Annotated in this window: 108 protein-coding genes, 1 tRNA gene and 1 pseudogene (2 of these 110 only partly in view); 47 read left to right on the forward strand and 63 right to left on the reverse strand. The window is 60.6% G+C overall.

All coding sequences use genetic code 11. The features are described from left to right. The 3 genes in view from BLU48_RS17435 to BLU48_RS17445 are tightly spaced (at most 60 nt apart) and all read right to left on the reverse strand, a layout consistent with a single transcriptional unit that may run on beyond the window. On the reverse strand, window positions 1–701 hold the 5' portion of the coding sequence (locus tag BLU48_RS17435; protein ID WP_057022100.1) for a lipoprotein-releasing ABC transporter permease subunit. Its footprint begins 544 nt before the window's first position; 701 of the gene's 1245 nt are visible here — the first part of the coding sequence; the start codon lies at window positions 699–701; its stop codon lies off the left edge, out of view. 60 nt (window positions 702–761) lie between these two features. Beyond that, window positions 762–1445 carry a lipoprotein-releasing ABC transporter ATP-binding protein LolD gene (gene lolD, locus BLU48_RS17440; protein ID WP_019818240.1) on the reverse strand — a complete coding sequence of 228 codons (684 nt, stop codon included), beginning with the start codon at window positions 1443–1445 and terminating at the stop codon, window positions 762–764. Between the two features lie 7 nt (window positions 1446–1452). Continuing rightward, window positions 1453–2703: a lipoprotein-releasing ABC transporter permease subunit gene (locus tag BLU48_RS17445; RefSeq protein WP_056847304.1), complete on the reverse strand. Its 1251-nt coding sequence runs from the start codon at window positions 2701–2703 to the stop codon at window positions 1453–1455. A 94-nt stretch (window positions 2704–2797) separates the two neighbouring features. Between BLU48_RS17445 and BLU48_RS17450 the strand changes: the two genes are divergently transcribed. Next, a complete protein-coding gene (locus BLU48_RS17450; protein WP_057022099.1) occupies window positions 2798–3382 on the forward strand; it encodes a PilZ domain-containing protein in 585 nt (194 codons plus the stop codon). Between the two features lie 43 nt (window positions 3383–3425). Next, window positions 3426–4148 (forward strand): glycerophosphodiester phosphodiesterase, encoded by a 723-nt coding sequence (locus tag BLU48_RS17455; RefSeq protein WP_046071503.1) that lies wholly within the window; start codon window positions 3426–3428, stop codon window positions 4146–4148. A gap of 42 nt (window positions 4149–4190) precedes the next feature. Here the strand turns inward: BLU48_RS17455 and sthA are convergent, their stop codons facing one another. Both sthA and BLU48_RS17465 read right to left on the reverse strand, forming a co-directional pair. Continuing rightward, complete coding sequence (gene sthA, locus BLU48_RS17460; RefSeq protein WP_056847305.1) at window positions 4191–5585, reverse strand: Si-specific NAD(P)(+) transhydrogenase; 1395 nt, start codon at window positions 5583–5585, stop codon at window positions 4191–4193. A gap of 390 nt (window positions 5586–5975) precedes the next feature. Continuing rightward, entirely contained in the window at window positions 5976–7439 is a 1464-nt protein-coding gene (locus BLU48_RS17465) for a glyceraldehyde-3-phosphate dehydrogenase (protein ID WP_043047491.1), read from the reverse strand. Between the two features lie 340 nt (window positions 7440–7779). Between BLU48_RS17465 and mfd the strand changes: the two genes are divergently transcribed. The 3 genes from mfd to BLU48_RS17480 are packed head-to-tail and all read left to right on the forward strand — an operon-like array spanning window position 7780 to window position 14507. Next, window positions 7780–11229, forward strand: coding sequence for a transcription-repair coupling factor (gene mfd / locus BLU48_RS17470; protein WP_057022098.1), 3450 nt, complete (start codon window positions 7780–7782; stop codon window positions 11227–11229). An 11-nt stretch (window positions 11230–11240) separates the two neighbouring features. After that, a complete protein-coding gene (locus tag BLU48_RS17475) occupies window positions 11241–11807 on the forward strand; it encodes a CsiV family protein (RefSeq protein ID WP_057022097.1) in 567 nt (188 codons plus the stop codon). Window positions 11808–11816: 9 nt separating this feature from the next. After that, the gene (locus BLU48_RS17480; protein ID WP_057022096.1) at window positions 11817–14507 is read left to right on the forward strand and encodes a DEAD/DEAH box helicase; all 2691 of its coding nucleotides are present in this window, start codon (window positions 11817–11819) and stop codon (window positions 14505–14507) included. A 101-nt stretch (window positions 14508–14608) separates the two neighbouring features. Here the strand turns inward: BLU48_RS17480 and BLU48_RS17485 are convergent, their stop codons facing one another. From BLU48_RS17485 to BLU48_RS17495, 3 genes are all read right to left on the reverse strand, one after another. After that, window positions 14609–17914, reverse strand: coding sequence for a DEAD/DEAH box helicase (locus tag BLU48_RS17485; RefSeq protein WP_057022095.1), 3306 nt, complete (start codon window positions 17912–17914; stop codon window positions 14609–14611). A 126-nt stretch (window positions 17915–18040) separates the two neighbouring features. Then, window positions 18041–19051 carry a beta-N-acetylhexosaminidase gene (nagZ, locus tag BLU48_RS17490; RefSeq protein WP_057022094.1) on the reverse strand — a complete coding sequence of 337 codons (1011 nt, stop codon included), beginning with the start codon at window positions 19049–19051 and terminating at the stop codon, window positions 18041–18043. Between the two features lie 136 nt (window positions 19052–19187). After that, window positions 19188–19895, reverse strand: a complete 708-nt coding sequence (locus BLU48_RS17495; protein WP_057022093.1) for a TetR/AcrR family transcriptional regulator — start codon at window positions 19893–19895, stop codon at window positions 19188–19190. A 263-nt stretch (window positions 19896–20158) separates the two neighbouring features. On the opposite strand from BLU48_RS17495, the gene lexA reads away from it, so the two are divergent. Then, the gene (lexA, locus tag BLU48_RS17500) at window positions 20159–20767 is read left to right on the forward strand and encodes a transcriptional repressor LexA (RefSeq protein ID WP_003172575.1); all 609 of its coding nucleotides are present in this window, start codon (window positions 20159–20161) and stop codon (window positions 20765–20767) included. 10 nt (window positions 20768–20777) lie between these two features. Beyond that, window positions 20778–21251 carry an SOS-induced cell division inhibitor SulA gene (sulA, locus tag BLU48_RS17505; protein ID WP_057022092.1) on the forward strand — a complete coding sequence of 158 codons (474 nt, stop codon included), beginning with the start codon at window positions 20778–20780 and terminating at the stop codon, window positions 21249–21251. A gap of 38 nt (window positions 21252–21289) precedes the next feature. On the opposite strand, the gene BLU48_RS17510 is transcribed toward sulA, so the two are convergent. From BLU48_RS17510 to BLU48_RS17540, 7 genes are all read right to left on the reverse strand, one after another. Beyond that, on the reverse strand, window positions 21290–21523 hold the full coding sequence (locus tag BLU48_RS17510) for a hypothetical protein (RefSeq protein ID WP_005786160.1): 234 nt from the start codon (window positions 21521–21523) through the stop codon (window positions 21290–21292). 115 nt (window positions 21524–21638) lie between these two features. After that, window positions 21639–22160 carry a DUF6586 family protein gene (locus tag BLU48_RS17515; RefSeq protein ID WP_057022091.1) on the reverse strand — a complete coding sequence of 174 codons (522 nt, stop codon included), beginning with the start codon at window positions 22158–22160 and terminating at the stop codon, window positions 21639–21641. A 194-nt stretch (window positions 22161–22354) separates the two neighbouring features. Continuing rightward, on the reverse strand, window positions 22355–24976 hold the full coding sequence (gene topA / locus BLU48_RS17520; RefSeq protein WP_043047499.1) for a type I DNA topoisomerase: 2622 nt from the start codon (window positions 24974–24976) through the stop codon (window positions 22355–22357). 114 nt (window positions 24977–25090) lie between these two features. Beyond that, a complete protein-coding gene (locus BLU48_RS17525) occupies window positions 25091–25327 on the reverse strand; it encodes a DUF1653 domain-containing protein (protein ID WP_032803813.1) in 237 nt (78 codons plus the stop codon). A 97-nt stretch (window positions 25328–25424) separates the two neighbouring features. Then, window positions 25425–26600, reverse strand: a complete 1176-nt coding sequence (gene fadA / locus BLU48_RS17530; protein WP_043047500.1) for an acetyl-CoA C-acyltransferase FadA — start codon at window positions 26598–26600, stop codon at window positions 25425–25427. Between the two features lie 29 nt (window positions 26601–26629). Next, window positions 26630–28777, reverse strand: a complete 2148-nt coding sequence (gene fadB / locus BLU48_RS17535) for a fatty acid oxidation complex subunit alpha FadB (RefSeq protein WP_057022090.1) — start codon at window positions 28775–28777, stop codon at window positions 26630–26632. A 467-nt stretch (window positions 28778–29244) separates the two neighbouring features. Then, window positions 29245–29682, reverse strand: coding sequence for a hypothetical protein (locus BLU48_RS17540; RefSeq protein WP_057022089.1), 438 nt, complete (start codon window positions 29680–29682; stop codon window positions 29245–29247). 105 nt (window positions 29683–29787) lie between these two features. On the opposite strand from BLU48_RS17540, the gene BLU48_RS17545 reads away from it, so the two are divergent. Further along, window positions 29788–30228: a universal stress protein gene (locus BLU48_RS17545; protein WP_005786147.1), complete on the forward strand. Its 441-nt coding sequence runs from the start codon at window positions 29788–29790 to the stop codon at window positions 30226–30228. A 182-nt stretch (window positions 30229–30410) separates the two neighbouring features. Here the strand turns inward: BLU48_RS17545 and BLU48_RS17550 are convergent, their stop codons facing one another. Beyond that, window positions 30411–32330: an ATP-binding cassette domain-containing protein gene (locus tag BLU48_RS17550; RefSeq protein WP_057022088.1), complete on the reverse strand. Its 1920-nt coding sequence runs from the start codon at window positions 32328–32330 to the stop codon at window positions 30411–30413. A 213-nt stretch (window positions 32331–32543) separates the two neighbouring features. On the opposite strand from BLU48_RS17550, the gene BLU48_RS17555 reads away from it, so the two are divergent. After that, window positions 32544–34472: a transglycosylase SLT domain-containing protein gene (locus BLU48_RS17555; protein ID WP_057022087.1), complete on the forward strand. Its 1929-nt coding sequence runs from the start codon at window positions 32544–32546 to the stop codon at window positions 34470–34472. Between the two features lie 90 nt (window positions 34473–34562). Here BLU48_RS17555 and BLU48_RS17560 read toward each other — a convergent pair. Together BLU48_RS17560 and BLU48_RS17565 are read right to left on the reverse strand one after the other, a co-directional pair. Further along, a pseudogene (locus BLU48_RS17560) lies at window positions 34563–35324 on the reverse strand (Fic family protein); the annotation flags it as partial. A 63-nt stretch (window positions 35325–35387) separates the two neighbouring features. Then, window positions 35388–37154: an ABC transporter transmembrane domain-containing protein gene (locus tag BLU48_RS17565; protein WP_057022085.1), complete on the reverse strand. Its 1767-nt coding sequence runs from the start codon at window positions 37152–37154 to the stop codon at window positions 35388–35390. Between the two features lie 243 nt (window positions 37155–37397). Here BLU48_RS17565 and BLU48_RS32050 point away from each other — a divergent pair, with 243 nt between their 5' ends. Further along, on the forward strand, window positions 37398–37571 hold the full coding sequence (locus BLU48_RS32050; RefSeq protein ID WP_043047507.1) for a PA1571 family protein: 174 nt from the start codon (window positions 37398–37400) through the stop codon (window positions 37569–37571). A 53-nt stretch (window positions 37572–37624) separates the two neighbouring features. On the opposite strand, the gene pdxB is transcribed toward BLU48_RS32050, so the two are convergent. After that, window positions 37625–38767, reverse strand: coding sequence for a 4-phosphoerythronate dehydrogenase PdxB (gene pdxB, locus BLU48_RS17570; protein ID WP_057022084.1), 1143 nt, complete (start codon window positions 38765–38767; stop codon window positions 37625–37627). 171 nt (window positions 38768–38938) lie between these two features. On the opposite strand from pdxB, the gene BLU48_RS17575 reads away from it, so the two are divergent. After that, entirely contained in the window at window positions 38939–40333 is a 1395-nt protein-coding gene (locus BLU48_RS17575; RefSeq protein WP_057022083.1) for an MATE family efflux transporter, read from the forward strand. Here BLU48_RS17575 and tusA read toward each other — a convergent pair. Both tusA and rlmM read right to left on the reverse strand, forming a co-directional pair. After that, on the reverse strand, window positions 40330–40575 hold the full coding sequence (gene tusA, locus BLU48_RS17580) for a sulfurtransferase TusA (protein ID WP_046071486.1): 246 nt from the start codon (window positions 40573–40575) through the stop codon (window positions 40330–40332). The genes BLU48_RS17575 and tusA overlap by 4 nt on opposite strands. Before the next feature lie 126 nt (window positions 40576–40701). Then, window positions 40702–41778 carry a 23S rRNA (cytidine(2498)-2'-O)-methyltransferase RlmM gene (gene rlmM, locus BLU48_RS17585; RefSeq protein WP_046071485.1) on the reverse strand — a complete coding sequence of 359 codons (1077 nt, stop codon included), beginning with the start codon at window positions 41776–41778 and terminating at the stop codon, window positions 40702–40704. 196 nt (window positions 41779–41974) lie between these two features. Between rlmM and acnA the strand changes: the two genes are divergently transcribed. Next, complete coding sequence (gene acnA, locus BLU48_RS17590) at window positions 41975–44716, forward strand: aconitate hydratase AcnA (RefSeq protein ID WP_057022082.1); 2742 nt, start codon at window positions 41975–41977, stop codon at window positions 44714–44716. Window positions 44717–44842: 126 nt separating this feature from the next. Here the strand turns inward: acnA and BLU48_RS17595 are convergent, their stop codons facing one another. Then, the gene (locus tag BLU48_RS17595; protein WP_057022081.1) at window positions 44843–45781 is read right to left on the reverse strand and encodes an aspartyl/asparaginyl beta-hydroxylase domain-containing protein; all 939 of its coding nucleotides are present in this window, start codon (window positions 45779–45781) and stop codon (window positions 44843–44845) included. A 224-nt stretch (window positions 45782–46005) separates the two neighbouring features. After that, window positions 46006–46980 (reverse strand): cysteine synthase A, encoded by a 975-nt coding sequence (gene cysK, locus BLU48_RS17600; RefSeq protein ID WP_057022080.1) that lies wholly within the window; start codon window positions 46978–46980, stop codon window positions 46006–46008. 125 nt (window positions 46981–47105) lie between these two features. Here cysK and BLU48_RS17605 point away from each other — a divergent pair, with 125 nt between their 5' ends. The 3 genes from BLU48_RS17605 to BLU48_RS17615 all read left to right on the forward strand — a co-directional run bounded on the left by BLU48_RS17605 (window position 47106) and on the right by BLU48_RS17615 (window position 50357). Continuing rightward, window positions 47106–48182, forward strand: a complete 1077-nt coding sequence (locus BLU48_RS17605) for a DUF748 domain-containing protein (RefSeq protein WP_057022079.1) — start codon at window positions 47106–47108, stop codon at window positions 48180–48182. Window positions 48183–48333: 151 nt separating this feature from the next. After that, complete coding sequence (locus tag BLU48_RS17610) at window positions 48334–49179, forward strand: AAA family ATPase (RefSeq protein ID WP_057013318.1); 846 nt, start codon at window positions 48334–48336, stop codon at window positions 49177–49179. Beyond that, a complete protein-coding gene (locus tag BLU48_RS17615) occupies window positions 49179–50357 on the forward strand; it encodes a vWA domain-containing protein (RefSeq protein ID WP_057022078.1) in 1179 nt (392 codons plus the stop codon). Before BLU48_RS17610 ends, BLU48_RS17615 begins: the two co-directional genes overlap by 1 nt. 18 nt (window positions 50358–50375) lie before the next feature. Here BLU48_RS17615 and BLU48_RS17620 read toward each other — a convergent pair whose 3' ends face one another. The 4 genes from BLU48_RS17620 to BLU48_RS17635 form a co-directional block, all read right to left on the reverse strand. Further along, a complete protein-coding gene (locus BLU48_RS17620; RefSeq protein WP_057022077.1) occupies window positions 50376–50960 on the reverse strand; it encodes a hypothetical protein in 585 nt (194 codons plus the stop codon). Window positions 50961–51102: 142 nt separating this feature from the next. Then, a complete protein-coding gene (locus BLU48_RS17625) occupies window positions 51103–52017 on the reverse strand; it encodes a 5-oxoprolinase subunit C family protein (protein WP_057022076.1) in 915 nt (304 codons plus the stop codon). Then, window positions 52014–52718: a 5-oxoprolinase subunit PxpB gene (pxpB, locus tag BLU48_RS17630; RefSeq protein ID WP_057022075.1), complete on the reverse strand. Its 705-nt coding sequence runs from the start codon at window positions 52716–52718 to the stop codon at window positions 52014–52016. The genes BLU48_RS17625 and pxpB overlap by 4 nt, the downstream gene beginning before the upstream one ends. Continuing rightward, a complete protein-coding gene (locus tag BLU48_RS17635) occupies window positions 52715–53455 on the reverse strand; it encodes a 5-oxoprolinase subunit PxpA (RefSeq protein ID WP_057013314.1) in 741 nt (246 codons plus the stop codon). The genes pxpB and BLU48_RS17635 overlap by 4 nt, the downstream gene beginning before the upstream one ends. Before the next feature lie 175 nt (window positions 53456–53630). Between BLU48_RS17635 and BLU48_RS17640 the strand changes: the two genes are divergently transcribed. Continuing rightward, window positions 53631–54545 (forward strand): LysR family transcriptional regulator, encoded by a 915-nt coding sequence (locus BLU48_RS17640; RefSeq protein WP_057022074.1) that lies wholly within the window; start codon window positions 53631–53633, stop codon window positions 54543–54545. 123 nt (window positions 54546–54668) lie between these two features. On the opposite strand, the gene BLU48_RS17645 is transcribed toward BLU48_RS17640, so the two are convergent. From BLU48_RS17645 to BLU48_RS17655, 3 genes are read right to left on the reverse strand one after another with little or no spacing between them, the layout of a single operon-like run. After that, a complete protein-coding gene (locus BLU48_RS17645; RefSeq protein WP_057022073.1) occupies window positions 54669–55211 on the reverse strand; it encodes a DUF2937 family protein in 543 nt (180 codons plus the stop codon). An 11-nt stretch (window positions 55212–55222) separates the two neighbouring features. Then, complete coding sequence (locus BLU48_RS17650) at window positions 55223–55999, reverse strand: class II glutamine amidotransferase (protein WP_003189615.1); 777 nt, start codon at window positions 55997–55999, stop codon at window positions 55223–55225. A 30-nt stretch (window positions 56000–56029) separates the two neighbouring features. Beyond that, window positions 56030–56557: a hypothetical protein gene (locus BLU48_RS17655; protein WP_057022072.1), complete on the reverse strand. Its 528-nt coding sequence runs from the start codon at window positions 56555–56557 to the stop codon at window positions 56030–56032. Between the two features lie 24 nt (window positions 56558–56581). Here BLU48_RS17655 and BLU48_RS17660 point away from each other — a divergent pair, with 24 nt between their 5' ends. Beyond that, the gene (locus BLU48_RS17660; protein WP_057022071.1) at window positions 56582–58624 is read left to right on the forward strand and encodes a S9 family peptidase; all 2043 of its coding nucleotides are present in this window, start codon (window positions 56582–56584) and stop codon (window positions 58622–58624) included. Between the two features lie 68 nt (window positions 58625–58692). Then, on the forward strand, window positions 58693–59166 hold the full coding sequence (locus BLU48_RS17665; protein WP_057022070.1) for a Crp/Fnr family transcriptional regulator: 474 nt from the start codon (window positions 58693–58695) through the stop codon (window positions 59164–59166). On the opposite strand, the gene BLU48_RS17670 is transcribed toward BLU48_RS17665, so the two are convergent. Then, complete coding sequence (locus tag BLU48_RS17670; RefSeq protein ID WP_057022069.1) at window positions 59163–59441, reverse strand: hypothetical protein; 279 nt, start codon at window positions 59439–59441, stop codon at window positions 59163–59165. The genes BLU48_RS17665 and BLU48_RS17670 overlap by 4 nt on opposite strands. Before the next feature lie 78 nt (window positions 59442–59519). Between BLU48_RS17670 and BLU48_RS17675 the strand changes: the two genes are divergently transcribed. Continuing rightward, complete coding sequence (locus tag BLU48_RS17675) at window positions 59520–60206, forward strand: spermidine synthase (protein ID WP_057022068.1); 687 nt, start codon at window positions 59520–59522, stop codon at window positions 60204–60206. Between the two features lie 54 nt (window positions 60207–60260). Here BLU48_RS17675 and BLU48_RS17680 read toward each other — a convergent pair whose 3' ends face one another. Continuing rightward, a complete protein-coding gene (locus tag BLU48_RS17680; RefSeq protein WP_057022067.1) occupies window positions 60261–61181 on the reverse strand; it encodes a ParB/Srx family N-terminal domain-containing protein in 921 nt (306 codons plus the stop codon). Between the two features lie 105 nt (window positions 61182–61286). On the opposite strand from BLU48_RS17680, the gene BLU48_RS17685 reads away from it, so the two are divergent. The 3 genes from BLU48_RS17685 to BLU48_RS17700 all read left to right on the forward strand — a co-directional run bounded on the left by BLU48_RS17685 (window position 61287) and on the right by BLU48_RS17700 (window position 63177). Beyond that, window positions 61287–61661, forward strand: a complete 375-nt coding sequence (locus tag BLU48_RS17685; protein ID WP_005786102.1) for a YajD family HNH nuclease — start codon at window positions 61287–61289, stop codon at window positions 61659–61661. 630 nt (window positions 61662–62291) lie between these two features. Beyond that, the gene (locus BLU48_RS17695) at window positions 62292–62759 is read left to right on the forward strand and encodes an RNA methyltransferase (RefSeq protein ID WP_010212123.1); all 468 of its coding nucleotides are present in this window, start codon (window positions 62292–62294) and stop codon (window positions 62757–62759) included. Between the two features lie 67 nt (window positions 62760–62826). Then, window positions 62827–63177: a YgaP family membrane protein gene (locus BLU48_RS17700; protein WP_057022066.1), complete on the forward strand. Its 351-nt coding sequence runs from the start codon at window positions 62827–62829 to the stop codon at window positions 63175–63177. Between the two features lie 82 nt (window positions 63178–63259). Here the strand turns inward: BLU48_RS17700 and BLU48_RS17705 are convergent, their stop codons facing one another. Together BLU48_RS17705 and BLU48_RS17710 are read right to left on the reverse strand one after the other, a co-directional pair. After that, window positions 63260–64480 carry a hypothetical protein gene (locus BLU48_RS17705; RefSeq protein ID WP_057022065.1) on the reverse strand — a complete coding sequence of 407 codons (1221 nt, stop codon included), beginning with the start codon at window positions 64478–64480 and terminating at the stop codon, window positions 63260–63262. 14 nt (window positions 64481–64494) lie between these two features. Beyond that, window positions 64495–64944, reverse strand: a complete 450-nt coding sequence (locus tag BLU48_RS17710) for a YcgN family cysteine cluster protein (RefSeq protein ID WP_057022064.1) — start codon at window positions 64942–64944, stop codon at window positions 64495–64497. A 153-nt stretch (window positions 64945–65097) separates the two neighbouring features. On the opposite strand from BLU48_RS17710, the gene BLU48_RS17715 reads away from it, so the two are divergent. After that, window positions 65098–65682, forward strand: a complete 585-nt coding sequence (locus tag BLU48_RS17715; protein ID WP_056847323.1) for a nitroreductase family protein — start codon at window positions 65098–65100, stop codon at window positions 65680–65682. 131 nt (window positions 65683–65813) lie between these two features. On the opposite strand, the gene BLU48_RS17720 is transcribed toward BLU48_RS17715, so the two are convergent. From BLU48_RS17720 to BLU48_RS17740, 5 genes are all read right to left on the reverse strand, one after another. After that, a complete protein-coding gene (locus BLU48_RS17720) occupies window positions 65814–66746 on the reverse strand; it encodes a D-2-hydroxyacid dehydrogenase (protein ID WP_046071462.1) in 933 nt (310 codons plus the stop codon). A 107-nt stretch (window positions 66747–66853) separates the two neighbouring features. Next, window positions 66854–67147 (reverse strand): YcgL domain-containing protein, encoded by a 294-nt coding sequence (locus BLU48_RS17725; protein WP_014717482.1) that lies wholly within the window; start codon window positions 67145–67147, stop codon window positions 66854–66856. Continuing rightward, the gene (gene rnd, locus BLU48_RS17730) at window positions 67144–68277 is read right to left on the reverse strand and encodes a ribonuclease D (RefSeq protein ID WP_056847325.1); all 1134 of its coding nucleotides are present in this window, start codon (window positions 68275–68277) and stop codon (window positions 67144–67146) included. The genes BLU48_RS17725 and rnd overlap by 4 nt, the downstream gene beginning before the upstream one ends. 122 nt (window positions 68278–68399) lie before the next feature. Then, on the reverse strand, window positions 68400–68999 hold the full coding sequence (locus BLU48_RS17735; protein WP_057022063.1) for a class I SAM-dependent methyltransferase: 600 nt from the start codon (window positions 68997–68999) through the stop codon (window positions 68400–68402). A gap of 100 nt (window positions 69000–69099) precedes the next feature. After that, the gene (locus BLU48_RS17740; protein WP_057022062.1) at window positions 69100–70470 is read right to left on the reverse strand and encodes a glutamine synthetase family protein; all 1371 of its coding nucleotides are present in this window, start codon (window positions 70468–70470) and stop codon (window positions 69100–69102) included. A gap of 383 nt (window positions 70471–70853) precedes the next feature. Between BLU48_RS17740 and BLU48_RS17745 the strand changes: the two genes are divergently transcribed. Continuing rightward, entirely contained in the window at window positions 70854–71627 is a 774-nt protein-coding gene (locus BLU48_RS17745; protein WP_057022061.1) for a transporter substrate-binding domain-containing protein, read from the forward strand. A 131-nt stretch (window positions 71628–71758) separates the two neighbouring features. Here the strand turns inward: BLU48_RS17745 and cynR are convergent, their stop codons facing one another. Continuing rightward, window positions 71759–72643, reverse strand: a complete 885-nt coding sequence (cynR, locus tag BLU48_RS17750) for a transcriptional regulator CynR (RefSeq protein WP_057022060.1) — start codon at window positions 72641–72643, stop codon at window positions 71759–71761. A gap of 112 nt (window positions 72644–72755) precedes the next feature. Here cynR and BLU48_RS17755 point away from each other — a divergent pair, with 112 nt between their 5' ends. The 3 genes from BLU48_RS17755 to BLU48_RS17765 are packed head-to-tail and all read left to right on the forward strand — an operon-like array spanning window position 72756 to window position 74791. Further along, window positions 72756–73397 (forward strand): carbonic anhydrase, encoded by a 642-nt coding sequence (locus BLU48_RS17755; RefSeq protein WP_057022059.1) that lies wholly within the window; start codon window positions 72756–72758, stop codon window positions 73395–73397. 28 nt (window positions 73398–73425) lie between these two features. After that, on the forward strand, window positions 73426–73896 hold the full coding sequence (gene cynS / locus BLU48_RS17760; protein ID WP_057022058.1) for a cyanase: 471 nt from the start codon (window positions 73426–73428) through the stop codon (window positions 73894–73896). A gap of 55 nt (window positions 73897–73951) precedes the next feature. Next, the gene (locus tag BLU48_RS17765) at window positions 73952–74791 is read left to right on the forward strand and encodes a cache domain-containing protein (RefSeq protein ID WP_057022057.1); all 840 of its coding nucleotides are present in this window, start codon (window positions 73952–73954) and stop codon (window positions 74789–74791) included. Between the two features lie 76 nt (window positions 74792–74867). On the opposite strand, the gene BLU48_RS17770 is transcribed toward BLU48_RS17765, so the two are convergent. Continuing rightward, window positions 74868–76385: an MDR family MFS transporter gene (locus tag BLU48_RS17770; RefSeq protein ID WP_057022237.1), complete on the reverse strand. Its 1518-nt coding sequence runs from the start codon at window positions 76383–76385 to the stop codon at window positions 74868–74870. Window positions 76386–76451: 66 nt separating this feature from the next. Next, window positions 76452–77636 (reverse strand): 4-hydroxybenzoate 3-monooxygenase, encoded by a 1185-nt coding sequence (gene pobA, locus BLU48_RS17775; protein ID WP_370881252.1) that lies wholly within the window; start codon window positions 77634–77636, stop codon window positions 76452–76454. Between the two features lie 189 nt (window positions 77637–77825). Here pobA and BLU48_RS17780 point away from each other — a divergent pair, with 189 nt between their 5' ends. Continuing rightward, entirely contained in the window at window positions 77826–78701 is an 876-nt protein-coding gene (locus tag BLU48_RS17780) for a helix-turn-helix domain-containing protein (RefSeq protein WP_057022055.1), read from the forward strand. Here the strand turns inward: BLU48_RS17780 and BLU48_RS17785 are convergent. After that, window positions 78694–78873: a hypothetical protein gene (locus BLU48_RS17785; RefSeq protein WP_046071450.1), complete on the reverse strand. Its 180-nt coding sequence runs from the start codon at window positions 78871–78873 to the stop codon at window positions 78694–78696. The two genes, BLU48_RS17780 and BLU48_RS17785, sit on opposite strands and share 8 nt — an antisense overlap. Before the next feature lie 101 nt (window positions 78874–78974). Beyond that, window positions 78975–79880 (reverse strand): LysR family transcriptional regulator, encoded by a 906-nt coding sequence (locus BLU48_RS17790; RefSeq protein ID WP_057022054.1) that lies wholly within the window; start codon window positions 79878–79880, stop codon window positions 78975–78977. 105 nt (window positions 79881–79985) lie between these two features. Here BLU48_RS17790 and BLU48_RS17795 point away from each other — a divergent pair, with 105 nt between their 5' ends. Together BLU48_RS17795 and BLU48_RS17800 are read left to right on the forward strand one after the other, a co-directional pair. After that, window positions 79986–80852: an MBL fold metallo-hydrolase gene (locus tag BLU48_RS17795; protein WP_057022053.1), complete on the forward strand. Its 867-nt coding sequence runs from the start codon at window positions 79986–79988 to the stop codon at window positions 80850–80852. Window positions 80853–80886: 34 nt separating this feature from the next. Next, on the forward strand, window positions 80887–81501 hold the full coding sequence (locus BLU48_RS17800) for an NAD(P)-dependent oxidoreductase (protein WP_043046459.1): 615 nt from the start codon (window positions 80887–80889) through the stop codon (window positions 81499–81501). Window positions 81502–81972: 471 nt separating this feature from the next. Here BLU48_RS17800 and BLU48_RS17805 read toward each other — a convergent pair whose 3' ends face one another. Then, window positions 81973–82851 (reverse strand): LysR substrate-binding domain-containing protein, encoded by an 879-nt coding sequence (locus tag BLU48_RS17805; RefSeq protein ID WP_057022052.1) that lies wholly within the window; start codon window positions 82849–82851, stop codon window positions 81973–81975. 111 nt (window positions 82852–82962) lie between these two features. On the opposite strand from BLU48_RS17805, the gene BLU48_RS17810 reads away from it, so the two are divergent. From BLU48_RS17810 to BLU48_RS17820, 3 genes are all read left to right on the forward strand, one after another. Continuing rightward, window positions 82963–84600, forward strand: coding sequence for a 5-guanidino-2-oxopentanoate decarboxylase (locus tag BLU48_RS17810; protein WP_057022051.1), 1638 nt, complete (start codon window positions 82963–82965; stop codon window positions 84598–84600). A gap of 138 nt (window positions 84601–84738) precedes the next feature. Further along, window positions 84739–85926 carry a cyanate transporter gene (locus BLU48_RS17815; RefSeq protein ID WP_057022050.1) on the forward strand — a complete coding sequence of 396 codons (1188 nt, stop codon included), beginning with the start codon at window positions 84739–84741 and terminating at the stop codon, window positions 85924–85926. A gap of 137 nt (window positions 85927–86063) precedes the next feature. Next, window positions 86064–86999 (forward strand): LysR family transcriptional regulator, encoded by a 936-nt coding sequence (locus tag BLU48_RS17820; protein WP_057022049.1) that lies wholly within the window; start codon window positions 86064–86066, stop codon window positions 86997–86999. 89 nt (window positions 87000–87088) lie between these two features. Here BLU48_RS17820 and BLU48_RS17825 read toward each other — a convergent pair whose 3' ends face one another. Next, window positions 87089–88012 (reverse strand): LysR substrate-binding domain-containing protein, encoded by a 924-nt coding sequence (locus BLU48_RS17825; protein ID WP_046071442.1) that lies wholly within the window; start codon window positions 88010–88012, stop codon window positions 87089–87091. A gap of 129 nt (window positions 88013–88141) precedes the next feature. On the opposite strand from BLU48_RS17825, the gene BLU48_RS32055 reads away from it, so the two are divergent. After that, window positions 88142–88318 carry a hypothetical protein gene (locus tag BLU48_RS32055; RefSeq protein WP_164484815.1) on the forward strand — a complete coding sequence of 59 codons (177 nt, stop codon included), beginning with the start codon at window positions 88142–88144 and terminating at the stop codon, window positions 88316–88318. Here BLU48_RS32055 and BLU48_RS17830 read toward each other — a convergent pair. The 6 genes from BLU48_RS17830 to BLU48_RS17855 form a co-directional block, all read right to left on the reverse strand. Continuing rightward, window positions 88273–89598, reverse strand: a complete 1326-nt coding sequence (locus tag BLU48_RS17830; protein WP_057022048.1) for an MFS transporter — start codon at window positions 89596–89598, stop codon at window positions 88273–88275. The genes BLU48_RS32055 and BLU48_RS17830 overlap by 46 nt on opposite strands. 56 nt (window positions 89599–89654) lie before the next feature. Further along, a complete protein-coding gene (locus tag BLU48_RS17835; protein WP_057022047.1) occupies window positions 89655–90977 on the reverse strand; it encodes an MFS transporter in 1323 nt (440 codons plus the stop codon). Between the two features lie 74 nt (window positions 90978–91051). After that, window positions 91052–91930, reverse strand: coding sequence for an SMP-30/gluconolactonase/LRE family protein (locus tag BLU48_RS17840; RefSeq protein WP_057022046.1), 879 nt, complete (start codon window positions 91928–91930; stop codon window positions 91052–91054). Window positions 91931–92008: 78 nt separating this feature from the next. Then, on the reverse strand, window positions 92009–92941 hold the full coding sequence (kce, locus tag BLU48_RS17845) for a 3,5-dioxohexanoate:acetyl-CoA acetone transferase (RefSeq protein WP_057022045.1): 933 nt from the start codon (window positions 92939–92941) through the stop codon (window positions 92009–92011). 67 nt (window positions 92942–93008) lie between these two features. Next, window positions 93009–93797, reverse strand: coding sequence for an SDR family oxidoreductase (locus tag BLU48_RS17850; RefSeq protein ID WP_057022044.1), 789 nt, complete (start codon window positions 93795–93797; stop codon window positions 93009–93011). After that, window positions 93794–94516, reverse strand: a complete 723-nt coding sequence (locus BLU48_RS17855; protein WP_057022043.1) for a GntR family transcriptional regulator — start codon at window positions 94514–94516, stop codon at window positions 93794–93796. Before BLU48_RS17855 ends, BLU48_RS17850 begins: the two co-directional genes overlap by 4 nt. Before the next feature lie 555 nt (window positions 94517–95071). On the opposite strand from BLU48_RS17855, the gene tcuC reads away from it, so the two are divergent. Together tcuC and BLU48_RS17865 are read left to right on the forward strand one after the other, a co-directional pair. Further along, window positions 95072–96379 (forward strand): MFS transporter, encoded by a 1308-nt coding sequence (gene tcuC, locus BLU48_RS17860; protein WP_043046441.1) that lies wholly within the window; start codon window positions 95072–95074, stop codon window positions 96377–96379. Beyond that, window positions 96376–97131, forward strand: coding sequence for a substrate-binding domain-containing protein (locus tag BLU48_RS17865; RefSeq protein WP_057022042.1), 756 nt, complete (start codon window positions 96376–96378; stop codon window positions 97129–97131). Before tcuC ends, BLU48_RS17865 begins: the two co-directional genes overlap by 4 nt. On the opposite strand, the gene BLU48_RS17870 is transcribed toward BLU48_RS17865, so the two are convergent. After that, on the reverse strand, window positions 97123–98025 hold the full coding sequence (locus BLU48_RS17870; protein WP_043046437.1) for a LysR family transcriptional regulator: 903 nt from the start codon (window positions 98023–98025) through the stop codon (window positions 97123–97125). The two genes, BLU48_RS17865 and BLU48_RS17870, sit on opposite strands and share 9 nt — an antisense overlap. A 210-nt stretch (window positions 98026–98235) precedes the next feature. Between BLU48_RS17870 and BLU48_RS17875 the strand changes: the two genes are divergently transcribed. Together BLU48_RS17875 and BLU48_RS17880 are read left to right on the forward strand one after the other, a co-directional pair. Continuing rightward, a complete protein-coding gene (locus BLU48_RS17875; protein WP_082636616.1) occupies window positions 98236–98640 on the forward strand; it encodes a ribbon-helix-helix domain-containing protein in 405 nt (134 codons plus the stop codon). Beyond that, on the forward strand, window positions 98637–98990 hold the full coding sequence (locus tag BLU48_RS17880; RefSeq protein WP_057022041.1) for a type II toxin-antitoxin system RelE/ParE family toxin: 354 nt from the start codon (window positions 98637–98639) through the stop codon (window positions 98988–98990). Before BLU48_RS17875 ends, BLU48_RS17880 begins: the two co-directional genes overlap by 4 nt. Before the next feature lie 18 nt (window positions 98991–99008). Here BLU48_RS17880 and BLU48_RS17885 read toward each other — a convergent pair whose 3' ends face one another. The 3 genes from BLU48_RS17885 to BLU48_RS17895 all read right to left on the reverse strand — a co-directional run bounded on the left by BLU48_RS17885 (window position 99009) and on the right by BLU48_RS17895 (window position 102741). After that, a complete protein-coding gene (locus BLU48_RS17885) occupies window positions 99009–100046 on the reverse strand; it encodes a histone deacetylase family protein (protein ID WP_057022040.1) in 1038 nt (345 codons plus the stop codon). 134 nt (window positions 100047–100180) lie between these two features. Further along, entirely contained in the window at window positions 100181–101413 is a 1233-nt protein-coding gene (locus BLU48_RS17890) for a Zn-dependent hydrolase (RefSeq protein ID WP_057022039.1), read from the reverse strand. A gap of 11 nt (window positions 101414–101424) precedes the next feature. After that, complete coding sequence (locus BLU48_RS17895) at window positions 101425–102741, reverse strand: MFS transporter (RefSeq protein ID WP_057022038.1); 1317 nt, start codon at window positions 102739–102741, stop codon at window positions 101425–101427. Between the two features lie 157 nt (window positions 102742–102898). On the opposite strand from BLU48_RS17895, the gene BLU48_RS17900 reads away from it, so the two are divergent. The 4 genes from BLU48_RS17900 to BLU48_RS17915 all read left to right on the forward strand — a co-directional run bounded on the left by BLU48_RS17900 (window position 102899) and on the right by BLU48_RS17915 (window position 106016). After that, a complete protein-coding gene (locus BLU48_RS17900; RefSeq protein WP_057022037.1) occupies window positions 102899–103840 on the forward strand; it encodes a LysR family transcriptional regulator in 942 nt (313 codons plus the stop codon). 105 nt (window positions 103841–103945) lie between these two features. Continuing rightward, window positions 103946–104260 carry a type II toxin-antitoxin system RelE/ParE family toxin gene (locus tag BLU48_RS17905; protein WP_057022036.1) on the forward strand — a complete coding sequence of 105 codons (315 nt, stop codon included), beginning with the start codon at window positions 103946–103948 and terminating at the stop codon, window positions 104258–104260. Between the two features lie 2 nt (window positions 104261–104262). After that, window positions 104263–104550 (forward strand): NadS family protein, encoded by a 288-nt coding sequence (gene nadS / locus BLU48_RS17910; RefSeq protein ID WP_057022035.1) that lies wholly within the window; start codon window positions 104263–104265, stop codon window positions 104548–104550. A gap of 239 nt (window positions 104551–104789) precedes the next feature. Next, window positions 104790–106016: an MFS transporter gene (locus BLU48_RS17915; RefSeq protein ID WP_057022034.1), complete on the forward strand. Its 1227-nt coding sequence runs from the start codon at window positions 104790–104792 to the stop codon at window positions 106014–106016. 74 nt (window positions 106017–106090) lie between these two features. On the opposite strand, the gene BLU48_RS17920 is transcribed toward BLU48_RS17915, so the two are convergent. After that, window positions 106091–106345, reverse strand: a complete 255-nt coding sequence (locus BLU48_RS17920) for a DUF6124 family protein (RefSeq protein ID WP_057022033.1) — start codon at window positions 106343–106345, stop codon at window positions 106091–106093. 653 nt (window positions 106346–106998) lie between these two features. Between BLU48_RS17920 and BLU48_RS17930 the strand changes: the two genes are divergently transcribed. Together BLU48_RS17930 and BLU48_RS17935 are read left to right on the forward strand one after the other, a co-directional pair. Further along, window positions 106999–107238, forward strand: coding sequence for a type II toxin-antitoxin system RelB/DinJ family antitoxin (locus tag BLU48_RS17930; RefSeq protein ID WP_014717442.1), 240 nt, complete (start codon window positions 106999–107001; stop codon window positions 107236–107238). Beyond that, entirely contained in the window at window positions 107228–107521 is a 294-nt protein-coding gene (locus tag BLU48_RS17935; protein ID WP_057022032.1) for a type II toxin-antitoxin system RelE family toxin, read from the forward strand. The genes BLU48_RS17930 and BLU48_RS17935 overlap by 11 nt, the downstream gene beginning before the upstream one ends. 95 nt (window positions 107522–107616) lie before the next feature. Here the strand turns inward: BLU48_RS17935 and BLU48_RS17940 are convergent. The 5 genes from BLU48_RS17940 to dapA form a co-directional block, all read right to left on the reverse strand. Beyond that, window positions 107617–107706, reverse strand: a tRNA-Ser gene (locus tag BLU48_RS17940). Between the two features lie 83 nt (window positions 107707–107789). Next, window positions 107790–108503 carry a phosphoribosylaminoimidazolesuccinocarboxamide synthase gene (gene purC / locus BLU48_RS17945; RefSeq protein ID WP_057022031.1) on the reverse strand — a complete coding sequence of 238 codons (714 nt, stop codon included), beginning with the start codon at window positions 108501–108503 and terminating at the stop codon, window positions 107790–107792. A 27-nt stretch (window positions 108504–108530) separates the two neighbouring features. After that, window positions 108531–109289 (reverse strand): MBL fold metallo-hydrolase, encoded by a 759-nt coding sequence (locus BLU48_RS17950; protein WP_056847351.1) that lies wholly within the window; start codon window positions 109287–109289, stop codon window positions 108531–108533. 4 nt (window positions 109290–109293) lie between these two features. Next, window positions 109294–110409, reverse strand: coding sequence for an outer membrane protein assembly factor BamC (gene bamC, locus BLU48_RS17955; RefSeq protein WP_057022030.1), 1116 nt, complete (start codon window positions 110407–110409; stop codon window positions 109294–109296). A gap of 17 nt (window positions 110410–110426) precedes the next feature. Then, the gene (gene dapA, locus BLU48_RS17960) at window positions 110427–111305 is read right to left on the reverse strand and encodes a 4-hydroxy-tetrahydrodipicolinate synthase (protein ID WP_046071422.1); all 879 of its coding nucleotides are present in this window, start codon (window positions 111303–111305) and stop codon (window positions 110427–110429) included. 261 nt (window positions 111306–111566) lie between these two features. On the opposite strand from dapA, the gene BLU48_RS17965 reads away from it, so the two are divergent. Both BLU48_RS17965 and BLU48_RS17970 read left to right on the forward strand, forming a co-directional pair. Next, complete coding sequence (locus tag BLU48_RS17965) at window positions 111567–112127, forward strand: glycine cleavage system transcriptional repressor (protein WP_003189463.1); 561 nt, start codon at window positions 111567–111569, stop codon at window positions 112125–112127. A 10-nt stretch (window positions 112128–112137) separates the two neighbouring features. Next, complete coding sequence (locus tag BLU48_RS17970) at window positions 112138–112611, forward strand: peroxiredoxin (protein ID WP_043046400.1); 474 nt, start codon at window positions 112138–112140, stop codon at window positions 112609–112611. Between the two features lie 19 nt (window positions 112612–112630). Here BLU48_RS17970 and BLU48_RS17975 read toward each other — a convergent pair whose 3' ends face one another. Then, window positions 112631–112870: a sulfurtransferase TusA family protein gene (locus BLU48_RS17975; RefSeq protein ID WP_057011937.1), complete on the reverse strand. Its 240-nt coding sequence runs from the start codon at window positions 112868–112870 to the stop codon at window positions 112631–112633. A 95-nt stretch (window positions 112871–112965) separates the two neighbouring features. Between BLU48_RS17975 and BLU48_RS17980 the strand changes: the two genes are divergently transcribed. After that, a protein-coding gene (locus BLU48_RS17980) for a M48 family metalloprotease (RefSeq protein WP_046071419.1) crosses the window boundary here: on the forward strand, window positions 112966–113495 show its start. The gene runs 904 nt beyond the window's last position; the window shows 530 of its 1434 coding nt (coding positions 1–530); the start codon lies at window positions 112966–112968; its stop codon lies beyond the right edge, outside the window.

Genomic DNA, 113495 nt, shown 5'->3' on the forward strand with positions numbered 1-113495 from the left:
GCCGCGTACAGGTCTTTTACCGCCAGGCGCACGCTTTGCACCTGGTTGGGCTGCCAATGCTGGATTTCTGCCGCGTCGGCCATGTGGATCAGCGCCATGGAGCCATCCAGCTCGGCGCCCACCTTGAAGATACCCACCACGTTCAGCCGTTGCATGCGCGGTGTGATGCCACCTGGGGCGCTGCTGAGTTCCGGCACGATCAGGGTCAGCTTGTCGCCCACATTCAGGCGGAAGCGGCGTGCGGTGATATCGCCGACCACCACGCCGAACTCACCGGGCTTCAGGTCGTCCAGCTTGCCGCGCACAATGTGCTGGGTCACGATCGACACCTTGCCTTCCTGGGCCGGATCGATGCCGCTGATCTCGATCGGCTGCATGGCGCCCTTGTAGGAGAACATACCGTCCATCTGCGTGAAGGGTACGGCGGCGGTGACTTGCGGATTCTTCATCGCCGCGGCGGCCACCGGTTGCCAATCATCAATCGGCTTTACGCCGACGATGGTGGCGTGGGGCACCATGCCGAGGATGCGCGAGCTCATTTCGCGCTGGAAGCCGTTCATCACCGAGAGCACCACGATCATGGCCAATACGCCCAGGGCGAGGCCGATCATCGAGGTCATCGAGATAAACGAGACAAAACGGTTGCGGCGCTTGGCGCGGGTATAGCGCGTGCCGATGAAAATGGATAACGGTCTGAACATTCGCGTACACCGCCTGAAAAAATGAAAAAGCCCGACGCCAGGCGCCAGGCTTGAAACAGGTCAGATGGCGACCAGGTGACCTTCCTGCAGGTGCAACACGCGGTCCATCTGCCGGGCCATGCTCATGTCATGGGTCACCACCAGGAACGCGGTGCGCATCTGGGTGCTCAGTTCCAGCATCAAGTCCTTGATGCCCTGGGCGGTGTGGGAGTCGAGGTTGCCGGTAGGCTCGTCGAGCATCACCAGGCCCGGGTTGTTCACCAGGGCGCGGGCAATCGCCACACGCTGGCGCTCGCCGCCGGACAGTTCGGCCGGCTTGTGCTCCAGGCGGTGGCCGAGGCCGACGCGCTCCAGCAAGGCGGTGGCACGCTGGCGCGCTTCGGGGATCGCGGTCTTGCCGATCAACAGCGGCATGCACACGTTTTCCAGGGCGGTGAATTCCGGCAACAGGTGGTGGAACTGGTACACAAAGCCCAACGAACGGTTGCGCAGTTGCCCACGGGCCTTTTCATTCAACGCCGAAAGCTCTTCGCCGGCCAGCCACACGCTGCCCTGGGACGGCGTATCGAGGCCGCCCAGCAGGTTGAGTAAGGTACTTTTGCCGGAACCTGAACTGCCGACGATTGCCACGCGCTCGCCCGGGTGCAGTTCAAGTTGCAGGTTGGACAGCACCACCACAGACTCCGGGCCTTCCTCGTAGGATTTGCCCAGGTTGCGGCAGCTCAGGATTGCTTTTTCACTCATGCCCGATTCACTCATAACGTAATGCCTGTGCTGGCTGGGTACGTGCCGCGCGCCAGGCTGGATACAGGGTGGCAAGGAAGCTCAGGACCAACGCAGCGCCGCCCACCATCAGCACGTCCTGGGTTTGCACCTGGGACGGCAGGTAATCGATGAAGTAGACGTCAGCGTTGAGAAACTTGTGGCCGATCACTTTTTCTAGCAGGGCGATGGCGGCGCTGACGTTCAACGCGGCGAGGATGCCCACCGCCGTGCCGATCAAGGTGCCGACCACGCCGATCACGGTGCCCTGCACCATGAAGATCGCCATGATCTGCCCCGGCGTGGCGCCCAGGGTGCGCAGGATGGCGATATCGCCCTTCTTGTCGTTCACCACCATCACCAGCGTGGAAATGATGTTGAAGGCAGCAACCGCCACGATCAGCAGCAACAGCAGGCCGATCATGGCTTTTTCCATGCGGATGGCCTGGTACAGGTTGCCGTGGGTGCGGGTCCAGTCGCGGGCATAGTACTGCGACTCGCCCAGGTGCTGGGCGATTTCCCAGGCGCCGCGCGGCGCATCGAACAGGTCATTGAACTTCAGGCGCAGGCCCTGCACCTGGTCCGGCTGCCAGCGATGCAGGCGGGCCAGGTCGGTGAGGTTGGTCAGGCCGATGTAACCGTCGATCTCGCCGGCGCCGACATGGAAGGTGCCAACCACGGTAAAGCGCTTCATGCGCGGGAACATGCCGGCCGGGGTCACGGTGACTTCCGGAGCGACGAAGGTCAGCTTGTCACCGACGCCCACGTCGAGCTTGGCCGCGGCCTTGTCGCCGATGACGATGCCAAAACTGCCGGGCGCCAGGTCGTCGAGCTTACCCTGCAGCATGAACCGGTCGATGATCGAGACGTTGCGCTCCTGGGCCGGGTCGATGGCATTGAGCAGGATCTTCTGCACCTTGCCGTCGTTGGTCAGCAACCCCTGCATCTGGGTAAACGGCGCAACGGCCACCACCTTGGGGTTCTGCTTGACCTTGGCGGCCAGGCTTTGCCAGTCATCGATGGGCGCGTCGCCCTCGATGGTCGCGTGGGGCACCATGCCCAGCACGCGGGTACGCATCTCATGATCGAAGCCGTTCATCACCGACAGCACCACGATCATCACGACCACGCCCAGGGCGAGACCGATCATCGAGGTCAAGGAAATGAACGACACAAAATGATTGCGACGCTTTGCACGGGTATAACGCGTGCCAATAAATACGAAGAGAGGTCTGAACATGTCGGGGCTTGTTCGGAGGAAAAGAAGACGTCCCGGTGGCGGGGTCTGGTAAGCAGCTTTACACTCAGACCATTACCGTAACCTGGGGTTCGCCATGTCGACATTAGATGAAGAAGAGCGCCGCGAATACTACCGTATCGACGACATGATCGCACTTCAAATCAGCACATTGTCTGGCCCCGAAGCGGCGAGCAAGGAAGTGTTGCTGGATGATTCGCCGCTGTTCAACCTGCTGAGCGAACTGCACCTGAGCGAATTCGAAGCCCAGCACCTGCTGCGCCAGATCAGCGAGAAAGACCGCAGCCTGGCAGCGTTCCTCAAAGTGCAGAACAAACGCCTGGACCTGCTCAGCCAGGTCATGGCCCGCGGCCTGCTGAATGAAGTAGGCGCGCCGCAACCGGTGATTCTTTCCGAGGGCGGTATCGACTTCCAGCACCCTACCCCGCTGGCACCCGATACTCACCTGGCGGTCAAGCTGGTGCTGATGCCCCAGGCGCTCGGCCTGTTGCTGCGCGCGCGGGTGACCCATTGCGATCCCAAGGGCGACGGCTTTGCTGTGGGCACGGAATTCGAATCCATGACCGATGCCCAACGCCAGTTGCTGGCGCGCTACATCCTGCAGAAACAGGCGCAGGAACGGCGCCTGGCGCGAGAACAAAGTGACGCCCAGGACACCTGAATTCGTATGACCCCGCCAGATCACCTGGCGCAAAGGAGCAACTGTGACCCTGATCTACGGCCACCGCGGTGCCAAAGGCGAAGCACCGGAAAACACCCTGACCAGCTTTCAGGAGTGCCTCAAGCACGGCGTGCGCCGTTGCGAACTGGATTTGCACCTATCCATGGACGGCGAGCTGATGGTCATCCACGACCCGACCCTCAAGCGCACCGCCGACCGGCGCGGCAAAGTCGTCGAGTACTCGGCAGCCGACCTGGTGAAAATGGACGCGCGCAAAGGCGGCCCAGGCTGGGTCACCCCGTGCCCGATCCCGCGGCTGGAGGAGCTGTTCGAAAAGTGCGACTTCGATCACTGGCAACTGGAAGTCAAAAGCGCCTCGCGTACCCGTGCTGCGACCACCGTGCTGGCAATCCGTGAAATGGCCGTGCGTTTTGGCCTGATGGACAAGGTCACCGTGACGTCAAGCTCGCGGGAAGTGCTCAAGGCGGCGGTCGAACTCACCCCGGACCTGTCACGCGGCCTGGTCGCCGAATATGCCTGGCTCGACCCGTTGAAGGTCGCGCAGAACTATGGCTGTGAATACTTGGCGTTGAACTGGACGCTGTGCACCCCTGAGCGGCTGGAAAAAGCCCAGCGCCAGGGCCTGCACGTGTCCGTGTGGACAGTCAACGAACCCGCGCTGATGCGCAGGCTCGCCGACTTCGGCGTAGATAGCCTGATTACAGACTTTCCCGGTTTGGCCACTGCCACCCTCGGGAATTACTGAAATCGGTCTCCCCGGCCGGCTCAGGCCACCGGCCGGAGCCGCTCAAAAAAGCCGGTTGAGGCCGTCGTAGGCGGCCACCCGATAGGCTTCGGCCATCGTCGGGTAGTTGAAGGTGGTGTTGACGAAATACTTGAGGGTGTTGAGATCACCCGGCTGGCTCATGATCGCCTGGCCGATGTGCACGATCTCCGACGCCTGGTAGCCGAAGCAATGCACGCCGAGGACTTCCAGGGTTTCCCGGTGGAACAGGATCTTCAGCATGCCTTGCGGCTCACCGGCGATCTGCGCACGCGCCATGCTCTTGAAGAACGCCTTGCCCACTTCGTAAGGCACCTTGGCCTTGGTCAGCTCGTGCTCGTTCTTGCCGATGGAGCTGATCTCGGGAATCGTGTAGATCCCGGTCGGCACATCGTTCACGTAGCGCCAGCTGCCATTGTCGACGATGCTGCCGGCGGCCGAACGGCCCTGGTCATGGGCGGCGCTGGCCAGGCTGGGCCAGCCGATCACGTCACCGGCACCGTAGATATTGGTCACACAGGTGCGATAGTTCTCGTCCACTTCGATCTGGCCACGGCTGTTGACCTTGACCCCGATGTTTTCCATGCCCAGCTTGTCGGTGTTGCCGGTACGGCCGTTGCACCACAGCAAGGCGTCGGCCTTGATCTTCTTGCCGGACTTGAGGTGCAGGATCACCCCGTTGTCCAGGCCTTCGACCCGCTCGTACTCTTCGTTGTGACGCACGGTGATGTTGTTGTTGCTGAAGTGGTAGCTCAACGCCTGGGAGATTTCCGAGTCGAGGAAGCTGAGCAACTGGTCACGGTTGTCCACCAGTTCCACCAGCACACCCAGGCCGCTGAAGATCGAGGCGTACTCACAGCCAATCACGCCGGCGCCATAGATGATCAGTTTGCGCGGGGTGTGGCCCAGGCTGAGGATGGTGTCGCTATCGTAGATACGCGGGTGGTGGAAATCGATGTCCGCCGGACGATACGGGCGCGAGCCGGTGGCAATGATGATGTGCTTGGCCACCAGCTTCTCGACCACACCGTTGGCGCAGACCACTTCGACGGTTTGCTCATCGGCGAAGCTGCCGGTGCCGAAGAACAGGTCGACGCGGTTACGGGCGTAATAGCCGGTGCGCGAGGCGACTTGCTTGGAGATGACTTTTTCGGCGCTCTTCAATACATCCGGGAACGAGAACCAACGTGGCTCGCCAATGGCCCGGAACATCGGGTTGGTATTGAATTGCATGATCTGGCGCACCGAGTGACGCAACGCCTTGGACGGGATGGTACCCAGGTGGGTGCAGTTGCCGCCGACCTGGCGACGGCTATCGACCATCGCCACCTTGCGCCCTGCTTTGGCAGCGTTCATCGCCGCACCTTCTCCAGCTGGGCCGGAACCCAGTACCACCACGTCGTAGTTGTAGACAGCCATGCGTACTCCTCAGAACAGGCCAGGCGTACGGTTGGACGCCGGGCTAAATCATGCCGCGGCCAGCGGGCATGAAGGACAATTTGGCTCAAGTGTGTGAACCGGGGCACAGTCTATAGAAGGCCGAGCGCCGCGAACATTAACCCTTGGTCGCGTCGTAGGCCAGTGTTGCCATACTACAGGACGCAAATCAGCGCCGATTTCGGAATGAGCATTATGCGACAACTCTCATCTGTTTAATGTGTCGACTGAGCCATCGCTATCGGGGGCAAGCCCCCTCCCACATTGTCATGTGTACGCAAATCACACTGTGGAGGCCCTCCAGGCAACACAAAATCCACAGCCATAAAAAAGCCCCGAACCAGTCGGGGCTTTCTCATTCAGCCCAAAGGCTTAGCGCGGGAACGCAGGCGGGTTGACCCCAGCCATGTCTTCCATCACGCGAACCACCTGGCAGCTGTAGCCGAACTCGTTGTCGTACCACACGTACAGCACAACGCGGTTGTCCTGGGTGATGGTCGCTTCGGCATCCACCACACCGGCGTGGCGCGAGCCGACGAAGTCGGTGGAGACCACTTCCTGGGAATTGACGAAGTCGATTTGCTTGTGCAGATCGGAGTGCAGCGCCATGTAGCGCAGGTACTCGTTCATCTCTTCACGGGTGGCGGCTTTCTCAAGGTTCAGGTTGAGAATGGCCATCGACACGTTTGGCGTCGGTACGCGGATCGCGTTACCGGTCAGCTTGCCGGCCAGCTCAGGCAGGGCCTTGGCAGCAGCGGTGGCAGCACCGGTCTCGGTGATCACCATGTTCAACGCGGCGCTGCGACCACGGCGATCGCCCTTGTGGAAGTTGTCGATCAGGTTCTGGTCGTTGGTGTACGAGTGAACGGTTTCAACGTGGCCGTTGACGATGCCGAACTTGTCATTCACCGCCTTGAGCACCGGCACGATGGCGTTGGTGGTGCAGGACGCGGCGGAGACGATCTTGTCGTCAGCGGTGATTTCAGCGTGGTTGATACCGTGCACGATGTTCTTGAGCTTGCCTTTGCCAGGCGCGGTCAGCACAACGCGGTCGATACCCGGGCAAGCCAGGTGCTGGCCCAGGCCCTCGGCATCACGCCATACGCCGGTGTTGTCCACCAGCAGGGCGTCCTGGATGCCGTACTGGGTGTAATCCACCTCAGTCGGGTTCTTCGCGTAGATCACCTGGATCAGGTTACCGTTGGCGGTGATGGTGTTGTTTTCTTCATCGATGGTGATGGTGCCGTTGAACGAACCGTGTACCGAATCGCGACGCAGCAGGCTGGCGCGTTTGGTCAGGTCATTCTCGGCGCCTTTGCGCACCACGATGGCACGCAGGCGCAGGCCGTCGCCGCCACCGGTTTTCTCGATCAGGATGCGCGCCAGCAGGCGGCCGATACGCCCGAAGCCGTACAGCACTACGTCGGTACCTTTGCGAGGGGCGGCGTTTTGCTGGCCAACCACATCGGCCATTTCTTCACGCACGAACTGCTCGGCGCTACGGCCGGCACCTTCCTTGCGGAACTTGTAGGCCAGCTTGCCCAAGTCTACCGAGGCCGCGCCGAGCTTGAGCTCGCTCATGGCCTTGAGCAGTGGGAATGTTTCGTGGACGGAGAGTTCGCTGTCGTCGGCGGAGCGATGGCGCGCAAAGCGGTGCGCCTTGAGAATCGCGATGACAGACTGGTTGATCAGGCTGCGGCCATAGATCGAGCTCACCACATTGTTATTGCGGTACAGCTGGCCGATAAGCGGAATCATCGCTTCTGCGAGTGCTTCACGGTCGATCCATTCACCAAGACACTGGTCGGGCTTCTGAGTCACGGGAACCTTCCACATGTAGGGGCTGAAAAAAGGGGCTACATTATGTCGCCCGGCTGCACGATGAGCAATGCGCGAGGGGCAACAAAAAGCCCTTGCAAAAAATTACCACCGCGCTACAGCCCAGGAAATACGCGGGTTCCAGAAGGCCACTAGTTGAGCAGACGGGTCGACTTGTCCGTAACCCTCCTAAACATTCGCGCTTTTTGGCACTACATATTGAGTCAAAACCCGGCATTGTTTGTCTTAGCCACTACATTTCCTACAAACCGTAATAGGCACAGTCAGCAACTGACAGGCGGCACCTCGGGCCGTTACAATTACCGACTTTGTCGCAACGCTTGGAGCTCAACCTTCCGTGCCCGTTCTGCGTCTACCGCTTCTCCCTGCCGCGGCAGGTAAACAGCACTGGGGCAACCTGCCCGGTGCCGCCCTGAGCCTGGCCATTGCCGAGGCTGCCAGCGCAGCCAAGCGCTTTACCCTGCTGCTCACCGCCGACAGCCAAAGTGCCGAACGGCTGGAGCAGGAGCTGAGCTTCTTCGCCCCGGATTTGCCGGTGCTGCATTTTCCCGACTGGGAAACCCTGCCCTACGACCTGTTCTCGCCGCACCAGGACATCATCTCCCAGCGCATCGCCAGCCTGTACCGCCTGCCGGAACTGGCCCACGGCGTGCTGGTGGTGCCGATCACCACCGCCCTGCATCGCCTGGCGCCGACCAAGTTCCTGCTCGGCAGCAGCCTGGTGCTGGATATCGGCCAGAAGCTTGACGTAGAACAGATGCGCACGCGCCTGGAAGCCAGCGGCTACCGCTGCGTCGACACGGTGTACGAGCACGGTGAGTTCGCAGTGCGCGGCGCCCTGATCGACCTGTTCCCGATGGGCAGCAAGTTGCCGTATCGCATCGACCTGTTCGATGACGAAATCGAGACCTTGCGCACCTTCGATCCGGAAAACCAGCGCTCCATCGACAAGGTCGACTCGATCAAGCTGCTGCCGGCGCGGGAATTCCCGCTGCAAAAAGATGCGGTGACGCGCTTCAAGGCGCGCTTTCGTGAGCGCTTTGACGTGGATTTCCGTCGCTGCCCAATCTTCCAGGACTTAAGCAGCGGGATTACCCCGGCGGGTATCGAGTACTACCTGCCGCTGTTTTTCGACGAAACCTCCACCCTCTTCGACTACCTGCCCCAGGACACCCAAGTGTTCTCGCTGCCAGGCATCGAACAGGCGGCGGAAAATTTCTGGAACGATGTGCGCAACCGCTATGAGGAACGCCGCGTCGATCCGTCCCGGCCTTTATTGCCGCCCGCCGAACTGTTCCTGCCGGTGGAAGACTGCTTCGCCCGCCTGAAAAACTGGCCGCGTGTAGTTGCCAGCCAGCAGGATGTGGACGCCGGCAGTGGCCGTGAGCGCTTCCCGGCGGGGATGCTGCCGGACCTGGCGATCCAGGCCAAGGCCACCCAACCGCTGGAAGCCCTGTCCAACTTCCTCGGTGACTTTCCCGGCCGCGTGCTGTTTACCGCCGAATCCGCCGGGCGTCGCGAAGTACTGCTGGAGCTGTTGGAACGCCTGAAACTGCGGCCGAAGACCGTCGACAGTTGGCCTGACTTTGTCGCCAGTAAAGAGCGCCTGGCGATCACCATCGCGCCGTTGGACGAAGGGCTGCTGCTGGACGACCCCGCCCTCGCCCTGATCGCCGAAAGCCCGCTGTTCGGCCAGCGTGTGATGCAGCGCCGTCGCCGTGAGAAGCGCGCAGACGCCAACAATGATGCGGTGATCAAGAACCTCACCGAACTGCGCGAAGGCGCGCCGGTGGTGCATATCGACCACGGCGTCGGTCGCTACCTGGGCTTGCAGACCCTGGAGATCGACAACCAGGCCGCCGAATTTCTCACCATGGAATACGCCGAAGGCGCCAAGCTCTACGTGCCAGTGGCCAGCCTGCACCTGATCGCCCGCTATACCGGCAGCGACGATGCCCTGGCGCCGTTGCACCGCCTGGGCTCCGAGACCTGGCAGAAAGCCAAGCGCAAGGCCGCCGAACAGGTGCGCGATGTCGCCGCCGAATTGCTCGACATCTATGCCCGCCGTGCGGCCCGCGAAGGCTATGCCTTCGCCGACCCGAAAGCCGACTACGCCACCTTCAGCGCCGGCTTCGCCTTCGAAGAAACCCCGGACCAGCAGACCACCATCGAAGCGGTGCGCGCCGACATGCTCGCGCCCAAGCCGATGGACCGCCTGGTGTGTGGCGACGTGGGCTTCGGCAAAACCGAAGTGGCGATGCGCGCAGCCTTCATTGCGGTACACGGCGGCAAGCAAGTGGCGATCCTGGTGCCGACCACCCTGCTCGCCCAGCAACATTACAACAGCTTCCGCGACCGCTTTGCCGACTGGCCGGTGACCGTTGAGGTGATGAGCCGTTTCAAGTCCGCCAAGGAGGTGAACGCCGCCATCGCCGACCTGGCCGAAGGCAAGATTGATATCGTCATCGGCACCCACAAGCTGCTGTCGGACGATGTGAAGATCAAGAACCTGGGCCTGGTGATCATCGACGAAGAACACCGCTTCGGTGTGCGCCAGAAAGAACAGCTCAAGGCCCTGCGCAGTGAAGTCGACATTCTTACCCTGACCGCCACGCCGATTCCGCGCACGCTGAACATGGCGGTTTCGGGCATGCGCGACCTGTCGATCATCGCTACGCCGCCGGCGCGTCGCCTGTCGGTGCGCACCTTTGTAATGGAACAGAACAAGAGCACGGTCAAGGAAGCACTGCTGCGCGAACTGCTGCGTGGCGGCCAGGTGTACTACCTGCACAACGATGTGAAGACCATCGAGAAATGTGCCGCCGACCTCGCCGAGCTGGTGCCCGAAGCACGCATCGCCATCGGCCACGGGCAGATGCGCGAGCGCGAACTCGAACAGGTGATGAGCGACTTCTATCACAAGCGCTTCAACGTGCTGATCGCCTCGACCATCATCGAGACCGGCATCGACGTGCCGAGCGCCAACACCATCATCATCGAGCGCGCCGACAAGTTCGGCCTGGCCCAGCTGCACCAGCTGCGCGGGCGCGTCGGGCGCAGTCACCACCAGGCGTATGCCTACCTGCTCACGCCGCCGCGCCAGCAGATTACCGGCGACGCGGAAAAGCGCCTGGAAGCGATTGCCAATACACAGGACTTGGGTGCCGGCTTTGTACTGGCGACCAACGATCTGGAAATCCGTGGCGCCGGCGAACTGCTCGGTGACGGCCAGAGCGGCCAGATCCAGGCGGTCGGCTTCACCCTGTATATGGAGATGCTCGAACGCGCAGTGAAAGCCATCCGCAAGGGCGAGCAACCGAACCTCGACCAACCCCTGGGCGGCGGCCCGGAGATCAACCTGCGCCTGCCGGCGTTGATTCCCGAAGACTACCTGCCGGATGTGCATGCACGGCTGATCCTGTACAAGCGCATTGCCTCGGCGACTGACGAAGAAGGTCTCAAGGACCTGCAAGTGGAAATGATCGACCGCTTCGGCCTGCTGCCGGAACCGACCAAGAACCTGGTGCGCCTGACCCTGCTCAAGTTGCAGGCCGAGCAGTTGGGTATCAAGAAGGTCGACGCCGGACCGCAAGGCGGACGCATCGAATTCGAAGCGCAGACGCCGGTAGACCCATTGGTGCTGATCAAGCTGATCCAGGGCCAGCCTAATCGCTACAAGTTCGAAGGGGCTACGCTGTTCAAGTTCATGGTGCCGATGGAACGTGCCGAAGAACGCTTCAATACCCTGGAGGCGCTGTTTGAGCGCCTCCTTCCGAAATCCGCTTGAAGGACGCCGCCATGCGCCTGTTCCGCATTCTGAGCCTGTTGTTGCTGGTACTTGCGCCGTCGGCATTTGCCGACAGCCTGTACCAGGTGGAAATGATCCTGGTACGCCAGAATGCCGAGCCGGTGATCAACAGTCGCGCCGCACCGGAAAACTGGGATGAAGGTGCGCCGCGCCTGGGCGAACGGATGAGCCCGCCGCGCCTGGGCAATATCGTCGACAAGCTGCGTGCCGATGCCAACTACACGGTGCTCGCCCACAAGGCCTGGGAACAGAACCTGGGCGAGCAGCCGGTCAAAGTCGCGATCACCGACGGCCAGGAGCAATTCGGCCAGTTCCCCATCGAAGGTGTGTTGAGCCTGCAATTGGGGCGCTTTACCGATATCGACGCGGATTTCTGGATCAACCAGTTCGACAATAACGGCAGCGTGATTACCAGCGAACACCTGAGCCAGAAAGACGTGCGCACCAAGAACAACCAGCTCAACTACCTGGACGGCGGTCACCTGGCGCTGCTGATCAAGATCACCTCGCTGACCGCCAAGCCACCCAGCGCTCCACCGCCCGACCTTCAGGACTGATCCAGCGCCATGCCCCTGACGTCGTCACTGACCAAACCCCTGGCCCCTTCGTGGGCCAATCGCTTTAAAGAGCAAAGCCTTGAGCGCGGACGGCGCTACGCCCTGGAAAACCGCGTACGCATCGTCGAGTGCGGCGACAGCACCATCATCGCCAGCTGCGAAGGCTCGGGTGGCAATGTGTACCGCCAGACCATCTCGCTGCGCGAGTCGGCCAAGGGCATGCTGATCCTGGTGGACAGCCGTTGTACGTGCCCGGTGCATACCAACTGCAAACATATCGCAGCGGTGCTGCTCAAGGTCCAGGAAACCCTGGCCTACCCGGCGGCGGCCCAGGATGCCGAACTGTTGGAGAAGCTCCAGGCCGTACTGGATAACCGCGTGGTGTTGCCACAGGTGGTGATGGACGATGTACATCCGGTGCCACGCTTGTGGCTGGCCAGTGTGGAGTTCAGCGCGTTCGAGCCGCGCAACGGCAAGATGCAGCGCTATATCCAGCATCGTGCGGCGCTGTCATTCAACTACCTGGGCAACTATGTCAGCGGGCAAAAAAATGCCGACATTATCGTGCGCCAGGAAACTCAGAGCCTGCGCATCAGGCGCCATCCCGAGCTGGAGCAATCCTATCGCGAGCAACTGCGCCTGCTCGGCTTCAAGATCGCCACGCGCCAGAGCAAGGCCCTGCCGGAAAGTGCCGGCGAGCTGTTCGAGATGGTCAACGACAGCGCCTGGCTGAACTTCACGCTCAACTCATCGCCAACGCTGCGGGCCGAGGGCTGGGAGCTGCAAATTGATGAAGACTTCGGTTTCGACCTGAGCCCGGTGGACGACTGGTACGCCAGCGTCGATGAAGCACCCGAGCGTGACTGGTTCGACCTGGAGCTGGGCATCATCGTCAATGGCGAGCGGTTGAGCCTGCTGCCGATCCTGTTGAACCTGATGCGCTCCCACACCGAGATCCTCAACCCGGAAAAACTCGCAAGGCGCCGCGATGATGAACTGATCCTGGTGAATATTCCCGGGCTGCCCAACGGCCACGGCCCGCTGCAAGTGGCGCTGCCCTACGGGCGCTTGAAGCCGGTGCTGGCGACTCTCGGCGAGTTCTACCTGCAGGAAACCGGCACCACGACGTTGCGCCTGGCCAAGGCCGACGCGATCAGGCTCAACCCGCTGGAAGACCTGCCGTTGCAATGGGAAGGCGGCGAGAAGATCCGCAACTTCGCCCAACGCCTGCGGGACATCAAGGACTTCACCTGCGTCGCGCCCGAGGGCCTGAACGCAACCTTGCGCCCCTATCAACTGGAAGGCTTGAGCTGGATGCAGTCACTGCGCCAGTTGGAAGTGGGTGGGATTCTCGCGGACGACATGGGCCTGGGCAAAACCCTGCAAACCCTGGCGCATATTCTCACCGAGAAAATCGCCGGGCGCCTTGATCGGCCCTGCATGGTCGTGATGCCCACCAGCCTGATTCCGAACTGGCTCGACGAAGCTGCGCACTTCACCCCGCAACTGCGGGTGCAGGCACTGTACGGCGCAGGGCGCAAGAAACACTTCGCCAACCTGCACGACTACGACCTGCTGCTGACCACCTATGCCCTGCTGCCCAAGGACATCGACACGCTCGCCGCCCTGCCCTTGCATGTATTGATCCTGGATGAAGCGCAGTACATCAAGAACCCGTCCAGCAAGGCCGCCCAGGCCGCACGCGAGCTGAATGCCCGCCAGCGCCTGTGCCTGAGCGGCACGCCATTGGAAAACCACTTGGGTGAACTGTGGTCGCTGTTCCACTTCCTGTTACCGGGTTGGCTGGGCGACGTGAAGAGCTTCAACCGTGATTACCGCGTGCCGATTGAAAAACGCGCCAGTGACGTGCGCTTGCAGCACCTCAACGGTCGAATCAAACCCTTCCTGCTGCGCCGCACCAAGGAACAGGTGGCGACCGAATTGCCACCCAAGACTGAAATCATCCACTGGGTCGACCTCAACGAGGCCCAGCGCGACGTGTACGAAACCATGCGGCTGGCCATGGATAAAAAGGTCCGCGATGAGATCACCCGCAAGGGCGTGGCGCGTAGCCAGATCATCATTCTTGAAGCCCTGCTCAAGCTGCGCCAGGTGTGCTGCGACCTGCGCCTGGTCAACGATGCCAGCCTGGCGGTGCGTGGCAGCAGCTCGGGTAAGCTCGACAGCCTGATGGAAATGCTCGACGAGCTGTTTGCCGAGGGCCGGCGAATACTGTTGTTTTCCCAGTTCACCTCAATGCTGAGCCTGATCGAGATCGAGCTGAATAAACGCGGGATTGCCTATGCACTGCTGACCGGTCAGACCCGTGACCGGCGCACACCGGTAAAGGATTTCCAGAGCGGCAAGCTGCAGATCTTTCTAATCAGCTTGAAGGCCGGTGGCGTGGGCTTGAACCTGACCGAAGCCGACACCGTGATTCATTACGACCCGTGGTGGAACCCGGCCACGGAAAACCAGGCCACTGACCGTGCGTACCGTATCGGGCAGGAAAAGCCGGTGTTTGTGTACAAGATGATTGCGCGGGGCACGGTGGAGGAGAAAATCCAGCACCTGCAAAAGGAGAAATCCGACCTGGCGGCGGGCGTGCTGGATGGGCGTACGACTGGGGATTGGCAGTTGGGTAATGAAGAGATTGAGGCGTTGTTTGCGCCACTGCCCAACAAGCAAGAAAAGCGCTGACTGCTCCATCGCCATCGGGGGCAAGCCCCCTCCCACATTTTGATTTGTGAATAGATTCAAGTGTGGGAGCGGGCTTGCTCGCGAAGGGCGCGCCGCGATTTTCAGCCAGGTAAAGGTGCAAACAGCGCCTCAATATCCCGCTGCTCCAGCTTCCAACCCGCACTGGCGCCACCTTCCAGCACCCCATCGGCCAACGCGGCCTTCTCCAACTGCAACGCCTGAATCTTCTCCTCGACCGTGCCCCGCGCAATCATCTTGTACACAAACACCGGCTTTTCCTGGCCTATACGATAAGCTCGGTCAGTAGCCTGGTTCTCCACTGCCGGGTTCCACCACGGGTCGTAATGAATCACCGTATCGGCCGCCGTCAGGTTCAAGCCCGTACCGCCCGCTTTCAGGCTGATCAAGAACAACGGTGTCTTGCCGTCCTGGAAGTTCTTCACTGGCGTACGTCGGTCAAGGGTGTCTCCAGTCAGGATCGAATACTCAAGCCCACGCTGCTTGAGCTCTTCTTCAATCAACGCCAGCATCGAGGTGAATTGCGAGAACAACAAAATCCGCCGCCCCTCGCTGAGTAACTCTTCCAGCATCTCCATCAAGTTGCCCAACTTGCCGGCGCCGGCCTTGGCAGCCTTAGTCACCGGTGCAGACTTGACCAGCCGCAAGTCACAGCACACCTGGCGCAGTTTGAGCAGGGCTTCAAGAATGATGATCTGGCTGCGGGCCACGCCATGCCGACTGATTTCGTCGCGCACCTTTTTATCCATTGCCACGCGCACCGTTTCGTAAACATCCCGCTGTGCATCACTCAGCTCGACCCAGTGCACGATTTCTGTCTTGGGCGGTAATTCCGTCGCGACCTGCTCCTTTTTACGTCGCAACAGGAACGGTTTGATACGCGCGCTGAGGTGCTGCATACGCTGCGCATTACCGTGTTTCTCGATGGGCGTACGGTAATCACGATTAAAGGTTTTGCTGTCGCCCAACCAGCCCGGTAACAGGAAGTGGAACAGCGACCACAGCTCACCCAAGTGGTTTTCCAAAGGCGTACCGCTCAAGCATAAACGCTGACCGGCCTCCAACTGACGAGCAGCCTGGGCCGCTTTGCTGTTGGGGTTCTTGATGTTTTGCGCTTCGTCCAGGATCAGCACGCTCCAGCGCTGAGGCTGCAGGACTTCAAGGTCCCGTGGCAACAGTGCATAGGTGGTGAGTACCAGGTCGTAATCGGTCAAGCGCGTGAAGTCAGCCTGACGCTGCGCACCGTGCAGTGCCAGGACTTTGAGCTGTGGCGTAAAACGCGCAGCTTCGTCCATCCAGTTCGGGATCAAGCTGGTGGGCATTACCGCCAGTGCAGGCGCCTGTAAACGGCCAGACTGCTTTTCGCAGAGCAGATGGGCGAGCGCCTGCAGGGTTTTGCCAAGCCCCATGTCGTCACCCAGAATACCGCCGACTTCCAGCTCGCGCAGGGTTTGCATCCAGTTCAGCCCTTCGAGCTGATAGCCGCGCAGTTCGGCGTTCAGGCCCCGAGGAGCCGGCACATGAACGTGAATGGAGTCTTTAAGGCGCTTGGCGAAATCACGCAGTCGCTCGCCGCCCTGCCAGACCAAGGGTAGTGCATCCAGATTACTGAGCCGTGCCGCATCCGGCGCACTCAGCCGCAGTGCATCGCCTTCTGGTGCACGCAGGTAGAGTTCGCCGAGGGTCGCCATCAGGGGTTTGATACGACCGTAGGGCAGCGCGACTTTGGTATGAGTGCGGGTGCCAAGACTGACCAACACGCGCTCCTGATCATCACGCTCGGCCATGTAGGCGGCGTCAAGCAGTTTGGGTTGACGACGCATCAAGTCTAATACGATTGGCAGCAGGCTGTGACGCTCGCCGTTGACCTCAATGCCCAGCTCAAGGTCAAACCACTCGTGGCCGGGCGACTCTTCGATGTCCGCGTACCAGCCGTCTACAGCCTCCACATCGTAATAAAACCCCGGATGGATGACGACGTCCCATCCTGCCTCACGCAAAACCGACAGCCCGCTCTCAACAAACGCCAGCCAGGCTTCATCATTGGGTAGATCGAACATCTCTCCTGCACTGGCAGGCAGCGCACGGGTTTTACGATTGACCGTTTTGAAGCCGATTTTTGTGAGCGTCTTGCGCAGGGCTTTTTCAGCCGCCGGCTTGCGTTGAATGCGCTGGGTTTCGGTGCCGTTGAGAAACAGGATGTCTTCAGTGCCCTTGCCGCTGACCAGGCTGGTGTCGTAACGGAAAGCCAAGGCAGCGCGGTGTTCCAGGATGGGCATTCGTCGATAGTCGGTCTGGCTGTAGACGTAGGATTCGTCGCTTCCCAAGGTGAGGCAGCCTTGTGGTTCCAGCGTATCCACGACGCGCTCGGTCAGCTCACGTGGCGGAGGAATGGCTTGGGACACCACACTGAGCCGATGACTGAACATCGCCACCTGATCAGCTGGAATCACGGGCAGGCCACATAAATGTATCGCCAGGTTCTCATCCACCCCAGGCTCAAGCACGCCCAACTGCATGTTGTCCAAGTCCAGATAATGGAGCGGCTTGAGAGGCAATACTTCGTCCAGTTCACGACCATTGCTGAGCCATTCAGGACAATAATTGCCGTCAGGCATCACGGCCCAATTGAAACGAGCGGCACGGACAGGCCCCGGGTTAAGCGCTAACCCAGCATCCAAATCAAAGAACAGACGCTGGGTTTTCAACGCCAGCTGGAGTATTTCGGCGCCCGCCTCACCCGCTAACTGAAAAGTGCTGCCGTAGCTCAGGTAAGGACGGCTCAACATGAGCAAGCGACCAAGGCTTATATCCAGCTCATGCATATAAGCGGGAGTACGCCGCAATATTTCATCCATCGAGTGCAGCGGCTTGATATCGCTGTAGTCACCTTTCTTCGTCACGCGTGCCCGATATACCTCCAGTGACCACCTCATTGAATAAGCATCGGGGGCGAGTTGGTACAGCAAACAGGTACCGGTGTTCTTGTGTTGTACATCATCGGCAGATGTGGGCTTGGGGATACTCTCAAGCCAGTTTTCGAGCTGCGGGCTCAGACGGTCAGCCACCTGCTTTTTCGGGGCGTTCAGCTCGTCATACAGCACGGTCAACGTAAACAAGGTCGCAGCGGCGTGCTTGCAATTGATCGCCACCGGGCAGGAACACACACACCTGATACCCGTCCAACGGGATGCTGCACCCTCCAGGGTAATCGCCAGGGTATAGACATTACGGCCAGACCCCTTGCACTGTGCAATCAGCCTGTCATGTCCGAATTCTTTTATTTCAAGACGATGTTCGCCAGCATACTCAAACCCACGCTCCAACGAACGAGGGTCAAAGTATTCCTGCCAATCCAACTCGACGATACGTGCAATCAGGTCATTCATGGAACAGAACTCTATAGCGGTCAGCAGCGAGATTTAAAGCAGGGCGACTCCTACTAAGCGGTAAGAGATAGCTACAGCTACATTCAGATACTTCTTACACCAAGCTTCTAACAGCACAGGCACCGTTTACTCAATCAGCTGAGCGTCCCGCAACGCTGTGAGAGCCGTCAACCAGCGCGGATCCTGTTTGTAATCAGTTGACGCAACCGCCTGCCCACGCATACGCGCAATCCGTGCCGACGGCGTGACCTTCATCCGCTGCGCGGCGGTGAGTGCCAGCTCGGCAGCCGCGCGGTCATTGCATACCAGCCCCATATCACAACCCGCCGTCAGCGCCGCCTCGATCCGACTGGCCGCATCGCCGACCACATGGGCGCCCGCCATGGACAGGTCATCACTGAAAATAACCCCGTCGAACTGCAACTCGCCGCGCAGGATGTCCTGCAACCAGCGGCGCGAGAAGCCGGCGGGCTGGCTGTCCACCTGCGGGTAGATCACGTGCGCGGGCATCACTGCGGCCAATTTCTTGCTCAAGCGTGCGAAGGGCACCAGGTCATTGGCGCGAATTTGTTCCAGGCTGCGCTCGTCATTGGGAATGGCGACGTGAGAATCGGCCTCGGCCCAACCGTGCCCGGGGAAGTGCTTGCCCGTGGCGGCCATACCGGCGCCGTTCATGCCACGGATAAAGGCGCCAGCGAGGACGGCGGCACGCTCGGGGTCGCCTTCGAAGGAGCGAGTGCTGACCACGGCGCTGCGTTGGTAGTCGAGGTCCAGTACCGGGGCGAAACTCAAGTCGAGACCCACAGCCAGTACTTCGGTGGCCATGATCCAGCCGCACTGTTCTGCCAGGTATTCAGCGTTGGGGTTATCGGCCAGCGCACGCATGGCCGGCAAGCGCACGAAGCCTTGGCGCAGGCGCTGTACGCGGCCACCTTCCTGGTCGACCGCCAGCAGCAGGTCCGGGCGCACTGCACGAATCGCCGCGCTCAACTCGCGAACCTGGCGTGGGTGCTCGATATTGCGCGCAAAAATGATCAGGCCGCCCACCTCCGGTTGGCGCAACAGATGGCGATCCTCGGCCGTCAGCCAGGTGCCGGCCACGTCGACCATCAAAGAACCTTGCAGGGCAGCAGTCATAAACCTTCCTTAAATAACGCACACAACCCGTCGCCCTTACCAGACACGGCAAGCACGACGGGTTGCGAATAGATAGCTGAAATCGGCATGGCGGCTAGCTTAGCGGATGCAAGCGGCCACGCACACCCGGGGGCAGTCAAACCTTGGCGGCGGTCGGTGCGCTCTTGCTGCGTGGGCGCAACTGGGCAGCGGCCATGGCCGGGTCGGTGACGCCGGTTTCGGCGCGCATGCCGGCAGCGAGGAATGGCACCATCAGCCGCATTACCTGCTCGATGGAGGTGTTCACCCCGAAATCGGTCTCGGCAATTGCTCGCAATGCCTTGATACCGGACATGCTGAAAGCCGCGGCGCCGAGCATGAAATGCACGCGCCAGAACAGTTCGATAGGCGGAATACGCGGGGCGGCTTCGTTGACCAGCAACATATAGCGGCGGAACACCTTGCCGTACATGTCTTCCAGGTAACGCCGCAGGTGGCCCTGGCTCTGGCTGAACGCCAGGCCCAACAAACGCATGAAGATTGACAGGTCGTTGCCGCTGCGTGGCTGCACGACCAACGCTTGCTCAACGAGGATTTCCAGCAGGTCTTCCAGGCTCGGCTTGTGATCGGTCTTGGCCTGACGACGCTCCAGCTCACGGTCAAGACTGGCGCAGAATGGCCCCAGAAAGCGCGAAAACACTGCCTGGATCAGGGCCTTTTTTGAGCCGAAATGGTAGTTCACCGCGGCAAGGTTGACCCCAGCCTTGCTAGTGATCAGCCGCAGTGAGGTTTCAGCAAATCCTTTTTCCGCGAACAACTGCTCGGCAGCATCGAGAATGCGTTCAACGGTTTCCGACTGGGCCATGGCTACTCCGCCTGACAAACACTTGTTTGAAACATACGTTTCAGAGTATGTCTTGTCAAGCCTGCGGGTTCGTTTTCCGGCCGGATAGTCATCACGCGCATGGCTATTTAACCACATCCCTCTCGCTCTGTAGGGAGCACTATTTCTGGGCCGTAGGAAGGATGACGCACGACCGTCCAGCGGAGCCGATGAAAAGGATGATTGCCAAGCGCAGTCCACTGTATATAATCCCAGTCACTGTATAAAAAGACAGAGCGATCAACATGCTAAAACTGACGCCACGCCAAGCTGAGATTCTGGCTTTTATCAAGCGTTGCCTTGATGACAATGGTTACCCGCCGACCCGTGCGGAGATTGCCCTGGAATTGGGATTCAAGTCCCCGAACGCCGCAGAGGAGCACCTCAAGGCTCTCGCCCGCAAAGGCGCGATCGAGATGACCCCGGGTGCCTCGCGGGGTATTCGAATCCCTGGCTTCGAAGCCAAGGCCGACGAATCGACATTGCCGATCATCGGTCGCGTCGCCGCCGGTGCGCCGATCCTGGCGCAGCAGCACGTCGAGGAATCCTGCAATATCAACCCGACCTTCTTCCATCCTCGCGCCGACTACCTGTTGCGCGTGCACGGCATGAGCATGAAGGACGTGGGCATTTTCGATGGCGACCTGCTGGCCGTCCACACCACCCGCGAAGCCCGCAATGGCCAGATCGTCGTGGCCCGTATCGGCGATGAAGTCACCGTCAAGCGCTTCAAGCGTGAAGGCAGCAAGGTCTGGCTGCTGGCCGAGAACCCTGAGTTTGCCCCGATCGAAGTCAACCTGAAAGACCAGGACCTGGTGATCGAAGGCTTGAGTGTCGGCGTCATTCGCCGCTAAAGGAGGCATCATGCAGCTCGTGCACACCCCACAACACACCCAACTGTCGCTCTTCGAGGCCTTCATGGCCCAACCCCTTGCGCCCATCCTCAACGAAACGGTCGAGGCCCCCTGGGGCGGCGAACCTGAGGCGTTCAGTGAATTGTCGTTGCGCGGTGCGGCTGGGAGCTGCCTGAACCTGCTGGCTCCCATCTTGCGCGAATTGAGCGAAGACAAGGACGCACGCTGGCTGACGCTGATCGCCCCGCCCGCCAGCCTGACACAGGCTTGGCTGCGGGAGGCCGGCCTCAACCGCGAGCGCATCCTGTTGCTGCAACCACGCGGAACGCAGAGCGCCCAACAGCTGACCTGCGAAGCCTTGCGCCTGGGTCGTAGTCATACGGTAGTGAGTTGGCTGAATCCGCTGAATGCCAGCGCCAAGCAACAGTTGATCAGTGCCGCACGCACGGGTGATGCACAGAGCTTGAATATTCGCTTGGGATAGAGGGGGCTTGTGGTGGCGAGCGAGCTTGTTATCGGGGCTCAGTGAAGAACCCGCGGGCCATCGTCTTTCTCAGGCTCGCCTTCCGCCAGACGACCTGCCATCTGCACGCCCACGCTCAACATGGCCTTGGCCACTTCCACATGCTGACCTTGCAGGAACACTTTGGCATCTTCGGAGAAATCCAGAATGACTAGAGAACCTTCGTCCTCAGCTCGGCGCAGTTCGATTCGGCCATCAGGCAGTTCAACAATTTCCAGAAAGGACGTTGGCATAAAAGTCTGTTCTCCACGAAAGGCCGGGATTATATCAGTCATCCACCCAGCCTCGCAGGGTAACTGGGCAGGTTTCTTTACCGCGTGATGAATGGTGCCGGGCAAGTGCCCACTTTCAGCACTCGTTCAAACCCTCACGAAACCGCAGCGCCATCTTTTTCAGCTCCTGGCGCCAGCTTTCCAACTCTTCGCGGCTCAGGGGCTTGGGCTCATCCTGTTCCAACGCCACGGCGACGATCAGCGGCTGGGTGACATCGCCTTTGGGCACATGAGGAATACGCGGCGGCTGAAAAATATCTGCATGCGCCTTGAGCAACCGCGCCACCCAACTGTCAGGGCTCTGGGTCATTTCCACCAGCTCTGCCAACTCAGGGATCGCCATGGATTCCAGCACTTCGTGATTCATGATCATTTCCGCTCTGGGCGAGCCGGCCTGGGGCAAGCGATAGAACCCTGCGATTTCATGACACAAACCCAGCAAAGCGCCATACAGATGGAACAAGGCCGCCTCGCGCCCCGCCTGGACCAGCGCGATGGCGTTCATCTCCTTCCCTTCCTCGGCCCGACCAAGGGCCTCCAGGGACAAACCCGCGAAGTAAATTTTCTGATTGGTACGGGTATAGAGTTCGTTGGCCATGACGGCAATCTCCACAACGAATAGGCGTGATGCTGGCTGAACAGTGTCACGGAACGGCCGGGCGTACTGCAAGTGCAAATGTGGGAGGGGGCTTGCCCCCGATAGCGGTGCATCAGTCATACACATGGCGACTCATACACTGTCATCGGGGGCAAGCCCCCTCCCACATTTGGAACTTCAGCACATGCGATGGATCAAGCGCCCTGGCGCTTGTCCTCGACCTTCCACTTGCCGCCGTCGTAGAACGCTTTCCAGCCGGTAGGCTTGCCGTCCACTTCGGTCTGCACGTACTGCTCCTTGGTCTTGCGGCTGTAGCGGATCACGGCTGGACGACCATCCGGGTCCTTCTTCGGCGCTTCACACAGGAAGTGGTACTTGGGATCGATCTCGTCCTTGTGCGGTACGATTTCCATCACCAGCGGTGCACGGGTCTCGCGGTTTTTCGGGAACTGGCTGGCCGCCAGGAACAGGCCCGAAGCACCGTCACGCAGGATGTAGGTGTCGTTGACCTTCTCGCACTTGAGCTCGGGCATCTTCACCGGGTCCATCTTCGGCGGTGCCGCGTCACCGCTTTTCAGCAGTTTGCGGGTGTTTTTGCACGTGGGGTTGGTGCAGCCGAAGAACTTGCCGAAACGGCCGGTCTTGAGCTGCATCTCGCTGCCGCATTTGTCGCATTCCAGGCTCGGGCCTTCGTAGCCCTTGATGCGGTAAGTGCCCTCTTCAATCTCGTAGCCATTGCAGTCCGGGTTGTTACCGCAGATGTGCAGCTTGTGCTTTTCGTCCAGCAGGTAGGCGTCCATCGCCGTGCTGCAGATCGGGCAGCGGTGCTTGCCACGCAATACCAGCGACTCGGATTCGCCCTCGTCATCGGCCGCGATCTCATCACCCGGAACCAGGTTGACGGTCGCCTTGCAGCGCTCTTTCGGCGGCAGGCTGTAACCCGAGCAACCGAGGAACACGCCGGTTGACGCAGTACGAATCTGCATCGGACGGCCACAGGTCAGGCACGGGATGTCGGTCATCACCGGCTGGTTGGCACGCATGCCGCTCTCAGGGCTTTCAGCCACTTCAAGTTTTTTCTTGAAGTCGCCGTAGAACTCGTCGAGCACGTTTTTCCAGTCGCGCTCGCCCTGGGCTACGTCATCGAGATTCTCTTCCATACCGGCGGTGAAGCCGTAGTCCATCAGGTTGGAGAAGCTCTCGGACAGGCGCTCGGTAACGATGTCGCCCATCTTTTCCGAATAGAAACGACGGTTGTGCAGCGCGACGTAGCCGCGGTCCTGAATGGTGGAGATGATCGCCGCATAGGTCGACGGGCGACCGATACCGCGCTTTTCCATCTCCTTCACCAGGCTGGCTTCCGAATAGCGCGCCGGCGGCTTGGTGAAGTGCTGGGACGGGTCGAGCTTGATCAGCTTCAACGTATCGCCCTGGGCCATGTCCGGCAGCACATCGTCATCGCCTGGCTTGGCGATTTGCGGCATGACGCGGGTGTAGCCGTCGAACTTGAGGATGCGGCCCTTGGCACGCAGCTCGAAGTCGCCAGCGCCCACACTGACGGTGGTAGACAGGTATTGCGCCGGCAGCATCTGGCAGGCCAGGAACTGGCGCCAGATCAGCTCGTAGAGGCGCTCAGCGTCGCGCTCCATGCCGCTCAGCTTGGAGGGCTCGGTGTTGGCATCGGAAGGACGAATCGCTTCGTGAGCCTCCTGGGCGCCCTCTTTGCTGCTGTAGACGTTGGGCTTCTCCGGCAGGTACTTCTTGCCGAATTCGCTTTCAATATAGGTCCGCGCCATCGCCACCGCGTCTTGCGACAGGTTGGTGGAGTCGGTACGCATATAAGTGATGTAGCCGGCTTCGTACAGACGCTGGGCCATCATCATGGTTTTCTTCACCCCGAAACCCAGGCGGTTGCTCGCGGCCTGTTGCAGGGTGGAGGTGATGAACGGCGCCGACGGCTTGCTGCTGGTCGGTTTGTCTTCACGCTTGACGATGCTGTAGCTGGAAGCCTTGAGCTTTTCCAGCGCGGCCATGGCCTGGGCTTCGTTCAGCGGCTTGAAGGCCTCGCCTTTCTCACGGGCCACTTCGAAGCGCACGTTGGCGCCCTTGGCGGTGCCGAGATCGGCGTGGACTTCCCAGTATTCTTCGGGGTTGAACGCACGGATCTCACGCTCACGCTCCACCACCAGCTTCACCGCGACCGATTGCACACGGCCGGCGGACAGGCCACGGGCGATCTTCGCCCATAGCAGTGGCGAGACCATATAGCCCACCACGCGATCGAGGAAACGACGGGCCTGCTGGGCGTTGACGCGATCAATATCCAGCTCCCCCGGCTTGGAGAAGGCTTCCTGGATGGCTTTTTTGGTGATTTCGTTGAACACCACACGCTTATAGCGGCTGTCATCACCGCCGATGGCTTCGCGCAGGTGCCAGGCAATGGCTTCCCCTTCGCGGTCCAAGTCCGTCGCGAGATAGATGGTGTCAGCATCCTTGGCGAGCCGGCGCAGCTCTTCGATGACCTTTTCCTTGCCCGGAAGGATTTCGTACTTGGCCTTCCAGCCATGGTCCGGGTCCACCCCCATGCGCGAGACCAGCTGCTTGCGCGCTTTCTCTTTAGGGCTGAGCACCGGACCTTCGCCCGCAGCCGCCTTGCCGCGCTTGGCGGCAGGCTCCTTGCTGGCGCTAGCCGAACCGCTGGTGGGCAGGTCTCGGATATGGCCGATACTCGACTTCACCACGTACTCGTTGCCCAAGTACTTGTTGATGGTCTTGGCCTTAGCCGGGGATTCCACAATGACCAGCGATTTGCCCATGGATCGGAAAGTTCCTGAATTCGAGAAGTGAAAGGCAGTTGGCGCCTGACGCGGCAACGCTATATATAGTGGCAACAAGGTGAGGTCAAGCGCAGCATTCTGCGCGACCTGCCGTTATTGCCCTTTAAAAAGACTGGGTTCGGCCTGGACCAAAGCAAAGCGCGGGACCTGCTCGCCGTCAACTTCGACGGTCTCCAGAAACATGCTCAAGGGGCGTACCCAAAAGCCGTATTCGCCATACAGTGCTTGGTAGAACACCACTTCTTCCTCGGTTTCAGAGTGGCGTGCCACGCTGAAAACGCGGTACTGCGGCCCCTTATAATGCTGGTAGAGCCCTGGTTCGACTTTCATGCTCTGGCCCCTTACAAAATTTGTTGAAAAAAAATATTAAAAAGTTTCAAAAAACAAAAACCGGGGCACTGGGCCCCGGCTTCCGTCAACGAAACGCTTAGACGCGTTCGAAGACGGTGGAAATGCCTTGGCCGAGACCAATGCACATGGTTGCAACCCCAAGATTGCCGCCATTTTGCTTCATCACATTAAGCAAAGTGCCGGAGATACGTGCACCGGAGCAACCGAATGGGTGGCCCAGGGCAATCGCACCGCCGTGCAGGTTAACCTTCTCGTTCATCTTGTCGAGCACTTTCAAATCTTTCAGCACTGGCAGGGCCTGTGCGGCGAAAGCTTCGTTGAGCTCGAAGAAGTCGATGTCGTTGATGGTCAGGCCTGCGCGCTTCAAGGCTTTTTGTGTGGCCGGTACTGGACCATAGCCCATGATTGCCGGGTCCACACCCGCCACTGCCATCGAACGGATCACGGCCAGCGGCTGGATGCCCAAGTCCTGGGCACGCTGCGCCGACATCACGATCATGCACGAGGCACCGTCGGTGATTTGCGACGACGTACCGGCGGTCACGGTGCCGCCCTTTGGGTTGAAGGCCGGCTTGAGGGCCGCCAGGCTTTCCAGGGTGGTGTCCGGACGAATGGTTTCGTCGTAATCGAACAGTTTCAGGAAACCGTTCTCGTCGTAGCCGTTCATCGGGATGATTTCATCCTTGAACTTGCCTTCCACGGTCGCCTTGTGGGCGAGCTGGTGGGAACGCACGCCGAACGCGTCCTGGGCCTCACGGGTGATGCCGTGCATCTTGCCGAGCATTTCTGCGGTCAGGCCCATCATGCCCGAGGCTTTCGCCGCGTACAGCGACATGTGCGGGTTAGGATCGACACCGTGCATCATGCTGACGTGGCCCATGTGTTCCACGCCACCGACCACGAATACATCGCCGTTGCCGGTCATGATCGCCTGGGCAGCGGTGTGCAGTGCACTCATCGATGAGCCACATAGGCGGCTGACAGTCTGGCCAGCTGCGGTGTGCGGGATCTGGGTCATCAAGGAAGCCATGCGCGCGATGTTCCAGCCCTGCTCCAGGGTCTGGTTGACGCAGCCCCAGATCACGTCTTCGACTTCGTTGGGATCAACCTTGACGTTGCGTTCCAGCAGCTTGCTGATCAGGTGTGCCGACATGTCTTCGGCACGGGTGTTGCGGTGCATGCCGCCCTTGGAGCGGCCCATCGGAGTACGACCGAAGTCGACAATCACGACGTCTCTTGGATTCAAGCTCATAAATATTCTCGCTCTAGTCGTCTGGGCACTTAACCGAAGAAGCTCTGGCCGTTCTTGGCCATTTCACGCAGCTTCGCGGTCGGGTGGTACAGCGGGCCCAAATCAGCGTATTTGTCAGCCAGGGCAACGAACTCAGCCACACCGATCGAATCGATGTAACGCAGCGCACCACCACGGAATGGAGGGAAACCGATACCGTACACCAGGCCCATATCGGCTTCGGCGGCGGTCTCGACAATGCCGTCTTCCAGGCAACGCACGGTTTCCAGGCACAGGGCGATCATCATCCAGTTGATGATGTCCTCGTCGGACACCTCACGCTGTTCGTAGATGACCGGCGCCAGCACTTCATGCACCGACGGGTCGGCCACTTTCTTCTGCTTGCCCTTCTTGTCGGCCTCGTAAGCGTAGAAACCCTTGCCGTTCTTCTGGCCCAGGCGCTTGGCCTCGTACAGCGCATCGATCGCCGAGCGACGGTCGTCTTTCATGCGGTCCGGGAAGCCTTCAGCCATCACGTCGCGACCGTGGTGGCCGGTGTCGATGCCGACCACGTCCATCAGGTACGCCGGGCCCATGGGCCAGCCGAATTTTTCCATGACCTTGTCGATGCGCACGAAGTCCACACCGGCGCTGACCAGCTTGGCGAAACCGCCGAAGTACGGGAACAGTACGCGGTTGACCAGGAAGCCCGGGCAGTCATTGACCACGATCGGGTTCTTGCCCATTTTCTTGGCGTAGGCAACGGTGGTGGCAATTGCCTCCTCGCTGGACTTCTCGCCACGGATCACTTCCACCAGGGGCATCATGTGCACCGGGTTGAAGAAGTGCATGCCGACGAAGTTTTCCGGGCGCTTGAGGGCCTTGGCCAACAGCGAGATGGAAATGGTCGAGGTGTTGGACGCCAGGATGGTGTCGTCCTTGACCTGGGCTTCAACTTCAGCCAATACCGCCTGCTTGACCTTCGGGTTCTCGACGACCGCTTCGACCACCAGGTCGACGTGGCCAAAATCGCCGTAGGACAACGTAGGACGAATGCCGTTAAGCACCTCGGCCATCTTCGCCGCGGTCATGCGACCTTTATCAACACGGCCAACCAGCAGCTTGGCGGCTTCGGCCAGGCCCTGCTCGATACCGTGCTCATTGATGTCTTTCATCAGGATCGGCGTGCCTTTGGACGCCGACTGATAGGCGATGCCGCCACCCATGATACCGGCACCGAGTACGGCGGCCTGCTTCAAGTCCTTGGCGATTTCGTCGTAGGCCTTGGCCTTTTTCTTCAGCTCCTGATCGTTCAGGAACAGGCCGATCAGGCTCTGGGCCGCCGAGGTCTTCGCCAGTTTGACGAAGCCGGCCGCTTCCACTTCCAGGGCCTTGTCGCGACCGAAGTTCGCAGCCTTCTGGATGGTCTTGATCGCTTCAACCGGCGCCGGGTAGTTCGGGCCGGCCTGGCCAGCCACGAAACCCTTGGCGGTTTCGAACGACATCATTTGTTCGATGGCGTTGAGCTTGAGTTTTTCCAGCTTTGGCTGACGCTTGGCCTTGTAGTCAAATTCGCCGCTGATAGCGCCCTTGATCAGGTTCAGCGCAGCTTCGGCCAGTTTGTCCGGGGCAACTACAGCGTCGACAGCACCGACTTTCAGTGCGTCTTCGGCCTTGTTTTCCTTACCGGCTGCGATCCACTCGATAGCATTGTCGGCACCGATCAGGCGCGGCAGGCGCACGGTACCGCCAAAGCCTGGGTAGATGCCCAGCTTGACTTCCGGCAGGCCGATCTTGGCGGTGGCGGACATGACGCGGAAATCCGCCGCCAGGCACATTTCAAGGCCCCCGCCCAGCGCGATGCCATTGATCGCGGCAACGGTCGGCACGTTGAGGTCTTCGAAATCGCTGAAGATCTTGTTGGCTTCGAGGTTGCCAGCCACCAGCTCGGCATCGGGCAGCTTGAAGTTGTCGACGAATTCGGTGATGTCAGCGCCGACGATAAACACGTCCTTGCCGCTGGAAACGATCACGCCCTTGACCGAAGCATCTGCTTTGATGGTGTCTACGGCCTGACGCAGTTCGTTCAGGGTTAGACGGTTGAACTTGTTGACGGACTCACCCTTGAGGTCGAATTTCAGTTCGACGATGCCACTTTCAAGAGCCTTAACCGTGATGGCTTTACCTTCGTAAATCATCAACTGATCTCCACGATATGGAAGCTGAACAGTACACACTGGACGCTGGTTTCTGGTTTGACATTGACAGTTGCATCAATGCTCACGCCAATCAGCCAGGCACACCCGCCAGTGCGATAGTCGGGATTCTGTACGAGTCGTCTGACAGGCAAACGCTCAATTCATACGCCCGTTTGATTTGGGTACGCCACCTTCATCCAATTCCGAGCAATTGTCAATCGCTCCAAAGGCTAGGAAAAACGCGACTTTCCAGTCATTTCAGAACCCGGACCAAGGGGGGGCAACCCGTCAATATTTAAATATTCACAGGATCAATAATAGGAAAGATGTGGGAAACGGCTGTACAGAAAGGGATATACGGCTAGGCTAGCGGCAACTTGCAGATTTACCGGCCTGCCTGGCCACCTCCAGCCCGGTGATGATGTCGGGCTTTTTATTGCCTGACATTCAGGATTTTCTGTAGGGACTCAGGCCAAAGCCTTGAGCAACGCATCAATATCCTTCAAGACACTCGTTTCGCCCTTCTCGCCCCAGTACAAAGCAATCATCTGCTTGTCGGCTTCGACCTTGTAAACGTTCGCCGGCAGCGTTGCAAAATGCGGCAACAACTTTTCATCCACACACACTTCACGCCATTGATTGACCCACACCCCCGGCTCCAGCTGCCAGTAACTCCAGAGGGCCGGGGTGCTGCCGCGACGTGGCCGACAGTATTGCGCACAGGGGCTCGGCGGCTCCTGCTTGAGCCAGTGCGGCCACTCCTGGGGCGCGAGCTGCATGGCCAGGCCGATGCGGCGTGCCTCCATGCGCAGGGCCATGCGCCCACTCTGCCCACGCGACGGGCGCAGCCAGGCCAGGGGGCTTAAAACCACCGCAAGGATTGACACCACTATCCACACCGTCATATGTGTACTCCCGAATTTCTAGATGAGCGGATTTGACCTGACGCAACCCCATCCGCTTGAAAGCAGCCATACTGAACTTATTGCAGTCCCTTGGAGGAACGCCTCATGCCCTACAAACATATTCTGGTCGCTGTCGATCTGACCGAAGAGTGCGATCCGGTGATCAAGCGCGCGCAGGAATCTGCATTAGCCAATGGCGCCATCCTGTCGCTGGTGCATATCGTCGAGCCCATGGCCATGGCCTTTGGCGGTGACGTACCGATGGACCTTTCCCAGTTGCAGCAACAACAATTTGACCAGGCCAAGGAGCGCCTGGACCGTTTGATTCTCAAATACCCGCACCTGAAAAAGGAAGACTGCCACCTGACATACGGCCAACCGCGGCAGGAAATCCACCACTTGGCCAAGGAAAAGGCCTGTGACCTGATCGTGGTCGGCAGCCACGGCCGTCATGGCCTGGCACTGTTGCTGGGCTCCACCGCTAATGATGTATTGCACGGCGCGCCTTGCGATGTACTGGCCGTCAAACTGGCAAAGAGTTCGTAAGACCGATGAAGGTCTAATGTGGGAGCTGGCTTGCCTGCGATAGCAGCCTGTCAGTTGATGCATCAGGTGGCTGTTACACCGCTATCGCAGGCAAGCCAGCTCCCACAGTTGAATCGCATTTCATATTAAAAAGCCCGGCGCTCATAGAAGAGTGCCGGGCTTTTTTATCGCGGTGCAATCACTCAGGCATCCAGTTCGGCCCAACGCTCAACCAGCGCTTCCAGCTCCTGGTTCAACGTCTCCAGGGAAGCGATGACCGCAGCGGTTTCTGCCGCCGGGCGCAGGTAGAAACCGGCGTCAGCCATTTGCGCTTCTACCGCGGCAATCTGCTGTTCCTTGGCGTCGATCTCACCCGGCAAGGCTTCCAGCTCACGCTGCAGCTTGTAGCTGAGTTTCTTCTTGGCCGCGGGTGCAGCTTCCTGGGCCGGTGCAGCCTCTTGCACAGGAGTCACCACCGCCGAGGTCAGGTCGGCCTTGCCGGACTTGCTCTCGGTTACCCCCAGCAGGCGCGGCGAGCCGCCCTGGCGCAGCCAGTCCTGGTAACCACCGACGTATTCGCGCACCTTGCCTTCACCTTCAAAGACCAGGGTGCTGGTGACCACGTTGTCGAGGAATTCCCGGTCGTGGCTGACCATCAGCACAGTGCCGTTGAACGTCAACAGCACTTCTTCGAGCAACTCGAGGGTTTCCACATCGAGGTCGTTGGTCGGTTCGTCGAGCACCAGCAGGTTGGTCGGCTTGCTGAACAGCTTGGCCAGCAGCAAACGCGCACGCTCACCACCGGACAGAGCCTTGACCGGCGTACGCGCACGTTGCGGGCTGAACAGGAAGTCGCCCAGGTAGCTGAGCACATGGCGGCTCTGGCCGTCGATGTCGATAAAGTCGCGGCCTTCGGCGACGTTGTCGATCACGGTCTTTTCCAGGTCCAACTGATGGCGCAACTGGTCAAAGTAGGCCACGTCGATGCGCGTGCCCTCTTCCACCTTGCCGCTGGTCGGTTGCAGACCGCTGAGCATCAGCTTCAGCAGGGTGGTCTTGCCGGTGCCGTTGGCGCCAAGCAGACCAATACGGTCGCCGCGCTGCAGGACCATGGAAAAGTCCTTGATCAGGAACGGCCCGTCCGGGTGATGGAAGCTGACGTTCTCCAGCACCATGACTTGTTTGCCCGACTTGTCGGCGGTATCCAGCTGGATATTGGCTTTGCCGGTACGCTCGCGGCGTTCGCTACGCTCGACGCGCAAGGCTTTCAAGGCACGTACGCGGCCTTCGTTACGGGTGCGACGGGCCTTGATGCCCTGGCGGATCCAGACTTCTTCCTGAGCCAGCTTTTTGTCAAACAGCGCGTTGGCAGTTTCTTCGGCAGCCAGGGCGGCTTCCTTGTGCACCAGGAAGCTGGCGTAATCGCCGTTCCAGTCGATCAGGCCGCCACGGTCCAGCTCGAGGATGCGCGTAGCCAGGCTCTGCAGGAATGCACGGTCGTGCGTGATAAACAGCACGGCGCCCTGGAAGTCCTTGATGGCTTCTTCAAGCCAGGCGATGGCGCCGATGTCCAGGTGGTTGGTCGGTTCGTCGAGCAGCAGCAGGTCCGGCTCGGACACCAGCGCCTGGGCCAGCAGCACACGGCGACGCCAGCCGCCGGACAATTCGGCGAGGGTCTTGTCGGCCGGCAGTTGCAGGCGGCTCAGGGTGCTGTCCACCAGTTGCTGCAAGCGCCAGCCGTCACGGGCTTCGAGGTCTTGCTGGACGTGCATCAGCTTGTCCAGGTCTTCCTCGGTGACGCAGTTCTGCGCCAGGTGATGGTATTGCGCAAGCAACTCGCCGACGCCGTCCAGGCCTTCGGCAACCACGTCGAACACTGTCCGTCCGTCGGCCACCGGCAATTCTTGCGGCAATTCGCCGATCTTGAGGCCCGGGGCACGCCACACAGAGCCGTCATCGGGCTTCTGGTCGCCTTTTACCAGCTTCATCATGCTGGACTTGCCGGTGCCGTTGCGGCCGATGATGCACACCCGCTCACCACGGGCGATCTGCCAGGACACCTTGTCCAACAACGGCATGGCGCCGAAAGCAAGGGACACATCGCTGAATTTGAGCAGGGTCATACGCTTCTCCAAAAACTGGGCGCGCATTCTACCTGACTTGAGGGTGGGATGCGGTCGGGATTTTCTCTATCGACACGTTCTGTAGGACATTTCTGGCGATCTTCAACCAACCGGCCGGCAAAGCTTTCGCGGGCCGCTGGCAAAAGGCTAAGCTAGGGGCAATCAGTGTCGGCAGTGCCGGTGCTAGTCGTGATTTCTCTGCACGGACGTCTCATGCGCAGTCGCCTTTTCAACTTTTTATCTTGCCTGCTTCTTACCGCCACTGCCGTTCAATCCGCCCAGGCGGTGGACCTCACTACCCAACGTCAGTATTACGATCAAGCCAAACGCGCCCTGGCCAAGGGTGACAGCGGCCCCTACATGCAATACAGCCAGGCCCTGGCCGACTACCCGCTCACGCCGTACCTGGCGTATGACGAGCTGACCGCACGCCTGAAAACCGCGAGCAACGAGGAAATCGAACAGTTCCTCGCCAAACACGGCGACCTGCCCCAGGCCAACTGGATGAAACTGCGTTGGCTGCGCTGGCTGGCCGAGCGTGGCGATTGGCAGACCTTTGAAAAGTACTACGACGCCAAGCTCAATTTCGTCGAACTCGACTGCCTGCACGGCCAGTACCAGCTCAGCCACAATCTCAAAGCCGAAGGCTACAAGACCGCCGAAAAACTGTGGATGACCGGCAAAACCCAGCCGACCGCTTGTGACGCTACGTTCGGCCAATGGGCCGCTGCCGGCCAGTTGACCGAACAGAAGATCTGGGACCGCGCCAAACTCGCCGCCGAAGCCCGTAACTACGCGCTGGCCAACAGCCTGGTGAAAACCCTGCCAACCCTCGGCGCCCAAGGCCGGCTGATGGTGGATGTGGCGCAGAAGCCCGACATGCTCAGTGACCCGTCACGCTTCCTGCCGGCCACCGAAGCGATGTCGGACGCCGTGGGCCTGGGCCTGCGTCGCCTTGCGCGCCAGGATCCGGACAAGGCCATGGCCCTGCTCGACGGTTACGCCAGCAGCATGCACTTCTCCCGTGACGAAAAAGTGTCGATTGCCCGCGAGATTGGCCTGACCCTGGCCAAGCGCTTCGACCCGCGTGCGCTGGAAGTGATGACCAAGTACGACCCGGAACTGCGCGACAACACCGTGTCCGAATGGCGCCTGCGCCTGCTGTTGCGCCTGGCACGTTGGGAAGATGCCTACCAGTTGACCCGCAAGCTTCCACAAGACCTGGCCACAAGCAACCGCTGGCGCTACTGGCAGGCGCGCAGCCTGGAGCTGGCCGAGCCGCAAAACCCGCAGGCGCTGGTGCTCTACAGGAACGTGGCCAAGGAGCGGGACTTCTACGGCTTTCTCGCCGCTGATCGCTCCAAATCCCCCTACCAGTTGAACAATAAACCGCTGGTGATGAGCCAGGCGCTGGTCAACAAGGTCCGCAATACCCCAGGTGTACGCCGTGCCCTGGAATTCTATGCCCGCGGCCAGATCGTCGACGGCCGCCGCGAGTGGTATCACGTCAGCCGCCACTTCAACCGCGACGAGATGGTTGCCCAGGCCAAGCTGGCCTACGACATGAAATGGTACTTCCCGGCGATCCGCACCATCAGCCAGGCGCAGTACTGGGACGACCTGGATATCCGCTTCCCGATGGCCCACCGCGACACCCTGGTGCGCGAAGCCAAGGTACGAGGCCTGCATTCGAGCTGGGTATTCGCTATAACGCGCCAGGAAAGTGCTTTTATGGATGACGCCCGCTCCGGCGTCGGCGCCAGCGGCCTAATGCAACTGATGCCCGGCACCGCCAAGGAAACGGCGCGCAAGTTCAGCATCCCCCTGGCCTCCCCGGCCCAGGTGCTGGACCCGGACAAAAACATCCAGCTCGGCGCCGCGTACCTGAGCCAAGTGCACAGCCAGTTCAATGGCAACCGCGTGCTCGCCTCCGCCGCCTACAATGCCGGCCCCGGCCGCGTGCGCCAGTGGCTGCGCGGCGCAGACCACCTGAGTTTCGATGTCTGGGTGGAAAGCATCCCCTTCGACGAAACCCGCCAGTATGTGCAGAACGTGCTGTCTTATTCGGTGATCTACGGGCAGAAGCTCAATTCGCCGCAGCCGCTGGTGGATTGGCATGAGCGGTATTTTGACGATCAGTGATAAGAGCAGCTTCAAGCGATAAGTTTGAAGCTGTGAGAAAATGCCCGCATTGATAAATGCGGGCATTTTTTATGGTGCTGCTGGAAGCCCACTTTGCCCAGCTTCGGCCAGCGCCAAGTTCAACGCCTGTAGCATGAACTCTACAAAGGGCGTTGCCTGCGCTTGCTGGTCTGCTGCGGACAGTGCGACGTAGTAAGCCTCTTGCTGCTCTCGAATCACCGCTTCCACCGGCAGGTATGCCAGCACCGAGCGCCACTGGCTGAGTATCAAGCTTTGCCAGAGCCGCCCCATCCGCCCATTACCGTCAGCAAATGGATGAATGAATTCGAACTCATAATGGAAGACGCAACTGGCTATCAACGGATGCCAGTCGGAAACCGCCAGCCATTGCAGCAAATCGTCCACCAAGTGAGTTACACGGCTCGCAGGCGGCGCCATATGGACAAGTTGCTCGCCGCGATAGATGCCGACACCTGTCTGTCGAAACCGACCGACATCGTCGATCAATCCAAACATGAGCAGTTCGTGAGCCTTGAGCAGGTCGACACGATCACCTGGATTCCACTGCGGCATGGCCTCGTAAGCAGCAAATGCATTACGCACTTCCTGAATTTCCCGGGGCAAGCCCAGCACCCGCTTACCTTCCAGAACAGCCGTCACCTGCTCGACGCTGAGCGTGTTGTTTTCGATCGCCAGTGAAGCCTGAATGGTGCGAATTCGATTGCCGCGCCTTAACTGAGGCGTCTGGCGGCCATCGTCACCGACTGAAAGCTGACCAATCTGCTCACTGATATCTGCCACAAGGGCCAGCATTTTTGGAGTCAGCGTCAACGGAGGTTGATAACGGCTCATGTCCTCATCCAGATCAATAACGAAAGATCACATGATGCCTCATTGAGCAGGGGTATCGCAGCTTCATTCCGTCTCCCCCCCTTCACTGAACTGCAACGCCGCCAACCGCGCATACAGCGGATTGCTCGCAATCAATTGCCTATGCGTACCCACCGCCACAAGCTTGCCTTGATCCATCACCGCTATTCGATCGGCATTCTTGACGGTCGCCAGGCGGTGAGCGATCACTAAAGTGGTTCGTCCCTGCATCAGTTGCGGCAGCGCTTGCTGGATCAGGTGCTCACTCTGGGCATCGAGAGCGCTGGTGGCCTCGTCCAGCAACAGGATCGGCGCATCTACCAGCAAGGCGCGTGCGATGGCAAGGCGTTGGCGCTGGCCGCCGGAGAGGCCCATGCCGCCATCGCCAAGATGGGTCTGGTAGCCATCGGGCATTTGCAGGATGAAGTCGTGGGCATGGGCGATACGCGCAGCGACTTCGACCTGGGCCATGGTGGCGGACGGGTTGCCGTAGCGGATGTTTTCCTCGACGCTGCCGAAAAACAGCGCCGGGCTCTGGGACACCAGGGCGAAATGGCGACGCAGGTCCAGAGGGTCCAGCTCGGTCAGCGGGCGGCCTTCGAGCAGAATGCGACCTTGCTGGGGATCGTAGAAGCGCAGCAGCAGGTCGAAAATTGTCGATTTGCCCGCGCCGGAGGGACCTACCAGCGCCAGGGTTTCGCCGGGATTGATGGTCAGGTTCAAGCCATCGATGGCGTAGCTGTCCGGCCGTGAGGGGTAGGAAAAGCGCAGATCTTGCAGCTCCATGCGGCCACTGACCCGCTCCGGCAAACGTACGCTGCCATTGGCCGGCGCCTGGATATCGTTGCTCGACTGCAACAGTTCACCAATGCGCTCGGCCGCGCCGGCGGCACGCTGCAACTCGCCGAGCACTTCGCTCAGGGTGCCGACGGCGCTACCGACGATCAGGCTGTAGAACACAAACGCGGCCAGCTCACCGCCGGAAATGCGCCCGCTGATCACGTCCATGCCGCCTACCCACAGCATCACGCCCACAGCGCCAAGCACCAACATGATCACCAGGGTAATCAGCCAGGAGCGCTGCAAGATGCGTTTACGAGCGGTAGTGAAGGCCTCTTCCACGGTGACGGCGAAACGCTGTTCGTCCTGCACCTGATGGTTGTAGGCCTGCACTGTCTTGATCTGGCCAAGGGTTTCAGAGACGTAGCTACCGACATCGGCGATGCGGTCCTGGCTCTGACGCGACAGGCTGCGCACGCGGCGACCGAAAATCAGGATCGGTGCCAGCACCAGGGGCAGTGCCACCACCACGATACTGGTGAGTTTGGGGTTAGTGATGAACAGCAACACGATGCCACCGATGACCATCAAGGCATTGCGCAGAAACAGCGACAGCGATGAGCCAATCACCGATTGCAACAAAGTGGTGTCGGTGGTCAGCCGCGACTGGATTTCCGAGCTGCGGTTGTTCTCGTAGAAGCCGGGGTGCAGGTAGATCAGGTGATTGAATACCTGCCGGCGAATGTCCGCCACCACCCGCTCGCCAATCCAGGACACCAAATAAAACCGCGTGAAGGTGCCCACGGCCAGGCCCAGCACCAGCACCATGAACAGGCCGATGGACTGGTTGAGCAAGTGCGGTGACTGGGTCATGAAACCCTGGTCCACCAGCAGGCGTATGCCCTGCCCCATGGACAGAGTGATACCGGCAGTGACGATGAGCGCCAACAGGGCGCCCAGCGCCTGCCAGCGGTAGGGCGCAATAAAGCGGCTGGCCAGGCGGATCGCACGGCGTTGACGGGTCGAGAGCATGGGACATCACCAATGAGGAGTCTGTACCTCAACATTGGGGGAACTTGCGTGAATAACAATGAGTCAGGTTAATTATGCCCGCCGACGCAAGCCCATAGAGGCTATCGGTCTAAGACTCATCTGGAAATATGTACCGGTTTCTGGTGGACTGGGTGTTCGAACCGATGATCGCGTAGGGAGTTGTAACAGCGCGTTCACGCGGGGGATTTAAAGTAGGTATACAACCTGATGAGGAGACAGGCCATGACCTTGCAAGATAGCAGCAACGCCAAGATTGAAGTGATCCGCCAGCCGCAGCAACTGCCATGCTCGTACATCGATGCCAAGGGCCGCGAAGTGCAGATTACCGAAGAGATGATCCAGCAAGCATGCAGTGAGCTGGAACAGCGTCTGGTCAAACCTGCCCAGCAAGGCTGATACGCCCGCGCTCTTTGAGACCCGGCCCAGGTGGCCGGGTTTTTTATGGGGGTCTACAGGGCTTCGGCGCCCAAGGCCGAGACGATAGCGGACAACGCCGTCGACTCACCATTGATCCGCACCTTCAAGCCGTCAATCTCGCGCCGTAGCGGATAGTGCTTGCGCAGCAGGTCGAATGCCTTGCGCTGTTCCTCCACCGTGCCGACCAGGCTGCGGCGGAAATCCGCATCGTCACGGCGCGGGTCGTACACACTGCGGCACAGGGTCGCCAGTGCCCAGGCAGGATCAGTTGCAGCGTTCAGGTGCACTTCGGCCAGCCACGGTGCCGGCAACAAATCACTCAGCTGAACACTCGGCTCCTGGCCCAGGTGCGCGCAGAACGCCTGGTAGATCTGCGCCGTGCCGCGCTGCTTGCCGTCAAGGCTGTAGCCGGCGATATGCGGCGTAGCCAGCACGCACAGGTCAGCCAGGTCGACATCCACCTCGGGCTCACCTTCCCACACGTCCAATACGGCTTGCAGGTCTTCACGGGCCAGCAGCACCTCACGCAGGGCGGTGTTATCCACCACTGCACCACGGCTGGCATTGATCAGCCAGGTACCGGGCTTGAGCTGCTCCAGGCGCTGGCGATCCAACAGGTGCCAGGTGGAACCATTGCCGGACTTGGTCAGCGGTGTGTGCAAGCTGATCACGTCGCACTGCTCGATGATCTGCTGCAGGCTGACGTAGTCACCGTCTTCGGCGATCTGGCGCGGCGGGTCGCAGACCAGCACATTCCAGCCCAGGCCCTTGAGCACCTTGACCAGCCGCCCGCCGACTTCACCGGCCCCGACCACGCCATAGGTGCGCTGGCCAAGCTCAACCCCTTCGATTTCGGCCAGGGTCTGCAAGCTGCCGAGCACGTAGTCCACGACGCCACGGGCATTGCAGCCCGGCGCGCTGGACCACTGGATACTCGCCTGCTTGAAGTAATCGAGGTCCAGGTGGTCGGTGCCGATGGTGCAGGTGCCGACGAAGCGTACGTTGCTGCCTTCGAGCAAGGCACGGTTGACGTTGGTCACCGAGCGCACCAGCAGCACGTCGGCCTGCGCGACGGTGGCGCGGTCGATGGACCGGCCGGGCACGCGGCGAATCTCGCCAAACCCTTCGAAGAATGCATCGAGCAGCGGGATATTTTCGTCGGCAACAATCAGCATGGCAGGCTCCTTTGGCGGATCAACAGTGTACAGGCTTGTGAGGATCCAATGTGGGAGGGGGGTGCCTGCGTGGTTGCATTACAAATCAACAACACAGGTTTTTTCCTGACCGCTGCGTCAAAGCGTAGAATCCGCCGTCCTTGCGACTGCCTTTTGATTGGACACCTGTACGTGAACACTGCCACCGCTACCCTCTCCCGCCCCGCGCGCATCAGCCGGGAAGTGCGCGGCCTGCTGACGCTGGCCTTGCCGATCATGATCGGTCAATTGGCAACCACCGCGATGAGCTTTGTCGATGCGGTGATGGCCGGGCGTGTCAGCCCCCAAGACCTGGCGGCAGTCGGCCTGGGCAATTCGATCTGGATCCCGGTGTACCTGCTGATGACCGGCACTTTGCTGGCTACCACGCCGAAAGTTGCCGAGCGTTATGGCGCGGGTAAACTCACCGAGATCGGGCCGTTGGTGCGCCAATCGTTGTGGTTGGCCGTGGTGGTCGGCCTCTGCGGCGCGCTGTTGCTGCTATGCGCCGAGCCGATCCTGCATGCGATGAAGGTCGAGCCTGACCTGATCGAGCCGTCCATGGGTTACCTGCATGGCATCGCTGCGGGCATGCCGGCGATTGCGCTGTATTACGTGCTGCGCTGTTTCAGTGACGGGCTGGGCCGTACACGGCCGAGCATGGTCATGGGCCTGTGCGGCCTGGCGTTGAATATTCCGTTGAACTACATCTTCATCTACGGCCACTTCGGCGTGCCGGCGATGGGCGGCGTGGGTTGCGGCTGGGCCACGGCGATTGCGATGTGGGTGATGATGCTTGGCCTGGCCGGCTGGACGCGCTGGGGCCCGGTTTACCAGAGCAGCGAATTGTTCAAGCGTTTCGACTGGCCGCAATGGACGGTGATCAAGCGCATATTGAGCATCGGCCTGCCGATTGGTGTGGCGATCTTCGCCGAGTCGAGCATCTTCGCGGTGATTGCCCTGTTGCTTGGCAGCCTGGGCGCTACCGTGGTGTCCGGCCATCAGATCGCGCTCAACGTCAGCTCCCTGGTGTTCATGATCCCCTACTCCCTGAGCATGGCCGTGACCGTGCGGGTCGGCCAGGCCCTGGGCCGTGGCGAACCCCGCGAAGCGCGCTTCGCTGCGGGGGTCGGCATGGGCACCGCACTGGGCTATGCGTGCCTGTCGTGCAGCCTGATGCTGGTGTTTCGCGAGCAGATCGCAGCGATCTATACGCCGGACCCGGTGGTGATCCACCTGGCATCAATGCTGATCGTATTCTCGGCGCTGTTCCAGTTCTCCGACTCGATCCAGGTCACCGCGGCCGGCGCACTGCGCGGCTACCAAGACACCCGGGTGACCATGGTGCTGACCTTGTTCGCCTACTGGGGCGTAGGGTTACCGGTGGGTTACGCCCTGGGGCTGACCGACTGGCTCGGCGAGCCCAGCGGCCCAAGCGGCTTGTGGCAAGGGCTGATCGTCGGCTTGAGCTGTGCGGCGGGGATGTTGCTGGTGCGCCTGGCGCGCAGTGCACGCCGACGCATTCACGCAGACAAGGCGAGGGGTTAATCGAGCTTCTTGCGGATCCAGTACAGATAGGTCCCGGCCTGCTCCTGCTGGTCCACCAGTTCGTGGTCAAGAAACACACAGAACTTGGGGATATCACGGCGGGTCGACGGGTCGGTGGCGATCACCTTGAGCAAGCCGCCCGCCGGCAGGTCGCGGATATGCTGGTGCAGCATCATCACCGGCTCCGGGCAGTTGAGCCCGGTGGCGTCGAGGGTGCCGTCTACGGGTAAATCAACACTCATACTTTACTCCTGAAACAGGCCCGCTCTTATGTGGGAGTGGGCTTGCCCGCGATGACGTGGGCACATTCAACATAGATTTCGACTGTTATACCGCTATCGCGGGCAAGCCCGCTCCCACATTTGATTTCAGCGGCTTTTGGATTTCTTCACATCCACCAAACGGCGCAAGTGGCACGTCACTTCTTCCCGGTCGTGATACAGCTGCTTGCAACCGATTTCCACCCGTATGCCACGCGCCTTGAAGCCCTCTTCGATGCGCTCCAACAGGCGCTTTACTTCGGCGTAACGCTGCTTCATCGGCAGCTTGAGGTTGACCACCGCCTCACGGCAATGCCCCTCGCCGATCCAGGTTTCCAGCAGCGCCGCATTACGCGCCGGCTTTTCAACGATATCGCACACCATCCAGTCCACCGGTTGCTTGGGCACGAAGGTGAAACCGTCGGCCATCAGGTGTTGCACCAGGCCGGTGTCCATCAGGCTTTCGGCCATAGGGCCGTTGTCGATGGCGGTCACCAGCATGCCGCGGTTGACCAGTTGCCAGGTCCAGCCACCCGGTGCTGCGCCGAGATCAACGCCGGTCATGTCGCCGTGCAAGCGCTCGTCCCATTGGTCACGGGGGATAAAGTGATGCCAGGCCTCCTCCAGTTTCAGGGTCGAACGGCTGGGCGCGTCACGTGGGAACTTGAGGCGCGGGATGCCCATGGGCCACATCGCCGAGTTGTTCGACTCGGCCAGGCCCATGAACGCTTCGCGGCCGCTCTTGAAGGTCAGCAGCAGACGCGGCTTGCTCGGGTCGTCCACCAGGCGCCCGGCGCCCAGCAGGGCTTTGCGCAGGTGCACTTCGAATTTCTTGCAGAAGTTTGAGAGTTCCTTGCCGTCATTGGTATCGACCATCTCCAACCACAGGCTGCCGCACACCGGGAAATCGCGCAGGTGGGTAAGGATCACGCTGATGCGGTCGGTTTCCGGCAGGTCGATAAACACCCCGCGCGCCCACTGCCTGGGGAAAATCAGCTCGGCAAAGCGCTGGCCGTGCATCAGGCGCTGGGCGCCGTCTTCCTCGGTGCAGACAAATTCGGCGCAGGCGCTGCCGGTCTTGGCCTTGGCGTAGCCGGAAACGTTCAGGCGCGCGGCGTGTTCCGCGATCTCGGAACAGACTTCGCCTTCAAACCCCGGGCGGCAGTGCATAAAAAGGGTGTTCATCAACTCTCCTGGTGAATCAACTGACCTTGCGCTATCGCAATGCCTGTCATGAAAACGCGCGCATGATAGCCGAGTTCGGAACCTTGGGCTCGGCGATAGAGTCCAGTTATTAGCTTGCTATTGAAAACAGCGCTAACGTGATAGCTCTGTTCGTCCCGTCAGGTCCGTAGCCGTGCGGACCATAAGGAGTCATGTAATGTCATCCCTTGATAGCCTGAGAACCCTTAAAACCCTGGAAATAGACAGCAAGACTTACCACTACTTCAGCCTGCCCGAAGCCGCCAAGAGCCTGGGTGACCTGGATAAGCTGCCGATGTCCCTCAAGGTGCTGCTGGAAAACCTGCTGCGCTGGGAAGATGCCAAGACCGTCACCGGCACCGACCTCAAGGCCATCGCCGCTTGGCTTAAAGAGCGCCAGTCTGACCGCGAGATCCAGTACCGCCCCGCCCGTGTGCTGATGCAGGACTTTACCGGCGTGCCCGCGGTGGTCGACCTGGCTGCCATGCGCGCCGCCGTGGCCAAGGCCGGTGGCGACCCGCAGCGTATCAACCCGCTGTCGCCGGTGGACCTGGTGATCGACCACTCGGTGATGGTCGACAAGTTCGGCACTACCAGCGCCTTCGAACAAAACGTCGATATCGAAATGCAGCGCAACGGCGAACGCTACGCCTTCCTGCGCTGGGGCCAGAGCGCCTTCGACAACTTCAGCGTAGTCCCGCCGGGCACCGGCATCTGCCACCAAGTCAATCTCGAATACCTGGGCCGTACTGTGTGGACCAAGGAGGAAGACGGCCGTACCTACGCCTTCCCTGACACCCTGGTCGGCACCGACTCCCACACCACCATGATCAACGGCCTTGGCGTACTCGGCTGGGGCGTGGGCGGGATCGAAGCCGAAGCGGCGATGCTCGGCCAACCGGTATCGATGCTGATCCCGGAAGTGATCGGCTTCAAGCTCACCGGCAAGCTCAGGGAAGGCATCACCGCCACCGACCTGGTGCTGACCGTCACGCAGATGCTGCGCAAGAAAGGCGTGGTGGGTAAATTCGTCGAGTTCTATGGCGACGGCCTGGCCGACCTGCCCCTGGCCGACCGCGCCACCATCGCTAACATGGCTCCGGAATACGGCGCCACCTGCGGTTTTTTCCCGGTCGACGAAGTGACTCTGGACTACCTGCGCCTGTCCGGCCGCCCGGTAGAAACGGTCAAACTGGTGGAGGCCTACACCAAGGCTCAGGGCCTGTGGCGCAACGCCGGCCAGGAGCCGGTGTTCACCGACACCCTGGCCCTGGACATGGGCAGCGTCGAAGCCAGCCTCGCCGGGCCCAAGCGCCCGCAGGACCGTGTGTCCCTGCCGAATGTCGGCCAAGCGTTCAGCGATTTCCTCGACCTGCAATTCAAACCCACCAGCAAGGAAGAAGGCCGCCTGGAAAGTGAAGGCGGTGGCGGTGTGGCCGTGGGCAATGCCGACCTGATCGGCGAAACGGACTATGAGTACGACGGCCAGACCTATCGCCTGAAAAACGGTGCCGTAGTGATCGCTGCGATTACCTCATGCACCAACACCTCCAACCCCAGCGTAATGATGGCGGCCGGGCTGGTGGCTAAAAAAGCCGTGGAAAAAGGCCTGACCCGCAAACCTTGGGTCAAGACCTCGCTGGCCCCAGGTTCTAAGGTGGTCACCGATTATTACAAAGCCGCGGGCCTCACCCAGTACCTCGACAAGCTCGGCTTCGACTTGGTGGGCTACGGCTGCACCACCTGTATCGGTAACTCCGGGCCATTGCCCGAGCCTATCGAAAAGGCCATTCAGAAGGCTGACCTTGCCGTGGCCTCGGTGCTGTCGGGTAACCGCAACTTCGAAGGCCGCGTACACCCGCTGGTGAAAACCAACTGGCTGGCCTCGCCGCCCCTGGTAGTCGCCTATGCGTTGGCCGGCACCGTGCGCATCGACATCAGCAGCGAGCCACTGGGTAACGACCAGAACGGAAACCCGGTGTACCTGAAGGATATCTGGCCCAGCAGTCAGGAGATCGCCGACGCAGTGGCCCAGGTCAGTACCAGCATGTTCCACAAGGAATACGCGGAGGTGTTTGCCGGTGACGAGCAATGGCAGGCGATTGAAGTGCCGCAGGCTGCAACTTATGTGTGGCAGAAGGATTCCACCTACATCCAGCATCCGCCGTTCTTCGACGACATTGCCGGCCCGCTGCCGGTGATCAAGGACGTCAAGGGCGCCAACGTGTTGGCTCTGCTGGGGGATTCGGTGACCACCGACCACATCTCCCCTGCCGGCAATATCAAGACCGACAGCCCGGCCGGTCGCTACCTGCGCGAGCAAGGCGTGGAGCCGCGTGACTTCAACTCCTACGGCTCACGCCGGGGCAACCATGAAGTGATGATGCGCGGCACCTTCGCCAATATCCGTATCCGCAATGAAATGCTCGGCGGTGAGGAAGGCGGCAACACGCTGTATATCCCCACCGGCGAGAAGATGGCGATCTATGATGCGTCGATGAAGTACCAGGCCTCAGGTACGCCGCTGGTGGTGATTGCCGGCCAGGAATACGGCACCGGCTCCAGCCGTGACTGGGCGGCCAAAGGTACCAACCTGCTGGGGGTCAAGGCGGTGATCGCCGAGAGTTTCGAGCGCATCCACCGCTCCAACCTGGTGGGCATGGGTGTATTGCCGTTGCAGTTCAAGCTGGACCAGAATCGCAAGACGCTCAAGCTCACCGGTAAGGAGAAGATCGACATCCTCGGGCTGACCGATGCCGAGATCGAACCGCGGATGAACCTGACGCTGGTGATTACCCGGGAAGATGGCAGCAGCGAGAAGGTTGAGGTGCTGTGCCGGATTGATACCTTGAATGAAGTGGAGTACTTCAAGGCGGGGGGGATCTTGCATTATGTGCTGCGTCAGTTGATTGCCAGCTAAAGATCGCTGGAGATCAAATGTGGGAGGGGGCTTGCCCCCGATGGCGGTGGATCAGGTACAGATATTCAACCTGACACACCGCTATCGGGAGCAAGCCCCCTCCCACAGTTTTGACCGTATTTCAAATCAGCCGAACAACCATTTCCACAGCAGCACCAGCACCACTACTGCCAGCACTGGCCGCGCAATGCGGTAAGCCTTGGGATGCTTGCGCTTCCACTGCTTGACCTGGCTACTGAACTTGTCGCTGAACGTCTTGCTCCAGGCGTAGGCCTGGTTGATGCCACCCACGCGTTCGTCATCGAGGTTCTGCGGAGCGGTAGCACGGCCCAGTTGCTTGCTGACCCAGCGGTTGATACGGGTCATCAGGCGGTTGCTCAACGGACGTTCGATGTCGCAGAACAGGATCACGCGGGTCTGCTCGGTTTCGTTCTTGACCCAATGCACGTAGGTTTCGTCGAACATCACGTCTTCACCGTCGCGCCAGGCGTAGACCTGGCCATCGACGAAGATGCGGCAGTCGTCGGAGTTCGGCGTGGACAACCCGAGGTGATAGCGTAGGGAACCAGCGAACGGGTCGCGGTGCGGGTTGAGGTGACTGCCGCCCGGCAACAGCGCGAACATCGCGCCCTTGACGTTGGGAATGCTGCTCACCAGAGCCACGGTCTTCGGGCACAGGGCCTCGGCCGATGGCAGGGGTTTGTCGTACCACTTGAGGTAGAAGCGCTTCCAGCCCTTCTTGAAGAAGGAACCGAAGCCGGCGTCGTTGTTCTTTTCGGCAGCGCGGATGTAGCCCTCGTCGAACAGGTGCATGGCCTCTTCGCGGATCACTTCCCAGTTGTCCTTGAGCACGTCCAGTTCGGGGAACTTGCTGCGGTCCAGGTAGGGCTTGGACGGCACTGCGGAGAACAGGTACATCAGGGCGTTATACGGGGCGAACAGCGCCGAATGGTTGACGAACTGGCGCAACATCGGCAAACGGGCCTTGCCGCGCAGGTGGACATACAGCGTGCTGCCAATAAACAGCAGCAACACCGACAGTTTGGTGGCCAAGGAAAAGGTCATGCAGCAACTCCTGGAAATAAGCGCCTGGCCAGCAAACTTCCGTCAACGGGAAACCAGACGTAATAGCTGGCCATGATAAACACTTGGAGCATTATGCAGAAGGCCCAGGCCAATGAGCTGACCTGAATCAACCTCGATGATGAGTGGCCGATCAGGGGCCGACGCAGAGCGTCTTGGGCGGCATTCCCACGCAGAACGTGGGAACGATCAGCGGCAGCCGTTGATCAGGCCTGGTTTTCCTGGTCGGTAAACAAGTCGCTGAACAACATGCTCGACAGGTAGCGCTCACCGGAGTCCGGCAGGATCACCACAATGGTCTTGCCCTGCATTTCCGGCTTCTCGGCCAGGCGTACCGCCACGGCCATGGCGGCGCCGCAGGAGATGCCGCACAAAATGCCCTCTTCCTGCATCAGGCGCAGGGCCATGGCCTTGGATTCTTCGTCGGTCGCCAGTTCCACGCGGTCAACCATCGACAGGTCGAGGTTCTTTGGCACAAAACCGGCGCCGATGCCCTGGATCTTGTGCGGGCTGGGCTTGATCTCTTCACCCGCCAACGCCTGGGTGATCACCGGCGACACCATCGGCTCGACGGCCACCGACAGGATCGGCTTGCCCGCCGTGTTCTTGATATAGCGCGACACACCGGTGATGGTGCCGCCGGTCCCCACCCCTGCCACCAGCACGTCCACGGCGCCGTCGGTGTCGTTCCAGATTTCCGGGCCGGTGGTTTTCTCGTGGATCGCAGGGTTTGCCGGGTTATCGAACTGGGCCGGCATGAAGTAGGTGGTCGGATCGCTGGCGACGATGTCGCCGGCCTTGTCGATGGCTCCTTTCATGCCTTTGGCCGGCTCGGTCAGCACCAGCTCGGCTCCGAGGGCCTTGAGCACTTTACGGCGCTCAAGGCTCATGGACGCTGGCATGGTCAGTAGCAGTTTGTAGCCACGGGCGGCAGCGACAAACGCCAGGCCGATACCGGTGTTGCCGGAAGTCGGCTCGACAATGGTCATGCCAGGCTTGAGCTTGCCGCTGCTTTCCGCGTCCCAGATCATGCTCGCGCCAATGCGGCACTTCACCGAATAACCGGGGTTGCGCCCTTCGATCTTGGCCAGGATGGTCACGCCACGCGGTGCGATGCGGTTGATCTGGACCAGCGGCGTATTACCGATGGAGTGCGCGTTGTCTGCAAAGATACGGCTCATGACGGGTCCTATTGGCGACTTTGAAGAAGGCCCCAAGGGTATGCCTCGTACTTCAACGCGTCCAGACGGTGGAACGTTGCGTTCATCAGAACAGTCAATCTCCTACAAGCAAGGAGAACCTCCCCATGAAACGTCGCTACAGTTGGCCGTTATGGACAATCGCCGCGCTGCTGGTGCTGCTGGTTGCCCTGGACCTGGCCCTGCCGTACCTGGTGCGTAACTACCTGAATGACAAGCTCGCCGACATGGGCGATTACCGCGGCCAGATCACTGACGTGGACCTGGCGCTGTGGCGTGGCGCCTACAAGATCAACGGCCTGCAGATCGTCAAGGTCGACGGCAAGGTGCCGGTGCCGTTCGTCAAGGCGCCGCTGATTGATCTGTCGGTGAGCTGGCATTCGCTATGGTATGACCATGCGGTGGTGGCCGAGGTGGAGTTTCTCAAGCCTGAGCTGAACTTCGTCGATGGTGGGGCCAATAAACAGGCATCCCAGACGGGTAAGGGCACCGACTGGCGTGCCCAACTGGGCAAATTGTTACCGATCACCCTTAACGAAGTACGCATCCGGGACGGCAAGATCGCCTTCCATAACTTCAACTCCAAGCCCGCAGTGAACCTCTACGCCACCCAGGTCGACGCCAGCTTCTTTAACCTGACCAACGTGGTCGACGTCAAAGGCAAGCGCGACGCCACTTTCGAGGGCAAGGGCATGCTGCTGGGCCAAGCCCCGCTGGAAGCCAGCGCGACCTTCGACCCGCTGAGCAACTTTGAAGACTTCGAGTTCCGCTTTCGCGCCAAGGAAATCCAGCTCAAGCGCCTGAATGACTTCGCCGCGGCCTATGGCAAGTTCGACTTCAATGCCGGTAGCGGCGCGGTGGTGGTCGAGGCCCAGGCCGAAAAAGGCCAGTTGAGCGGTTATATCAAGCCGTTGCTGCGAGATGTGGAAGTGTTCAATTGGCAGCAGGACGTGGAAAACAAAGACAAAGGTATTTTCCGCTCGATATGGGAAGCCGTGGTCGGTACCGGCGAGACCGTGCTGAAGAACCAGAACAAGAACCAATTTGCTACCCGGGTAGAACTCAGTGGCAGCGTCCATCAGCAAGATATCAGCGCGTTCTCCGCGTTTTTGCAGATTTTACGTAATGGTTTCGTCCAGGCTTTCAATGCAAGGTACGAACAACCCAAGCCCAGCGCGGACTAAAAAATGTGGGGAGGGGCTTGCCCCTCCCACATGTACCGCACGGGTCAATGGGAAGTGACCGGCCATTCAGAGACTGAATAACCCGTCTGCGTTCACAGTCGCCAGGGCTGCGCGGTATAGTCCGGACATTGATGAATTCGAGGAATGACCGATGAAGTTCGAAGGCACCCAGGCCTATGTGGCTACCGATGACCTGAAACTGGCCGTCAACGCCGCCATCACCCTGGAGCGGCCGTTGCTGGTCAAGGGCGAACCGGGCACCGGCAAGACCATGCTCGCCGAGCAACTGGCCGAATCCTTCGGTGCCCGACTGATCACCTGGCACATCAAGTCAACCACCAAGGCCCATCAGGGCCTGTACGAGTATGACGCGGTCAGCCGCCTGCGCGATTCGCAACTGGGTGTGGACAAGGTCCACGACGTGCGCAACTACTTGAAGAAGGGCAAGCTCTGGGAAGCCTTCGAGTCCGAAGAGCGGGTGATCCTGCTGATCGATGAAATCGACAAGGCCGATATCGAGTTCCCCAACGACCTGTTGCAGGAACTCGACAAGATGGAATTCTACGTCTACGAGATCGACGAGACCATCAAGGCCAAGAAGCGCCCGATCATCATCATTACCTCCAACAACGAGAAAGAGCTGCCGGACGCCTTCCTGCGCCGCTGCTTCTTCCACTATATCGCCTTCCCTGACCGCCCCACTCTGCAGAAGATCGTGGATGTGCACTACCCGGACATCAAGAAGGAGCTGGTCAGCGAAGCCCTCGATGTGTTCTTCGATGTACGCAAGGTGCCGGGCCTGAAGAAAAAACCGTCCACCTCCGAACTGGTGGACTGGCTCAAGCTGCTGATGGCCGACAATATCGGCGAAGCAGTGCTGCGCGAACGCGACCCGACCAAAGCCATCCCGCCGCTTGCCGGTGCCCTGGTGAAGAACGAGCAAGACGTGCAGCTGCTGGAACGTCTGGCGTTCATGAGCCGTCGCGGTAATCGATAATGTTGCTCAACCTGTTCAATGAAATGCGTGCAGCCAAGGTGCCGGTGTCGGTACGCGAGCTGCTCGACCTGATCAACGCGCTGAAACAGCGCGTGACCTTCGCCGACATGGACGAGTTCTACTACTTGGCCCGGACGATCCTGGTCAAGGACGAGCGGCATTTCGACAAGTTCGACCGCGCCTTCGGGGCTTACTTCAACGGCCTGGAAAAGCTCGATGACCACTTGCAGGCACTGATTCCCGAGGACTGGCTGCGCAAGGAGTTCGAACGCTCCCTGAGCGATGAAGAACGCGCGCAGATCCAGTCCCTCGGCGGCCTGGACAAGTTGATCGAGGAATTCAAGAAGCGCCTGGAAGAACAGAAAGAACGGCATGCCGGCGGCAACAAGTGGATCGGCACCGGCGGCACCAGCCCGTTTGGTTCCGGTGGCTACAACCCGGAAGGCATTCGCGTGGGTGACGCCGGCAAGCGCCAGGGCAAGGCGGTGAAAGTCTGGGACCAGCGCGAGTACAAGAACCTCGACGACCAGGTGGAGCTGGGCACGCGCAACATCAAGATCGCCCTGCGCCGGCTGCGCAAGTTCGCACGCCAGGGTGCCGCCGAAGAGCTGGATATCGACGGCACCATCGACCACACCGCCCGCGACGCCGGGTTGCTGAATATCCAGATGCGCCCCGAGCGTCGCAACACCATCAAGCTGTTGTTGCTGTTCGATATCGGCGGTTCGATGGACGCCCATGTGAAAACCTGCGAAGAGCTGTTCTCCGCCTGCAAGACCGAGTTCAAGCACCTGGAGTACTTCTACTTCCATAACTTCGTGTACGAATCGGTATGGAAGAACAACCAGCGCCGCACCTCGGAGCGCACCTCCACCCAGGACCTGCTGCACAAGTACGGCGCCGACTACAAGGTGATCTTCATCGGCGATGCAGCCATGGCGCCCTATGAGATCACCCAGGCCGGCGGCAGCGTCGAGCATTGGAACGAGGAGCCTGGGTATGTGTGGATGCAGCGCTTCATGGCCAAGTACAAGAAGCTGATCTGGATCAACCCGTACCCCAAGGACACCTGGGGTTATACGGCATCGACCGCAATCGTGCGGGAGCTGGTGGAGGATCAGATGTATCCGCTGACCTTGCGCGGCCTGGAGGAAGGCATGCGTTTCCTGGCCAAATAAGCCGCCTCGGCAGGCCCTTTACGGCCGATTCAGCAACGGTTTGCAGGGTGGCGTCGACGGCGTGGGCCTGCGCGCATCATGCCAGCCGAACAGCAGGAAGTTACTGGAGAACCGCCGCACCAGTTCTGCATCGACACCATTGACGCGGCCGTCGTTGTTCACGTCCTGGCTGATATGGGCGCCATCGGCGGTGCCCACCTCGTTGGTAAAATAAGCCGCTGTGTAGGCCAGTGACTCATCATCGAGCTGCCCCTCGCCTTGGTGAAAATGCAGGCGCACGGTGTCTGGTATGCCATTGGCATCGAAGTCTACGGCAAACACCATCAGGTATTTATCGGCGGAGCCATCCTGGCTGAACCAGTTGAACTCGAGGAATTGCTGGGCGAACTCCAGCGCCATGGCTGCATCCAGCGTGTCAGTGACACCGTTATGGTTGATGTCGTCAGCCAGCCTCCAATCAAGCCTGCCATCGCCCTTCATATCCACCGCTGCAGCCGCCATGGCAAGGGGCTGCGCGAGTGTGTCGTCGTAAAAATCCAGGTAAACCACGTCGGGCCTGGCGTTGTCGGTAATATCGTAAGCACGCAGAATCAAGAATCGCATAATACAAACTCGTAACAAGAAGAACCGACAGGCTCCCATTGCTGCGCCTCGAGGTCGACAGCCTCAAGCCGTCAGGGCAAGTCAGGCAATTCTGGCGTCCCTGTCCGGCCAGGGCAGTGCCTTCGCTGACCCATGAGCTCGATTACGGGTTGGTGTATTGCGCCAGATACCTCAGATGCTGCGCGTGGGCGCCAGGCTGCACCATAGGCGCCAGTTTCAATGTCGCACCGGGCAGGCATTGCGCCAATCGTGCCAGCGACAACGGCGTCAACGCTCCCAGGCGCGGATAGCCGCCAATGGTCTGGCGATCATTGAGCAACACGATCGGCTGCCCATCCGGCGGCACTTGGATCGCTCCCAGCGGGATACCTTCGGAAATCAACGACGGCCCCTGGTATTGCAGCGGTGTACCGAGCAAGCGCATGCCCATGCGATCAGCGCGGCTGTCGAGGGCCCATTCGGTGTTGAACGCATCGAACAGGCTCTGCCCACTGAACTGGCCAATCTGCGCACCGATGATCACGTCCAGGGATGCAGCGGATGGCAAATCCGGGTTGGCCAGCACTTTCATCGCGCCCCCGGTCCCGGAATAAGTTAACTGAGCGCCTTCAGCCAAGGCTTTGCCGAAACCGTCCACCCCACCCAATGCCTCGCGTACCACCGTGGCACAACTGCCGAGCACGGGCGGCGCGTCGAAGCCGCCCGGCGCCGCCAGGTAAGCCCGTGCCCCCTTGAACGGCTGGGTAAAGCGCAAACGCTGGCCCTTTTGCAGGATAAAACTGCGCCCAGGGCTGATGGCGCGATCATCGATGTAGGCGCCCAGGTCCGCACCGGCCAGGGCCAGCAGGCAATAGTCCTCGGCCTGCACGGTAAAGCCGCCGAGGGTGACTTCCACCACCGGCGCATCCAGGGCGTTGTCCAGCAGCCAATTGGCCCAGGACATGGATACCCAATCCAGCGCGCCGCCCTGGGTCACGCCGAGGTGGCGCACGCCAAAACGCCCGGCGTCCTGCAACAGGCACAGCGGCGTGCTGGCCTCGATGATCAAGCGGCTCATGCCTGCGCCTCCAACGGCGTGTCATCGCCTCCCAGGTGGATGAATTCGGCATGGTCGACCGCTTCGAAGCGTACCGTGTCGCCGGGTTGCATCAGGCTGTAGCCGTCGCGATCGCGGTCGAACAGCTTGGCCGCAGTGCGGCCGATCAGGTTCCAGCCGCCCGGGGACACCACCGGGTAGGCGGCGGTTTGCCGTTCGGCAATGCCGACGCTGCCAGCGGCCACGCGTTTGCGCGGGGTGTTGAGGCGCGGCGTGGCGAGGGTTTCGTCCACCAGCCCCATAAAGGCAAAACCTGGGGCGAAGCCGAGGGCGAACACCTGGTATTCGTGGGCGCTGTGGCGGCGGATCACTTCATCCACCGCCAACCCGCTACGCTGGGCCAACAGGGTCAGTTCCGGGCCGACACTCAGGTCGTACCACACCGGCAGCACATGGCACTGGCCGCTACCCTGGGCCTGGGGTTGCAGATCGGTAAGGGCCTGGTCGATCAGTTCCCGGGCCTGGGCCGGGGTCAGCGTCGTGAGATCGTAATGCACCATCAAGGTGGTATAGGACGGCACCAGGTCCACCAACGCCGGGCCGAACCCAGCGCGCAGGCGCTGGGTGGCGGCGAGCATCCACGGCATATTGGCTTCGGCAATCACCTCAAACAGACGCACCATCAGGCAGTCGATGGCCACCACTTCAATGCGTGGCTTCATGCTGTCTTCAACGCTTCACGGATTCGCTGCACCGCAGCCACCGAGCTGGCGTTGTCGCCATGCACGCACAGGGTATTGGCCTGCAACACCAGCGCACTACCGTCGCTGGCGACCAGCGGAGCGCCACGGGAAATGGTCAGGGCCTGCTGCAAGATAGTGCCGGGATCGTGATGCACAGCGCCGGGCAGCTGGCGGGAGACCAGATGGCCGTTGCTGTCATAGGCGCGGTCGGCGAAGGCTTCGAACCACAGGATCACGCCATATTCGTCGCCCAACGCCTGGGCCGCGCTGTTGTCGCGGGTGGCCAGCAGCATCAGTGGCAGGTCACCGTAGGCGGCCACGGCCTGGATCACCGCACGCAACTGCGCCGGGTTCGCCATCATGTCGTTGTACATCGCGCCGTGGGGCTTCACATAGCTGACGCGACCGCCCTGGGCCCGGCAGATGCCGTCCAGCGCGCCGATCTGGTAGTGCAACAGATCCTGGATTTCCTGGGGCGTGTAGTGCATGGAACGCCGGCCAAAGCCCTGCAGGTCTTGATAGGCCGGGTGAGCGCCGACTTGCACGCCATGCTTGAACGCCAGGCTGACGGTCTTGCGCATGATGCTCGGGTCGCCGGCATGAAAGCCGCAGGCCACGTTGGCGCAGTCGATGAACGGCATGACTTCGGCGTCCAGACCCATGGTCCAGTTACCAAAGCTTTCGCCGATGTCGCAGTTCAAAAGCAGGCGGCTCACGGTGGTCGCTCCTGTAGGCTTTGTTTTTTTGTAGTGTGGGATTTATTACACAGAACTGGCAACTTGTCCTGGCACCCCTACGACGCTTATCGTGGAACAGCTCGATTTTTGGCGTTTGCCCGGTGTGACGTCCAACTAATAAAAACCGATCCATGCATAAGAAAAAGTTGATCCCATGAATTTGAAGTTCCTCGAAACCTTCGTCTGGGTGGCCAAGCTCAAGAGTTTTCGCCTGACCGCCGAGAAGCTATTCACCACCCAGGCCTCGATTTCCAGCCGCATCGCGGTGTTGGAAAGCGAGTTGGGCGTGAAGCTGTTCCTGCGTGACTCCCGCGGCGTGAGCCTGACCCCGGAAGGCTTGAAGGTGCTCGATTACGCCGAACAGATGATGGTGACCATGCAGGGCTTGAAGCAGTCTCTGGAAACCAGCAGCAGCAAGGTCGGGCGCATTCGCATCGGTGCGATGGACACCGTGATCCACACTTGGCTGAGCCCGCTGGTCGCGGAGTTGATGGATCATTTCCCCCTGGTAGAAATCGAGTTGGTCGCCGATACGGCGCTTAACCTCAGCGATCAGCTACAAAAAGGTTTCCTCGACCTGATCCTGCAAACCGACCTGCTGCGCCTGGAAACCGTACGCAGCCTGGAACTGGCCAGTCACCCCATGGCCTGGATCGTCGCCAGCCAATCGATCTATCACCGCGACTACGCCTCGCTGGCCGAACTGGCCCAGGAGCGCATCATCACCTACTCGAAAAACTCCCACCCGCACCAGGACGTAATCAGCCTGATGCAGGCCAACGGCGTGGCCGCGCCACGGATGAACTGTGTGAACTCGGTGTCGGCGATTACCCGGTTGCTGCGCGATGGCTTCGGCATTGGCGCACTGCCGCCGGTACTGGTCAGCGAAGAACTGGCGCGGGGCGAATTGGTGATGCTGCCGATGGCCCAGCGCCTGCCGAACTTGCAGGTAGTGGTGTCATGGCGCGTGGGGGTGGAGTTGGTGGAGGAGATTGTGGGGTTGTGCCAGAAGGTGGTGGCCCGCTACGCCGAGGAAGTCGGTGAAGAACGGATGGTGCTAAGCCACTGACTAAACCGGATCCAAATGTGGGAGGGGGCTTGCTCCCGATAGCAGAGGGTCAGTCGATGAAGATGTTGACTGACCTGCCGCCATCGGGAGCAAGCCCCCTCCCACATTTGGCCGAGTTGGGCGTTAGAGGCCCTTGAGGTCCCGCTCTTCGATGGGCCGGCTCTGACGCAAGCGCCTGCCGCCCAACACCACCCAATCAATCAGGCGGTACAGGCATTCGATGCCGAACGACAACAGCATCGCCCCGCCCAGGCCCCAGCCCATGGCTTCGGGTGTGAGCAAGATCTGGTAGCTGTAGCCATTCCAGGTTTCCTGGCGGATATCCGGGTCGGCGGCCACCGCCACTTGCAGCACGCGGATGTACCACGGGCCCTGCATGGCCTGGAATTGCTTGTCCAACTCAAGCTGGCGATCGAGCATCGCGCCCAGGCTGCTGGCGTCGCTCTGGAACACCGGGTCGTCACTGGCGCGGTAATGGGCCACCAAGGCCTGCAAGTCCCCGTTGAAGAACTGTTGCGCCGTGGATTCAAAGCCGCGCAGGCCGGTCTGGGCCTCGATCAGGTGGGCCTCGACGCGCTTGGCGTAGTCGCTGATAAACCCCGGCACCTGCACGCCGACCAACAAGCCAATGGCAAACAGCACCAACCGCAGATAGCTAAGCAACATGGTCGATATCCTTACTCGGTAACGCCCTGGCTGACGCATTCACCGCGTCGCCATAGGCTCCATTGGCCCGGTTCGTAGCGGGTCCAGTTTTCGTTGTCGGTCAGGGGTTCGGTGGCGATCACCGTTACCACGTCATTGGGGGTGGTTTCGGCCTGAAAATCGACGATCACATCGACATCTTTCAAGCGCGCCGGGCCAAAGGGCGCGCGCCGGGTAATCTGCGCCAGTTTGGTCGAGCAGTAGCAGAACAGCCAGTCGCCATCGCTGAGCAGGCAGTTGAACACGCCCTTGCTGCGGTATTCGGCGCAGGCGGCGATCAGGTCCGGTAGCACTTGCTCGATGTCTACCGGCTCGGGGAAGGCTTCGCGCACGCGGTTGAGCAGGTCGCAGAAGGCCGCTTCGCTGTCGGTATCGCCCACCGGACGGTAGAAGGTGGCGCGGGGGTTGAAGTCCGCCAGTTGGCCGTTGTGGGCAAAACACCAGTTGCGGCCCCATAGCTCACGCACGAACGGGTGGGTATTGGCCAGGCTCACCTTGCCCACATTGGCCTGGCGGATATGGCCGATCACCACTTCGCTCTTGATCGGGTAACGCTGCACCAGCAACGCGACTTCCGACTCACTGCTGGCGGCCGGGTCCTGGAACAACCGCAGGCCACGCCCTTCGTAGAAGGCGATACCCCAACCGTCGCGGTGCGGGCCGGTACGCCCACCGCGCTGCATCAGCCCGGTAAAGCTGAACACGATATCGGTGGGGACGTTGGCACTCATGCCCAATAATTCACACATGCCAGGGCTCTCGCTGCAGGGCGGACAACGTTAAAGGCGCGGTTCGACCCGCATGCCACTCACCGGCGCCGGGCGACGGAACGGTTCGTCGTCTTCCGGCTCGGCGGCCAGGGCAGCATCGGCAGCGGCCTTGCGCTCACGCCGGGCGTTGGCCGCACGCTCGATGGGCCAGCGGATCAGCACAAACACGATGTATAGGGCGAACACGATCATGGTGTACATGAACAGATCGGAAATCGCCCGCCAGGCGTTGTTGCCGACCTTGAGCACCAGGTCCAGGGCGGTAATCGCCACGGCCGGCGCGAACTGGGTCTTGACCGGGTCGACGATGGTCGGGCTCAGCAACAACACCGCCATCAGCAATTGCAACGGCTCGCGCAGCCAGCGCCACATCCAGCGGGTCATGCGCCACCACACCAACAGGCAGCCCAAAGCGGCGAAGGCGTAGAGGCCCCAAGCGGTCAGATAGTCGTTCTCGGTCATGGTGTCCATGGCAAGGTTGGCAAACAGGCGGCTATGATAACGGCTTTTGCGTGTCGCGGCTGCAATGCCTGCCACCTTCCGCCAGACAGAGAGTGATCCATGACGTCATCGACCGCCCCGATTGCCCGCAAGGCCCCAGGCCCAGACCCGTACGCCTGGCTGCAAGCGCGGGACACCCCAGAAGTGCTCGACTACCTCAAGGCCGAAAACGCCTGGCAGGAGACCCAGTTGGCCGACCAGCAGGCGCTGCGCGAGACCCTGTTCGAAGAGATCAAGGGCCGTATCCTTGAAACCGACCTGTCCCTGCCCTCCCCTTGGGGTCCGTACATGTACTACACGCGCACCACCGCCGGTGACGAATATGCGCGCCATTACCGCTGCCGCCGCCCGGCTGACGACAGCAACCAAGTGGATGACAGCAGCGAAGAATTGCTGCTGGACCCGAACGTATTGGCCAACGGCGGCTTTTTCTCCCTCGGCGCGTTCAGCATCAGCCCCGACCACCAGCGCCTGGCCTACAGCCTCGACACCAGCGGCGAAGAGATCTACACCCTGTTCGTGAAGGAATTGGCCACAGGCAAAGTCAGCGAACTGGCGTTCGAGAACTGCGACGGCAGCATGACCTGGGCCAATGACAGCCTGACCCTGTTCTTCGGCGAGCTGGACGACACCCATCGCCCGCACAAGCTGTATCGCTATCGCCTGGATGGCACGGCGGCGCAGGAAGTGTTCCACGAGCCCGACGGCCGTTTCTTCCTGCACTGCTACCGTTCCAGCTCCGAGCGCCAACTGCTGTTGGCCCTGGGCAGCAAGACCACCAGCGAAATCTGGGCGCTGGACGCCAACCAGCCGCACCTGGGCTTTACCTGCCTGGCACCACGTGTCGAAGACCATGAATACGATGTCGACCATGGCAAGCGCAATGGCGAATGGACATGGTTTATTCGCAGCAACCGCGATGGGATCAACTACGCGCTGTTCATCGCCGCCGATACCGGTGGCGTGCCGAGCGAAGATCAATGGCAAAACCTGATCCCTCACAGTGACGAGGTCATGCTCGACGGTGTGAGCCTGAACGCCAGCGCCATGACCTTGAGCCTGCGCATCGGTGGCCTGCCGGTCATCGAGGTGCACCCCGAAGACGTACCGGCCTATCGCGTGGAGTTGCCCGATGCGGCCTACAGCCTCTACGTACAAAACAGCCTGGAATTTCACAGCGACAGGATCCGCTTGCGCTATGAGGCCTTGAACCGTCCGGCCCAGGTACGTCAGCTCGAACTGGAGACAGGCGCCCAAGTGGTGCTCAAGGAAACCCCGGTACTTGGCGTGTTTAATGCTGACGACTACGTCAGCCAACGCCTATGGGCCACCTCCGCTGACGGCACCCAGGTGCCCATCAGCCTGGTGGTCAAGCGGGACCAGCTCGGCCAAGCGACGCCGCTGTACCTGTATGGCTATGGTGCCTACGGCCAAAGCCTTGATCCGTGGTTCTCCCATGCGCGCCTGAGCTTGCTCGATCGCGGGGTAGCGTTTGCCATCGCCCATGTGCGTGGCGGCGGTGAGTTGGGCGAAGCCTGGTATCGCAACGGCAAGCAGGAACACAAGCAGAACACTTTCAGCGACTTTATCGCCTGCGCCGAACACCTGATCGCCCAGGGCGTAACCACCTCCAGGCAACTGGCGATCAGCGGCGGCAGTGCCGGTGGCCTGTTGATCGGCGCCGTACTCAACCAGCGTCCGGAACTGTTCCAGGCAGCGATTGCCGAAGTGCCGTTCGTCGATGTGCTCAACACCATGCTCGACCCGGAACTGCCGCTGACCATCACCGAGTACGACGAATGGGGCAACCCCGAGGACCCCGAGGTGTATGCGCGCATCAAGGCCTACGCGCCGTACGAAAACGTCAGCGCCCAGGCCTACCCGGCCACGCTGGTGATCGCCGGCTACAACGACAGCCGCGTGCAGTACTGGGAAGCGGCCAAATGGGTGGCCAAGCTGCGCGACACCGCCACCTCCGACAACCTGCTGCTGCTCAAGACCGAGCTGGGCGCCGGCCATGGCGGCATGAGCGGTCGCTACCAGGGATTACGTGACGTAGCGCTCGAATATGCGTTTGTGTTCAAGGCGCTCGGGCTGATTTAGGAACTTACCGGGGCGGCCCTGTCTGAACAGGGGACCGCCCTACATATTGACGGACCAATACTGCTGCCATGCCACAAGCCACCTTACTCAACGACGAAATCCGCGACATGCTGATGGACTGCGGGCTGTTTGACCCGCTGCTGCCGGAAGATTTTCATATCGCCGCGGGCTACTTCAATATCAGCAGCATTGCCCAGGGCGAGGTGATTTTCCTCGAGGGCGATGCGGGCACCTTCATGTGCATCCTCCACACTGGCCAGGTGGCCGTGCAGAAAACCAACCACACCGGCCAGCGCCTGACCATCGCCACCCTGCGCAGTGGCCGGGCGTTTGGCGAAATGGCGGTGCTCGACGGCGAGCGGCGCTCGGCCAGTTGCGTCGCGGCCAGTGATTGCGTGCTGTTGAACCTGGGCAAGGATGCCCTGGAAAAAATGCTCAATGAAGCGCCCAGGGTGGCGGCCAAGATCATCCGCGCCATTGCCGTGGCCCTGTCCAAGCGCCTGCGCATGGCCGACGGGCAACTGTTATCTCAACAGTTTTAACCGCCGGGGGGCTTGGGCTTGCTGTCGTTCTGCTGCAGGCCGGGGACGGTCTGGTCCTTGGGCGGCGCGGGCAATACGATGGGCACCAGGGGCGGCGAGCCGTTGGTCTTGGGCACGGCCGGTGGCGTGACTTGCGGGTACAAGGTCGGCGTTGGCGTGCCCGGCGCGCCTGGGGTTGGAGCGGGCGCGACCGGAACGGTTTGCAACTCCTGAGCCTGCGCCACAGCAGATATGAGCGCGCTCAATACAATGACCGTTAGAATGCTGCACTTCATCGATGGCTCCATGGCCTGACCGGAATATCGTAAGGCTACTCCCAACTGCGCAAGAATGCCCTTCCCAATGAGATTTCCATGAAACGTTTCGTTCTGCTGGACACCACTCCGATCCCCGACAATGGCGGTGCCTTGTGCCTGTTCGAATACGGCGAGGACTTTGTCATCAAGATCCAGGGCGGTGACGGCGGCCAGCTGATGAACACGCGCATGCACGGCTCCGAAGACGCCCTGGCCGAGATCCCCTGCCGCAAGGTGGCCGGCCGCCCGGGTTCACGGGTGCTGATCGGCGGCTTGGGCATGGGTTTTACCTTGGCCGCAGCGCTCAAGCATTTGGGCAAGAGCGCCGAAGTGGTGGTGGCGGAGTTGGTGCCCGGGGTTGTGGAGTGGAACCGTGGGCCGCTGGGGGAAAAGTCCGGGCGCCCGCTGCTGGATCCACGCACGGTGATCCGTCTGGAAGACGTGGCCAAAGTGCTGCAGGCCGAGCCCCAGGGCTTCGACGCAATCATGCTCGACGTCGACAACGGCCCCGAGGGTCTGACGCAAAAGGCCAATAGCTGGTTGTATTCCGCCGGTGGCCTGGCCGCGTGCGCCAAGGCCCTGCGGCCCAAGGGCGTGCTGGCCGTGTGGTCGGCGAGCGCCGATAAGCTGTTCAGCGACAAACTGCGCAAGGCAGGCTTCAAGGCTGAGGAAGTCCAGGTGTTTGCCCATGGCAACAAGGGCACGCGGCATACCATCTGGATTGCAGAAAAGCTGAAGGGCTGAATCACCATCGATCAAATGTGGAGGGGCTTGCTCCCTCCCACATTTGGTACTGCTTCAGTCTCTGGTTTTGCGGTAATCGATTACATACGGCAGTTTTTTATCGAAAGTCTTTTCCAGCTCACTGTGATCCAGCTGGGTCATACCACCCAATTGCCGGGCCGTGAAACCGCTGTCGCCCACCTTTGACCCCGGCGCCAGGCTGACCATGCGTTGAGCCACAGCCTCAATGGCGTCCTTGTATCCGCCTTTCTTATTCAGGTTGTAGCTGCCCAGATCAATTTGCGTGCGCAGCCAGTTGCCCCAGTAGAACTCGAGGAATTCCGGCGCAATCGCACCGTCGGTTGGCTTGCCATAGGCGGCCTTGCGGGTGAAATACACCAGGCTGCGGAAAGTGTCGTCCTGCAGGTTCTTGAAGCCCAGGTGCGCTGGCAATTGCGCAGGTAGCAGCGTCTGGCCCTGGTTGTCCTTGAGCCAGACCTTGCGCGCAGCCTCCATGCGTTGCCAGAAGGTGGCAAGGTTCGGGCTGCGGCTGAAGTCGTCGGTGACCTTGACCCACATCTTCAAGCGCGGGCCGGCGCCGGGGGTCTCCCACAGGGTGGTGAAACTGTGATGACCATCAGTCAGGTACAGTTGGCCGCCGGGACCGACCACCACGGTTTTCATCTCATTTGGATAGGTACCCACCGCACGCTTGCAGGTGAAGCTGGCGGGCCGCAGCAGTTCGGCGTTCTTGGGCACCTGATCGGCCTCGCCCTGGCCATTGGTTTCGCAGTATTCATCGAAAGCCTTGGCGGGCTTGTCGGCGAACAGCCCCAGGCTGTAGTAGATCTGGTCGAAACCAACCACAGCCTGGGTCGGATGCAATTGTTCCAGGGCGACCTCGATCACCTGCCCCGGTTGTGGCGTCGAAAACGCCTGGACTTGCGCGGTAAGGGCACAGAGCACAAGCCCGATAGTCCATGAATGCAGACGCATGAATTTCCATTCCTTATCAGTCAGTGAACAATCCTAGCGGTCATTTACCGCGCAAGCGGCTAGAATCCACCTTATCCGTGACCCACCAAATAGCCAGGAGCCATGATGAGCTCGACTAACCCGCCCTCACACACCGCCAAGCTGGACCGCATCCTCGCCGATGCCCAGCGCGACCGCGAAATGGGCTATCGCGACAAAGCCTTGAAGATGTACCCCCACGTCTGCGGCCGTTGCGCCCGTGAATTCGCCGGCAAGCGCCTGAGTGAGCTGACCGTACACCACCGTAACCACAACCATGATGACAATCCCCAGGACGGCTCCAACTGGGAGTTGCTGTGCCTGTATTGCCACGACAACGAACATTCGCGCTACACCGACCAGCAGTACTTCGGCGAAGGCTCCACCAGCAGCCCGAGCATTGCCAAGGCGACGCATAATCCGTTTGCGGCGTTGGCGGGGTTGATGAAGAAAGACGACTGAAGATCGTCCTTGTCTGTACTGGCCTCATCGCAGCATAGGTATCTACACAACTTTGCAGTCGCCAACAGTAACTACGATGCGAAGCGAGCCGCTCTTGATCTTGCTCTTGATCTGCTTTTGATCTCAGGCGCCCCGTTAAACCACGCTGGCCGGAATTCGACAGGGATTTGGGGGGTAAACCGGCAGGGATGCCGGTTTAGCCGCCCCGCGCCATGGATGGCGCGTGGCGGCGGCCTCCCAAATCCATGGCGGATTACGGGCACACCGAGCCTGAGCGAGGTGCCGAGTGGTGGGGCAAGAGCCTTTTGGTTACTTTTGGGCTCTTTTCAAAAGTGACCCGCTGTAAAAGCGGAACCAATAGCCGCCGTTACCGCAGCAATGGATATGTACCCGGCCTGATCCAACATCCTGGTCGGCTGTCAGGCCGCCATCGGGGGCAAGCCCCCTCCCACAGTGTCCGACGGCGTACCAGAGGTTGTGTAGATACCCATGCTCATCGCAGGCAAGCCAGCTCCCACATTTGGAATGCATTCCCCTGTGGGAGCCGGGCTTGCCCGCGATGACGATCGCCCAAGCACTGCATACCCCCAGGCCGTATAATCGCCGTTTTTCTCCAAGGCACCCTTCCCCGTGGGCAATAAACGCTACAGCTGCATCGGTCTGTATAACCCCAAATCCCCCGAAAACGTCGGCTCGGTAATGCGTGCCGCCGGCTGCTACGGCGTGGCCTCGGTGTTCTACACCGGCGTGCGTTACGAGCGCGCCCGGGATTTCATCACCGACACCAAGAAGGTCCACCACGACATTCCGCTGATCGGCATCGACGACCTGAAAAAGATCCTGCCCCTGGGCTGCATCCCGGTCGCCGTGGAACTGGTGGAAGGCGCCCGCCCGCTGCCTGAATACACCCACCCCGACCGCGCGCTGTATATCTTCGGCCCCGAAGACGGCTCCCTGGACAAGGAGATCCGCGACTGGTGCGAAGACGTGATTTATATCCCCACCACCGGCTGCATGAACCTGGCGGCCACGGTCAACGTGGTGCTCTACGACCGCCTGGCCAAGGGCAACAACACCCGCTCGGGCCCCAAGTACTGATTTTCCGGGAACATCCGGCAGCCGCGCGCAGTCAGCTGGTAACACTTGCCCTTGTTGGAGACAGATCATGAGCGACAGCAAAATCTTGCAACCTATCATCGACGCCACGCCTTTGAGGACTCAGCCCGCCCAGAATGTGCATGGCTGGGAACGCATCGGTTCGGTGGCAGGCGGCGTGATGATGGCCGGCAAAGGCCTGCGCCGGGGTGGGATTTTTGGGTTGATCCAGGTGGCGATTGGCGGCATGGCCCTGGCCCGTGGTTTCACCGGCCATTGTTCGCTCAAGGACAGGCTGGAACATGGCCGTCAGGAAATGAACAGCGTGCGCACCAAGATCGAGCGGGCTGGGGAAGAGCTGAAGAACTTGAAGACCCAGGCCGAAGTGGAGGCTGAGAAGGCAGTAAAACCCAAAGCCTGACCTGAGTATTGGACATGCTGGAGATCCAAATGTGGGAGGGGGCAAGCCCCCTCCCACATTTTGAATTGCACAGGGCTTGGAATCAGCGCAATAGTTTGCTGTCCAGAACCACCGACGACTCGCCGATTACACTTTCAGCCAGTTGCACAAACTCCTTGGTATCAATGCTGTTCACCCGCATCACTGCCTGCGCCAGATCATCCAGGGACCGCTTGTTGTGGGTTTTGACACGAATCTCCCGGTCGAGGTCCTGCAACACCAGCACTGCCCGCGCTACACCAGCGATGCCGATCTGCTCGCCCCTCAGGGTAGTGACCGCCTTGCTCTCTTTGGCCAGCCGCGCCTGGATCGCCGCATAACGCTCATCGGTGATGCCTCCGGCACGCCTCATCAATTCAACCGCGTAATACTCCCCCAACCCTTCACTGATCCAGTCACTGCTGTCATGGTCGTCAAAGCGTCCGATAGCCTGCACCACTTCGCGCAGCAAAGGGCTGCTGCCGGTTTCGCTGACCAACGGGGCACGGCTGTTGAGGTAGATCGAATCGCGCAATGAATAGGCGCCACGGCGCATCGGGTCACTGGCGCCCACGATCAACAATTTGCCGGGATGGCGCGGGAATGCGGCTTCCACCTGGGGCCAGATGAACGTCAACAAGGTCAGCACGTCCATACGGCGCATGCCCTGCCCCTTGGGCGAGGCCACGGTGATTTCGGTTTCGCCCAGGCGCAGACGGCGGCTGCCGAGGTTACCGGCGAGCATCCAGCCGGTAGGCCGGTCGAACAGGCGGGACACGTTATCGATGCGGAATTTATGCTTGCCAATGCGCGGCCAGGCGGTTTCGACACTCTTCCAGCCCGTGGGCAACTCGAACGCCAGGCGCGAGACCAACTCAATGCCATCTTGCTGATCGAGACGCGCAGCCGGCACCAGGTCTTCACCGCGCAGTAACGCCCAACCCGGCGTGACCCGTGTGTCATAGATGCCCGGCTTGCGCGTATGGCTCAGGCGCACTTTGTAGGTCAGGCTGGCTTTGTCGGCGCTGGGTTGCCACAGGCCACGGCTGCCCGTGACCTGCCATTGGCCGTCGGCCTTGAAGTCGCTGTAGTCGCCCTCGCGGCCCAAGTCGAAGTCCAGGCTACGCACCGCCGAGCCTTGAGACAGGCTGACGCGCACCTGCGCCTGATCGCTTTGGGGCAGCAGCTTGACGTGATAGTCCAGGTCGACTTTCTTCGCGCACCAGCCCGGCCCGCTCAGCGCCAGCAATACCAGGCCCGCGGCTAACTTGGCTGCCACCTTCATACACACTCCTTTGTTCAGCCTGCGCGGAAGATCAGGTAGTCCTCCCAGTCGTCCTCGGGCACGCTGCCTTCGCTGAGCATGCGCCCGGACTGGGAAATGCGTTCGTGGTGCACCGCGTCACGGTCGCCGCAGACCAGATGGTGCCAGAGCGGCAGATCCTTGCGCTCGCTGACCAAGCGGTAGCCACAGGTCGGGGGCAACCATTTGAATTGGTCGGCCTGGCCCGGGGTGAGCTGGATACAGTCCGGCACCGATGCGCGGCGGTTGGGGTAATCGGTGCACTGGCAGGTTTTCAGGTCGAGCAGCTTGCAGGCGATACGCGTGTAATAGACGCTGTTGTCGTCTTCATCTTCAAGCTTTTGCAGGCAGCACAGGCCACAGCCATCGCACAATGACTCCCACTCCTGCTGATCGAGCTGCTCAAGGGTTTTGCGTATCCAGAAAGGTTCGACTTTGGCGGCCATGGCTCTACATCAGTATCGGAAGCTGAAAAGGCCGCCAGTCTAGTGCCCAAGCCCGCTGGGGCCAAGCGCTTACGACTGACGGTGTAGCAACACTTGTCAGACTACTGAGCCCGCAGTAGTTTTGAGCACCGAATTGACGATCAGGAACAACCCATGACACGCGTTGCCGATTACCCGATCCACACCCAATTCACTGAACGCTGGTCGCCCCGCGCCTTTACCGGGGAAAGCATCCCGAAAGAGACCCTGCTGAGTTTCTTCGAAGCCGCACGCTGGGCACCGTCGGCCTACAACTCGCAGCCGTGGCGGTTTCTCTATGCGCGTCGGGACACCCCGGACTGGGAGCGTTTCCTGGGCCTGCTGAATGAATTCAACCGCAACTGGGCGCAGCACGCGTCGGCCCTGGTGATCATCGCCTCGAAAACCGACTTCATGGCTCCAGGTGCCACCGAAGAAACCCCGGCGCTATGGCACACCTTCGACACTGGCTCGGCCTGGGGCCATCTGGCGCTGCAAGCCAGCCTAAGCGGCTGGCATACCCATGGCATGGCCGGTTTCGATCAGGAGCTGACCCGCAAGGAGCTGAAGATCCCACAAGGGTACGCGTTGCATGCGGCCGTGGCCGTGGGCAAGCTGGGTGACAAGTCGAGCTTGCCGGAGTATCTGCAGGGCCGTGAAGCGCCGAGCCCGCGCAAGCCGTTGACTGAACTGGTGTCTGAGGGCGACTTCAGCCTGTAAGCCTAGTGCAACTCCAATGTGGGAGGGGGCTTGCTCCCGATAGCGGTGGGTCAGTTAGAAATGTGCTGACAGACATACTGCTATCGGGAGCAAGCCCCCTCCCACATTTTAGATTGATGCATGGCCAAGGATCAGTAGCCCCGGTCGAAGTCCACTTCCCCACGCAACGCTTGCTTGGCCTGGTAGGCGCGCACGTTTTGCACAAACAACGCCACCATCATCGACGGCGAGGTCGGTGCCGAGCTGTGCCCGGTCAACAGCAGACCCCACGCTGTCCAAAACGGGTGGCGCTGCGGCAGCGGCTCCTGACGGCACACGTCGATCACCGCGCCGGCCAGGTGCCCTTCTTTCAGGGCTTCAACCAGATCGGCATCCACCACCGCCACGCCGCGCCCGACGTTGATAAACAGCGCAGTGGACTTGAATTGCTTGAACAGTGCGCAGTCGTACAGGTCATGGGTTTCGGGCGTATTGGGCAGCAGGTTGATCACGTAATCGACCTCTCCCACCAAGCGGCCCAACTGGTCGAGCCCGGCCACTTCGATAAACGGTGCCTGTTCCCGCGCCGTACTGGCGATGCCATACAGCGTGACGCCAAACGGCACGAGAAAATCGGCGACGCTCTGGCCAATATCGCCGGTGCCGACAATCAGCACCTTGCGCCCCGCCAGGCTCTGGCCCATGCGGTTGTCCCACTTGCGCTCGACCTGGCTGACCAGGCGCGCCAGCACTTCGCGCTCGTGGCCCAGCATGTAGGTGAGGACGAACTCGGCCATGACCTGGCCATAAATCCCCACCGCACGGGTCAGGCGATAGTCGCGGGGCAAGCCATCGGCCAGCAGCGGCGTAATACCGGCCCAGGTCGATTGCAGCCACTGCGGGTGATGGCCCTGGCGCAACAGGGTCGCCAGCAGATCGGGCTGGCCCAGCCATACCGGGCAATCGGCGGCCAGCCGCGAGAGTTCGGCAGAATCGCCGCTGGTCAGCACTTCAAGGTCTGGGGCCGCTTCCTTGAGCAATTGGGCGTAGAGCGGGTGATCCTGTTCAGCAATCAGAACACGCATGGTTCAAACCTTTCAAAAACAGTGCAGACGGCCGCCCGCATCCTTACGGCCACCGTCCTCTAATACGATTCCATTAAAGCCTGTGCCCTGATGCGGGCACTGATCGATCACATCGGGTCGTTGCGGCGCAGCAGCTCTTCAGGCAAGTGCTCGATGTACTCATCCTCGGCCGGCGGCATTTGCAGGTGGTAACCCTGCTTGTCGAGGTTTTCCAGCACCACCGTGATGTCTTCGCGGGACAGCTTGCGCTCCGGCGTCAGCACCATGTCGAAGGCGTGGTGCGCCTTGCCGAAAGCTTCCATCAAGGGTTCTGGCACGCGTTCCAAAGCGTCGCTTTTGAGCACATAGAGGTACATGCCGTCTTTTTTCTTGCTGCGATAGATGGAGCAAATACGTTTCAAGGCTGTTCTCCGGCAGTGGCCAGGCTGTCGAGCAGCGCTTGGCCCATCAGCTCGCGACGCCAGCCACGCAGCGAGTCTGGCAATTGATAAGGCCCATCGGGGTAGCCGCTTTTAACCAGGGCTTCGAGGGTTTTCTTGCGCAGCATCAGTTCCGGCGCCATGTCCAGGCGTTCGGCGAACGTCTGGCCCAGGGCGCGCAGTTGCTTGATCAGCGTGGCTGCGTCCACCGGCAAAGGCTCGGCGACGGCGGGAGGCCATTGGTCCATCGGCACGCTGCCGGCTCGCTTGATCAGGTCCAGCAGGAACTGGCCGTCCTGGCGCACGGTGCGCGGGTGCATGTCTTCGATCTTGCCCAGCGCCGCCAGGTTATCCGGCTGGGATTTGGCCAGCGGCCACAACGAGTGTTCGCGAATGATACGGTTGCGCGGCAGGTCGCGGGCACGGGCTTGCTGCTCGCGCCAGGCGCATAGCTCACGCAGCACGGCGAGTTGGGCACGGGAGAGTTTCCATGCCAGCTTGGCATCGCGGTAGACCTCGTAGGGGTCGATCTCACGACGCAGGTTGGCCACCAGTTCGGCACCGTCTTCCAGTACCCAGGCGTACTTGTCATCCGATAGCTGCGGGCGCAGGCGGATATACACCTCGGCCAGGTGCACCGCGTCTTCGGCGGCGTAGCTGACCTGCGTCTCGGACAATGGGCGCTGCAGCCAGTCGGAGCGGGTTTCGCCCTTGGGCAGCTCGATGTCCAGCACGGCTTGTACCAGGCGTGAGTAGCCCATGGAGAAACCAAGATTGAGATAAGCCGCCGCCAACTGGGTGTCGAACAACGGCACCGGCAGGCTGCCGGTCAGGCGTAGCAGCACTTCCAGGTCTTCGCTGCAGGCGTGCACCACCTTGATCACGCCTGAGTTTTCCAGCAAGGCGGCCAAGGGTTGCCAATTATCGATGGTCAGCGGATCGATCAGGTAAGCGCGGATGCCATCACCGATCTGGATCAGCCCGGCAATAGGATAAAAGGTGTCGACCCGCATGAATTCGGTGTCGAGGGCGACGAATGGCAACTGCTGCCATTCGGCGCAATGCTGGCCGAGGCTATCGTTGTCGCAGATCCAGTGAATATCGATGGCCACACGGCTCTCCCTTGAAGAATGGCGCGCAGTATATATCGCTAAAGGGACTTGCGAGCATCCGCTGTGCACACAGCATCATGAAAACTCCGACAGGAGATGAAGAATAGTCCGACGAATGGAAGTTATCCTCTCTTACGCAGAACGTAGACGCACCACAGCCTGGAGCCCGGGAGGAACTCCTGATAATTCAGAATCTTGAAGCCTGCCTGACGAAACTCGTCTTCCACCGGTGTTCCTACGCTCACCGCGACAATGACCGTATCGCGGCTGACGCGGTGAAACTCGCGTAACAACATTAATCGCCCATCGCTGCCGGGCACATGACGAAACAATTCCAGGCAGAAAATACAGTCCACCGCATTCGCCGATAGGCCAATGGAAAACGCCGAGCCCTGGAATGTCTTGACGCGCTTGAGTAGCGCCCCAGGATGATGGGTACGAGCATGATCGAGCATGGCCTGGGAGTGGTCCGAGGCCAGAATCACCCGGTTGACGTGCTCAGCCAACACCGGCCAGAAACGCCCCGAACCACACGCCAGGTCAAGGATAAGCCCCGGCTCGCCGGCCACCTTCAATGCATGGCGTACCAGCCGCGTATCCCGCCACGCCGCCAGGCGCTGCAGCAGCCGGGGTGGGCGCGGATCACCGCAGACCCTGGCGTGCTCACGGCCACAGCGCTCAGCGAATTCGATCTCAATGGAGGATGGGGGTTGTGGCGACATCGCGGGCTCATGTGGATAGAACGGTAGTGAACGACCTTGATCCGCAGCTTAACCACCGCAACGTGAAAAAAAGGTCGAAAGCCTCACTACCGTGAATCGGTCACGCCTGGTGCAGGTACCAACGCCAATCCTGCTCACCCACCTCGCCCATGAACTGGCGGTATTCCTCGCGTTTAACCGCCAGATAGACGCCGAGAAATTCACTGCCGAACGCATCCCGTGCCCAACTTGACCCCTCAAGGGCGCGCAGGGTGGTCAGCCAATCGGTAGGCAGCAACTCCTTGGCCTGGGCGTAGCCGTTGCCTTCCACCGGGGCACCGGGGTCGCGCTGTTCGCGGATGCCGCGGTGGATGCCGGCAAGAATCGCAGCGGCCGCCAGGTAAGGATTGGCGTCAGCCCCGCAAATGCGATGCTCGATATGCCGGGAATGGGCCGGGCCGCCGGGCACGCGCAGGCTGACGGTGCGGTTGTCCACGCCCCAGGTGGCGGCCAGGGGCGCGTAGCTGTTGGTCTGGAAGCGCCGATAAGAGTTGGCGTTAGGGCAGAACATCAGCAACGAATCAAGCAAGGTGTCGAGCATGCCGCCCACCGCCTGGCGCAACAGCGGCGTGCCATCAGCCGCCTCGCTGGCGAACAGGTTATGGCCCTGGGCATCGGCCAGGCTGACATGCATATGCATGCCGGTGCCGGCCAGGTCATCGAATGGCTTGGCCATGAAACACGCCGTCATCCCGTGCTTGTGGGCCACGCCCTTGACCAGGCGTTTGTAGCGCACCGCCTCGTCCATCGCCTGCAATGCGTCAGTGCGATGCTCGAGGGTGATTTCAACCTGGCCCGGAGCGTATTCGGAGATGGCCGTGCGCGCCGGGATACCTTGCAGTTTGCAGGCGCTATAGAGGTCGGCGAGAAACGGCTCGATCTGCTCCAGTTCGCGCAGGCCGTAGACCTGGGTCGAACGTGGACGCTTGCCGTCCGAGTCCCGCGCCGGTTGCGGGCGACCGTTGCTGTCGGGCTTCTGGTCGAGCAGGTAGAACTCCAGTTCCGCGGCCATCACTGGGTAATAACCGTCGGCCTTGAGCGCATCGATGACCTTGGCCAGCAAGTGCCGGGGGTCGGCGACGGTGGCGGGTAAGCCTTCGGTGGGGTGCATGCTGACTTGCACCGCAGCGGTTGGGATCAAGCGCCAGGGCATGCGCTGCAGACTGCCGCTGACTGGGTAGGCGCGACAGTCGATATCGCCCACGCCCCATACCAGCCCGGAGTCATCTACGTCGTCGCCATTGATGGTCAAGCCGAGGATGGTGCTGGGCAGTGGCCGGCCGGTTTCGTACACCGCCAGCAGCTCGTCGCGGTGCAGCAGCTTGCCGCGTGGTACGCCGTTGTTGTCGAGGATAAACAGCTCGAACAGCTCGATGTCCGGGTTCTGTTCAAGGAACGCCTGGGCTTCGTGCAGGCTGGCAAAAACACTCATGGGGGCTTCTCATACGTTTGGGTCAGGCAGATGCGCACAGGAGCGCGTCATCCATGGGGGTAGATCAACGTAGGAAAAAGGTATCGGGTGGGCGTGCGTGTCGGCAGTGAAACAAGGCCCAAAAGGCCAGTTCGGAGGGTAGCGCCTCAATATCGGCCCGGCCGGGCACGGGCAATGTCACGGGATGAGGGGAAGAACCGTCCATGCGCAAATCACATTGAGGTAGATGCCCGGTACCTTAGCACGCGTTGATCGCGAGTTAGATCCAGGTTCTATAACGTTTTGTTGCAATGCGGCCAAACATTCGCCGCCCCTTGCTACCTTGGCGCTCTGCTGGAAATAATGGCCGCCCCCCCCGCATGGCCTCCAAGGATTCGACTCCCATGAAAGTGCCTCTAGCCCTCTGTGTACTGGCGACCCTGGCAAGCACCGCCCAGGCCGACACCGCCGCCTCGCGCCTGGATGAAGTACTTCAGCGCGGCACCCTCACCGTCTGCACCACCGGCGACTACAAGCCCTACACCTCGTTGCGTACCGACGGCCGCTATGAAGGCATTGACATTGCCATGGCCGAATCCCTGGCCAAGAGCCTCAACGCCAAGGTCAACTGGGTGCCTACGACCTGGAAAACCCTGATGCCGGACTTCCTTGCCCAACGTTGCGACATCGCCGTGGGCGGTATTTCCGTGTCGCTGGAGCGCCAGAAAAAGGCCTTCTTCAGCCAGTCCCTCGGAGTCGACGGCAAGATCCCGCTGGTGCGCTGCGCCGACGTGCAGCGCTACCAGACAGTCGAACAGATCAATCAGCCCCAGGTGCGAGTGATCGAGCCGGCAGGCGGCACTAACGAAGTGTTTGCCCGCGCCCACCTGGCCAAAACGCAGATTCGCCTGCATGACAATGTGACGATTTTTGACCAATTGCTGGCAGGCAAGGCCGACGTGATGATCACCGACGCCAGCGAGGCGCGCTACCAGCAGAAGCTCAAGCCTGGTTTGTGTGCGGTCAACCCGGAGCAGCCAATGCAATACAGTGAAAAAGCCTTCCTGCTGCCTCGGGATGATGTGGCCTGGAAGAGTTATGTGGATCAGTGGCTGCATCTGAGTGTGGCGACTGGCGCGTATGCGGGCATTGTCAGCCAGTGGCTGGCCGCGCCTTGATGGCGACCCAACCGGTACACCGCGGTCAAAGTGTGGGAGGGGGCTTGCTCCCGATTGCGGTGGATCAGTCAGAATATTTTTGACTGACACACCGCTATCGGGAGCAAGCCCCCTCCCACATTTTGGTTGTCTTACACCATGGCAATCGCGCTTGCCCCGCCACTTGGCGCCATTATCAACTCAACGAACGCCCTGCACGCGGCGCTGCGGTAGGCGCCTTTGCGGCTCAAAAGCGCGGCAGTACGCCGCGGTAGCGGTGGGTCGACGGCCACGTCATGCAGGCCTGCCTGCGCCTGGGCCAGTGCTCGCGGCAGGATGGTTGCCAGCGGCGTGCTAAGCACGATCTCGATAATGGCACTGATGGAGTTGGCCTCCATGGCGATGCACGGTTTAACCCCTTGCTGACGGCAGTAATCATCGATGTAGCGGCGGGTGGCGAACCCCGTATTGAGTAGCACCAGCGGCTGCTCGAGCCAATCCAGGCGGTTCAGTTGGGGATGAGTGGCACCCACGACCACACTCAGTTCTTCGACAAACACCGCCTCACACTCGATGTCCGGCCCATGCTCGCCGGTAAATCCGATGCCGATATCCAGCAGATCCTCGCCCAGGGCGGCTTCGATGCGGTCCTGGGTCAGTTCTTCGATGCTCAAAGTAATGCCCGGATACAGCCGGTTGAACCGCGCCAGCAGCGGGCCGATCAGGTAGGCGGTAAAGGTCGGCGTCATCGCCAGGCGCAAATGCCCGCGGCTAAGGTCTTGCACATCGTGAATGGCGCGGGTGCCGGCCTGCAGGTCCTGCAACGCCAGCCGCGCAAAACGCACATAGGCCTGCCCTGCATCGGTCAAGCTGATGCTGCGCCCGGAGCGGTCAAGCAGCGGCGCACCCAGGCTTTCTTCAAGTTGCTTGATCTGCTGCGACAAGGTCGGCTGCGACACATGCAACGCTTCGGCGGCGCGGGTGAAATTACGGTGCTCGGCGACGGCCAGCAAATAACGGATATGGCGCAACAGCATCGACAACACTCCAACTATAGGCACAACTTATAGGAAGCATAATAAACCGGTCTTGGACGCTATAGCTGAAAACTTCCATCCTTGCCCCATCAGCGACGCAAGGAGAACCACCATGCAGCATCTCATCGACGGCTTTCGCAAATTCCAGGGTGAAGCCTTTACCCAGCGCAGCGACCTGTTCAAACACCTGGCGACCACGCAAAACCCAGGCACCTTGTTTGTGTCCTGCTCTGACAGCCGCGTAGTCCCGGAGCTTTTGACCCAACAGGAACCCGGCGATCTGTTCGTCATCCGCAATGCCGGCAATATAGTGCCGTCCTACGGGCCGGAGCCGGGCGGCGTGTCGGCCACGGTCGAATATGCCGTGGCGGTACTCGGGGTCAGCGACATTGTGATTTGCGGGCATTCGGACTGCGGCGCAATGACCGCGATTTCCACCTGTACATGCCTGGACCACCTGCCGGCCGTGGCCAACTGGTTGCGCCATGCCGAGTCGGCCAAGGTGATCAACGCTTCACGCCAGCACGTCTCGGACGCTGCACGCCTGGATGCATTGGTGCGCGAAAACGTAGTCGCCCAATTGGCTAATCTCAAGACTCACCCCAGCGTCGCCCTGGCCCTGGAACAAAGCCGGATGAACCTGCATGGCTGGGTCTACGACATCGAAACCGGCGGCATTGACGCTTTGGACGGGCGCACCGGGCGCTTCGTCTCCCTGCTCGACCATCCAGCCGCCTGTGCCCACGCCGCCTGAACCTGACTTAAACCAAGAGGACGTCACCATGTTGCAATCCCAATTCGCCCAAACCCCACGCCTGGCCCTGGCCGACACCATTATCGACCTCAAGGCGCGCAAGAACCTGTCCTGGCAGGACCTCACCGACGGCACCGGCCTGAGCCTGGCCTTCGTCACGGCCGCCCTGCTCGGCCAGCATCCGTTGCCCAAGGACGCCGCCGACATTGTGTGCGACAAACTCGACCTCGACCAAGACGCCAGCCGCCTGCTGCAAAGCGTGCCCCTGCGCGGCAGTTTCCCAGGCGGCGTGCCGACCGATCCGACCATGTACCGTTTCTACGAAATGCTGCAGGTCTACGGCTCTACCCTAAAAGCCTTGGTGCATGAACAGTTTGGCGACGGCATCATCAGCGCCATCAATTTCAAGCTGGATATCAAGAAAGTCGAAGACCCGGACGGCGGTTCCCGTGCGGTCATCACCCTAGACGGCAAATACCTGCCGACCAAACCCTTCTGATTTCCCGGCAACCGTCTACGCTCTTGGCACATCAACAAGAACGAGGGACGGGTAAATGAACACACTGCTTCGATTCACCTGGCTGCTGCTGTTGTGTTGCAGCCAGGTGCATGCCGACACGGCTCAGGAAGCGGACGCCCAGGCCGCCAAGGCCCTGCTGGAAAAAGCCTTGGCGTACTACCACCAGCAAGGCGACAAGGCCTTTGCCGCCTTCAGCCGTCAAGGCGAATTCATCGACCAGGACCGCTATGTATTTGTGGTCGATACCCAGGGCGTGTTGCTCGCCAGTGGCGGCCCCTCCTCTGCCTTGATCGGTCGCGACGTGTCCGAGGTACTCGGGCCAGATTTGCGTCAGTCATTCAAGGACACGCTCAAGGTGCCCGAAGGCCAGGGCATCCAACAGGCTGACTATCGTTGGCAGAACTGGAATGACGGCAAGGTCGAACACAAGCACGTGTTTTATCAGCGGGTGGGCGAACGCATCCTCGCGGTGGGCTATTACCTGCCCCGGGCCACGCCGGAACAGGCGCGAGCGCTGCGCAACAAGGCGGTGAATGCGCTGGTGAAGGACGAAACCGGTACACTCAAGGCGATCAACTCCTTGCAGGGCGGTTTCCTGCAGGATGACCTGTATGTATTTGTGGTCGACCTGGATACCCATCGTTATGTGGCCCACGGCACCAACCTGCGCTTGGTCAATACCGACTTCGGCAAGATCAAGGACCCGGACGGCAAGCCGGTGGGTGAGCCGATCCTCAAGCTGATGGCCGAGCAGGATCAGGGGGAATACAAGTACCGCTGGAAGAACCCGGTGACCGGCAAGGTCGAGAACAAGCACGCTTATGTGCGCAAGACCGGGCACTTCATGGTGGCGGTGGGTTACTACAGCCCCTGACCTGGCTTGGAATGCAATAAAAATGTGGGAGGGGGCTTGCTCCTCCCACATTTTGATCTCCTACATTCATTTGGACCTAGCGGGCTTTGTCTTCACGACCGCGCAGCACCCGGTTCGGCATCGCTATCGCCGCCGCCAACCCGAACAACGACACCGCCGCACTCACCATCAGCAAATGCCGGAACGTCACCGCCAACTCCCCACGCAACGCATCCTGGGCTGGGCCTGGGGCGGCCTTAAGGCCGTCGAGCAAGACGTTGCCGGAGCTGCCTTCGGCCACCAGCGCGCCGCTGGCCAAGTGGGCAAAACTGGAATCGTGCAACAGCGCCAGCAGCAACGCCGACATGCACGCCACCCCGACGGCCCCGCCCAGGGAGCGGAACAGGTTGGTGGTGCTGGTGGCGACGCCGATGTCCCGTTGTTCCACCGAATTCTGCGTGCCTACCAATGAGGTGGGGAACTGCATGCCCGCGGCGATCCCGCACAGCAACATGAATACAGCGGTGATCACCACCGCCTGGGGCGCGCTGTAGGCCATGCCAAGGATGGCCAAGGGGCTCAACAATGCGCCACTGAGGATCATGGGTTTATAGCGGCCGGTCACCGAGGTCATGCGCCCGGCGAAATACGCCCCCATCGGCAAACCCATCGCCAGTGGCAGCAGGTGCAGGGCCGCGCTGTCGGCACCGGAACCGGTCACGGTCTGGTAACGCAGGGGCGTCAGCACGCTCAGGGAAATCGCCTGGAAGCTGGTGATAAAAATCGTGCACCAGCACAACACCGCGCTGCGGTTGGCGAACAGATGCATGGGCAGCAATGGCTCAAGGGCGCGGCGTTCGTGCCACACAAATACGCTCAACGCCAGCAGCGCGCAGGTCAGCAACCCCAGCACTTGAGCGTCACGCCAATGATGGCCCTGGCCGATTTCAGTGATACCCAGCAACAAGGCGGTGAGGCCGATGATCATCAGCACCGTGCCGAGATAATCAATGATCGGCTTGCGCTGCGGCACCGGCAGCCCCACCAGGGTGCGATGGGCCACGTACCAGGCGCCTGCGCCCAGTGGCAGGTTGATCAAAAACACCCAGCGCCACGACAGGTACTCGGTCATATAGCCGCCCAGCACCGGCCCGGCCACGCTGGCTACCGCGTACATGCTGCTGAAGTAGCCCTGGTAACGGCCGCGTTCACGCGGGGGAATGATGTCGCCGATGATTGCCTGGCTGACCGAGATCATCCCGCCGGCACCGATGCCTTGGAGAATCCGCGCCAGCACCAATTGTTCCATGCTCTGCGCCATGCCGCAGAACAGCGACGCCAGGGTGAACACGCCCATGCCGATCAGCATCATCGGCCGGCGCCCATACAGGTCGCCGAGCTTGCCGTAGATTGGCACTGCGACGGTCATCGCCACCATGTAGCCGGAGATCACCCAGGCCAGCAGGTTGACGTCGTGGAACTGCGCGGAAATGGCCGGCATGGACACCGCGACAATGGTCTGGTCCAGGGCACCGAGGAAGATCGCCATCATCAACGCAGCAAGGATACTGCGCACGGCGGGAACGGTTGGAGCGGGCTGATTGAGGTGAGTCACGGCAGAACCTTCGAGCAAGGCCCGCAGGAAAAGGTCGCCCGCAGGAATGCTCGATACGATAGCAGGCTATTCGATAGGCTCGTAAGCAAGCCCGACGTAATTTTCTGCGATGGTTTTGCGCCCGGCGTCGGAGTGGATGAAATAGTCCAGTTCGCTTTCGGCAATGCGCTGGCTGAAAGCGTCCGCCTGGGGAAACTGATGCAGCATCGAGGTCATCCACCAGGAAAACCGCTCGGCTTTCCACACCCGGCGCAGGCAGACTGCCGAGTATTTTTCCAGCAAGTCCAGGCGCCCTTCGCGATACACCTTGAGCAGGATCCGGAACAAGGTGCTCACATCGCTGGCCGCCAGGTTCAGGCCCTTGGCGCCGGTGGGCGGGACGATATGCGCGGCATCGCCGAGCAGGAACAGGCGCCCGTATTGCATGGGCTCCACCACGAAGCTGCGCAGCGGCGCGATGCTCTTTTCAAGCGACGGGCCGGTGACCAACTGCTCCGCCAATGCGCTGGGCAGCCGCGCTTTGAGCTCATTCCAGAAACGTGCATCCGACCATTGCTCCACGACCTCGTCCTGCGGCACTTGCAGGTAATAACGGCTGCGTGTCGGTGAGCGCATGCTGCACAAGGCAAATCCTCGTGCGTGTTTGGCGTACACCAGCTCGGCGTGTACCGGCGGCGTATCGGCGAGCACGCCCAGCCAACCGAAGGGGTAGACCCGTTCGAACACCTTCAACGCATCGGCCGGAATCGACTGGCGGGCGACGCCATGGAAGCCATCGCAACCGGCAATGTAGTCACACTCCAGGCGCCAGGCTTGGCCTTCATGCTCGAACGTCAGCCAGGGCTGCTCACCCTTGAGGTCATGGGGCTGCACATTGGACGCTTCGTACAGGGTGGCGGCGCCGGCGGCTGCACGAGCAGCCATCAGGTCGCGGGTGACTTCGGTCTGGCCGTAGATCATCACCGACTGGCCGCAGGTCAAGGTCTTGAGGTCGATAGGGATGAGTCGGCCATTGAGCGCTATGTCAAAGCCGTCGTGTACCAGCCCTTCGGTGTCCATGCGTTGGCTGACGCCTGCCTCGCGCAGTAGGTCGACCATGCCTTGTTCCAACACGCCGGCACGGATGCGACCTTGCACGTACTCGGCGCTCTGACGCTCTAGGACAAGGGTTTGAATGCCAGCGTTATGCAGCAGTTGGCCGAGCAGCAATCCAGACGGACCGGCACCGATAATGGCGACTTGGGTTTTCAGGGTTTTCATTATTTTTATCGCCTTCACCCTTCATTCGAACGGATCGAGTGAAAGAGTTGTCAGTGGACTTGTGGCTGACATTTTTCACTTGAGTGAGCAGCATAAGAAGGTGAAAACTGCCTCAAAGCCTGCACTTTTCGCCAATCGGGGCGATTACCGAACCACTATCCTGAGTATCGGATTGAAACCATGACCAAAACCGCGATTCCGGTCTTCAAGCTTTACGGGGAAAGCCAGCAGTGGCCGACGCCCGATTTGTTGCACTGCGAAACCATTTCCCGGCGCAGTCGGGAATACCAGTGGGAAATCCAGCCCCACCGGCACGCGGACCTGTGCCAGTTGCTGTATGTGCACAAAGGCCAGGCACAACTGGAAATCGAAGGCCAGCGCACCACCCTCAACGAGTCGAGCCTGCAAGTGCTGCCGCCGCTCTGTGTGCATGGCTTTCGTTTTTCCGAAGAGGTGCAAGGTTACGTCGTGACCCTCTCGGCGCCGCTGGTCAGCCACTTGCAGGCGCAACTGGGCGACACCATCGATGGTTTGCAAACCCTTGGCAGTTACCCGGCGGGCAAGGACAGCGACTATTTGAACAACCTCTTTGCCCGTTTGCAGGACGAATACGCCGATGATCAACCGGCCCGGGACATGATGCTGCATGCCTTGGTGAGCGTGCTGCTGGTGTGGGTCAGCCGCCAGGCGATCCAGCGCCGCCATCCCCGGGCGCCGCGGGGTCGTGAGTATTTTCGCCGCTTCACCCAACTGGTCGAGCAGCATTACCGCGAGCACCCCAAGATTGAAGACTTGGCCCACAAGCTGGGCATCTCGGTCTCACACTTGAATGGGACGTGTCGGGAGTTGGGCGGGCAACCGGCGCTGCAGATCATGCATGACCGCCAGTTGCTGGAAGCCAAGCGTTTGTTGACCTACACCAGCATGACCATCAATGAGATGTCCGAGGTGCTGGGTTTTTCCGACCCGACCAACTTCTCGCGGCTGTTTCGCCGCCGAGTCGGGTTTTCACCCAAGGCCTTTCGCGAGCAGTTAAAGGCCGAGCAGCTTACCTGAGTGCACTGAAACTGCCGGTGCGCGGCACGCATTGGCCCTGATGGCAGCTGATGGCGAACGCCGCCGGTTGCATGCGCGTTTGCTCGACGCGATAGGCGGCAGTGCCATACAGCGCCGTCGCCAATGCGCAGAGGGAGAAAATCGTCAGGTATTTGCGGGTTTTAATACTCATGGCACTGACCTCCGGACCCGATCTACAGGGTGCTGTTTAAAGCATAGGTCAGCTAGGGCAAGTTGCCATGATTGGCTGCCATTCAGCGCGCTTATAGCGTCTCAGAGCCCGATGTCCCATGCGGGCGCCTCGGGAAACCGCAGCACCAGGAAATCCAGCAGGCTGCGCAGCGCTGAAGGCATGTGCTTGCGCGAGGCATACACCGCGTAGATGTTCATCTGCCGCGGCTCAGCTTCTGGCAGCAAGCGCACCAGTTCACCACTGCGGATCAAGTCACCGGCCTGATAACTGGGGAGCATCGCCACCCCTGCCCCGGCCAGGGTGATACGCAATAACGTGCTGGCCTCGTTGGCCGTGATATTGCCCTGCACCGGCACCGACACGTGTTCGCCCTGTTCTTCGAAATGCCAAAGGCTCTTGCCGAAATAAGAGTGGGTCAGGCAATTGTGCCGGGCCAGGTCTTCGACTTTCTGCGGGGCTGGATGCTCGCGCAGATAGGCCGGTGTGGCGCAGACCACCGAGCGGCATACGGTCAAGCGTCGGGCGATCAGGTTCGGGTCCAGGTCATTGCTGGTGCGGATCGCCAGGTCAATGCGCTCATCCACCAGGTTCACCGTGCGGTCGAGCATCTGCAGATCAACCGTCACCAACGGGTAGCGTTTGACGTACTCGGCAATGGCCGCGCCCAACTGCGCCTGGCCGAACGAGGTGCTCACACTCAGGCGCAGCAAGCCTCGGGGCGCGTCATCGGGCTCGCTGACGGCGGCCTGCATATCACCACACAGTTCCAGCAATTGCCGACAGCGCGGCAGGGTTTCACTGCCGGCGGCGGTGAGGCTGAGCTTGCGTGTGGTGCGGTGCAGCAGCCGCGCGCCGACCCAATCTTCTAGCTCGGCCAGGTAGCGCGACACCACTGGGCGCGACAGGTCCAGATGGTCGGCGGCGGCAGACTGGCTGCCCAAGTCCACCACGGTGACAAACACGCGCATTGCTTGAAGACGATCCATGATTTGCCCGATTTCAGAAACAAACTATGTTCCAGCATCGCATTTTTTGTGGTGTTTTATGCAACTAAGCTCTGTGCATCCCTTATCCATGGCAGGAGCTGCCCGATGTTCTCGATGTTCAAACGCTTGTCCCTGGCCACTGCCGCCCTGGCCTTCGCCGCTCACGCCGCCGCCGCAGAGCTGAAACTCGACGTCTACAACCCCGGCGAAGCCGCAATCTTCCCGGTCAGCTCGGTGCTGGTCAGCGGCGCCAAAGACGCGATCCTGGTGGATGCGCAATTCGGCAAGGGCCAAGCCGAGCAACTGGTGCAAAAGATCCGCGCCAGCGGCAAGCACTTGACCACCATCTACATCAGCCATGGCGACCCGGACTACTACTTCGGCCTCGACACGCTCACCAGCGCATTCCCCGACGCCAAGGTGCTGGCGCCGCAACCGGTGGTCGACCATATCAACGCCACCGTCGCCGGCAAGCTGGAATTCTGGGGCCCGAAAATGGGCGCCGACAAACCCGCCAAGACCATCGTGCCGCAGGCACTGCAAGGCCACAGCCTGACCCTTGAAGGGCAACAGCTTGAGGTGATCGGCCTCGACGGCCCGCAGCCGGATCGCAGCTTTGTGTGGATTCCGTCGATCAAGGCCGTGGTCGGTGGCGTGGTGGTCGCAGAAAACATCCACCTGTGGATGGCCGATACCCAGGGCGCGCAATCCCATAAAGACTGGTTGGCAACCCTCAAACGTATTGAAGACCTGAAGCCGCAGACGGTGATTCCGGGCCATTACCTGGGCACGCCCTCCTTGGCTTCGGTGAAATTCACTGCTGACTACATCAAGGCCTTCGACATCGAGACCGCCAAGGCCAAGGATGCTGCCGCCTTGATCGCGGCCATGAAACAGCGTTACCCCACCCTCGCCGACGAAAGCTCGCTGGAACTGAGCGCCAAAGTCGCCAAGGGCGAAATGAAGTGGTGATTGGTTTAAACCCTTAACCCTGTTGGAGAACGTCATGAGCAAGATCGCAATCATTGGGGCCACCGGCCGTGCCGGCAGCCAACTGCTGGAAGAAGCGCTGCGCCGTGGGCATAGCGTCACCGCCATCGCCCGCAACACCGACAAGCTGGGTGTACGCCCAGGCGTCACGGTCAAGCAGGTCGATGCCCTGGACGCCGACGCCCTGCAACACGCCATCAGCGGCAGCGACGTGGTGATCAGCGCCGCACACTTTGCCACCTTGCCCGCCAGCGCCGTGATCGGCCCGGTGAAAAAGGCCGGGGTCAAGCGCTTGCTGGTGGTGGGCGGTGCGGGTTCGCTGCTGCTACCGGACGGCAGCCGGGTGATCGACAGCCCGGGCTTCCCGGCAGAGTACAAGGCCGAAGCCAGTGCCGGGGCTGAATTCCTGGAAACGTTGCGTCAGGAAAAAGAGTTGGATTGGACGTTCCTGTCGCCTTCTGCTCTGTTCGATGGAACCGAGCGCACCGGTAAGTTCCGTCTGGGCCAGGATGATCTGCTGGTGAGCAGTGACGGTAACAGCTCGATCAGCTTTGCCGACTACGCCATCGCCATGATTGATGAGGTTGAAACACCTAGACACTCGCGTCAGCGCTTCACCGTTGGCTACTGACACCACGCGGTAAAAAATGTGGGAGGGGGCTTGCCCCCGATAGCAGTGGATCAGGCAGATTATTTGTGACTGACACACCGCTATCGGGGCATGGGTATCTACACAACTTCTGGTACGCCGCCGGCCCCTGTGGGAGGGGGCTTGCCCCCGATGGCGGCCTCACAGCCGACCAGGATGTTCGGTTGGATCGAGTACATATCCATTGTTTAGGTGACGACCGCTATTGGTTCCGCCCTTATGGCGGGTCACTTTCGAAAAGCGCGAAAGTAACCAGCGCTCTTGCCCCACCACTCGGCACCTCGCCCAGGCTCGGTGTGCCCGTAATCCGACAGGGATTTGGGGGGCCTGAGACCAAAAGCAGAGCAAGATCAAGAGCGGCTCGCTTCGCATCGTGGTTACTGACGGTCGCATGTCAGAGTTGTGTAGATACCCATGCCCATCGGGGGCAAGCCCCCTCCCACATTTGAATCTTCAGTGCTGTGACTGCTGTGCCTGGCTCACTAGCCAGTCCATCAGGGCCAACAACCCGGCAGAAGGCACTTTCCCCGGCGGATACACCAAGTAATAGCCCATCCCCGTCGGCACCCGCAACTCAAACGGCATCGCCAGGCGTCCGGCCTTCAAGTCCTCGCCAATCAACGCACGATCACCGATCGCCACGCCATTTCCCTGTGACGCCACCGTCATCGCCAAGTCCAGGGTTTCGAAATGAGGCCCCTGGTTCAGGTGACTCAAGTGCGTACCCGCCGCCTTCAACCACAACGCCCAATCCCGCTCGTCCCGCGTGGGATGCAACAGCACTTGTTGCTGCAGATCAGCCGGCGTGTGCAAGCCTGCCAGCAACGCCGGCGCGCACACCGGGGTCAGTTGTTCGTCGAACAAATGCCGTGCCTCGGCGGCCTGCTCGGCGATGGGTGCGTAGATCACCGCCGCGTCGAATCGTTCGCGGCGAAAGTCCACGGTAAAGGCCACGGTGGTGGTGAGTTCCACCGGCACATCCGGGCGCTCCTTCTGCCATTGCAACACGCGCGGCAGCAGCCAGCGTATGACGCAGGTGGGCGCCTTGAGTTGCAGGACCTCGCGGCGCCCGCCGATCTGCTCCACCGCCTCGTTGATCAAGCCGAACACCTGCTGCGCCCGTAACGCCCACTCGCCGCCTTCCTCGGTCAAGCTCAAGCCCCGCGCCTGGCGCAGGAACAAGGCATAGCCCAACTGGCGTTCCAACCCGGCGATCTGCCGGCTCACCGCCCCCTGGGTAATGTGCAGCTGCTCGGCGGCACGAGTGAAGTTGCAGCACTGGGCCGTGACCCAGAAAGTATGCAACGCGGGCAAGGGCGGAAGACGTTTCATCGGGGCGCAGCCATGACGTGAGGACATGGCGAGTATGACTTTTTATCGTTTGTTGCCGCTACCGGCCTGCCGCTCCAATAGCGTCTCGAATCCATCACAAGAGCGACCTCTATGGCGACCTGCGGCGAAGTATTGGTCAACCTCCTGGAAAACTACGGCGTGGACCAGGTGTTCGGCATTCCCGGCGTGCACACCGTGGAGCTGTACCGTGGCCTGGCGCGTTCCAACATCCGTCACGTCACCCCGCGCCATGAACAGGGCGCCGGTTTCATGGCCGACGGTTATGCGCGCACCAGTGGCAAGCCCGGCGTGTGCTTCATCATCACGGGCCCCGGCATGACCAACATCACCACGGCCATGGGTCAGGCCTATGCCGACTCGATCCCGATGCTGGTGATTTCCAGTGTGCAGGCGCGCAGCCAATTGGGGGGCGGGCGCGGCAAGTTACATGAGCTGCCCAGCCAGAGCGCGCTGGTGGCAGGCGTGGCGGCGTTCTCCCATACCCTGATGTCGGCGGCAGAATTGCCCGGTGTGCTGGCGCGGGCGTTTGCGCTGTTCCAGGCCGGTCGGCCGCGCCCGGTGCATATCGAGATCCCGCTGGATGTGTTGGTGGAGAACGCCGACGCCCTGATGGGCAGTGCACCGGTCAACGTGGCCCGCGCCGGGGCAGCACCGGCGGCGGTCAGGCAGATGAGCCGCTTGCTCGCCGCCGCCAAGCGCCCGCTGATCCTGGCCGGTGGCGGTGCTATCGATGCAGCGCCAGAACTGACCCGCCTGGCCGAAACCCTCGGCGCCCCCTTGGCCCTGACTATCAATGCCAAAGGCCTGCTGCCTGCCGCACATCCTTTGTTGCTCGGCTCGACCCAAAGCCTGGCAGCCACCCGCGCCTTGGTCGCCGAGGCCGATGTGGTGTTGGCCATCGGCACGGAACTGGCGGAGACCGACTATGACGTGACCTTCGCCGGCGGTTTCGAAATTCCCGGCGCGCTGCTGCGGGTCGATATCGACCCGGACCAGACCGTACGCAACTACCCGCCCCAGGTGGCGCTGGTGGCCGACGCGACAATCGCCGCCGAGGCCTTGCTCACCGAGCTGAACCGCCAGCCACTGCCACCGCGCCACGCCGAGTGGGGCGCAGCACGCGTCGCCCGTTTGTGGGCCGAACTGGCGCCCACCTGGGATGCCGCCACCCGCGCACAAACGCTGTTACTCCACACCATCCTGGAAGCACTGCCCGGCGCCGTACTGGTGGGCGACTCTACCCAACCGGTGTACAGCGGCAACCTGACCCTGAACCTCGACCACCCACGCCGTTGGTTCAACTCATCCACCGGCTACGGCACCCTGGGATATGCCCTGCCCGCCGCTATCGGTGCCTGGCTGGGGCGCGGCGACGGGCAACCGGTGGTGTGCCTGATCGGCGATGGCGGCCTGCAATTCACCCTGCCGGAACTGGCCAGCGCCGTGGAAGCCCGCATACCGATGATCGTGCTGTTGTGGAATAACCAAGGTTATGAAGAGATCAAGAAGTACATGGTCAACCGCGCCATCGAGCCGGTGGGCGTGGACATCTACACCCCGGATTTCATCGGCATCGCCAGGGCAATGGGTTGCGCGGCAGAAAGCATCGATGGCGTCGAACCGCTGCGTGCGGCATTGCATGCAGCTGCTGCTCGCCCAGGGCCGACGCTGATTGAAATCGACCAGGGGCGGTGGGCGTTGACCAAGCCTGTAATCCGCTCTATCTAACGCTGCAGATCCGCCTCCCGCATCTGAAGTGCGCAACGTCAGGCGCCTGCATTTTTTCAATAGCCCCAGCGACTTTCTGATTTGCCCCGCTCCTCCCATCCATGGCCTGATTCGCCCTTGTTCACTCAAGGCAGGCCCATGGAAAACGTTCAGGCAAAACCCACCACCGCCGTCTGGCTGATGATCAGCGTGGTGCTGGTCGCCCTTAACCTGCGCCCGTCGATGGCAGCCGTGGGGCCGTTATTGTCGTCGATCCGCTTGGATGTGCCGTTGAGTTTCAGCAGCGCAGCCTTACTGACCATGTTGCCGGTCATGGCCATGGGCCTGGCAATGTTCTTTGGCATGGGCCTGGCCAAGCGCCTGGGCGAACATCGCAGCATTGTGCTGTCGTTGCTGGTGATTGGGCTGGCAACCTTGTCGCGGTTGTTCCTGGATTCGGCATTGGAGCTGATCGTCAGCGCCATCGCAGCGGGTGTCGGCATTGCGCTGATCCAGGCGCTGATGCCGGCGCTGATCAAGTCGCGGTTCAGCGCGAATGTCTCGTTATTCATGGGCATGTATGTCACCGCGATCATGGGTGGCGCCGCGCTGGCCGCCTCGTTCTCACCGTTTGTACAAATGCAGACCGGCAGTTGGCGCATTGGCCTGGCAATCTGGGCAGCACTGGCGTTGCTGGCTCTGGTGTTCTGGTATGCCCAGCGCGCAGTCTTGCCGTCTTTACCCCAAGCCGGTTCAAGCGCGCAGGCCTCCTTTTTCGGCAACCGCCGCGCCTGGCTGCTGGCGATCTTTTTCGGCCTCGGCACGGCGTCCTACACCTGTGTGTTGGCGTGGCTGGCGCCGTATTACGTCGAGCAGGGCTGGAGTGAACAGAATGCCGGCTTGCTGCTGGGCTTCTTGACCGCCATGGAAGTGATCTCGGGCCTGGTCACGCCGGCCATCGCCAACCGCCGCCAGGATAAACGCGCGGTAGTCGCGGTGCTGCTGGTGCTGATCATCCTGGGGTTCTGCGGCCTTATCCTGAGCCCCGGACACTGGAGCCTGCTGTGGCCATGCCTGCTCGGACTGGGAATTGGCGGCCTGTTTCCAATGAGCCTGATCCTGTCTCTTGACCACCTCGACAACCCGCGACGCGCCGGTAGCCTTACCGCGTTTGTGCAGGGCATCGGCTACCTGATCGCCGGCCTGTCGCCACTGATCGCCGGCATGATTCGCGACCAACTGGGCAGTTTTGAATGGGCCTGGTGGTCATTGACGGCGGTGATCGTAGTGATGCTGCTGATCGTTATCCGCTTCGATCCGAAGCATTACGCGCAACATATCCGCTGACGTCGTATTGCAAACATTATTTGTCCCACACATAACATTGAAGGGTCCTACAGAGCTTTCTATTGGTACGAGCGTTCCGTTAACATTTTGCCCAGTCTTGTACTGAGTTCGGTACAAAGGGTTTACGGACGAAACCGATGCTAAACAGTAACTTGCTCAGAAAACTCGACATGCAGGACCTGATGGTGTTCATCGCCGTCTACGACCAGAGCAGCGTTACCGATGTATCCGAGACGCTGTTCGTCAGCCAGTCCACCGTGAGCTATAGCCTGAAGAAGCTGCGTACCAGCTTTGAGGATGAGCTGTTTATCAACACGCGGGCGGGCATGCGCCCTACGTACAAGGCCACCACCATGTACGGGCATGTGCAGAAGATCCTGGAGAGCATCAACCTGTGTCACGCCGGTGGCCAGGCTTTCGACCCGACCCAACAGGCGGTGACCTTCAATGTGTGCGCCCCGGAATATTTCGAACAACTGATCCTGCCGCGCCTGCTCAAGCACTTCGACCGCGCCGACCTGCCGGTGATCGTCAATGTGCAGAAGCTGGAAACCGATATTCCCGCCGACGACCTGCGCGAAGGCCGCCTGGACCTGGTGATCTGCTTCGGCCCGCACTTTCACCGCGCCCATAAAGACTTCAAGACCCAGATGCTGCTGGAGGACGACCTGGTCTGCGTATTTGACCAACGCTCGGCGCCCAGGGAGCAGGCATTCAGCTTGCAGTCCTTCGTTGAGCGGCGGCATGTATTCCCCACGCCTTGGACCTCCGACACCAACATGATCGACGGCTGGCTCGCGCGCCAGGCCCACAAGCGCCAGGTGATCGCACGGGCCAACAGCTACAGCGCCGCGTTGAAGATGATTACCGGCACGGATTTCATCGTCACCCTGCCCCGCCGCGTACAGCAACTGTTGGCAGCGGCTCCGGGGTTCGGTGTTTGCGAAGCCCCCAACGGTCTGCCGGGGTTCACCCTGGATATGCAGTGGAACGAAACCAATGGGCAGGACAGCGCCAACACCTGGTTTCGTGAGCAAGTGGTGAGGGCGTGTGAGGAACAGAGCCTTTTGTAGGAGCGAGCTTGCTCGCGAAAACTCGCAGGCGCCGCGCTCATTCAGGAATCCCGAGTTAACGTTGACGCTTTTCGCGAGCAAGCTCGCTCCTACATTTCGCCAGCAGGCCCTCGGTCGCTCATGAATGCCTCCAGCCGCGAGCGCATCCAGCGCTCCGCCGGGTCAGTGTCGACATGGCTGAGCCAGACCATCGACAAGTCCAGGGTCGGGGTTTGGAACGGAAACGGCTCGCAGAACAGGTTCCCGCTGGCGGCCATGGCCTGGGCAGTGTAGTCCGGCAGGCTGGCGATCATGTCGGTGCCGGCAAGCAACGCCGGCAGCGAGCTGTATTGCGGCACCGAGAGCACCACATGGCGCTTGCGGCCCACCTCCGCCAGCCACTCATCGGCAAACCCGGCCACGTTGGCAGTGTGGGACACCAGCACATGGGGCCGTGCGCAATATTCGTCGAGGGTCAGCGGCGTGTCCGAGGCATCGGCGCGCAGCAGGCACGGGCGGATATGCCGCAACAGCTTACGCTTGGCATTCGCCGGCAGGCCGCGGGTCTGGGTGATGCCGACGGTGATATCGCCGGAAGCCAGCAGGTCGGGAATACGCCAGTAATCCACATGCTGCACCACGAACACCACCTGGGGCGCTTCCTGGCGCAAGGCCCGCAGCAACGGCGGCAGCAGGCCGAACTCAACGTCATCGGACAGGCCGATGCGAAAGGTCATGGTGCTGATGGAGGGGTCAAAATCGTGGGTCAGGCTCAGGGCCGATGACAGCGAATCGAGGGCCGGCGACAGGTGCTGGATAATTTCCTCGGCGCGGGCCGTGGGCTCCATGCGATGGCCGACGCGAATAAACAGTGGGTCATTGAACAAGGTACGCAGGCGGTTGAGGGCCGAGCTGATAGTCGGCTGGCCAAGAAACAGCTTCTCGGCCACCCGCGTCACATTGCGCTCGAGCATCAGTGCTTCGAAGACCACCATCAGGTTGATATCGGCCTTGCGTAATTCATTGCGATTCATCGGCGCCTGCCCCTTTCCCCAAGACAAGCCGCAGTTTAGAAAGGCAGCGGGGCTGCGTCTATGTGCGCACTGTTCATCCGCAGGCTTTGGGACTATAAATCAGCTCTTGAAGGTCACAGGTACACCGCCGTGCTGGTCATTTTCGCCTTAAGCATCCTGCTCAGCGGGGTTTTGCTCTGGGCCATCAAATTCATCGTCAACCCCACCGCCAGGACTTTGCTGCGCGTTTTTGTCGGTTTATGCCTGGCGGCGGTGGTGGCTTACCTGGTGCTGGCTTCCGGGTTTCCGACCTCGTTGCTGGTGTGAAGGGCCTCCTGGCCCTGGCGCAGGCGTAATGCCGACACTGCGGCCACCACCAACACCACGGCAATCACTTTCAAGCCGTTCATGGCATTACCGGTGCTCATCTCAATGGCGCCCATCACCGACGGCCCGACAAAGCCGCCCAACAACCCACACGCATTGACGAAGCCCAACCCGCCCGCCAACGCCACGCCCTTGAGGCGCGAGGCCGGGTACAGGAACACGATCGACTGCACCACGAAGAACATCACCGCCGACAAGCAAAAGCCCAGCAGACTGAACACCGGCCCCGACACCGACGCAATGCCCAGTCCCAGCGCCATGGTCAGCAGCCCCGTGACCAGCAATCGACGGCAACGCCCGGGGGTGGTGGCAAAGCGTGGGATCAGTACCGCACCGAGTGCCGCCGCTATCCACGGCAACGAAGTCAGCAGGCCGACGCTCATGGTGCTCAGTTCACCGTATCGGCTGATGATGCTCGGCAGGAAAAAGATCACGGTATAGATGGTTATCTGATGGCAGAAGTACACGAAGATCGCCAGGAGGATTTGCGGCGTCAGCCAGTTTTTCAACGAATGACCACCCTCCCCGGCACCTTCCTCGGTTTCCACGGCGATCCGCTGTTCGATACCGCGGGCTTCTTCGACCGACAACCACGGCGCCTTGCTCGGGCGATCCGGCAGCTTGCGCCACACCACCCAGGCAAACGCCACGGCAGGCAAACCTTCGAGCAGGAACATCCACTGCCAGCCGTGCCAGCCGAGCAGGCCATCCATGCGCATCAAGGCCGCGCCCACCGGGCCGCCGATGATGTTGGCAAAACACACGCCGAGCAGGAAATAACCCGTGGCTCGCGCCCGCTGTTCACGGTTGAACCAGTAGGTCAGGTACAGCATCACCCCGGGAAACAGCCCGGCTTCGGCGATGCCCAGCAACAAGCGCAAGACATAGAACGAGGTTTCGCCCTGCACAAACGCCATCGCCGCCGAAATCAGGCCCCAGGTCACCATGATGCGGGCGATCCAGAAGCGCGCTCCGACTTTGTGCATGATCAGGTTGCTGGGGATTTCCGACAGTGCATAGGTCAAGAAAAACAGCCCGGCGCCCAACCCGTACGCGGCGGCGGAAATCCCCAGATCGACGTCCAGATGATGCTTGGCCAGGGCGATGTTGGTGCGGTCCAGGAAGCTCAGGATGTAGGCGATGATCAGCAGCGGCATCAGCTTGGCGAACATCAGTTTGTTCAGGGCCTGCGGTTCGCGGGCCGGGGTAGTGGTATTCATCGGGCACTTCCTCTTGGCGACCCGCCAGCCTGGCTGGGGGGCGCATCAATGTTGTTCTAGGGTTCCAGTTGTACGGCCATGGCCTGGGAACGATGGGAAAACAGTTGCAGCAACGCGCCGCCCAGGGCGCAACCGGCCATCACGAAGAAACACACGGTGTAGCCGTGCAAGGTGCTCCACCCCCCGCCCATGGCGATCAGGCTGCCCATCAACACGGGCGCCAGACCGCCGCCGATAAACATCGCGGTGGTGATGATGCCGTTGGCGGTGGAGGTGGCCGAGGGCTCGGCCGAATCGCAGGCCACGGCGTAGTAGATCGGCCATACCGCATTGGCCACCAGGCCGAACAGCAATTGCACGACGATGATCAGGGTCAGGGTATTGGCGAAATAGAACGCACCGACACTCGCCGCCATCCACAGGCCGCAAATGATCAGCGTGGTGCGCCGGCCAATGATGTCCGACAGCGACGGCCACACCAGTTGCCCGAGAATGCCGGTGAGGGTGAACACCACACTCATCCCCGCCGACTCCGCCAGCGACAACCCGACAATGTTGTAGAGGTAGGCCGGCAGCACGATATTGACGCCCATGTACACCACCTGGGTGAGCAGGGTATTGCCCGCCGTCAGCGCGATATTGCGGTTGCGCAAGGTGGCGACAAAGGTGCGCCAGGCTTCGCCCTTGACCGTGCTGGCCGCGGCATTGCTCGGCGGGGTCATGCCCTTGGCGGCGATATCGACATACAGCGCGGTGATGCGCTCGGCGGTGGAGTACCGCGCCCAGAAGATCATCAGCGGCAAGGCCACCACAAAGGCAAAGAAGAACACGTAGCGCCAGTTGTCCTCGCCGAATACCGTGATGACAAAACTGGCGACGATGCCGCTGAGCATCGCGCCAATCGGGTAGCCGGTATGGTGCGCGCCCAGGGCAAAGCCACGACGCTCCACCGGCCACCATTCGGCGGTGTTGCTCACGCCCACCGGTTCGCCCCAACCCGCACCCAGGTTGACGCCAACCCGCAAAGCGACAAAGGTGGCGAGGTTACCGCTCAATACCTTGAAGCCGGACAGGAACGAGATAGCGGTGTAGCCCAGCACCAGCGGCACCTGGAAGCGCGCACGCTTCCAGCCGCCGCCGTAGCGGTCGCTCCACATCGAACCGGGAATATCCAGCAGGGCCAGGGCGAGCATCACCACCGTAGCCACGCTGCCCCATTGATCGGCGGATAAATCGAAATGCTTGGAGATGGTCGGCCCCAGGCGCAAGACGATCTCGCGGTCGTAGGCGTTGAGGATCCAGATCATCCAGCAGACCAGCAGCGATACCCAGGAATGCCGGTGGATATTGCGCAGCGACGCTTTCTTTAAACTTGCCATGGGCCTCTCCAGGCGCGCGAGGGCGCGCACTGATACAGGTTGCGAAAGGAATGTGCCTTGTTGAAAAAAACGCGCTAGCTGGCGAACCGTCGCTCGGCTATTCCTTGCACGCCCAGACCGCTGATGGCGAATAAAGCACCGCGCTGCTGGCCGTCGCCCGGGAAGCGCGGCAGCGGTGGCTTGGCCATTGAAGTCACAAACAGGGTGTCGAGGTTGGGCCCGCCGAAGGTCAGGCTGGTGACCTTTTTCACCGGCATCTGGATGATGCGGTCGACGTGGCCATCGGGGGTATAGCGCACCAGTTTCCCGGCATAGACCAATGCCTGCCATAGGCAGCCCTCGGCATCCACGGTGCACCCGTCGGCGGCGCCACCGCTGCTGGTGTCGACCTTGGCGAACGTGCGACGGTTGCTCACGCTGCCACTGGTGCAGTCGTAGTCATAGGCCCAGATTTCGCCGGACCAGGTATCGCAGAAGTACAGGGTTTCCCCGGATGGGCTCCAGCACGGGCCGTTGGAGACGATGATGCCTTCGTCCAGGGTGTGCAGGCTAAAGTCGGCATCCAGGCGGTAGAGCTTGGCGCTGGCGTTATCCTCCAGGGTGTCCATGGAGCCGAAAATGAAACGGCCCTGGCGATCAACCTTGCCGTCATTGAGGCGGTTGTTCGGCAGATGGGGTTCCGGGTCGATGATCAGCGTGAGGTCGCCGCTGTTCAAGTCGAGGGTGTGTACGCCATTTTGCAGGGCGACGATGGCCGCCTTGCCATCTTTGCGCAGCGCCATGGAGCCGATCTTCTGGCCAACGTCCCAGGCGCGCAGTTCACGACCGTCATCGGTGCAGCGCAGAATGCGGCCGTCGGCGCTGTCGATCCAGTACAAGCGTTGTTGCTCGACGTCCCACACCGGGCCTTCGCCCAGGGTGGTCTTGACGTCCACAAGCACTTCGATACGCATGGTGTTATCCCCTTATTGTTGTTGTGCGGGATGCCGGCCACGCCAAGACGCGGCCGTTCTTTGGATAAAAGAGCAGGGTTAAAAATTGACCTGGTCACGCCCCTTGAGCCCGAGGATTTCCCGCGCTTCATCGGGGGTGGCAACCCGATGGCCCAGGGCTTCGACCACCGTGCGGATGCGCCTCACCTGGTCGGCATTCGACGCTGCCAACTTGCCCGGGCCGTCCCACAATGAATCCTCAAGGCCGACGCGGGCGTTACTGCCCATGGACAGGCCCATGGTCGCCAGCGGAATCTGCCCACGCCCGGCACCGAGAATCGACCACACGTAATCGTCGCCAAACAGGCGGTCGGCGGTACGCCGCATATGCGCCAGGTCTTCCGGGTGCGCACCGATGCCGCCGCGCAGGCCGAACACCGACTGGATAAACAGCGGCGGCTTGAGCAGGCCGCGCTCCAGGAAGTGGGCGGCGGTGTAGAGATGGCCGATGTCGTAGCACTCGATTTCAAAGCGGGTGCGGTTCTCGGCGCAGGCATTGAGGATGTGGGTAATGTCGCGGAAGGTGTTGCGAAAGATCCGGTCGTCACTCTCCTCCAGGTAAGGCCGCTCCCAGTCGTGCTGGAATTCAGTAAAGCGGTTAAGCATTTCGTACAGGCCGAAGTTCATCGAGCCCATATTCAACGAGGCCAGTTCCGGCTTGAACTGCATCACCGGTTGCAGGCGTTCTTCCACGCCCATGGTCGGTGCGCCGCCGGTGGTGATGTTGATCACCACGTCGCTGGCCGCCTTGATCTGTGGCAGGAATTCGGCAAACAGCGCCGGGTCCTGGCTGGGGCGACCGTCAAGCGGGTCACGGGCATGCAGGTGGACAATCGCTGCGCCGGCTTGTGCGGCACCGATGGCGGCGTCGGCAATTTGCTGCGCGGTAATGGGCAAGTGCGGTGACATCGACGGCGTATGAATGGCACCGGTCACGGCGCAGGTGATGATGACAGGACGATTTTTGGACATGACGATTCTCCGACTTTTATTCTTATGAAAAAAATCCTGGGTACAGCGCGATGTGTTCTTCCTTGGCCTACAGGTACTCGACGTTACCGTCGACACTGATCGCCTGGCCGGTCACGTTGCGTGCGGCGGGCGAACAGAGGAACAAGGCCATGGCTGCCACGTCTTCGGCGGTAACCATGCGCTTGAGGGAGATTTTGTTGAGGTATTGCTGGCGCATTTCGGCCTCGGGCACGCCAACCTGTTCAGCGCGGGCGCGGATCACGCCGTCCATGCGCGGGCCTTCGACAATCCCGGGCAGCAAGGCGTTGACGCGGATGTCGCTTTCGCCCAGCTCCGAGGCCAGGGATTTCATCAGGCCGACAATGGCCCATTTGGTCGCCGCATAAGGGGTACGCCATGCATAGCCAAGGCGCCCGGCCACCGAGGCGATATGCAGCAAATGGCCGTGGGACGATTCCTTGAGCATCGGCACCGCGTGGTGGGCAAAACGGTATTGTGCAGTGAGATTAATGTTGATGGTGGCTTGCCATTCGGCGTCGCTGATCGCGTCGATGCCGCCGGTAGGCCCGGCGATACCGGCATTGTTGACCAACACATCCAGACCACCAAAATGCTCGCGTTGCACCTTGAACACCGCCTCGATCTGCGCGGCATCGCTGACATCGGCGCGGGTAGCGACAGTGCCCGGGTATTTATCGCGAAACGCCGTCAGGGCCGGCTCACTCACATCACACACATGCACCTGGGCGCCGGCTTCCAGATACGCCGCGGCCAATACTTCACCAATGCCGGCAGCCCCGCCGGAAATCAACACACGTAACCCGGGATAAGGCTGCAGCCGTTGTAGGACACTCATGCACGTTTACCTCCTGAAACAGACGACCGCGCGCGGTCGTTCTTGACGAGCAGGCGCGCCAGGGAATCGGCGGCCTGCATGATGTCATCGGTCACCGCTGCCCGTGCGCCAGCGCCATCGCGGGCGGCCAGCGCGTCGACGATGCGCGTATGCGCCTCCATCGAGCGTTGCAGGTGCGCTTTATCCGGGGCGACCAGGGCAAAACACGGGCCCATGTGCAGCCAGAAATTCTCCACTGCGGCCATGGTCAATTCGGCCTGGGCCACCGCATAAATGCGCCGGTGAAAGGCGAAGTTGGTCCACAGGTAGCGGGACACGTCGACCTCATCGGCGGCATGTTGCATCTGGCGGCACAGGTCGGTGATTTCTTCCAGGTCGTGTTTCTGCAGGAGCAGCACGGCCTTTTCCGCCAGCAAACCTTCAAGCGCCACTCGCGTATCACGAATTTCACGCAGGCGTTCGACCGTCATCAGGCGTACCCGCAGGCGGGAGGTTTCGGTGACTTCAAAGGCGTTTTCGGCACTCAGGCGTTGCAGCGCTTCGCGTACCGGCATGGGGCTGGAGCCCAGGGCTTCGGCGAGACCGCGGATGGTGAGTTTCTGGCCGGGTTGGAAGCGGCCACTCATCAGCGCTTCGCGGATCTGGCGGTAGACCTGGTCTTGCAAGGTATCGCGAGACACCTGGCGCAGGGTGGGCAGGAGGAGCGGACCATCATTCATGAGGCAAAACCTGTGTTGTGGTTCTTATGGCCTCAATATGTGATCACAAATCAAATATGTCAAATAGTTTCCCGCTTTGAGGTACGCATACCCAAAAATGTGGGAGGGGGCTTGCTCCCGATGACGGTATATCAGTCAGCCTATGTATTGACTGATACACCGTCATCGGGAGCGAGCCCCCTCCCACATTTTTTGTCCGCGTTGTTAATGGGTTCAGGGTTTGAGCGGACGCTCCCGATCACGCTCTGAAAGCTCCGTTCCATCATCGGGGTGCTTCCAGGTCTGCGGTTTTTCTTCCTCTGGCCGCTGCCGAGGTTGTTCGTACTCTGGCTCGTTGTGCTGCTTGTGTTCGTTCCCCATAGCCAGTTCCTCGTAAAAATTGGACACAGGCTCAAGCATAGAACAGCGCTGACAAATCGGACGGCCCTTCGTATTGATAGTCCACACACATTAATCCATCCAAATTTGTCACTTATCATTTCTAAATGTGTCAGCCACTATCCCAAGTCTTAAGCGAAACAAGCACTTTAAAAAGAACGCTGGAGACACAAAACCATGACTAGCCCTTCCCGGCCCGACGCTGCCAGTTCGAAAGTGGGCGCGGTATTGCGCGTTACTTCGGGCAACTTCCTCGAACAATTCGACTTCTTCCTGTTCGGTTTCTACGCCACCTATATCGCTGCCGCGTTCTTCCCGGCCGCTAATGAGTTTGCGTCATTAATGATGACCTTTGCCGTGTTCGGCGCGGGTTTCCTGATGCGTCCCCTGGGCGCGATCATCCTGGGGGCCTACATTGATGATGTGGGTCGTCGTAAGGGCCTGATTGTGACCTTGGCGATCATGGCCAGCGGCACCCTGCTGATCGTGCTGGTGCCGGGTTACCAAACCATCGGCCTGTGGGCCCCTGCGCTGGTGCTGGTAGGCCGCCTGCTGCAAGGCTTCTCCGCCGGTGCGGAATTGGGCGGTGTGTCGGTTTACCTTTCCGAAATGGCCACGCCGGGCCGCAAAGGCTTCTACACCAGCTGGCAGTCGGGTAGCCAACAGATCTCCATCGTGGTGGCCGCCGCTCTGGGCTACGGCCTGAACGTGTGGATGGAGCCGGCGGTAGTAGCCGATTGGGGCTGGCGCATTCCGTTTGCCCTCGGCTGCGTGATCATCCCGTTCATCTTCGTGCTGCGCCGCAACCTGCAGGAAACTGAGGAATTCGCCAACCGCAAGCATCGCCCAACCATGCGCGAAGTGCTGGCGACCCTGGCGTCGAACTGGACGATGGTGATTGGCGGCATGCTGATGGTGGCCATGACCACTACAGCTTTCTACTTGATCACGGTGTACGCGCCGACCTTCGGCAAGACCGTCCTGCACCTGAGCACCTCCGATGCCCTGCTGGTGACGTTATTGGTGGCTGTGTCGAACTTTGTCTGGCTACCGATCGGGGGCACCCTGAGCGACCGCTTCGGCCGCAAGCCAGTACTGGTGGCGATGACCGCACTGACCTTGATCACCGCCTACCCGGCATTGTCGTACGTGGTCAATGCACCGAGCTTTGTGCACATGCTCGAAACCCTGTTGTGGTTCTCGTTCCTGTACGGCATGTACAACGGCGCCATGATCCCTGCGCTGACCGAAATCATGCCAGTGGAAGTGCGCGTGGCAGGCTTCTCCCTGGCCTATAGCCTGGCAACGGCGATCTTCGGTGGGTTCACGCCGGCGATCTCCACCTGGTTTATCCACATCACCGAAGACAAGGCATCGCCGGCTTACTGGATGATGTTCGCCGCGCTGTGCGCCCTGTGCTCCACCCTGGCGTTGTATCGCCGCGCCAATACCCGTGGTCAAGTCATGCAGGAGGCTGTGCAATGAAGCTTTTCAATACCCTGGCCGCACTGGCCCTCGGTACCCTGGCGCTGGCGGCCCAGGCCGAAGAACTCAAGGTAATGACCTCTGGTGGCTTCACCGCTGCCTACAAGTTGCTCGGCCCGCAATACGCCAAGCAAAGCGGTGACACCCTCGACACCATCCTCGGCCCCTCCATGGGCAAGGCGCCTGAAGCGATTCCCAACCGCCTGGCTCGTGGCGAACATGCCGATGTGGTGATCATGGTCGGCTACGCACTGGACGAGCTGATCAAACAGGGCAAGGTCGACCCCGCGTCCCGCGTGGAACTGGCGGATTCGCGGATTGGGCTGGTGGTGAAAGAAGGCGCGGCGAAACCTGCAATCAATACCGATGCCGAACTCAAGGCTGTGCTGAGCAAGGCTAAATCCGTGGCGTATTCGGACAGTGCCAGCGGTGTGTATGTCGAGAAGGAGCTGTTCAAGAAACTCGGCATGCCGGCCAAGGGCACCATGATCGAGCGCGTACCGGTGGGCGAACAGGTGGCCAAGGGTGACTACGAAGTCGGCTTGCAACAGGTGGCTGAATTGTTGCCGGTCAAGGGTGTGACGTTTGTCGGCAAGATCCCGGAAAACGTGCAGTCGGTGACACGCTTTGCGGCGGGCATTCCGGTCAACGCCGAACACCCCGACGAGGCCAAGGCGCTGCTGCAGTTCATGGCCTCGCCGCAAGCTCAACCGGTGGTGCAATCCACCGGCCTGGACTCGGTCTCACGCTGACCGAAACGGCATCTCCCGCACCAAGCGCTCCAACTCCAACGCCGCTGGCGGCAATGTCCGCCCGCGGCGCTTGATCAAGCCTACATTGCGCATCACCTGCGGCTCTACCAGGGGCACACTCACTAGAATCGGGTGTTCGCACGCCGGCATCGCAATCGACGGCACCATCGCCACGCCCAACCCCGCTTCCACCAGCCCGATCATCGTGGTCACGTGGTGAGTCTCGCAGATACTCGGCTTTTTCACGCGCACGCCACGCAGGGCCTGGTCGAGCAGGAAACGGTTGCCCGAGGTTTTGTCCACGGTGATGTAGTCGTGTTCGTAGGCTTCGGTCCACGTCACGCTCTCACGTGCGGCCAGCGGATGGTCACGACGACAAGCGAGCACATAACGCTCCTGCAGTAATAGCTCGAACTCCACTTCATCGGCCAGACTGCCGCTGAAACTCACACCAAAATCCGCTTCGCCACTGGCCACCGCATTGCTCACTTCGCCAGCACTGGCATCGAGCACCCGCAGGCGAATCTTCGGATACAGCTTGTGGAATTCGGAGATGACGTGGGGCATGAAGTAATACGCGGTGGATGGCACACAGGCGATGGTGACATTGCCCATGCGCGTCGACGCGACATTACTGATGCCCATCAGAGCGATGTCGAGGTCATCGAGCATGCGCTCCACCTGGGGCAAGAAGGCACGGCCGACCATAGTCAGGCTGACACGGCGCGTGGTGCGCTCGAACAGCTTTACATCGAGGGCGGATTCAAGCTTCTCGATACGCCGGCTGAGGGCCGGCTGCGAGATACGGATGGCCTCGGCGGCGCCACGAAAACTGCCCTTGTCTACCACGGCGCGGAAGGCTTGGAGGTCGTTGAGGTCGAAGTTGATGATCACGGAAGGCAGGCCAAAGTGGTCGGGGTGGCGAGTATTATCGTATGGGAGCCGATGGGATGCCATGCAAGCCGGGGCGGCTTTAACGAGCTAATCCTGTTACAGATATCAAGTCATACATTTCAGCAGCTTATCGGCCATCCACGGTCACGCGATCGCCAAAACGGGTCAATACTTGCGGCCTGACCCACACAACTGGAGACGCGGCACCCCATGCAAACCTACCCCTTCTGGATGGACGACGAGACGCCGGAGATCGGCATTGATCAGTTGCTTCTTGCATCGCGCCAATGGTCAAGTAGGATTGAATCCTACTCACTTCTGGCGGACATCCCAATGCGCTCAACCCAGCAAATGAGCATCACTTTGCCCCTTGAAATGGCGGCCATGGTCAAAGCCAAGGTGGCTGCCGGTGAATATGCCAGCGAAAGCGAAGTGATTCGCGACGGATTGCGGGTGCTGCTGGCACGTGACCGTGCCATGGAAGATTGGCTGAGGGACGAAGTCATCCCGGCAGCGACCGCTCTTGAGGCACAGCCTGAGCTCGGGTTATCTGCAGAACAGGTTCGCGAACATATGGCAGCCAGGCGTCAGCGCAAAGGCATCGGGAACGCGTGAGCTACTCGGTGGTTTTTTCGCCTGAAGTCCTGACGCAACTCGATGCCCTTGAGGATTACATCTGCGATGCCGGCTCCCCCTTGGTAGCGACGCGGTTTATCGACAATCTCGTCAGCTACTGTGACAGCCTCGCCCTGTTCCCCTTGCGTGGCACACGCCGTGACGACCTGCTTACCGACTTGCGCATCACGCACTATCGTCGCAGCACCATCATCGCGTTCAGGGTGAGGCCTGATTGCGAAACGGTGTCGATAGTGGGGGTATTTTATGGCGGGCAAAACTACACGGCGCTGTTCCAGGGTGAGGGGAACGACTGCTCATTGATAGATGAAAAGCCTGCTGAAAACTGATCGGCAGGCTTTTAGCGCTTAATCGCCTGATAGTTTCTCCCAAGCCGCTGGCGCACTGAAAAACGCCTGCGCATTACTGTCCAGCGTCTCCAGGTGATAACCCCCCTCCTGCACGATCAGGCACGGCAGCCCCAGCCCTCGAATGCACTGTCCCAGCCGCGCAAAGCCTTCCCGCGTCACCGCGACCTTGCTTTGCGGGTCCAGCTCATAAATATCGAAACCCAGTGACAACACCAGCACATCCGCCGAAAAGTCCTTTACCGCTGCCAGGGCCAGTTCCAGCTTTTCGAAAAACAGCGCTTCGCTGGCACCATGGGGCATGGGCAGGTTGAGATTGAATCCTAAGCCTGCGCCATCGCCTTTTTCCTCGGCAAAGCCGGCCACCCCTGGATAGAAGTTAGTCGGATCGCCATGGATCGATGCGTAAAGCACGTCATCACGCTGGTAGAAAATCTCCTGGATGCCTTGGCCGTGGTGCATGTCGGTGTCGAGCACCGCGACGCGCTGAAAGCCTTGGCGCAACGCTTGCGCAGCCACCGCCGCGTTATTGATGTAACAGAAGCCACCTGCCGCATCGAAGCGGGCGTGATGACCCGGTGGGCGGCACAAGGCGTAGGCGGCAGGTGCGCCATCGAGGATCGCCTGGGCAGCGGCAACCGCGCTCTGGGCTGACCAATACGCCGAGCGCCAGGTCAGCTCACCGATCGGGCAACTGCCATCGGCCAGGTAACGTGCCGCCTGGGCAAGAATGCCGCGCAGGGCGTTGGGCTCGCGTACAAAGATGTTGGACATGACTTCATCGCCCCAGTCTTCGGGGATTTCCTTCCAGCGCTGGTGAGCCTCCTGGAGAAAATCCAGGTAGGCCGCGCCGTGTACGGCGAGCAGCGGCGCCATGCCGTAGTCGACCGGTTGCTGGATATCAAAGCCCAGCGTTCGCGCAGCCAGCAGCAGGTTGCGCGCACGCTCGGGGACCTCCTGTGGCGTGCGCATCTGGCCACGAGAATAGTAGCTGCGTGGGTGATGCAGCAGTTGTTCGGGATGGAAAAACGTATTCATAGGATGCTCCTGGATAAACACAGAACCTGTGGGAGCTGGCTTGCCTGCGATTGCGCACGGTCAGAGCACAATGTACTGCCTGCTTCACCGCTATCGCAGGCAAGCCAGCTCCCACATGGGCACGGCGTCAGCCTTTAGAAATGAACCTGGCCGGCGCGTTTCAACACGGCGTTGAGCAATACATCGGTGCCCTGGCGCACGTCTTCAGGCAAGACGTCTTCGGCTTCGTTGTGGCTCAGGCCACCGACACAGGGGATGAAGATCATCGCAGTCGGGCAATAGCGCGCCAGGTGGATAGCATCGTGGCCGGCGCCGCTGATGATGGTCTGCTGGCTGTAGCCCAGAGCGTCCACCGATGCTTGCACACAGGCTACGCATTGCGCGTCGAACGGTGTGGCCGGGCTGATCCAGTGCGGTGTGATGGTCACGCTCAGGCCACGGTTGTCGGCTATCGCCTGCAGGCGCGCGCGCACTTGCTGCTCCATGGCGTCGATATCGACGTCGCGGTGATGGCGCAGATCCACAGTGAAGTCGAGCAAACCAGGAATGGTGTTGCGCGACGACTTGGCGATGCTCAACTCACCCACAGTGGTCAGGCCATGCGGGGCAAAATCGGCAGCGAGGTTTTCCAGGGCCTGGATCATTTTTGCGGCGCCGTACAACGCATCTTTGCGCAGCGCCATCGGCGTGGTGCCAGCATGGGCAGCCATGCCTTCGACCCGCACATCGAGCCAACGAATCGCCTGGCCGCCGGTCACCACGCCGATGGTTTTGGCGTTGTCTTCCAGGATCGGGCCTTGCTCGATATGCGCTTCGAAATACGCATCCACTGCCCCACCCAATGCACGCTCACCGTTATAGCCGGTGGCGCGCAACGCCTCGTCCACGCTGACGCCATCACCGTCGGTGGTCGCCAGCGCCTTGTCCAGCGCAAGGGCGCCAGTGAAGACCGCCGAGCCCAGCATCGCCGGGGTGAAACGCGCGCCTTCTTCGTTGGTCCACACCGCAATTTCCAGGGGCTTGCGCGTCTGGATGCCGTGGTCGTCGAGACTGCGGATCACCTCCAGGCCGGCCAATACGCCGTACACGCCATCGAAGCGCCCGCCTTCGGGCTGGGTATCGAGATGGCTGCCGATCATCACCGGGGCAACGTTATTGTCGGTACCCGCGCGACGGGCGAACAGGTTGCCGATGGCATCCACGCTCAACGTCAGGCCAGCGGCTTTACACCAGTGACTGAACAGCTCGCGACCGGCCTTGTCTTCGGCGCTCAATGCCAGGCGGCAGCTGCCGCCGCGTGCGGTAGCGCCGATCTCGGCCATGGACATCAGGCTGGCCCACAGGCGCTCGCCATTAATCTTCAACATTGCTGACTTCCTCAACTGTGTGCCATTTCCAAGCGGTGGGCCGTGGCATGGCGGCGGGACAAGGCCAGCACGCACACCAACGAGACCGCCGCGATCACGCTGTAAAACACTGCCATCGGCCACCATTGACCTTGGTACTGATGGGCCAGCCAGGTGCCGATCAACGGTGTCAGGCCACCGGCCAACGCACCGCATACCTGATAAGCCAGGGAGATCGCGGTGTAACGCACGCGTGTTTCAAACAAGCCGCTGACAAAACCTGCGATGACTGCATAGAACGACGCCATGCACACCACCGCCAGGGCAATGCCGAGGATGATCAAGGGCGCCTGGCCGCTGCTAACCAATACGAACATCGGGTAAGGCGAGGCCATCGCCAGTACGCACATGGCGCACAGAAACCGCGTAGCGCCGACCTTCTCCGCCACCCAGGCGGCCAGCGGCTGAACGCAGAACTGGATAATGGCGACGAAGAACAGGCATTCCAGAATCAGCGAGCGCGGCAGGTTCAGTTGCTGAGTGCTGTAGGCAATCATAAAGGTGTTGGTGAAATACACGCCGGCAATGCCCAGGGTGTTGGCGCCAATGCACAATAACAGTGGACGCCAAGCAGTCTTCAGCACTTCCAGCACGGGGGCTTGGTCCTTCTTGATCGCCCGCGCTTTTTCCGCCTGGGCTTTGTCTTCGAGGAACTCCGGCGACTCGTTCACACCCAAGCGAATCGCCAGGCCAACGACCAACAACAAGGCACTGGCTAGAAATGGCAGGCGCCAGCCCCAACTGAGCAGGTCTTCTTCGGGCAAACGGGTCACCGCACTGAACGCCAGCAGGGAAAGGATCAAACCGGCCGGGCTACCCAACTGCGCGAAGGACGCAAAGAAGTTACGGCGCCCCTTTGGCGCATGTTCTCCGGCCATCAACACCGCGCCGCCCCACTCACCGCCGACTGCAATGCCCTGCACTACCCGCAGCAGTATCAGCAGCACCGGTGCTGCAGCGCCGATCTGCGCATAGGTCGGCAACAGGCCGATGCACACCGTGACCACACCCATCATGACCAGGGTAATCACCAGAGATTTCTTGCGACCGATGCGGTCGCCGATATGGCCGAACACGATGCCGCCCAACGGCCGGGCGAAAAAGCCCACGGCGAAGGTGCCGAACGCAGCCATGGTGCTGAACAGTTTATCGTCGGAGGGGAAAAACAGCTGACCGAACACCAGCGCCGCAGCGGTGGCATAGATGTAAAAGTCGTACCACTCGATCATGGTGCCGATAAAAGCGGCGGCCGCGGCACGGCGAGGCTGCGGCGAAGCGGAAGGCTTCATGGGGCTGGCTCCTTTGGTTATTTTTTTGGCAGGAGAAGGTCGAACCGGTGCGCTCTGATGGCGCTTGTTGAGCCCGATTTTTCGGCCCCAGGCTATGATTAGTCAATTTTCTATTTATTATCTTGATTATAAATCCTGCTTATTATCGAGCGATGCCATGCCCGAATCCCGTCGCGATATTCATCCACTGCTCAACGACCGCCTGGACTGGAACCTGCTGCGCACCTTCCGCGTGATCGGCCAGGAACTGAGCATCAGCCGCGCCGCCGCGCGCCTGCACCTGACGCAACCGGCCATCAGCCAGGCGCTCAAGCGCCTGGAGGAACAGCTGGATTGCCAGCTCATCGTGCGTCGCGGCCCGCGCTTCGTGCTCACCGAGGCAGGTGAACAGATTTTCGCGATTGCCGGCGAAATGTACGGCCAGGTTTCGCAAATGAGCAACGCCCTGCAAAAGCCCGGCGATGAAGTGATCGGCAAAGTGCGCTTGCTGATGATCAGCCGGATTAATTCCGACACTTTCGATGACTTTCTCGCCAGCTTTCATCGCGAACATCCGCGGGTCGATCTGGAAGTCGAAGTGATGCGCAGCTCCGACATCGTCGCCGCCTTGCTGGAAAAAACCGCGACCCTGGGGTTGAGCCTCAATCGTCGGCCTCAGCCGCGCCTGGAACAGCACCTGTTTCTGCGTCAGCGCTACGCGTTCTTTTGCGGAAAACATCACCCATTGTTCGGGCGCACAAACCTGGCCGAGGGGGATTTGCAGTCGGAAAACTTCGTGAGTTTTACCAGCGACCAGATTGGCGGAATGCTCTCGCCGCTGACGATTTTCCGTGATCAGCAAGGGTTCGGTGGGCGGATCGTGGCGTCATCTTCCAGCCTGGAAGAAGTGCGGCGTTTGGTGATTGCCGGGTTTGGCTTGGGGTGTTTGCCCATTCATGTGGTGGCGGACGATGTGAAGAACGGGCTGCTGTGGCGGTTGCCGCCGGATGAGGGGATTGCGGATGTGGATATTCATCTGCTGTGGAACCGGGAGCAGAAGATGAGCCGGGCGGAGGGGGTGTTTATTGAGTGTCTTTTGGGGCGGTTGGCCGACGTATAATTGGCCACATTCTGCGTGTCAAAAAGCAGTTACAACTCACTGGATGCACGTCGAAGCACGCACGGCTAGGATTGCAGTCAACTAAGCCAATGGCGTACATTAGCGATGATTTTCATAGAGACGTCAGTCTTCACCCGTCGCGTTAAAGAATTGATCGACGAGGATGCCTACACGGCTCTTCAGAACGTGTTGGTAGTCAACCCTTCTGCTGGCGATGTAATCGAGGGTACGGGTGGAGTTCGCAAGATACGAGTAGCAGCCAAGGGCCATGGCAAACGAGGCGGGGCGCGGGTGATCTATTACCACTTCGTCTCGGCATCACAGATTGTTCTACTGATGATCTATCCCAAAAATGAACAGCAGGACTTGACTGCCGACGAGCGCAAGTCACTGAAGGCTGCGATTGAGCACTGGAGATAGCTATGAGCAGATTTTTTAATGAACTGATGGAAAGCGTTCAAGAGATGAACGAGATCCTGCGCGGAGAACGCGAACCTTCTCGTGAATTCCATGTTGATTCAATGCGAGTCAAAGAGATCCGCAAGGCGACAGGGCTGACCCAGGCTAAATTCGCAGCGCTGATTGATGTGCAACTTGGCACATTACGTAACTGGGAGCAGGGTCGTCGTGAACCTACCGGACCAGCAAAGGCATTGTTGAAAGCTATCCATAATGACCCAGTCCATGTACTGAATGCGTTGGCTAGCTAAAATAAGACTCCACCGCTGCGCCTTAACCATCGTCATAACCGGAAAAGCTCGGAGCTGACTCAGCGCCGGGCTTTTTCGTTTGTGCGGCAGATTTAAGGCTTTTTAAAATCTCACATCGATAGCACTGATGATTACTATCGAAACGAGCGTCTGAACGATTGCCGCCACTGATTCCTATAATCGCTCCAAATTCCCTCCCCGCCTGGCTTCAGGCGACATTCCTCCCGGAACCCAATCCCATGCCAAGCGCGAGCCAGGCCCCTAGCGGGCTTCCCGAACATAATCAACAAAGCGTCAAACAGCAGTGGCTGGCGATTCTTTCGGTCGCCGTTGGCGCCTTCGCCCTGGTGACCAGTGAATTCCTGCCGGTGGGCGTACTCAACGACGTCGCCAGCGATTTGGGCATCAGCGCCGGCCACGCCGGATTGATGGTGACATTGCCCGGCATCATGGCCGCCCTTGCCGCGCCGTTTCTGTCGGTCAGCATTGGCGCCATGGACCGTCGTTACCTGTTGATTGGCCTGACACTGGTGATGATCATCGCCAACTCGGTGGTGGCCTTTGCCACCGATTTCAGCCTGCTGCTGTTCGGCCGCGTATTGCTCGGCATCAGCATCGGCGGCTTCTGGGCCACGGCCATTGCCCTCAGCGGGCGGCTGGCGCCCAAAGGCGTTGGGGTTGCGAAAGCCACCTCGATCATCATGATGGGGGTGACCCTGGCCACCGTCTTGGGCGTGCCGGTGGGTACATGGCTCAGCGGCCTGATGGGCTGGCGCATGACCTTCCTGGTCACGGCGTTGGTGGGTATTCCGGTGCTGCTGGCGCAGATTTTCCTGCTGCCGCGACTGACCCCGGAAAAGGCCATTGAGATCCGTGACTTGCCAGCATTGTTTATCAACCCACAGGCGCGAGTCGGCTTGATCGCGGTATTGCTGATCGGCCTGGCGCACTTTGCTGCGTATACCTATGTCGCGCCGTTCTTCAAAAACAGCTCCGGCTTTGACGGCCCGACGATTGGCTCGTTGCTGCTGCTTTATGGCGTAGCCGGGGTAATGGGTAATGTTTTTGCCGGTTTCGCCGCCAACCGAAGTGTGCGTCACACCCTGTTGCTGGTGGCACTGATGATCGGCACCAGCACCGCACTGTTTCCCTACTTCGCCACCGGGCTGTCCGGCGCCTCGATGCTGATTGCACTCTGGGGCTTCGCCTTCGGCGCCTTCCCCGCCTGCGCCAGTATCTGGATGTTTGTGGTGGCGCCCAAGGATGTAGAGCGCGGCATGCCACTGTTCGTGGCGCTGTTTCAAGTGATCATTGCCTTGGGTTCGTTCTTTGGCGGGCGCATTGTCGACCAACTGGGCAGCTCGGTGTTGTTGAGCCTGGCCACGGTACTGGTGGGGTGTGGGTTTGTGACGGTGCTGGTGTTGGGGCGCAAGGTCAGTAATAACCTGGTGGCACAGCCCGCCTGACCGGACTGCATTTCGCAAAAAAGCCTGCTGAGCGCTGAGTTCAGCAGGCTTTTTTCGTTTCAGCGAGCAGGTATTTATTTGGCCGTGGGAAAATCACGCTCGAGGACGGCATCCACCAGTATTTGCGCGTTTTCGATCAATTGAGCCAGGGCCATGATCACGGGCGACTGCGTGCTGTCTGGATCTTCGGCGCATTGGTAGGCAGTTTGAAGGGCGGATGAGAGGATTTCGGTGGCGTTGGTGAGGGCTTCTTCGGTGCCGACATCATCGGCTACACAAAAGATTTTCCGTGCATGCCCTTCGGTAGAATCAGCGGTGCTCTTCTTCATGATGTAACTCCACGTTATGAAAAGAAGCTACCACTCCCCGCTGTCAAACAGGATTGGGTGGCAGCTGTACGCGGGTTGACAGACCGGAAACGTGGAAACCCGGCGCACCCGAAGATGCCCCACGCACAGCCGCCATAACAAATGGACACAGACAAACGCCTGAAACCAAGTTTGGGGATGCACAGAGATCGCACGTTATTCGGCCTGTCAAAACCGGTCGCCATGAGGGCGACGGCGAAAGGTTAGCGCCCTGCCCCAGCCAACGCAACCCTGCTGGAAAACTGTCGAACCGGAACAACGTAAGCACCTGTTTCGGAAAAGCTTGGTAACCAGAATCCCCACCGGGAACCTTGTGTGCATAAGCCTGCGAGCTAGTCTCAAAAAGCTCGCCGCCGTGGCGACATACTGTCAAGGGTTCTGAAATGCCAACGAGATATCGCGATGCGGTCACAGGTGAATACGTAACCGAGCAAGAGGCGAAGAAAAGACCAAGGGAAACAGTGAAGGAAACCGATAAAAAGCGCCCGGCAAAGCCGACGGCCAAGAAGTAGGATCAACAGATGAGAGCGACTGCCGTATGTCCAGACAGACTTGCCAATGAAACCCGATTGCCCCAATGTAATGACCAACGTCATTACACAAGGAGCTATCCCTTGGCATCTATCAACATCCGTATCGATGACGACCTGAAAGCTCGCGCCTACCTTGAGTTGGAGAAACTCGGTGTCACCCCTTCAGAACTGATACGTCAGGCGTTGCAATATGTTGCCGAACGCGGCCAGTTGCCATTTAAGCCTGTCCTCATGACTGAAGAGGATGAAGCCTTGATGGCGACCGTACGTGAGCGCCTTGCGTCGCCTCAACGCGTGAGGGTTTCTTTGGATGACCTATAGCCTTGATTTTGATGCGCGTGCATTGAAGGAATGGCAGAAACTCGGCGACACCCTCCGTCAGCAACTCAAGAAGAAGCTGATGGAAATCCTGAACAACCCACGTATTGAGGCTAACCGCCTACATGGCCTGCCTGACTGCTACAAGATCAAACTGCGTAGTAGCGGGTACAGGCTGGTCTATCAAGTGATAGATCAGGAAGTGACCGTGTTCGTGGTCGCTATTGATAAACGTGAACGAGATCAGGCTTATCGCAAAGCGTCTGAGCGCCTTGATCAGCGCTAGGCAGGACTGGAAAAAATCACTGAAGCAGTCGTAGATAAAGGCTGGAAACGAAAAAGCCCCGCAGCTTATTCAGCTACGGGGCTTTCTCTATGTAATGGCGGAGAGATAGGGATTCGAACCCTAGGTACCGGTGAAGGTACAACGGATTTCGAATCCGTCCCATTCGGCCACTCTGGCATCTCTCCAACGGCGCGCATCATAACAGTGTGTTTCGCGGAAGCAAACCCCAAAGGTGATTTTTTTCCGTGCTATCAGATGCTTGCGTCGATTACAGCGGTACACCAAGGCGCTTGGCGACTTCTTCGTAGGCTTCGATCACATCACCGAGGCCTTGGCGGAAGCGGTCTTTGTCCATCTTCTTCTTGGTGTCCTTGTCCCACAGGCGGCAACCGTCCGGGCTGAATTCGTCGCCCAAGACGATGGAGCCGTCGTGGAACACGCCGAATTCCAGCTTGAAATCCACCAGCAACAGGCCTGCGTCGTCGAACAGCTTGGTCAGCACATCGTTGACCTTAAGGGACAACTCCTTCATGCGCGCCAGTTGTTCAGCGGTACCCCAGCCGAAGGCCACGACGTGGGATTCGTTGATGAACGGGTCGCCCTTGGCGTCGTCCTTCAAGAACAGCTCGAACGTATAAGGGTTGAGCTTGAGGCCCTCTTCCACACCCAGGCGCTTGACCAGGCTGCCGGCGGCGTAGTTACGCACGACGCATTCCACCGGGATCATGTCGAGCTTCTTGACCAGGCACTCGTTGTCGCCCAGCAGTTTGTCGAATTGGGTCGGGATGCCGGCCGCTTCGAGTTTCTGCATGATAAAGGCGTTGAACTTGTTGTTCACCATGCCTTTGCGATCAAGCTGTTCGATGCGCTTGCCGTCGAACGCCGAGGTGTCGTTGCGAAACAGCAGGATCAGGCGGTTGGCGTCGTCGGTCTTGTACACCGACTTGGCTTTGCCGCGGTAGAGTTCTTCACGTTTTTCCATGATGGGCTCCGCTTTGAGTAAGGTGGGCTAGGCGATGTGTCGCCAGTCGAGCCCTGAATCTTGATCGGCCAGTTGCAGCCAGTCCGGGTCGCACCCAAGGGTGTCGACAAAGCATTGCCGGGCAAGCGTCGGCAGGTTGTTCTTGCTGCTCAGATGGGCCAGGACCAGGTGTTGCAGGTCTTGCCAGCCCAACTCATACACCAGGTACGCCGCCTGGTGGTTGTTCAGATGTCCCAGCTCGCCACCCACCCGCTGCTTGAGGAAGTAGGGGTAATGACCGCGCGCCAGCAGGTCTCGGCAGTGATTGGATTCGATCATCAAGGCATCGAGGTCCCGGTAACCGTCCAGCACCTTGGCGCAGTAGGAACCCAGGTCGGTCAGCACGCCGAAACGCCGCTGACCGCCACTGAATACGTACTGCGTCGGCTCCAGGGCATCGTGAGCGACCGCAATGACATCGATGCTCAGGGCACCGACTTGCAGTTGCTCGCCACCAGCCAGGAAGCCTGCGGGTTCAATGGGTTTGCGCATCCCGCGCAGCGTGCCACGACTCAAGTACACCGGAAGATTGTAGCGCCGAGACAGCAAACCCACGCCATGCACATGGTCGGCATGTTCGTGGGTCACCACAATTGCGCTCAGCTGCGCGGGGTGAACCCCCAGGCGCAGCAGGCGCCGCTCGGTTTCCCGCAGGGAGAAACCACAATCGACCAGCACATACGTGTCGTCATGGGCGACCAGCGTACCGTTCCCTTGGCTACCGCTGCCGAGAACGGCAAAACGCACCGGATCAGCCCAGGTTGTCTTGAATCACGCCCAACACTTTGCGCGCTGTTTCAGCCGGCGCGACGGTGTTGATGTTCTTCTCGACGGTGACTTGCACGCTTTCGCCAACCTTGCTCAAACGAACCTGGTAACGCTCGGCGCGGGTTTCGACCTCTTCCTTGGTCGGCGTGCTGCCGAACAGTTTGCCGAAGAAACCTGGCTCGTCGTCTTTCTTCTCCGCCTTTTCAGCCACGTTGATGTAGTACAGGCCCAGGCTGCGGTTGATGTCTTCAACGCGCCAAGGGCCCTGCTCCAATGCACGGCCAACACTGGCCCAGGCACGGTCGAGGTCTTCACCCAAGTTCAGCACCACGTTACCGCTGCCGTCTTCGGTGAGGCTGACGCGGTTAGGCGTGTCGTAGTCACGGGCGGCGAGCAGGGAAACGGAACCGCCCTTCTCGGAGATACGGCTCATGCTGGCGAGCATCTCGTCGACCAGCGCGGCATCGACGCCGGTGTTGACCGAACGCGGGGTGAAATCAACATTGGCAGTGCTGCCGGCAGGACGCTCGGCGCTGACCACATAGACTTCACTGGTATTGCGCTGCACGCCTGGCTCGATGCGTACCCGCACACGGGCTTCGCTGTCGGCGGCTACACCGCCAGCCAACAGGCGCTGGGCCATGTTCGCGGACAGCTCGCGACCTTGCTGCCACGCCGTGGTGAACTCACCGGTCTGCGGGCGTTGCTGGTCGATGCGAAAACCGTTGTCCTGGAAGAACTGCACCGCCACCGGCCAGACTTCGGCGGGTGGGCGCTGGGCCACGATCCAGCGGTTGTCGCCGCTTTTCTGCAGGCTGTAGTCGCTGGCATCCGCCACTGCGGTAATCGGCTGTGGACGCGGTACCACGTACTCGCCCTTGACGGTGTCGTCGGCTACGTTGCGCGGAATCGGCAGCAACGGGTCAAGGCGCTTGGCGACATTGACGTCAGGCGGCAGTTGCATCGGTTTGGTTGCTTGCGCTTCCAGGTAATCGCTGCCGCGGTCACGGAAGTAGCCTTCCGGGCCCCATACCCAACCGCAGCCACTGGTGCTGGAGATAATCAAGGCAAGTGCGGAAAGTCCGGCCAATCGCTTCATGCGTAGTGCTTCCTCAATTAAACCAGGACGCCGGACTGGCGCAGGGCCTGTCGCAGCGGTTCGTGACAGGCTTCGCTGAGCCGGGTGAGCGGCAGACGGATACCGTCCGGCATCAGGCCCATCTCAGTCAGCGCCCATTTCACGGGAATAGGATTGGATTCGATAAACAGTGTCTTGTTGAGCGGCATCAACTTCTCGTGGATCGCACGGGCCGTCGCGGCATCGCCGGCGATGGCGGCCGCGCACATGTCGCTCATGGCACGCGGGGCCACGTTGGCGGTCACGGAAATGTTGCCCTTGCCGCCCAGCAGGATCAATTCGACAGCGGTGGCGTCGTCACCGGAATACACCAGGAAGTCGCTGCTCACGCCGGCCAGGATGTCCTTGGCGCGCTGCAGGTCGCCGGTGGCTTCCTTGATGCCGATGATGTTCGGCACGGTGGACAGGCGGATTACGGTCTCGGCCTTCATATCGCACGCGGTGCGACCCGGTACGTTATAGAGGATCTGCGGGATGTCGACCGCTTCGGCGATGGTCTTGAAGTGCTGGTACAGGCCTTCCTGGGTCGGCTTGTTGTAATACGGCGTGACCAGCAGGCAAGCGTCGGCGCCGGCTTTCTTGGCGTTGCGGGTCAGCTCGATCGCTTCACGCGTGGAGTTGGCGCCCGTTCCCGCAATCACGTGGATACGGCCCGCGACGCGCTTGACCACGAACTCGATCACCTGGATGTGCTCTTCCACATCAAGGGTGGCCGATTCACCTGTGGTGCCGACCGCCACGATAGCGTTGGTGCCCTCTTGCAGGTGGAAGTCCACCAGTTTGCCCAGGCTATCCCAGTCGAGACGACCTTGTGCATCCATGGGTGTGACCAGTGCCACCATACTGCCCGCAATCATGCAACCGCTCCTGCCGGAAAAAGAGAGCCGTAATGGTACTGGCGCCAAGATGCTTGTACAAGCGAAGTACCGCGTGAGGATGCGTTCTGGACCAACTAAACGTCGGGCAATGCCATCATTGGGCCAAAGCACTGCCGCAAGCCGACCGATCACACAATGAAAACGCCACCTCCTAGCCCTTGGCGACGGTTTTCGCTACCCTTCATCCTTTGATCGATACGGCCACACGGTATCGACCGCTCATCGCTTTAGGAAGGCTGCATGTCCACCCCCACAGTTCGCGAACAATTCCTTGTTATCAGTGCCCTCGGCGCCAACCCCATGGAGCTGACCAACGTCCTGTGCCGCGCCAGCCATGAGAACCGCTGCGCCGTCGTGACCTCGCGCCTGACCCGCCACGGCGAGTGCAGTGCGCTGGTATTGCAGATCTCCGGCTCCTGGGACGCCTTGGCGCGTCTGGAAACCGGCCTGCCGGGCCTGGCCAAGAAACACGACTTCACTGTCAATGTGGTGCGCAGCGCCGCCCTGGAAAATCGCCCGCAGGCCCTGCCTTATGTGGCGTACGTCAGCTCGGCCTACCGCTCGGACATCGTCAACGAGTTGTGTCAGTTCTTCATCGACCACAACGTCGAGCTGGAAAACCTGACCTGCGATACCTACCAGGCGCCACAGACCGGCGGCACCATGCTCAACGCCACGTTCACCGTGACCCTGCCGGCCGGCGTGCAGATCAGCTGGTTGCGCGACCAGTTTCTGGACTTCGCCGATGCCCTGAACCTCGACGCCTTGATCGAGCCATGGCGCCCACAGAACCCAATGTAAGGAAACACCCATGCCGGTAGCCATCGACAAACCCGTGGCCGATTTCGAAGCCCAGGCCACCAGCGGCCAGACTTTCAGCCTCGCGGCCCTCAAGGGCAAGCAAGTGGTGATCTACTTCTACCCGAAGGACAGCACCCCGGGCTGCACCACCGAAGGCCAGGGTTTTCGTGACCAGTACGCAGCGTTCAAGGCCGCCAACACCGAGGTGTTTGGTGTGTCGCGTGACAGCGTGAAGTCCCACGAAAACTTCAAGGGCAAGCAGGAATTCCCCTTCGAGCTGATCAGCGATAAAGACGAGGCGGTTTGCCAGCTGTTCGATGTGATCAAGCTGAAGAAGCTGTACGGCAAGGAATACCTGGGCGTGGATCGCAGCACCTTCCTGATCGACAGCGAAGGCGTGCTGCGTCAGGAATGGCGGGGCGTGAAGGTACCGGGACATGTGGATGCGGTCCTGGCCGCGGCGCAGGCGCTGAACAAGGCCTGATCTTGCGCCTGCAAGGCTATCAGGCCTTGCGCAACCAATAATGGTACACACCGGCGGCCTCTTCTTCGTGGAGCAGCGTATGGCCCGCCAGCCTGGCGAAGGTCCTGAAATCACGCTGTGAGCCTGCATCCGTAGCGGTCACCTTGAGCACGGCGCCGCTGGCCATACGATTGAGTTCCAGCTTGGCCTTGAGCAAGGGCAACGGGCAATTGAGGCCGCAGGCATCGAGTTCGGCGTCAAAGGCTACAGCGTCGGTCATGGTGTTACTCCAGGCAAACATTTGGGCTGCTTAGAATATCTGGTCCCAAGCTCAGTGTCCGGCTACAGTAAGCTCTTTGTCGAAAGGCTTTGTGCATGACTTTTTTGCGCCCTACCCTGCTGACGCTGGCCTGCCTGCTGGCCTCCCCGGCCTTCGCTGACGAGCTGCCGTCACTCGGCGACGCCAGTTCTGCCATTGTCTCGCCCCAACAGGAATACCAACTGGGCCGCGCCTGGCTGGCCTACCTGCGCGGCCAGGTCTCGCAGCTCAATGACCCGCAACTCAAGGATTACGTCGAAACCAGCGTGTACAAGCTGGTGGAGACCAGCCAGGTCAATGACCGGCGCCTGGAATTCATCCTGATCAACAGCCCCCAACTCAATGCCTTTGCGGCACCTGGCGGGATCGTCGGGGTCAACGGCGGCTTGTTCCTCAATGCCCAGACCGAAGGTGAATACGCGTCGGTACTGGCCCACGAACTGGCGCACTTGTCCCAGCGCCACTTCGCCCGGGGCGTGGAGGCGCAGTCGCGCATGCAACTGCCGATGATGGCCGCCCTGCTCGGCGGTATCATCGCCGCCGCCGCGGGTGCAGGCGACGCAGGTATCGCCGCGATTGCCGGCTC

It is taken from the genome of Pseudomonas synxantha (assembly GCF_900105675.1).
Taxonomy (GTDB): Bacteria; Pseudomonadota; Gammaproteobacteria; order Pseudomonadales; family Pseudomonadaceae; genus Aquipseudomonas; species Aquipseudomonas synxantha.

Excerpts from the sequence above, each read along its gene's own strand:
- sthA (WP_056847305.1), bottom strand. The coding sequence starts at position 5,585 with ATGGCTGTCTACAACTACGACGTGGTGGTACTGGGTTCCGGCCCAGCT.
- kce (WP_057022045.1), bottom strand. The coding sequence starts at position 92,941 with ATGTCCAAAAATCGTCCTGTCATCATCACCTGCGCCGTGACCGGTGCC.
- BLU48_RS17805 (WP_057022052.1), bottom strand. The coding sequence starts at position 82,851 with ATGAAACGTCTTCCGCCCTTGCCCGCGTTGCATACTTTCTGGGTCACG.
- topA (WP_043047499.1), bottom strand. The coding sequence starts at position 24,976 with ATGGGCAAATCGCTGGTCATTGTGGAATCCCCGGCTAAGGCCAAGACC.
- BLU48_RS17525 (WP_032803813.1), bottom strand. The coding sequence starts at position 25,327 with ATGAAAGTCGAACCAGGGCTCTACCAGCATTATAAGGGGCCGCAGTAC.
- BLU48_RS17625 (WP_057022076.1), bottom strand. The coding sequence starts at position 52,017 with ATGAGCCGCTTGATCATCGAGGCCAGCACGCCGCTGTGCCTGTTGCAG.
- cysK (WP_057022080.1), bottom strand. The coding sequence starts at position 46,980 with ATGAGCCGTATCTTTGCAGACAACGCGCACTCCATCGGTAATACGCCG.
- tusA (WP_046071486.1), bottom strand. The coding sequence starts at position 40,575 with ATGAGTGTTGATTTACCCGTAGACGGCACCCTCGACGCCACCGGGCTC.
- BLU48_RS17795 (WP_057022053.1), top strand. The coding sequence starts at position 79,986 with ATGTTCTCGATGTTCAAACGCTTGTCCCTGGCCACTGCCGCCCTGGCC.
- BLU48_RS17735 (WP_057022063.1), bottom strand. The coding sequence starts at position 68,999 with ATGTCGCCACAACCCCCATCCTCCATTGAGATCGAATTCGCTGAGCGC.
- BLU48_RS17645 (WP_057022073.1), bottom strand. The coding sequence starts at position 55,211 with ATGTTGCTTAGCTATCTGCGGTTGGTGCTGTTTGCCATTGGCTTGTTG.
- cynR (WP_057022060.1), bottom strand. The coding sequence starts at position 72,643 with ATGCTGTTGCGCCATATCCGTTATTTGCTGGCCGTCGCCGAGCACCGT.
- BLU48_RS17890 (WP_057022039.1), bottom strand. The coding sequence starts at position 101,413 with ATGTTGAAGATTAATGGCGAGCGCCTGTGGGCCAGCCTGATGTCCATG.
- BLU48_RS17740 (WP_057022062.1), bottom strand. The coding sequence starts at position 70,470 with ATGAGTGTTTTTGCCAGCCTGCACGAAGCCCAGGCGTTCCTTGAACAG.
- dapA (WP_046071422.1), bottom strand. The coding sequence starts at position 111,305 with ATGATTGCGGGCAGTATGGTGGCACTGGTCACACCCATGGATGCACAA.
- BLU48_RS17820 (WP_057022049.1), top strand. The coding sequence starts at position 86,064 with ATGCTAAACAGTAACTTGCTCAGAAAACTCGACATGCAGGACCTGATG.
- BLU48_RS17670 (WP_057022069.1), bottom strand. The coding sequence starts at position 59,441 with ATGAAGTGCAGCATTCTAACGGTCATTGTATTGAGCGCGCTCATATCT.
- BLU48_RS17665 (WP_057022070.1), top strand. The coding sequence starts at position 58,693 with ATGCCACAAGCCACCTTACTCAACGACGAAATCCGCGACATGCTGATG.
- fadB (WP_057022090.1), bottom strand. The coding sequence starts at position 28,777 with ATGATTTACGAAGGTAAAGCCATCACGGTTAAGGCTCTTGAAAGTGGC.
- BLU48_RS17705 (WP_057022065.1), bottom strand. The coding sequence starts at position 64,480 with ATGAAGGTGGCAGCCAAGTTAGCCGCGGGCCTGGTATTGCTGGCGCTG.
- BLU48_RS17885 (WP_057022040.1), bottom strand. The coding sequence starts at position 100,046 with ATGAATACGTTTTTCCATCCCGAACAACTGCTGCATCACCCACGCAGC.
- BLU48_RS17540 (WP_057022089.1), bottom strand. The coding sequence starts at position 29,682 with ATGACGGTGTGGATAGTGGTGTCAATCCTTGCGGTGGTTTTAAGCCCC.
- BLU48_RS17865 (WP_057022042.1), top strand. The coding sequence starts at position 96,376 with ATGAAGCTTTTCAATACCCTGGCCGCACTGGCCCTCGGTACCCTGGCG.
- BLU48_RS17720 (WP_046071462.1), bottom strand. The coding sequence starts at position 66,746 with ATGCGTGTTCTGATTGCTGAACAGGATCACCCGCTCTACGCCCAATTG.
- bamC (WP_057022030.1), bottom strand. The coding sequence starts at position 110,409 with ATGAAGCGATTGGCCGGACTTTCCGCACTTGCCTTGATTATCTCCAGC.
- BLU48_RS17685 (WP_005786102.1), top strand. The coding sequence starts at position 61,287 with ATGAGCTCGACTAACCCGCCCTCACACACCGCCAAGCTGGACCGCATC.
- BLU48_RS32050 (WP_043047507.1), top strand. The coding sequence starts at position 37,398 with ATGACCTTGCAAGATAGCAGCAACGCCAAGATTGAAGTGATCCGCCAG.
- BLU48_RS17755 (WP_057022059.1), top strand. The coding sequence starts at position 72,756 with ATGCAGCATCTCATCGACGGCTTTCGCAAATTCCAGGGTGAAGCCTTT.
- BLU48_RS17825 (WP_046071442.1), bottom strand. The coding sequence starts at position 88,012 with ATGAATCGCAATGAATTACGCAAGGCCGATATCAACCTGATGGTGGTC.
- BLU48_RS17640 (WP_057022074.1), top strand. The coding sequence starts at position 53,631 with ATGAATTTGAAGTTCCTCGAAACCTTCGTCTGGGTGGCCAAGCTCAAG.
- cynS (WP_057022058.1), top strand. The coding sequence starts at position 73,426 with ATGTTGCAATCCCAATTCGCCCAAACCCCACGCCTGGCCCTGGCCGAC.
- pxpB (WP_057022075.1), bottom strand. The coding sequence starts at position 52,718 with ATGAAGCCACGCATTGAAGTGGTGGCCATCGACTGCCTGATGGTGCGT.
- BLU48_RS17545 (WP_005786147.1), top strand. The coding sequence starts at position 29,788 with ATGCCCTACAAACATATTCTGGTCGCTGTCGATCTGACCGAAGAGTGC.
- BLU48_RS17715 (WP_056847323.1), top strand. The coding sequence starts at position 65,098 with ATGACACGCGTTGCCGATTACCCGATCCACACCCAATTCACTGAACGC.
- BLU48_RS17900 (WP_057022037.1), top strand. The coding sequence starts at position 102,899 with ATGCCCGAATCCCGTCGCGATATTCATCCACTGCTCAACGACCGCCTG.
- BLU48_RS17790 (WP_057022054.1), bottom strand. The coding sequence starts at position 79,880 with ATGGATCGTCTTCAAGCAATGCGCGTGTTTGTCACCGTGGTGGACTTG.
- lolD (WP_019818240.1), bottom strand. The coding sequence starts at position 1,445 with ATGAGTGAAAAAGCAATCCTGAGCTGCCGCAACCTGGGCAAATCCTAC.
- BLU48_RS17785 (WP_046071450.1), bottom strand. The coding sequence starts at position 78,873 with ATGAGTATTAAAACCCGCAAATACCTGACGATTTTCTCCCTCTGCGCA.
- BLU48_RS17765 (WP_057022057.1), top strand. The coding sequence starts at position 73,952 with ATGAACACACTGCTTCGATTCACCTGGCTGCTGCTGTTGTGTTGCAGC.
- BLU48_RS17650 (WP_003189615.1), bottom strand. The coding sequence starts at position 55,999 with ATGTGTGAATTATTGGGCATGAGTGCCAACGTCCCCACCGATATCGTG.
- BLU48_RS17550 (WP_057022088.1), bottom strand. The coding sequence starts at position 32,330 with ATGACCCTGCTCAAATTCAGCGATGTGTCCCTTGCTTTCGGCGCCATG.
- BLU48_RS17700 (WP_057022066.1), top strand. The coding sequence starts at position 62,827 with ATGAGCGACAGCAAAATCTTGCAACCTATCATCGACGCCACGCCTTTG.
- BLU48_RS17935 (WP_057022032.1), top strand. The coding sequence starts at position 107,228 with ATGACCTATAGCCTTGATTTTGATGCGCGTGCATTGAAGGAATGGCAG.
- BLU48_RS17840 (WP_057022046.1), bottom strand. The coding sequence starts at position 91,930 with ATGCGTATCGAAGTGCTTGTGGACGTCAAGACCACCCTGGGCGAAGGC.
- BLU48_RS17610 (WP_057013318.1), top strand. The coding sequence starts at position 48,334 with ATGAAGTTCGAAGGCACCCAGGCCTATGTGGCTACCGATGACCTGAAA.
- BLU48_RS17555 (WP_057022087.1), top strand. The coding sequence starts at position 32,544 with ATGCGCAGTCGCCTTTTCAACTTTTTATCTTGCCTGCTTCTTACCGCC.
- acnA (WP_057022082.1), top strand. The coding sequence starts at position 41,975 with ATGTCATCCCTTGATAGCCTGAGAACCCTTAAAACCCTGGAAATAGAC.
- BLU48_RS17815 (WP_057022050.1), top strand. The coding sequence starts at position 84,739 with ATGGAAAACGTTCAGGCAAAACCCACCACCGCCGTCTGGCTGATGATC.
- BLU48_RS17745 (WP_057022061.1), top strand. The coding sequence starts at position 70,854 with ATGAAAGTGCCTCTAGCCCTCTGTGTACTGGCGACCCTGGCAAGCACC.
- BLU48_RS17565 (WP_057022085.1), bottom strand. The coding sequence starts at position 37,154 with ATGCTCTCGACCCGTCAACGCCGTGCGATCCGCCTGGCCAGCCGCTTT.
- BLU48_RS17915 (WP_057022034.1), top strand. The coding sequence starts at position 104,790 with ATGCCAAGCGCGAGCCAGGCCCCTAGCGGGCTTCCCGAACATAATCAA.
- lexA (WP_003172575.1), top strand. The coding sequence starts at position 20,159 with ATGCTAAAACTGACGCCACGCCAAGCTGAGATTCTGGCTTTTATCAAG.
- BLU48_RS17895 (WP_057022038.1), bottom strand. The coding sequence starts at position 102,741 with ATGAAGCCTTCCGCTTCGCCGCAGCCTCGCCGTGCCGCGGCCGCCGCT.
- BLU48_RS17875 (WP_082636616.1), top strand. The coding sequence starts at position 98,236 with ATGCAAACCTACCCCTTCTGGATGGACGACGAGACGCCGGAGATCGGC.
- BLU48_RS17965 (WP_003189463.1), top strand. The coding sequence starts at position 111,567 with ATGTCCACCCCCACAGTTCGCGAACAATTCCTTGTTATCAGTGCCCTC.
- tcuC (WP_043046441.1), top strand. The coding sequence starts at position 95,072 with ATGACTAGCCCTTCCCGGCCCGACGCTGCCAGTTCGAAAGTGGGCGCG.
- BLU48_RS17800 (WP_043046459.1), top strand. The coding sequence starts at position 80,887 with ATGAGCAAGATCGCAATCATTGGGGCCACCGGCCGTGCCGGCAGCCAA.
- BLU48_RS17975 (WP_057011937.1), bottom strand. The coding sequence starts at position 112,870 with ATGACCGACGCTGTAGCCTTTGACGCCGAACTCGATGCCTGCGGCCTC.
- BLU48_RS17450 (WP_057022099.1), top strand. The coding sequence starts at position 2,798 with ATGTCGACATTAGATGAAGAAGAGCGCCGCGAATACTACCGTATCGAC.
- BLU48_RS17445 (WP_056847304.1), bottom strand. The coding sequence starts at position 2,703 with ATGTTCAGACCTCTCTTCGTATTTATTGGCACGCGTTATACCCGTGCA.
- BLU48_RS17510 (WP_005786160.1), bottom strand. The coding sequence starts at position 21,523 with ATGCCAACGTCCTTTCTGGAAATTGTTGAACTGCCTGATGGCCGAATC.
- BLU48_RS17680 (WP_057022067.1), bottom strand. The coding sequence starts at position 61,181 with ATGCGTCTGCATTCATGGACTATCGGGCTTGTGCTCTGTGCCCTTACC.
- BLU48_RS17615 (WP_057022078.1), top strand. The coding sequence starts at position 49,179 with ATGTTGCTCAACCTGTTCAATGAAATGCGTGCAGCCAAGGTGCCGGTG.
- nagZ (WP_057022094.1), bottom strand. The coding sequence starts at position 19,051 with ATGACTGCTGCCCTGCAAGGTTCTTTGATGGTCGACGTGGCCGGCACC.
- BLU48_RS17495 (WP_057022093.1), bottom strand. The coding sequence starts at position 19,895 with ATGGCCCAGTCGGAAACCGTTGAACGCATTCTCGATGCTGCCGAGCAG.
- BLU48_RS17605 (WP_057022079.1), top strand. The coding sequence starts at position 47,106 with ATGAAACGTCGCTACAGTTGGCCGTTATGGACAATCGCCGCGCTGCTG.
- BLU48_RS17780 (WP_057022055.1), top strand. The coding sequence starts at position 77,826 with ATGACCAAAACCGCGATTCCGGTCTTCAAGCTTTACGGGGAAAGCCAG.
- BLU48_RS17970 (WP_043046400.1), top strand. The coding sequence starts at position 112,138 with ATGCCGGTAGCCATCGACAAACCCGTGGCCGATTTCGAAGCCCAGGCC.
- BLU48_RS17710 (WP_057022064.1), bottom strand. The coding sequence starts at position 64,944 with ATGGCCGCCAAAGTCGAACCTTTCTGGATACGCAAAACCCTTGAGCAG.
- pdxB (WP_057022084.1), bottom strand. The coding sequence starts at position 38,767 with ATGCTGATTGTTGCCGACGAAAATATCCCGCTGCTCGATGCATTCTTC.
- BLU48_RS17855 (WP_057022043.1), bottom strand. The coding sequence starts at position 94,516 with ATGAATGATGGTCCGCTCCTCCTGCCCACCCTGCGCCAGGTGTCTCGC.
- BLU48_RS17675 (WP_057022068.1), top strand. The coding sequence starts at position 59,520 with ATGAAACGTTTCGTTCTGCTGGACACCACTCCGATCCCCGACAATGGC.
- fadA (WP_043047500.1), bottom strand. The coding sequence starts at position 26,600 with ATGAGCTTGAATCCAAGAGACGTCGTGATTGTCGACTTCGGTCGTACT.
- BLU48_RS17480 (WP_057022096.1), top strand. The coding sequence starts at position 11,817 with ATGCCCCTGACGTCGTCACTGACCAAACCCCTGGCCCCTTCGTGGGCC.
- BLU48_RS17920 (WP_057022033.1), bottom strand. The coding sequence starts at position 106,345 with ATGAAGAAGAGCACCGCTGATTCTACCGAAGGGCATGCACGGAAAATC.
- BLU48_RS17515 (WP_057022091.1), bottom strand. The coding sequence starts at position 22,160 with ATGGCCAACGAACTCTATACCCGTACCAATCAGAAAATTTACTTCGCG.
- BLU48_RS17620 (WP_057022077.1), bottom strand. The coding sequence starts at position 50,960 with ATGCGATTCTTGATTCTGCGTGCTTACGATATTACCGACAACGCCAGG.
- rlmM (WP_046071485.1), bottom strand. The coding sequence starts at position 41,778 with ATGAACACCCTTTTTATGCACTGCCGCCCGGGGTTTGAAGGCGAAGTC.
- BLU48_RS17595 (WP_057022081.1), bottom strand. The coding sequence starts at position 45,781 with ATGACCTTTTCCTTGGCCACCAAACTGTCGGTGTTGCTGCTGTTTATT.
- BLU48_RS17850 (WP_057022044.1), bottom strand. The coding sequence starts at position 93,797 with ATGAGTGTCCTACAACGGCTGCAGCCTTATCCCGGGTTACGTGTGTTG.
- BLU48_RS17810 (WP_057022051.1), top strand. The coding sequence starts at position 82,963 with ATGGCGACCTGCGGCGAAGTATTGGTCAACCTCCTGGAAAACTACGGC.
- BLU48_RS17465 (WP_043047491.1), bottom strand. The coding sequence starts at position 7,439 with ATGTGGAAGGTTCCCGTGACTCAGAAGCCCGACCAGTGTCTTGGTGAA.
- BLU48_RS17485 (WP_057022095.1), bottom strand. The coding sequence starts at position 17,914 with ATGAATGACCTGATTGCACGTATCGTCGAGTTGGATTGGCAGGAATAC.
- sulA (WP_057022092.1), top strand. The coding sequence starts at position 20,778 with ATGCAGCTCGTGCACACCCCACAACACACCCAACTGTCGCTCTTCGAG.
- BLU48_RS17905 (WP_057022036.1), top strand. The coding sequence starts at position 103,946 with ATGATTTTCATAGAGACGTCAGTCTTCACCCGTCGCGTTAAAGAATTG.
- BLU48_RS17830 (WP_057022048.1), bottom strand. The coding sequence starts at position 89,598 with ATGAATACCACTACCCCGGCCCGCGAACCGCAGGCCCTGAACAAACTG.
- purC (WP_057022031.1), bottom strand. The coding sequence starts at position 108,503 with ATGGAAAAACGTGAAGAACTCTACCGCGGCAAAGCCAAGTCGGTGTAC.
- BLU48_RS17660 (WP_057022071.1), top strand. The coding sequence starts at position 56,582 with ATGACGTCATCGACCGCCCCGATTGCCCGCAAGGCCCCAGGCCCAGAC.
- BLU48_RS17835 (WP_057022047.1), bottom strand. The coding sequence starts at position 90,977 with ATGGCAAGTTTAAAGAAAGCGTCGCTGCGCAATATCCACCGGCATTCC.
- BLU48_RS17475 (WP_057022097.1), top strand. The coding sequence starts at position 11,241 with ATGCGCCTGTTCCGCATTCTGAGCCTGTTGTTGCTGGTACTTGCGCCG.
- nadS (WP_057022035.1), top strand. The coding sequence starts at position 104,263 with ATGAGCAGATTTTTTAATGAACTGATGGAAAGCGTTCAAGAGATGAAC.